The organism is Flavobacterium araucananum (genome assembly GCF_002222055.1).
Taxonomy (GTDB): domain Bacteria; phylum Bacteroidota; class Bacteroidia; order Flavobacteriales; family Flavobacteriaceae; genus Flavobacterium; species Flavobacterium araucananum.
The window spans coordinates 57,672-173,014 of record NZ_MUGS01000005.1 but is presented as its reverse complement, the minus strand read 5'-3'; the positions used below and the strand labels follow the sequence as shown (position 1 = coordinate 173,014).

Below are 115,343 nucleotides of genomic sequence, written 5' to 3'. Positions count from 1 at the left end.
CCTATTAAGTAAGGCTTCCCAATAATAATTTTGCTTTTCAATTATAACATTTTTCTTCATAGTAAAAATATGTTCTTTTGTTAATGATTGTATTATATTTTCCCATTTAGAAATAGTGTCAAATATAATCATTTCCTTATTCTTGAATATAAAAACCATTTCTTTTAGTCGTGTTGAAAGAATAGGAATCCCGGCAGTAATATAAAATGATACTTTTGTAGAATAACATAAATTATAATAAAACTTGCTTTCATCATATGGAACCAGACCAACATCACATTTAGAAACTAAATAATGAGCTTCATTCTCCTGAAAATCACCTAAATACTTAACGTTATCACTTAATTTAATTTTATTAATCCACTCTCCCTGAGGTCCAATTAAAATAAGTAAAGAATCTGGAATATTAAAAAATAAATTTATCATTGCTTCAATATCACGACCTTCATTTAAGGTGCCTGCATAAACATACTTTAAATTTTCCGATTGCAACCAATCAAGACAATCTCTTTTAAAATTTGATTTAATAAGCTCAGGACCACCATTTATAACTGTCTGGATTTTATGCTCTGCTAAATTATATTCCTTTTGAATAAATTTCTTCATTTCATTAGATGCAAAAATGAAATTAGCTTCCTTAAGAGAAAATAGTCGTTCTTGAAAAAATTTGTAAATATGATTCACTGGTAATCCTAAATCTATGGATTGCTCATAAGGCAAATCATTAACCTCAATAATAAACTTGTTTTGTTTTGAAACATATTGAAGCAAAGCAAACACAAGTTTTGAAAAAAAACTATATCTAAAAAACACTATTGGAAACATTAATAATAACGTTCCTTGATGGATTACGATCTTTTTCTTTTTAAGCTTTAGGAACAATCCTAAAACCATTAAAAGCTTAAATAATCTTATAAATATACTTTTATGATATAAATTATAAACTTTGAATTTTTTTTTTTCGAAATAACACATAAAAGCATTATTTCTAGCCATTCCTCCTTCATTAACGGATCCCGTTTGGTATCCAAAATAATAATTTTGCTTTTTCATGGATTTTCTTGAATCATGACAATTTTAAAATACGTTTGATGACTATCCTCGGAAAAAGTGTAAAGGGAGAAAATTTAAAAAAAATACCTTGAATTTTTCTCCATCTTCGACATGAGATAGGCCTCTTTGATTGAAGAACTCTAACATATAAATTAACCAATCGCACCCTCATTATTAATGATGAATGTTTTGTAAATGACGAAACTTTAATCATGTACTGAATCATTTTACACTGTTGTTCGGCAACATAAGATGCACTATCTTGACCTTTATGTAAAACATAATTCATAAGAGGTTCTGCAATTATTTTAATTGGACCTTTTGCAGCAATATCTAAAAGAAAAGAGACATCACAGTACTTTCCGCCCTTTTTAATGTCTAATTTTATATTTTTTGCTACATTATTTCGATAAATATAGGAAGGAAATGGTGCACTATAGTAATTAAAATGTGCTAAAATTAATTCATCCACGCTATTAATAACCAGATCAACCGATTTATTAAAATAGTCTCTTAAAACTTTTCCATTCCTAACCAGCTTTGCATTACTACCAACTGCTAATAATTTTTCATCACTACTTATGGTATTATATAGCGTTTCGATCATGTTAGAAAACATTGTATCATCATCATGAAACATCATAAAAAAATCACCCGTTATTTCAGACAATACTATATTAAAATGTTCTATTGAAGTCATTGGAGATCGTTTTCGATAATGCAAGTGACTAATTAAAGCATAATTATTCCCAATAAGTTTCTCCGTATCTTCATTAGTAGAATTATCAGAAACGATAAGTTCGTATTGACAATTTTTAACTACCTGTTTCAAGATAGAGTCTATAGAATAAACTAATAAATCGGGACGATTATGCGTAAGTATGTAAATTTGTAACATTTTTTAAGAACAGAGTTTACTATCGAAAGATAGGTCAAGGATAAATTATATAATGAAAATGTTTGAATTATAATACAGATAAGTAATCATAGAATTATTGTTTTTGAATTTCTACATCAAAATAAATGAATCTGTGACAAAATCAACCAAATGAAATTTCTACCGATTTAAAAATGGAATTCTAATAAGTAATCTGTCTCTTAAACTTTTAAACAATTTTACTTCTTCACTATTGAATAATCTAAATAAAACAGTTAGAATAATGAAAATACTGCTAAAAATAGATGCATAAATAAAAAGCGTACTAAAATTATCAATCTTTTTCACGTAGAAAAACCAACAAAAAAGACACGTCAAAAATGAAATTAATATTAATTTGGAATAATAAATAAATAAACTGATAATAATACTTTTTTCAAAATTTTTCGAAACAGTTGATATAAAAAATCCAATATCTACCAATGTAGTAATAATCATAGCATAACCTGCACCCAATAAACTAAACTTCTTTATAAGTAAAAAACACAATAATAAAAAAAAACAACTACGCACCAACGTATACTTAGCAAATAATTTTAATTTACCTATCCCAATGATATAATTATTTACAACCGCAACAAATATTGACTGAATTATAGCAGCAATAAATAATAAAATTAAGACTTTATAAGCCTGATTCGCAATATTTTTTCCAAGCCAAATAGTCAGAACTTGATTAGAAACTAAAATTATAGGAGGAATAATAAAAAAAACTAAAATACCAACGAATTTAGAACCAGTCAAAAATAATTCCTCTAATTTTTCCATACTCCCTGATGCATTTAGTTGACTCATCTTTGGAAATATAAAATGTGTCATACTATTTATAAGACCACTGATAGAACCAACAATCAATATTGCGATTGAATAATAGCCTACGGCCGCTACCCCGATCCATACACCAATTAAAGCCTGATCAAAACGTGAAGTTAAAATCCCTGACAAACGCAGAAAAAAACCGTAACCTACTTGATTTTTAAGATTGAGCCAAATATCTTTATCAATTCCCAAGGAAATTTTAAAATCTTCCAGAAAATATTTGCTCGTTACAAGATAAACGATACCTGACAAAAATGTAAACAAAACTCTAACAAAAACGTAAACAACAACCCCGTACCCCTTAATTACAAAAAAAGTCCCAACTAATATTGAAACAATTGTGACAACAACATTAATAGAATTAGAAATATCATATCTTAATATTCCATTAAAAACAGATTGCCCCCACATATTTAAAAGTCCGCCAATAAAACCTAATGCAGCTAAGTAAAAAACAAACTTAGCGTGCTGATGCATAGAAGGGGGTATATTAAAAACCCCATCAACTAGAAATGGTGTTAAAATAAGAATAATAATTGCTCCTAGACAACCTATTGCCAGATAAACTTGTAAAGTTGTATTCAATAACTTATTTAGCATTTTAGGATTTTTTAACACCGAATATTCAGAAACAAGCTTAGTTACTGGAATATCCAGCCCCATATCAGCAACCATTAAAAAACCAATAATAACATTAACTAAACTTTGTAATCCATAAGCTTCACTACCTAAATTTTTTATTATTATTGGTGTAAATAAGATGTTTATCCCAATAGGTAAAATATATCCAACTGCACCCGAAAAAATATTTATAACTGTTTTTTTCAATGTTTATTTATTTATAACTGAATAACAATCTAGAAAAATTAATTAATTTTATTAGATTCAATGATTTGATTTTTAATTGTTTTTATAAAGTAAGGAATTCCAAATTCGTATTCGTTATCTTCTGCTTTTCGCTCAATAAACTTTTTAATATTTGACAAATAATTATTATAAGTTTCTTTATCCATATTTGTTAAAAAATCATACAATTCTTCAAAAGACTCAAAATCCCTCAAATTTACAAAACATGATTTATCAATAAAGGTTTCAATTTCTGAGGCTCCAAGGTATATAGGAATACACCCATTAAAAAGAGAGTCAAAAATTTTTTCCGTAATCCAACCCTCAGTATCTATTGCATTTTCAAGACAAAAAGAAAATTTATATTTTTTAAGAACATCAGATTTTTTTTCAACTGAACCTTTATATGTTATATAATAATCCGATAGCAGCTTACCTATAAATCCTAGATTACTATAGTTAAGAACATACCTGTTAAATATTCTTCTTTTATTCCATCCTAATCCATATAGATCAAATTGATTTGTGTGGTTTGATTCAAACCATTTTATAATTTCAACTCTTTTTGAATAAAGTTCATTATCATGTTTTAATTTTTTATTACCTGCAATCATTGTAGAGAAATAGGATCTGGAAACCATATGTGACTGATCAAATTCCAAAATTTGTTTTTTAAAATCAAAAGAATAATTAATTTTAAAAAATTTTTTATTATCGATCAAATTTGTTTGATAAGTGAAAATTTTATCAAATAATCCCATCTGATTTATATTTGAATTTGGTTTATGGATTAAATCTAATTCGGTAACCACGCAATATATTTTCTTCTTAAGAGACAATGCTTCTTTAAAATTGACATCATTCAAAGTCGGCATATTCATAAATAAAATTATATCTGCATCTTTGATTGGCATAATATCAACTGTATTTAAGAAAATTTTATCTTGTTCTAAACTTTTCTTAAGTTCAATCCAAGGTCTAAAACAATCATCTCTATTTACTTGAGTATTATTTTCATTAAATAATTGATTATTTTGATAAAAAGAATCAATTATTACTGAGACATTTATATTGTTCATTATTTCATTAAATTATCAAAAATTATTTCCATACGCTTATTATAGGTGTGTTCCATACTTCTAAGATATCCCTTAGTACAAATTTCTCTCCGTAATTTATCGTTTTCTATATAATACTTACATTGTTTTATTAATTCTTGAACACTTGTATACACGGCAATTTCACTTCCAATTTCATAATAATCTTCAATTCCTAATGAATATTGACTTAGTTGAAATCCTCCGGAAGAAGGTATTTCAAAATTCCTCGCTTTCATTTGTTCAGAAACTTTTTTGGATGTGAAATAAAACCTTAAATCTTTTAAATTTGATTTTAGGTCAAAAAAATATTTTTTCAAGTTTTTACTAAAAACCTGAAAAAAAGAAATAAGTAAATTCTTTAAAATAACTTTTAAAAATTGTATTTCGGTTGAATTACTATTAGAAAGATTTAAGTTAATCTTTGAATGATAAAAAATATCGTTCATTTCATCAAAGCTAATACGTCCATTTTCCCAACCTGAGCCAAAACAATTTACAATAATATCATTTTTTTTTAATTGATCTATAATCCAAGATCTTGTTGGATTCCTGCCACCAATAAATGAAAAATCATATTTATACTGAACATTTTTTGGATCTAAATTTTGATCATAGTCAATTGCTGCCCATTGAGATAATATTACATTATCATAATTATTATCTTTATAATTACTTAGAATATATTTCTCTGTTGTTACAGCATATGACAAATGAAACATTATTTTTTTTGTAAAATCTTCAAATCTCCACGCATCATCACAAAACCAATTTATAGTTGTGTATCTACCGCTCAAATATGATAATGTATCAATTGAAATCTCATTATTCATTAATACAAAGAATATAAAATCTGGCTCTACTTCGTCTGCATATTCTTTTAAACACCCTTGCAAAGAGTCAATGTCGTTAGGAAAACCATTTTCTTCTAACCAAAATACATAAAAATCACTAGAAATATTGGCAAGGCTTGGAACAAAGGCCTTGCTTTCTAGTGATTCTCCACGTGATATGATTCCATAATCATATTTTAAACCTGCAAATAATATTTTCATTTAAAAAATTTAAGATCCTTTAATCTAGAGAAAAATTGAGTAAATAAAACAGAAGTAGTGAATCAAAATTTCTAAATTCTAAAATTTATTTTATGCTAAAAATGAAAATTTATTACTCGCTTTCAATATAATTTCTAATGACTGTAGCGATATAATCGTAGTGACTTTCATTTAGACCAGGCCATACGCCTAGCCAAAAAGATTGATTCATAATTGTATCCGTATTAGATAAATCACCAACTACTCGATGCTCGATATTAGCATAAGCAGGTTGTCTTAATAAATTTCCACCAAACAGCAATCGTGTTCCAATTTTATTTTTTTCTAAATGCTGCACTAACATGTGGCGGTCATTTGCATCTCCTTCTCTAAGTGTTAGTAAAAAACCAAACCACGATGGTTCTGAATTTGGAGTTGGTTCAGGAAGTATAAAAACTTCTTCAAATTCTTTCATACGTTTGTATAGTGCGGCATAATTTTCTTTACGACGTTGTACAAACTGGTCAATTTTCTTTATTTGCGAAACTCCAAAAGCAGCTTGCATATCAGTTACTTTTAGATTAAACCCAATATGCGAATAAGTGTATTTATGGTCATAACCATAAGGTAATGTACCTAATTGTTGTCCAAAACGACAACCACAAGTGTCATCTTTTCCTGGCTCACAATAGCAATCACGACCCCAGTCACGGAAGCTTTCAGCCAATTTTGACAAAATCGGATTATTTATTAAAACTGCACCTCCTTCACCCATTGTGATATGATGTGCCGGATAGAAAGAAAAGGTAGCGATGTCACCAAACGTTCCCGTTTTTTTTCCTTTATAAGTAGCTCCAAGAGAATCACAATCATCCTCTACTACCCAAAGATTATATTTTTTAGCAACACGCATTACTTCATCCAGATCGAAAGGGTTACCTAAAGAGTGTGCAATCATGATCGCTTTTGTTTTAGTAGTAACAGCCGCTTCAATCATATCTGCTTTTACATTATGTGTAGCAATATCTACATCAATAAAAACAGGAATTGCACCAAACTGAATTATTGGATTCACAGTAGTAGGAAAACCTGCTGCAACTGTAATCACCTCATCGCCAGGCTTAATTGCTCTGTCTCCTAATTTTGGAGAAGTTAAAGCATAAAAAGCTACTAAATTTGCTGAAGATCCAGAGTTAACCAATAATGATCGATGAGCTCCAAAATATGCTGCAAAATCTGCCTCGAATTTATTAGCAAAACGCCCAGCTGTTAACCAACCATCAAGAGCGGCATCTACTCCCATTAAAATATCCTCTTCATCTAATACTTTTCCTGTAACAGGAATGTAATTTTCTCCAGCAATGATAACTTGTGTAGATTTCTTTTTTGCTATTTCTCTTAAACTATTTAGGAGAGAATCTTCTTTTAAGTTTTGTAACATATGAATTTATCTTTAACAGTAATTTTATTTATTTTTATGTAGCTTCCATTGCTATCGGTTTAGCAAAAGGTTCCATTTCAGTAATTGGCCGCCCAAAAGCAATTTTTGGATAAGTATTTGTATGAGGGTCAATCATAACTTGCAATAATTGTGGTTTGTCTTCATTCTCTACATTCCAAAACCAATCAATTGCATCTTCAATTTCTTCTGGTTTTTCAATAGTTTTCGATTCAATTCCGTAAGCAATAGCTACCTTAGCGAAATCAGGAGCATCATAACCCCAATATGTAGATTGATAACGAGATTCAAAATAACTATCCTGAAATTGCCTAATCATTCCTAAAGTTCTATTATTCAAAACAATAATTTTTACCGGGAGTTTATTACGAACAATCGTTTGCAATTCTTGGATATTGATTTGCATACAGCCATCTCCCACTAAAACAACAACGGGTTCTTTATTCAGAGCAATACTTGCTCCAATTCCGGCTGGCAATGAAAATCCCATTGCTCCCATTCCCCCTGAGGTCAAAAATTGCTGATCATGATAAAGTTCTAATGATTGTGCTGCCCACATTTGATGGCTTCCAACATCTGCTAAATATGCTTTTGCCTTCCTAGACTTGTTAGATAATAAATGCATAAAAACATTTGGATTTATGCCTTTAGCATCAAGTTCCTTACTATCTGGCCAAGTAATTTTTAAATTATTAATCTGATTATTCCATTCCTCTTTTAAAACAAAAGAAATATTAGATACAGCTTTGTCAAACTCTTGAAAGAAGATAGATAAATCTGTTATAATCGCCTCACATCCTTTCACACGATTATTGACTTCCCCTCTTTCGCAGTCAATATGATATATTTTTCTGTTTTCAATAAATTTAGTATCTGCTCCCGTTTGTCTTATATCTAATCTACTTCCTAAGACAATTAACAAGTCACATTCTCCAAAAGCGATATTTGCCCATCTATTTCCGTAACTTCCTATAAAACCAACTCGTTGTGCATTATCATAAGTTATAGTATCTAATCCTAAAAGTGTTGTAATCACAGGAATTTTAGTTTTTCTAACAAAATCCTCAAACAAGTCCTGGCTTGTACTAGCTTTAATCCCCCTTCCAGATAATATAAGAGGCCTTTTAGCTTTTTTAATATCTTCAATTAATTTTTCTAAAATATCAGCGTTAATTTCTAAGGGTTTAACACTATCATCAATAAAGGAATTATTCTCTATTTGAATACGCTGAACATCCATAGGAATATCAATAAGAACAGGGCCTGGTCTCCCTTCTAAAGAAATTTTAAAAGCTTTTTCAAATACATTTGGTAAATCATTTGGATCGTTTATATGAAAACAAGCTTTCGTTATTGGTCTGGCCATTGTAACAATATCTGTTTCCTGAAAACCCAATTGTCTGATTTCTCTATCACCCTTTAGTTCGTGTCTATTAACTTGACCTGTAATAAAAATTGCAGGAGTAGAATCAAAATAACAGCTCCCTATACCTGTTAATAAATTTGTAGCACCTGGTCCTGATGTTGCTAATGCTATACCGGGCAAACCTGTAATCCTAGCATAACCCTCAGCAGCAAAAGCGGCACCTTGTTCATGATGCATTGTAATAATATTAATATCAGTTTTTTGATTTAATGAATCGAGTATATGAGTTATCATTCCTCCTGACAATTCAAAAACACTTTTAATTCCTTTTTTCATCAAAAATTCAGCAATAAAATCAGAAGCTTTCATGATATTTTATTTATTTTTATAATAATTTAAAGTGTTTTGTAAAGCAGAATCAAAATTTGAAAATTCAATTTTTCCAATTTGAGAAATAATCTTTTCAATATCGCCTTCTATATGCATTGACTGTCCGTCTCTATAATTTAAAGCTCCAAAATTCAAAATAAATTCTGGATTAATATATTCCTTTATATTTTCAATTAATGACTTAATTGTTCTGGCTTGATTGGAGGATATATTATAAACTCCAGATTTTACTTCCATAGTAACTATCTTTCTCATGATTTCTGCATAATCTTTAACATATAAATATGCATATTTTTGTTCACCAAGAGTAAGATCCATTGCCCGTTCTTTTAACATTGAATTAACCAATGAAGGTATTAGCCAATTTAAATTTTCCTTTTCTCCAAATAATGAAAATAATCTCAACCAAACCCAATTAATATCATTTACAGAACAAAAACTTTCCATGATTTGCAAACAGGCTAATTTAGTCGCTGCATAAGCGTTTAAAGCATTTACAGGAAAATCCTCCTTAACTATATCATTAATCAGTCCGTATTCTGACTGTGATCCTAAAAAAATAATCTTCTTAACGCCAATTTCTTTTGCTATTTCCAATAATGTAACAAAAAAAAAAACATTTTTACATTGTTCAATCCAACTATTTCTAGTATCTGATTCAACCCCAATCCATGCTCCATGAATAATTGTATCAAATGAATATTTTTTCAATTGATTTGCAAACAATCCTTCATCATCAATATCAACCCAATCTATTTTATCCTTAAATTCTGCACATCTCCAGATATCAGAATCTTTACGTTTCAAACCTATTACAGTAAAATCATTAGCAATAAGATTTTCAGCAATATGAGAACCTAAAAAACCTGTAATACCAGTAATTAAAACTCTATGCATTGATAAATCTAGTAATTTGAGATTCTGTATAAGAATTTATAGAATGTAAATTATTATTAAATTCACTATACCAATCCATTGTCATACTTACTGCTTTTTCTGCATTCATCTTTGGCTGCCATTTCAGCTCTGAAATTGATTTGCTTATATCCAATTTCAATAGCCCGGCTTCATGTGGTTGATTTTCAACATTCTCAATAATATATTCACCTTTCCCCCAACTGTTAATTGCTAATTTTAACATTTCTTTAACTGATAATGCGTCAGATAAATAAGGTCCAAAATTATAGGCTTGATTAAACAGTAACGGTTTTTCAGCTAAATTAGCACCTAACAACAAATATCCAATAACTGGCTCTAAAACATGTTGCCAGGGTCTTATTGAATTTGGATTTCGTATAACTACTGGTTTTTCAACTGCAAATGCTTTTGCTATGTCAGGAATTAAACGGTCTTTTGACCAATCTCCACCACCAATTACATTACCGGCTCTTGCAACGGCAATTGCTTTTTTATGGATACTGTAAGTTTTACCATTGAAAAAAGAATTACGATACGAATCGATTAATAATTCTGCACAAGCTTTACTAGCACTGTAGGGATCATATCCACCTAATCTATCGTTTTCACGATAAGGATAAACCCATTCATTATTATAATACACTTTATCTGTAGTGATAAGTATTACTTCACATTTATTTTTTAATAAACGAATGCCATCAAGAACATTCGCTGTACCAATAACATTAACTTCAAATGTTTCCGCAGGAATATCATACGATAATCGAACTAAAGGCTGAGCTGCTAAATGAAAAACGAAATCAGGCTGAAAATCAAGAATTTCTTTCTCTAAGCGTTTTTTATCCGTTAAATCAGCTATAACTGAATCGCAAATCGAATTTCCATCTATAAGATGAAATAAGTCGTCTTTAGTATTTGGTTCTAATGCATATCCTTTTATATCTGCCCCTAACAGAGACAGTGTTTTTAGCATCCAAGAACCCTTAAATCCAGTATGACCTGTTAGAAAAATTTTTTTTCCACTGTAAGACTGCTTTAATTTTTGAAATAACGAATCTACCATGTTTTCCACTTTGCATTTCCTGAACTCCACATTGCTTCTAATTCAACTCTATCTCTTAAAGCATCCATACACTTCCAAAATCCATCATGCTTGTAAGCTGCTAGTTGTTGATCTTGAGCAATCGCTCCTAGAGGTTCTTTTTCCCATTGAACATCTTCAACATCTCCTTCAAGATATTTAAATATCCCCGGTTCTAAAACAAAAAAACCTCCATTGATCCACATTCCATCACCAGCTGGTTTTTCTACAAAACTATCTACTTCCCCTTGCGAATTAATTTCCAAATTGCCAAAACGACCAGGAACCTGTACACTTGTTAAAGTAGCCAGTCTACCATGTGATTTATGAAATTTAAGTAATTGTGCTAAATCAACATCAGCAACACCATCGCCATAGGTAAGCATAAAAGTCTCATCCTTAACGTATTTTTGAATACGTTTAAGTCTTCCAGCTGTGTTTGTATATAATCCAGTGTCAATCAAAGTTACTTTAAACGATTCTGTTTCTGAGTAATGAACATTTATGTTATTATTTGCTAATTCAATAGTTACATCCGAATTATGTAAATAATAATTATAGAAATATTCTTTTATATAAGTAGCTTTATAACCTAAACATATAACAAACTCATTATAGCCATGTTGTTCAAACATTTTTAAAATATGCCATAAAATAGGTTTTCCACCAATTTCTACCATTGGTTTAGGTCTTGCCTCCGTTTCTTCCATAAGGCGAGTTCCAAAACCACCTGCAAAAATTACTACTTTCATTTTATTATATTTTTTTTATTTTATATTTCTATATAAACATTATCAGTCAAAGGATAGCTACAGCAAAGTAAGAATTCATTCTCTTTTAGATCCGTTCTAGGCTTATCTAATCCAATCATCTTTAATTGTCCAGATCTAACAGTTGCCTTACAGGTACTGCAATTTCCTGTTTGGCAGGAATAAGGCAATTCTAATCCTGCTTCCAAAGCTTCTTCTAATATAGAATTACCGCTATTGATAACTATCTTATTTTTAATTCCTTGGAAATTTAAAAAGACTTCTTGATTTTTAATATCTTTAAAATCTTCTGGATTCTTAATTAATTCAAAATCTTCTGAGTGAACATTATGTAAATTTTGTCCAAGACTTATTAATGCCTCTTTCACAATATTTTTAAGACCAATAGGGCCACATATATAGTGTCGAATTGGACCGTTGATATTATTTACTAAATTTTCTACAAAATTGGAATCAATTCTACCCTGATAATTATGAGAATCTTCCTCAAAGAATTCTTCTCTTGAGTAAAAATTATAAATTTTAAATCGATTAGGATATATTGATTTCAATTGATCTAATTGATCTTTAAAAATTACAGATGAATTAGATTTATTACCATAAACCAGATAGATATGAATTAAAGGTTTATTATTTAATAAATCTTTAATTATTGAAAAAAGAGGAGTTATCCCGCTACCGACGCCCCAAAAAATGATTGATTCATTTGATTCATTTGATTCATATATAAAATCTCCAAAGGGTTCCTGAACTTCAATTACATCATCCACTTTTATAGTATCATTAATGTAATTTGAAACTATACCACCTGGTACGCGTTTAATTGTCACATTGAGTGTAGCATCAATTATAGGTGCCGATGAGAATGAATATGGTCTAATATACCTTCGACCATTTATTCTAAATTGAAGTGTTAAATATTGACCTGCCAAATACTTAATTTTTTTAAGACCTGGTTGTTTAAAACATAAAGTTACAGTGTCAGCCGTTTCTCTACGAACTTCCTGAACCCTTAAAGTATAATTTTTCATTTATTCTCAAAATAATAAACTTACTGTAGTAACTGCTTTAATAATTTTCGGAAAATTAAGACGAAAACGATCAAAAAACCCCCTAAAAAACCTCCAATTGCCAAACCTTTAAGTTTTCCAAAGCGTTCTTTAACTAAAGGTAAAATTGGTGTGTCGATTACCTGAATTAGTGGAGTTTCTTTACGTAAGGTTACTTTTGCAAGTTCCGATTGCTTAACTAACTCTGTTAATATAGCTGTATTCGCTTGTACATCTACTTGCTTTCTTGCTGAAGGAGTACGACGCACATTAAGTGCAGGATTTAAATTAAAAGTATTATCATTAGCAACCGCTACTCCAGTAATTGCACCATTAAGTTCACGACGAATAGAATCGGTTTGTCTTTCTAAAACCAACATATTTGTCCTTGCTTTTTTGCTTTTTGTGTAAATGTAAAAATCAGATACATTTTTAGCAAGTGCTTCGCAAAAATATTTAGCAAATAATTCATTAGTAGAAGACATATCTATATTAATGATTGCTATTTTCTTATCTTTTTGACCAACTGACAGAGCTCCTTTAGATAAGTTTTGATAAATCGACCCTAGAATACTATCATGAACTCGAGTAAATTTTTCACGATTTACATTAGGTAAAAACTTAATATTTTCAAGCTTAGAATTATCTTTCCATCCTTTACTTAATTCGTTAATCTGAATATACATTTCGACTAAAGAAATTGTTTTCCCATTATAATCAACAGGAGTCAATAAAGTCTGTTCTACCATTTTTCGAGATTTAAATAATTCTGTTAAATTAGAACCTGTAAAAATACTTCCGCCACCGCCGCCCAAATCTAAACCTAGGGAACCTGCTAAACCTAATGCACTACCCAGACCTCCACCTGAAGATTTATCTTCTTCTAGAGCAAAAGATAAAGTCGCAGTATAAATTGGCTTCTTTATAAAAGAATAAGTCAATCCTAAACTAGCCCCGATTATTCCAGCTAAGACAATGATTTTCCATTGAGAAAGCAAATACTGATACCATTCTTTTGCTTTATAGATTAATTCTTTTAACGATATTTCATCGTTTTCAATAGGTGTCATATTCTCCATTAAAATAATTTATTTAAAAGCAGTAACAATTAATAAAGCTAAACTAGCAAGCACACTTCCAATACCAGCCCATTCTCCAGCACTCATACGCTTCATTTCAGGTTTCTCGGGAACTACTATTTGAGAATCCGGAGTCACTTTTGGATAAGACCTAAAAAACAAAAACGAACCTGTTACAGAGGCCTTCCCATTTGGATAAATAATATATGCTTTTTTCTTCCATCCTTTGTAATCAACACCTCCGACCGCATTTATGTAATACTTAAAACCTTTTCCATTTCTGTAAGGAATTTCAGAGGTTAGCAAAACATTTCCGGTTACTTTTACTCCTTCATTATATATCGCAACTTCAATTTCATCTCCTGGAAACAAAGTAACATTAGAATAATGATTTTTATCTTTTACAATTTTTTCCCAGTTAACAGGAATGGTAGCAAATTTTAATTCGTCTCTCAGTTTTTTTGACAATTTAGAATTAAGAGTATCTTTTTGTTTTAATTTTGATTCTTCTTCTGTTGTTAGCTTTTTATCAAGATTAAGATTTACACTTTCTAATTGCTCAATTTGCTCTTCCTTAATTGGTCTTTTAATTTTCATACCATCTAAGTTCGCAATAGATGTTAATCCTCCCGCTCTCATAACAACATTATAAACTGTCTCTTTTTTATTCGCCAGAACATATTTCCCAGGATAAGTAACAGCACCACTAACTTTAACCATTTCTGGCTTTTCGTATACTGCCATTTTACGAATATTAATAACATCAAATGGTTTTAGTACAAAATTCTTAATTTGTTCATTATTGTCGGCAGTAATTTCGAGTTCTACTAATTCAACGCGTTTAGGATCCGAATCATCTATTACATCAGATTTTACCATTCTTGCAACTTCAACCCTCTTAGATGCTGAGCCTGTTAAACCGCCAACTTGGACAACTAAGTCATTTAAAGTTAGATTTTCAAAATACTCGTATTCCCCTGGATTTTTAACTTCTCCGTCAATTGTTATTTTATATTCTTCTCTAAAATCCAAAATAGAATAAACAGTAACAATATCTTCTCTTTTTAACTCTACGTCAGCATTCAAATCACCTGACATAGCACTACTTAAATCTACATTTACAATTTCCGTGGTTAAATCAGTTTTTAGACGAATAATTCTTGCTCTTTTTGTGTAGGCATCTTCTTTAAGTCCTTCTGATCTGGTGATAAGATCTGAAATTCTCATTCCTTCACTGTAAGAGTAATAATCTGGTCTAAAAACAGCGCCTTCTATTTTAATACGATTTTCAAATCTATTTAGAATTTTTGTAACCCTGAAATCATCACCAGACTGTGGTAAATAAGAATTATATTCACTTTCATTTATGTCATGTATTTTAAATTCTTTTCCTGTTTTTTGCATTACATTAACAGATGCTGTATAGGCAAACTCATTAAATCCTGAAGCAAAAGATAATAAATCTGCAAATGTCTCGCCTTTTTTCATTTCGAAAATTCCTGGACGTTTAACTTCTCCTTCTACCACAACTCGTTGACTATATGCCGGAATTCTGATTACATCGTTATCTCTTAAATTTACATTGTCAGATTGATCTCCTTTAACTAAAAATTTATAGATATCAATATTTTTAAATACTTTGTTATTTCGGATTAATTCAATATTTCTATAACTACCATTTTTACCAGGTCCACCCGCCAAATGCAACGCGTTATAAACAGAAGCCAGAGAAGAAATAGAATAATTACCAGGCTGTTTCCCTCCTACAATTGTTACTTTTATCGTTCTAATATCACTTAAACTAACACTAACCTTGGATTGTCCTGATCTAACGGTACTATAAACTCTTGCAATTGCAGCTTTTATTTTTTGCGTAGCAGCTTCGATTGTCATTCCTGCAACTGCTATTTGTCCAACATTTTCAATTGTAATTTTACCCTCAAAATTAACAGGAACAGTATCGTCAAATTGTTGAATACCATAAATACTTATCTCCAACTTATCCCCAGATCCTAAGATATAATTTACCGGCGTTGCCATTTTTAAATCGGGTTCAAAAGTCAAAGTAGGATTATCGAACAATTCAGATCCAAAAATTAAAGCGTTTAATGAATCCTTTATTTTTTCATTTTTGATTTTTTCCTGTTTTCTTCCAAACTCAGAATCCTCATCTAAATCTTTTAATTTATCGTCTTTCTTTTTATTTTTATCTTTATCCTTATCTTTTTTATCTTTGTCTTTATCTTTTGAGTTTTTTTTCTCATACTCTTTTACTCGAGTTTTTAACTTATTGAATTCATTTTGACTCATGCCCTTTGACAAGGCCATAGACTCTACATCATCAATAGTTGCGCTATTATTTTTTAATTGAGCAACTACTTTCGCTATTTCGTCGTCTGTTAAATAATCAACCTTTACAGTACTTAAATCTTTAGACTTTATTATATCCTGAGCACTTGCGCTAAAAGAAATTAGCAACATAAAAAGCAGAGTAAGAACGTATATTACCTTTTTCATATTTGAATTATAATTAACCTTAAGTTTGGTTTAAAAGAAATATTGTTTTTGTTTATGAATATTGTTTTTGATAGTAATCTTTATAAGAACCCGAAGTTACGTTTTGTAACCATTCTTCATTATTCAGATACCAATTGATTGTTTTTTCTAAGCCTTCTTCAAAAGTAACAGAAGGCTTCCAACCCAATTCTTTATTAATTTTAGAAGCATCAATAGCATAACGCAAATCGTGACCAGGTCTGTCTTTTACATAAGTAATCAACTCTTGCGAAGTCCCTTCAACTCTTTTTAATTTCTGATCCATGATTTTACATAACAGCTTTACCAAGTCAATATTTTTCCATTCGTTAAAACCACCAATATTATACGTTTCATGATTTTTTCCTTCATGAAAAACCAAATCAATTGCAATAGCATGATCTTCTACAAAAAGCCAATCCCGTGTATAATTCCCATCTCCATAAACTGGTAATGGCTTATTATTGATTATATTATTAATAAAAAGAGGAATTAATTTTTCTGGAAAATGATACGATCCATAATTATTAGAACAGTTTGTTAAAACATATGGTAAACCATAAGTTTCACCATAAGCTCTTACAAAATGATCTGAACTTGCTTTAGAAGCTGAATATGGTGAATTAGGATCATAAGAAGTAGTTTCTGTAAAAAGACCTTCTGATCCAAGAGAACCATAAACTTCATCAGTACTAATGTGATAAAAGCGTTTATCCTCGAAATTTTCTTTCCACTGATTTTTAGCCGCATTTAATAAGTTCATTGTGCCAATTACATTTGTTTTTACAAATGATAACGGATCTTCAATAGAGCGGTCAACATGAGATTCTGCAGCTAAATGCAAAACCCCATCAAAATTATGTAACGAGAAAAGTTCATTTATAAAAGCTTCATCAACAATATCACCTTTTACAAATGTGTAGTTAGATTGATTCTCAATATCCTTAATGTTTTCTAAATTTCCTGCGTATGTCAAGGCATCTAAATTAAATATTTGATATTCAGGATATTTATTCACAAAACGTCTCACAACATGAGATCCAATAAAACCAGCTCCACCAGTAATAAGAATTTTTTTCATTTTAAATTTCAATTAATTTAATAAATCAGAATTTATCTTTTCCAACTCACTGTATATATCCTTTACATCTTGTGAATTTTCTTTTTGCAAAATTAGATTTGCGGTATCAGTATAAACAAAAATAGTGTTTTTTAGACCTAGAAAGGTTGTATGTTTACCTGAACCAATAACCATATTACCATTTTTGTCAATTGGATGATTTTTTGAAACTAAATAATCATACACGGATTCAAATGATCCTAAATCTGACCATGAAAAAGCAGCAGGAACTACCTTTATTTTTTTACTACGTTCCATTACCGCGTAGTCAATGCTGATTGATGGAATTTCTAATGATAAGTCAAAATCTAGAAAACCATTTTTACTTGCTTCCCAAACAGCTTTAGATTTTTCATAAACATCCGGTTGAAATTGTTTTAACTCCTCCAATAAAACACTTGCCTTAAAACAAAACATACCACTATTCCATAAAAAATTTCCTTTTGCAATAAACTCTTTCGCTGTAGTCTCATTAGGTTTTTCTCGAAATGATATCACCTTATCGCCTTTTGACTCTATATAACCATATCCGGTCTCTGGTTTGGTTGGAATAATTCCGAATGTAACAATAAATCCATCTTGCGCTTTTGAAATCGCTTCATCAATCGCTTTATTGTATTCCTCCATTTTACTAATAATATGATCCGAGGGTGTTACAATTAATATATCATTAGGGCTAGACGCAAATGCAGCAAAAGCAATAGCAGCTGCAGTATTACGGGGGGTAGCCTCAACTATATTTATGTATGAAGTTTGGGTTTTATCCATCACTTTTCCACTTAGATGATGGTTATCAACATTACCAACTACCATCACTTTATTCGCTAAATGACTGTTACGATCAACCGTCATTTCGAATAAAGATTTGTTTTCAAATATCTCCAGATATTGTTTAGGTTGACTTTTTCTTGAGAGCGGCCACAATCTGCTTCCCACTCCTCCTGTCAAAATTACATGTATGATTGAATTGTTTGTTTCCATTTTTCTTTAAATAAAAAAGAGACTTTTAACTACTATAATCTATTATCAGCTATTGTACCTAAAACTCCTTTTACGTCATATATTAAACTATTCTCTTTTTGTAAGTCCGAAAATTTCAGTTGTAAAAACTCAGTATGTGCAACTCCTAAAACTATAGCATCGAATTTTTCTTCTGGAAGAAAATTAACCGTTTTTAGTTTATATTCCTTTTTAACTTCTTCTGTATTAGCCAAAGGATCATAAATTGTAACCGATATTCCATACTCTTTTAATGCTTTTACAACATCTACAATTTTCGTGTTACGAACATCCGGGCAATTCTCTTTAAAAGTAATTCCTAGCATTAATAGATTTGCCCCATTAACCGAAATTCCTTTTTTAATCATAAGTTTCACTATTTGTGAAGCAACATACTCGCCCATGCTGTCATTTAAACGTCGTCCTGCTAAAATTATTTCCGGATGATATCCAAATTCCTGAGCTCTTTGTGCCAAATAGTATGGATCAACACCTATACAATGCCCTCCTACTAATCCTGGTTTAAATGGCAGGAAATTCCATTTTGTCGATGCTGCAGCCAAAACTTCCTGCGTATCAATATTCATTAAATTGAATATTTTAGCCAGTTCATTTACAAAAGCAATATTAATATCGCGTTGTGAATTTTCTATAACCTTAGCAGCTTCTGCCACTTTTATTGAAGGTGCTAAATGTGTTCCTGCAGTAATAACAGATTTATATAACGCGTCAACTTTTACACCAATTTCCGGAGTCGATCCTGAAGTTACTTTCAAAATCTTTTCAACAGTATGTTCTTTATCTCCGGGGTTTATTCTTTCAGGAGAATATCCTGCATAGAAATCTTGGTTAAATTTCAAACCAGAAACTCTTTCTAAAACCGGAACACATTGTTCTTCTGTAACACCTGGATAAACAGTTGACTCATAAATTACGATATCTCCTTTTTTTAATATTTTACCAACTGATTCACTCGACTTATATAAAGGAGTCAAATCAGGACGATTATTTTTATCAACCGGAGTAGGGACCGTAACTATAAAATAGTTACAATCTGCAATATCGTTCAAAGAGGTTGTACAGTACAATCCAACTTTCGAATTAGCATTATTGACTAAAACCTTTTGCAAAGTCTCATCATCTACTTCTAATGTTGTGTCTGTACCTGATTTTAAAGATGACACTCTTGTCTCGTTAATATCAAAACCTATAACTGAATATTTAGTTGCAAATAATCTAGCCAAAGGCAAACCAACATAACCTAAACCAATAATGGCAATTTTTATGTTTTCAGTCAATTTGTAATCTTTTTTTTCAATTTCAGTCATAACAGTTCACGGCTTCGCCACTCTGAGTCACAAAGATTTGACACAGATACTCTAAAATTATTTTCGGCAAATATAACATATTAAGTCAATTTATTCAATACGGTTTCCCGTAATACAGCGAAAACAAACTATTAAACAACAATAATGCATACCAATGCATTATTAATCAGTCTGTAAAAATTTACATTATAAAAAAAAACAGAAAACAAAATCTCTATTAGGAGAAATTTTACCTTCTGTTTTACTACCAATAGTTATTATATAACTTAATTATTTATATTTTATTTTAAGAACGCAGCCTAAAGATTCAAGCACAAGAGTATAATATGTATTCGATATTTCCTGAACTATTGCATCTTGATTGCTAAAAGCTCCTGATTCTAATTTTATACGATCTCCAACTTGTATTGATGTCACCGAAATATCACTAATGTTTGTAGCCTCAAGACTCGTTTTTATCACATTGATTTCTTCATCACGAACAACTGCCGGCTTACCTAACCAGAACAAATATCGAATTACACCGGCAATTTGAAAAACAGAATTTCGATCAACATCTTCCAACTGGACAAATACATAAGAATTAAAAAGCGGTACTTCGATCTTTTTCTTTCTATCTGACCATTGCTTAACCTGAGTTATCAAAGGACAGTAGCACTCAATACCAATTTGACTAAGTTTTTCTGCAACTTTTTTCTCCCATTTGGGCTTTGTATAAACTACGTACCAGTTCTTCATTTTTCTTTATTATTGAAATAAAATCTTTAAACCAATTCTCTTCTATCCATTTCATATCAAACTTCACTTCAATGTTCTTTTTAACTACGAACCAATTCCTTTATAAATAAATCCAATTGATTCTAATTCTTTTGAATTTAATATATTTCTTCCGTCAAAAAGAAATGCTGGTTTATGCATCGAATCGTAAATTTTTTGCCAATTATAAGTTGTAAATTCATCCCATTCAGTCAAAATTGCAACTGCATGAGCTCCTTTACAAGCTTCATAAGCATTATCAAATATTGACAATGCTTTACTATTTTCCTCAACAGTTCTGGTTTCCAGATAATCCAAATCACTTAACATTTTATTTCTGGAAACCTTAGGGTCATAAACAGAAATTCTAGCCTGTTCATTTATCAAATCATCAGCAACATAAATTGCAGCAGATTCACGAGTATCATTTGTATCTTTTTTGAATGCCCATCCTAAAAAAGTAATTTTTTTATCAGCAACAGTATTATATAATGTCTGAACAATTTTATTTGAAAATCTTCTTTTTTGATGATCATTCATTATAATTACTTGTTCCCAATAATCAGCCACTTCATTCAATCCATAGGATTTTGCAATATAAACTAAATTTAAAATGTCTTTTTGAAAACAAGAACCCCCAAAACCAACTGATGCTTTTAGAAATTTTGAACCAATTCGACTGTCCATACCAATTGCTTTTGCTACTTCACTAACATCAGCACCTGTTTTTTCGCATAATTCAGACATTGCATTTATAGACGATATTCGTTGTGCTAAGAAGGCATTTGCCGTTAGTTTAGACAATTCTGATGACCAAACATTTGTCGTCAATATTTTATCCTTGTCAACCCAATTTGCATAAACATCAACTAAAGCGCTAATCGCCTCTTCGCCATCTGGTGTCGAATCTCCACCTATCAAAATTCGATCCGGATTTAATAAATCTGTAACAGCTGTTCCTTCGGCTAAAAATTCAGGATTTGATAAAATCTGAAACTGAACACCATTCCCTGTATTATCCAGAATACTTTTTATTGCTTCGGCTGTACGTACTGGCAAAGTCGATTTTTCGACTACAATTTTATTTTGCTTTGCTACCTTTGCTATTTGTCTGGCACAAAGTTCAATATATTTTAAGTCAGCTGCCATACCTTTTCCTTTTCCGTAAGTTTTGGTTGGCGTATTTACTGATATAAAAATTACCTGAGCTTCATCAATTGCTTTTTCAACATCTGTCGAAAAGAAAAGATTTCTACCTCTTGCTTCGGCTACTATTTCTGAAAGACCCGGTTCATAAATCGGAATATTATCTGTATTAGGATCATTCCAATCTTTTATTCTTTGTTCGTTCAAGTCGACAACAGTCACTTGAATGTTTGGACATTTTTGAGCAATTACTGCCATTGTCGGACCTCCAACATAACCTGCACCAATGCAACAAATTTTTGTAATTTTCATTTATCTACTATTATCTTGATCCTTATTTTATTTCAAATTATTCCAATACCAGCTTACCGCCTCTTTTAATCCTTTTTGTAAAGAATATTTAGGATTATAACCTAATATTGTTTTTGCTTTATCAATACTTGCCAATGAATGCGGAATATCTCCGGCTCTGTTTGCTCCATATACAATTTTTACATCTGCAATTTTTGAATCAAATTCAGCTAAATATTCTTTTAAATATCCTACCAAATCATTCAAAGTATTTCGATCGCCAAAAGCCGTATTGTAAACTGTATTAATTGCTTCCGGATTTTGACTTACCATAGCCAATTCATTCATTTGAATTACATTATCTATGTAAGTAAAATCCCTAGAATAATTTCCGTCACCATTAATCACAGGACTTTCATAATTCATTAGTTGCATAACGAACTTTGGAATCACCGCAGCATAAGCTCCATTTGGGTCTTGCTTGCGTCCAAAAACATTAAAATAACGCAATCCTATTGTTTCTAAACCATAGGTTCTGCTAAAAATCTCAGCATACAATTCGTTTACATATTTTGTAATAGCATACGGGGATAAAGGTTTTCCAATTACATCTTCTACTTTTGGTAATCCTTGAGAATCTCCATAGGTAGATGAACTAGCCGCATAAATAAAGCGTTTTACTTTTGCATCTCTGGAAGCTACTAACATATTCAAAAAACCGGAAACATTTACATCATTTGTCGTAACAGGATCGTTTATAGATCTTGGAACAGAACCTAAAGCGGCTTGATGCAAGACATAATCAACTCCTTCGACTGCCAGAATACAATCAGCAACGTTTCGAATATCGCCCTCAATTAATTTAAAATTAGAGTTATTTATGATGCCATTTAAATTATGACGATGTCCTGTCGAAAAATTATCCAGACAAACTACTTTATGACCTAATCCTAAAAAATATTCAACTAAGTTTGAACCAATAAAGCCTGCTCCACCTGTAATTAAAATTGTATTTTGAGTCGATACTTCCATTACTTCAAATTATTTTTTCTTGAATTTATTTAAAATTACCTTCCAGAAACTTAATTTTTCTTCCTCTTCATGATATCCGTTTGAATAAGCTCCATAACCGTACCCATAACCATAAGCTGTACCATATTTTGCTTTATTCTCATAACCATTTAGAACAATACTCGCATTGGTAAGCTCTCCTCGTTTTATCCTGGTATTTAGCAATGTAATCATATCTTTTTTGGTATAATTTTGCCTTACGATATAAAGCGTAACATCTGCGTATTGTGCCAGTTCCAGCGCATCTGATACTAATCCAACCGGAGGAGTATCAAGAACAATATAATCATATTTTTGCTTTAGCTCAATAATTAATTCCTTCATCGCATCACTTAAAATAAGCTCAGATGGATTTGGCGGGATTGGACCTGACAATATAACGTCAAGATTAGGAATTTGTGTTGCGTTTGTAATTTCAGCTAAACTATTTTGCTTAATCAAATAATTTACAACTCCTATTTGATTTTTTAAATTAAACTCATCTGACAATCTTGGTTTTCTTAAATCTAAACCAATAATGACCGTTTTCTTTTCGCTTAAAGCAAAAACAGTAGCAATATTAATAGAACAAAATGTTTTTCCTTCACCACTTATTGACGAAGTAATCATTAAAGTCTTTGAACCACTAACTTGCTGCTTTTTATACAAAAATTGCAATGAGGAACGAATCGTTCTAAAGGCCTCGGAAAGTGCTGATTTTGGTTTATCAAAAACTGCTAAATTCAAAGAATCTTTATTAATTCCAACAACACCAATTAATGGAATTTGGGTTAACTTACTAATATCATCTGCGTTTTGAATTGAATTATTTATGAAGAAAATTCCAAAAACAAACAACAAGGGCACCAATATTCCTAAAAACAAAGCCAATATATAATTTACAGAAGTTTTTGGACCAATTAATCCACCACCGATATCTTTTGCAGGATCAATAAAATGAATATCAGACAAATTAGAAGCTTTTACAATCTCTGCTTCATTTCTCTTCTTAAGAAATTCAGTATAAATATTATCACTTAAATCATACTTTCTCTGAATCTTTAATAATTCCTGTTGCTCTTCAGGAAGTCTTTTAACAGTACTTTCGGCTTGACCAATTTTAGCATTTACCATCGACAAATCATACATTAGCGATGATTTTGCAGACACAATGTTTTCCAGTAAAACGCTCTTCACAGCCTGCATTTGATTGTCAAAGTCTTTAAAAATCTTATCGCTTTTTACTGCATAAGCCATTTCTGATCTTTGAGTCGAAAGCGCAATAAGTTTCGATACATTGACTACAATATTTGGATCATCAATTCCGGCAACAGATGGCGCAGGCAATCGAGAATAATCAACACTATTATTTAGGTATGATTTTAAAGAATTGTAATAAGCGATTTTTCTTGTGACTTCATCTTTTTGAACATCAAAGTCCATTATTTTATCAGAAACCTTTGCTCCTCCTCCTTCAATTTCATAAATATTTTTATCTTTTCTGAATGATTTTAATTCTCCTCCGGTTTGTTTTAACTGCGATTCCATTGCAACAAGTGTGCTATCGATAAATCTGATGGTATTGGTTGCAAACTGATTTTTTCCGTCAAGCTGAATTTTGATTAACATTCTTACTGTCGAATTCAAATAATCGACCATTCTGGCTTTATTTGAACCTTGCATTCCTAACGTTAAGATAGAACCTCCTTTATCATCAGAACCAACTGTTACACCTCTATAACCTGATACCGTTCCGTCAAAATCATTGAATTTTACAAAATATTCGTTCCCTGTATACATACCGGGGTTATCATTTATTTGTAACTTCCAATTTAAAAAAGGTAATGAAACCTGTTCACCAACTTTATATTTCTTTACAAAAAGCTCTGTAGGCTGAACCGCAGTATTACTATATGAATTATTAGAATAGGTAATTAATGAAACCGAATTATTCTCGAAAGGAACTCGAATCTGATATTCATTTGGACTCAAAAATTTAATACCAATTAGCGTGTTTGCAAGTTGTCCTTTTGACTTATCAATATCTACATAAAAAGGCACCGCGCCATAAGAATCAATCAAATTGTATTTTCCTTGTACAAGGTAATCTATATAAAACTGCAACTTACTAACAACCATCTCATTATGAGATCTGGACTGTAATATGGTAGAGATCCCATTTACCTGATCTGAGATTCCACCCCAATTAAAAACCAAACTTGTATTTGATGTAAAAAAAGGATTACTCTCTTCTTTAATAGAAATCATTGTTTGCATTCCGTAAATTTTCTCTTTACGAATATTTACCTGATAAGCAATTGTAAATGCAATTATCAAACTAGCCAAAAACCATTTCCAATAACTTGCAATCTTTAACAAGAATCCTTTAAAATCAAAATTTGAATGATTTTCAAAAATGGAAAAATCTTTTATATCTAACATCTATTGAATTTAGTTTTAGTTTTTAAGCAACAAATAAACTGTTGTAGCCAGTGACAAAACAGTAATAATTGTAGTAATAGACTCTATACCTGTTTTTCCTGTTCCCCAAGTTTTTTGCTTAAGTGGTTTTACATAAACATAATCGTTAGGTTGCAAATAATAATAAGGAGATTTCATTACACTAAGATCTGTTAAATCTATATCATGCATTTGAACTCCTGTTGGGGATTGACGAATTATAGTTACTGCTTTTCTATTTCCGGTAATTGTTATATCGCCTGCATTTGCAATAGCTTCCATGATATTAACATGTTCCTGAAACAATGTTTTTGTACCTGTACTCCCTACCTCTCCATTTATAGTGTATCTAAATCCAGCTAATTTTACAGTAACAAATATATTAGCTTCACTCTTAAAATATTCTTCGAGTAATTTTTTTTCAATTATAATTCTGACTTCTTCAAGAGTATATCCTATTACATTGATTTCTCCTAAAATTGGCATTCTAATATTTCCGTGATCATCAACTGTAAATCCGTTAAAATACAAAGTCGATTCAGATTTTCCGGTTCCGGAGGAAGAGGTTTCTGTGGTATTAAAAATCGCGACTAATTTAGGGTCAATTGCCTTTATATCAATACTTAAAACATCATTTACCTGTAATCTATAAGGCTTAGATTCTACTGCCGCAACAGTATTTTGTTCTCCAGAAGTATTTTTATCTTGTAAATAGACTAAATCCTTTACGGGAATACAAGATGTAAATAAAACACTAATTAATAGCAATATATAAAAACCGTTCTTTGTCATTATTGAAATTTTATCGCAAATATAGCTTTTCCTTTAATCTTCAGAAAATCTAAGTTTTATTTGGGGTTTATTTAATTATTTTTGAAAGTTTTTTCAAACGGAACACGGTGTAAAATACTTCTTCCAAGTGTAATTTCATCTGCATATTCTAATTCGTCGCCAACAGATATCCCTCTGGCAATTGTCGAAATCACAATTTCTGATTCGGCAATTTGCTTATAAATATAAAAATTTGTTGTATCACCTTCCATTGTAGAGCTAAGTGCAAAGATAATTTCTATAACTTTCCCTGATTTTACTTTTTCAACTAAGCTTGAAATATTTAATTGGCTTGGGCCAACACCTTCAATTGGAGAAATTTTTCCGCCTAAAACATGATAAATCCCCTTATATTGACCTGTATTTTCTATAGCCATCACATCCCGAATATCTTCGACAACGCAAATGGTTTGATGATTCCGCGCTAAATTCGCACAGATTTCACAAACTTTTGTATCTGAAATATTATGGCAGCTTTCACAAAACTTTATATCCTGACGCATATTCAATAATGCCTGAGACAAAAAACCTGTTTGCTCTTTAGGTTGCTTTAATAAATGCAGCACCAATCGCAATGCCGTACGTTTGCCAATTCCCGGCAATTGCGACATTTCATTGACTGCCTTTTCTATTAGTTTTGATGAAAATTCCATGACAACAAAAGTAATACTTTTAATGGTTCTTTTTAGCCCCTATAGAAGTGGAAATCTTTTTATCTGCCAAAGAGAAAAAAGATTGAAACGGATTGCTTCGCCAATTTTCACTTTCAGGCTCAGGTGCGGGATTGGGTCCTGAAAAAATTAATATTGATTAGTCGCCAATAACACCAAAGTACAAGCAACTTCTGCTTTAATATTATTTAATTCCAATAGTTGATATAATTCCGGATTTTCGGTACCAGGATTAAAAACTACTCTTTTTGGTTGTGCTTCTATGATATAATTATAGTAATCACGCTGACGTGCAGGGTTTAAATACAATGTTACTGTATCTATATTTTTAACCGGAATAGCTTTTGTATAAATTTTTACACCAGCAACTTCACCTGTATTTTGACCAATTGCCAAAACAGTATGTCCTTTTTCAACTAACATATTTATAGCTCTAAAAGCGTAACGATCTGGTTTTGTAGTAGCACCCAGCACTAAAGTTTTTTTATTTTTCATCATTTTTAAATATGCTACAAAAGTAATCAAAAAGAATGAGCTTAGTTTAGGTTATTGATTTAGAAATTATAACAATAAAAATAATATCCTCACATGAATTTGCTTTCAGGTATCAAAAAATAACTATTTTTACTTCACTAACTAAAACAATATGGATTTATTCATTTATTTATTTGCCGCTCTTTTTTCAGTATTAAATCCAATTGGTACAGTTCCTATTTTTGTTGGACTTACTCAACACGATTCGCAGGAGGAGCGTTCCCGAATTTCGCTTTGGACTGCTATAAACGTTTTTATCATTTTGATCGTTTCCTTTTTTATTGGTCAATATGTCCTGAGTTTTTTCGGAATTAGTATTGACGCTCTTAGAATTGCCGGAGGAATTGTAATTGTAAATTCAGGATTTTCATTACTTTCAGGAAAAATCAATAAGAAACGGGGAATCAACAAAAAAATTGAAACCGACGCACAACAACGTAATGATATTGCATTAACTCCATTAGCAATCCCTATGTTAGCTGGTCCCGGATCAATTTCTTTACTTATTGCTTTTCATCAGGAACATCACGGAATGGAAGAAGTGATTTTTTCTACTTTAGCAATTTTAGCTATTGCAGTTGCAATTTTTGCCATCTTGAAAAGCGCACATTATTTAGCAAGAATTCTTGGCGCCTCAGGAATTGTAGCAATATCCAGAATTGTTGGCTTTATCGTTATCTCGATCGGAATTCAATATATTGTAAGTTCGATCATTAATATAGTAAAAGGAAATTTGATGTAGATTTCATCTTACTTTATAACAAACAAAAGGGATAAAACATACGTTTTATCCCTTTTAGTTTATACTTGCAATAAATTTAGTTTCTAGGCAAAAACACTTCAGCCATCATACATCTGGCACTTCCACCTCCGCAAGCTTCAATAGTATCTAAACTTGAACTCAAAATTTGGGCGTGATTTTCTAATTGAGTAATTTGTTTTGGTGTTAAACTTTGATGTGCAGATGCACTCATAACGATATACTTCTTATCATTTGTCCCTCGAACTTCCAGCATATTTCCTGCAAAATTATTTACTTGAGCTTCTGTAATCAGAATAATTTCTTTTTTATCTGCTTTTAGGTTTTCAAGTACCATTTTGCGCTCTTTTTTATCATCTATACTATCTGCACAAATAACCGCAAAAGTTTCTCCTAAGCACATCATTACATTTGTATGATAAATTAATTTACGTTCTCCGTCTACAGTTTGAAAAGCTTCGAAAATAACAGGAGCATAATCAAAGTCTTCACAGAATTCAATAAATAATTCTTCATCAGCACGAGGAGACAATGCACAATATGCTTTCGCATTTGCTCTGTCTAATAACAAACTCCCAGTTCCTTCCAGAAAGAAACCATCTTCTTCTGCTGACGTGTAATCCATTATATTATTAATCTCAAAACCTTTATCTTCGAGAGTATCTAAAATATCTTCGCGACGTTCCTGACGACGATTTTCTGCAAACATTGGATAAAGAGCTACGTCACCATTTTCATGAAACGAAACCCAATTGTTTGGAAAAATACTATCAGGCGTATCTGTTTCTAAATTATCATCTATAACTGTAACATCTACTCCAACTGTTCTCAATTTTTCTACAAAAACATCAAATTCTTGCTGTGCTTTCGCATTTACTGTACTTGGTAAAAGCCCGTCTAATACTTTTTGGTAATAATTATTTACAGCAGTTTGCTCATTCATTCTAAAAGCAACTGGTCGAATCATTACAATTGCATTGGTTGTTTGTTTCATTTTGTATGTTTTTTTTATTTCAAGTTTCAAGTTTCAGGTTACAGCAACGTGAAATCTGAAACTTGAAACTTGAAACCTCAAACAATTATTTAGTCTCTAATTAATGGTAAAGTTGAACATCTTAATAAACCTTCTTGTTTGGCAATTTCAGCATAAGGAATTTCTTCAACAGTAAAACCACGTGCACGCAACCAATTATTTAATCTGGTAAAGTTTTTCTCCGAAACTACTACATTTTCATCGATAGAAAATACGTTTGAAAACATATTATACATTTCATTTCTTTCGATATGAAATAAATTTTCTTTCCCGAAAAGATTAACTAAATACAAATAATCCGCTTCTTCACGGAAACCTCTTTTATAAATAATTCCTTTATCTTTTCCAACAGGTTGAAAACAACAATCTAAGTGCAAAGCATTGTCGCGAGCTTCTAATTTAGATTTAACTAAATCGAACTCTTTAACAATTTTATTTGGAAACAATTCTTTAATAAAATTAACACCGTGCATATTTGTTCTTGCCGTAATGTAATCTTTATAATCACTTCCTTTATAAGTTCCAATAAAGATATGATCGTTCCAAAGCATAACATCTCCACCTTCTATATGAACTTCCTCTGGTGGACGAACTACTTTTAAAGGGTTTATTTGATCGATGATATATTGAATTGCATCTAACTCACGCTCTCTATCCGGTAGAATATTAGATTTTACAAAAGTATCATCTATAACAAAACCAATATCTCTCGCAAAAATCTGATTGTAATTTTCAATCATTTCGGGACGATAAACTTTTACATCATATTTTTGAAAAACAGAATTAAAAGCGTCCATTTCAGCAATCATATCTTCTTCAACAGGATAAGTACCTGCTTTAATATGTTCCAATGATTTAGGATCATAAGCCTCGTCTAAAGATGGAGTTGGCCCATTATGAACAGCAGAACCTAAAACTACAGCGCGCAGTCTTGACGTTTCGTTCTTTATATTTAATTGCAACATAACTTTATTATATTTTGCCCAAAGATAAAAAAAGCTTCACAGTTAAGTGAAGCTTTAAAATATTTTTATTTGTTCGACTTAAAGTCTCTCAGCGGATGCCCTGTGTAAATTTGTCTTGGTCGACCAATTGGTTCTTTATTTTCACGCATTTCTTTCCATTGCGCAATCCAGCCTGGTAATCTTCCAATAGCAAACATTACTGTAAACATATCAGTAGGAATCCCCAATGCTCTGTATATTATTCCAGAATAGAAATCTACGTTTGGATACAAGTTTCTTGATTTGAAATACTCATCTTCTAAAGCAGCTGATTCTAATTTTTTAGCAATTTCTAAAATAGGATCTTCAACACCTAAAGTATCTAATACTTCTTTAGCAGCTTTTTTAATAATTTTTGCTCTTGGATCAAAGTTTTTATAAACTCTGTGGCCAAATCCCATTAAACGGAAAGGATCGTTTTTATCTTTTGCTTTGGCTAAGAATTTATCCGTGTCTCCTCCATCCTTGTTAATTTCTTCCAACATTTCAAGCACAGCTTGATTTGCACCACCATGAAGAGGTCCCCAAAGTGCAGAAACTCCAGCAGAAATCGAAGCAAATAAACCTGCATGAGATGAACCTACCATTCTTACTGTCGATGTAGAACAGTTTTGTTCGTGATCTGCATGAAGAATAAATAATTTATCTAATGCTGCAACAACCACAGGATTTGCTGAATAAGGTCCTGTAGGCAATTTAAACATTAACTGCATAAAATTATCTACATAACCCGTTGTGTTATCATAATAATTCAATGGATAACCCATAGTTTTTCTATAAGTCCAGGTTGCAATTACAAGAAACTTACCCATTGTTTTACAAATGGCTTCATACATCTCTTTTTCGTTATCTACATTAACTGCTTTTGGATTAAAAGCTGTCAAAGCACTTGTCAAAGCAGACAGAACTCCCATTGGATGGGCTGTTTTTGGGAATCCGTCAATGATATTTTTCATCTCTTCGTTTACCAAAGTATGTTTTTTAATACCATTTTCAAATTGTTCCAACTCTTGAGCTGTTGGTAATTCTCCAAAAATCAAAAGATAAGACACTTCTAAGAAACTAGCTTTTTCAGCAAGATCTTCGATTGAATATCCTCTGTAACGCAAAATTCCTAATTCTCCATCTAAGAATGTGATTTCACTCGTACAAGATCCAGAATTCTTATATCCTGGGTCTAGGGTAATAATACCCGTTAAATCACGTAATTTGTTAATATCGATAGCTGATTCATTTTCGCTCCCCGTGATTACCGGAAGTTCAATTTTTTGACCATCTACTTCTAATGTAGCTATTTTTGACATAATATATCGGAAATAAATCTTTAAAATAATAATTTATCAAATCTAAGGAATTTAAGACTAATTAAAAAAAGAATCCTGCTATGAATTTGTTAAAACTCCAAAAAAAAACCATCCGCCGCGGCGGATGGTTTAAATTTAATATATAACTCTTACAATTATTTAATCTTAAAAGCGTTTAATCCAGGAAAATAAGCAGTACTTCCTAACTCTTCCTCAATTCTTAATAATTGATTGTATTTTGCCATACGATCAGAACGAGACGCAGAACCTGTTTTAATTTGACCACAGTTTAAAGCTACCGCTAAATCAGCAATAGTATTATCTTCTGTTTCTCCCGAACGGTGAGACATTACTGAAGTATATCCAGCATTTTTAGCCATATTTACAGCTGCAATAGTCTCTGTTAAAGTACCAATTTGGTTCACTTTTACTAAAATTGAATTAGCAATTCCTTTTTCAATTCCAGTTGACAGACGCTCCACATTAGTTACAAATAAATCATCTCCTACTAATTGAACTTTATGTCCAATTTTTTCAGTAAGAAGTTTCCATCCATCCCAGTCATTTTCATCCATTCCATCTTCAATAGAAATAATTGGATATTTAGCCACTAATTCAGCCAAATATTCTACTTGTTCAGCAGAAGATCTTACTTTACCTGTTTCTCCTTCAAATTTAGTATAATCGTATTTACCGTTTACATAAAATTCAGCAGAAGCACAGTCAAGAGCAATCATAATTTCGTCACCAAAAGTATATCCTGCATTTTCAACTGCTTTTTTGATAGTATCCAAAGCATCTTCAGTACCACCAGCCAAGTTTGGAGCAAAACCACCTTCGTCACCTACAGCGGTACTCAAACCTCTGTCATGTAATACTTTTTTTAAACTATGGAAAATTTCAGTTCCCATTTGCATAGAGTGAGAAAAAGATGTTGCCTTTACAGGAAAAATCATAAACTCCTGAAACGCAATAGGAGCATCAGAGTGAGAACCTCCATTGATGATGTTCATCATTGGCACAGGTAATGTATTAGCAGAAACTCCACCTACATATCTGTATAAAGGTAATCCAAGTTCATTTGCAGCAGCTTTTGCAGCAGCCAAAGAAACTCCTAAAATAGCATTAGCACCTAATTTAGATTTATTTGGAGTACCATCTAAATCAATCATTAACTGATCAATTGTATTTTGTTCGAAAACAGAAGTTCCAACTAATTCTTCAGCAATAACAGTATTTACATTGTTCACTGCATTCAAAACTCCTTTTCCTAAGAAAGCTTTTCCTCCGTCACGTAATTCAACAGCCTCATGTTCTCCAGTTGAAGCTCCTGATGGAACAGCAGCTCTTCCTAAAACTCCATTTTCAGTAATAACATCAACTTCAATAGTAGGATTACCTCTAGAGTCAAAAATTTGTCTTGCGTGAACTTTTATTATAATACTCATTATTTTTGTTTTTTATTAATAAATTATAAATATTTTTCGAAATTATAAAAATATTTAATATTAAATACCACATTTAACAATTAAACACCTTTATTTTATTAACTATATCGTTTTAGCAGAAGCTTGTTTTATATTCTCAACAAACTGATCGAATAAATAAGAAGAATCGTGTGGTCCGGGACTAGCTTCCGGATGATATTGAACTGAAAAGCAGTTTTTACTTTTCATTCTCATTCCCGCGACAGTTCCATCATTTAAATGCAAATGTGTAATTTCTAAATCCGGATGATTATCCAATGCTTCTTTGTTAACAGCAAAACCATGATTTTGAGAAGTAATCTCTCCTTTACCGGTAATAAGATTTTTAACCGGGTGATTTATACCTCTGTGACCATTAAACATTTTATAGGTTTGAACACCATTTGCAAGAGCAATAACCTGATGCCCTAAGCAAATTCCAAATAAAGGATTATCATTCGCCAAAATTTCCTTTGCTACTTCAATTGCTCCAAAAAGCGGATCTGGATCCCCAGGACCATTTGATAAGAAATATCCATCTGGATTAAATTCGGCTAAATCTTTATAAGTAGAGTTATATGGGTAAACTTTAATATAACAATCTCTCTTAGCAAGATTTCTTAAGATATTCTTTTTTATTCCTAAATCTAAAGCAGAGATTTTGTATGTAGCATTTTCATCACCAAAAAAATAAGGCTCAGTAGTTGATACTTTTGAAGCCAACTCTAAACCTTCCATGTTTGGCACATTGGCCAATTCTTTTTTCAAATCTTCAACTGAAGTTCCATCCGTACAAATAACAGCATTCATCGCACCATTATCACGAATATAGCTTACCAATGCTCTGGTATCAACATCAGAAATACAGATTAGATTTTGTTTAATAAAATAATCTTCTAAACTTCCTGAAGAATCTTCTCTCGAATAATTAAAACTAAAGTTTTTACAAACTAAACCTGCAATTTTGATACTGTCAGATTCAACTTCTAAATCATTGACACCATAATTTCCAATATGAGGATTAGTTGCAACCATAATTTGACCAAAATACGAAGGATCTGTAAAAATCTCCTGATATCCAGTCATTCCAGTATTAAAACAAACTTCTCCAAAAGTCTTACCGCTAATTCCGATAGATTTTCCGTGAAAAATAGTTCCATCACTTAGTAATAAAATGGCGCTTTGTCGTGTAGTGTATTTCATTATTTAATTTGTATTGTTTTTTTAATTGTTTCATGAAACCCGCTTTGCTAATTTCATTTGTAATTAGATATTTTGCAAATTTACTTCTTTAAAAGAGTGCTTCCAAGATTTTTTAAAAATTTCATTCATAAAAATAAAACCTTATTATCAAAAAAAGTTAAATTTTAAACCCTTTAAAAAAAACCAAAAAAAAAGGATAAACTAAAAATTAGCTTATCCTTGATTTCTATAGAATCATTACTTTCATAATTATTCAGAAGCTTCAGTAGTCGATTCTGATTCAGCAGCTGGAGCTTCTGGAGTAGTCCCTTCAGCTTCTTTCTTTGCTTTACCACCACGACGGCTTTTAGCTTTTTTAACTTCTTTTTTACCTCCATTGTAAAGTTCATTGAAATCTACAAGTTCGATCATTGCCATATCAGCATTATCTCCCAAACGATTTCCAACTTTAATGATACGAGTGTATCCACCTGGACGGTCTCCAACTTTAGCAGCTACGTCTCTGAATAAATCAGTTACCGCATATTTGCTACGTAAGTAAGCAAAAACAATACGACGATTGTGAGTCGTATCTTCTTTTGATTTTGTGATTAAAGGCTCAACGAATTGTTTAAGCGCTTTAGCTTTAGCAACAGTAGTGTTAATACGTTTGTGCTCAATAAGAGAACAAGCCATATTAGCCAACATAGCTTTTCTATGTCCAGTCTGTCTGCTTAAGTGATTGAATTTTTTTCCGTGTCTCATTGCTATTTTAAATTTAATCCGCCGTGGCGGATTGAATTATTCTTTATCTAATTTGTATTTAGCTAAGTCCATTCCGAAAGTTAAATTTTTAACCGCTACAAGTTCATCTAGCTCTGTTAAAGATTTTTTACCAAAATTACGGAATTTCATTAGGTCATTTTTATTGAACGATACTAAATCACCAAGTGTATCAACTTCAGCCGCTTTCAAGCAATTTAATGCTCTCACAGATAAATCCATATCAACAAGCTTAGTTTTAAGCAATTGTCTCATATGCAATGACTCTTCATCATACGATTCTGTTTGTGCAATTTCGTCAGCCTCGAGTGTAATTCTTTCGTCAGAAAATAACATGAAGTGGTGAATTAAAACTTTAGCAGCTTCAGTAAGAGCATCTTTTGGATTAATAGATCCATCAGTTTTGATTTCAAAAACTAATTTCTCGTAATCTGTTTTTTGCTCAACACGGAAGTTTTCAATTGCGTATTTTACGTTTTTTACCGGAGTAAAAATAGAGTCAGTAAAAATAGTACCAATTGCAGCGTTCTGTTTTTTGTTCTCCTCAGCAGGCACATATCCTCTACCTTTTTCGATTGTTAAATCGAAGTTCAATTTGATTTTAGAATCTAAATTACAGATAACAAGGTCTGGATTCAAAACTTGAAAACCTGAAATAAATTTTTGAAAATCACCTGCTGTTAATTGATCTTTACCAGAAACAGAAATTGTAACTGCTTCATTATCGATATCTTCAATTTGACGTTTGAAACGTACTTGTTTTAGATTAAGGATAATTTCGGTAACATCTTCAACAACACCTGAAATAGTAGAAAACTCATGATCTACACCTTCGATACGAACAGATGTAATTGCATAACCTTCTAATGCTGAAAGCAAAACTCTTCTAAGTGCATTACCAACTGTCAATCCATAACCAGGTTCTAAAGGTCTAAATTCGAATTTACCTTCAAAATCGGTTGAATCGATCATGATAACTTTATCGGGCTTTTGAAAATTAAATATTGCCATAAATTTCGACTAAGTCAATTATTATTTGTTGTACAACTCTACGATTAATTGTTCTTTAATGTTTTCTGGAATTTGAAGTCTCGCAGGTACAGAAACAAAAGTTCCTTCTTTAAGATCTTGATTCCAAGTAATCCATTCATAAACATGACTTGAATTTGATAAAGAACGTTCGATAGCTTCTAAAGATTTAGATTTTTCACGAACTGCAACTTTATCACCAGGTTTAAGGTGGTAAGAAGCGATATTTACAACTTCACCATTTACAGTAACGTGTCTGTGAGAAACTAATTGTCTAGCACCTCTTCTAGAAGGAGCGATACCCATTCTAAAAACAACGTTATCTAATCTTGCTTCACATAATTGTAAAAGAACTTCACCAGTAACACCTTTAGTAGCTGATGCTTTTTTGAATAAATTTCTGAATTGTTTTTCTAAAATTCCGTAAGAATATTTAGCTTTTTGCTTTTCCATTAACTGAACAGCGTACTCAGATTTTTTACCTCTTTTTTTAGCCATCCCGTGTTGTCCAGGTGGGTAATTTCTTTTTTCGAAAGATTTGTCATCTCCGAAGATTGCTTCGCCAAATTTACGAGCAATTCTAGTTTTTGGACCAGTATATCTTGCCATTTCTAAAAAATTAAATTTAAGGTAGAGATTATGAATTCAGGTCAAATCCTTCGATAATCTATATTCTACCTTGTTATACTATAATAAATAAATTAAACTCTACGTCTTTTTGGAGGACGACATCCGTTGTGAGGCATTGGAGTAACATCGATAATCTCTGTAACTTCAATTCCACCGTTATGAATAGAACGGATAGCAGACTCACGTCCGTTTCCTGGTCCTTTTACATAAACTTTCACTTTTTTAAGTCCAGCTTCAAGAGCTACTTTACTACAATCTTCTGCTGCCATTTGGGCTGCGTATGGAGTATTCTTTTTAGAACCTCTAAAACCCATTTTACCAGCTGAAGACCAAGAAATAACTTCACCTTTTTTGTTTGTCAAAGAAATGATGATGTTATTGAAGGTAGCAGAAATATGAGCTTCTCCCGTTGATTCAACGATAACTTTACGTTTTTTTGCAGTTGCTTTAGCCATATTACTTATTATTTAGTTGCTTTTTTCTTGTTAGCAACAGTTTTTCTTTTACCTTTTCTTGTTCTAGAGTTGTTTTTAGTTCTTTGTCCTCTTAACGGAAGACCAGATCTATGACGGATACCTCTGTAACATCCAATATCCATTAAACGTTTGATGTTCAAAGAAACTTCAGAACGTAATTCTCCTTCAATTTTGAATGCTCCAACAGCTTCACGAATTGCTCCGATCTCGTCATCATTCCAATCTTGAACTTTTTTGTCTTGGCTAACTTGAGCTTTTTCTAAAATCTCAATAGCTCTACTTCTTCCTAATCCAAAGATATAGGTAAGTGCTATAACACCTCTTTTATTTTTTGGGATATCTACCCCTGCTATTCTTGCCATAATTATCCTTGTCTTTGTTTAAATCTAGGATTCTTTTTGTTTATTACGTACAATCTCCCTTTTCTACGCACAATGATGCACTCGGGACTTCTCTTTTTTACTGATGCTCTAACTTTCATAGTGAATATCCTTTAATATCGATAAGTAATTCTTGCTTTTGACAAATCATAAGGACTCATTTCTAGTTTCACTTTATCACCAGGTAATAATTTGATGTAATGCATACGCATTTTTCCAGAAATATGAGCAATTACGATATGTCCATTTTCTAACTCCACACGGAACATCGCATTTGACAATGCTTCGATGATTGATCCGTCTTGTTCTATTGCTGATTGTTTTGCCATATAAAAATTAAGCTACTGCTTTTCTATTTTTACCAGTCTTCATTAAACCATCATAATGTTTGTTTAACAAGTATGAATTGATTTGCTGAATAGTATCTATCGCAACTCCAACCATAATTATTAATGAGGTACCTCCAAAAAACATTGCCCAAGATTGTTGTACATCCATAATACTTACAACAATGGCTGGGAACACAGCAATCAAAGCAAGGAATAAAGATCCTGGGAAAGTTATTAAAGACATCACTTTATCAAGAAAGTCTGAAGTTTCAGCTCCCGGACGAACGCCAGGAATAAAACCACCACTTCTTTTCAAATCATCGGCCATTTTGTTAGTAGGTACTGTGATAGCAGTATAAAAGAATGTAAATACAATAATTAAAGTTGCAAAAACAAAATTATACCAGAATCCGAAGATATTACTAAATGCTCCAACAATAGATTGTGATGTATCTGATTTAGACAATCCAGCTACAGCTGCAGGTATAAACATAATTGCCTGAGCAAAAATGATTGGCATAACCCCAGAAGCATTAAGCTTAAGAGGAATCCATTGTCTATTACCACCTGCCAAATCTTGTTCGTAATCCCCGCTTGTAGTACGACGAGCGTATTGAACAGGAATTCTACGTACTGCCATTGTAAGCAATACACAAGAAATGATTACTAATAACCACACAATAATTTCAATAACTAACAACATTGGACCTCCATTGTTATTGGTAACTCTGGTTGTAAATTCTTGTATAAAAGCTTGCGGTAAGCGCGCTAAGATACCAACCATGATCAATAATGAAATTCCATTTCCAATACCTTTATCTGTAATTTTTTCTCCAAGCCACATAGCAAAAATAGTACCTGTAACAAGAATAATAACAGACGAGAACAAAAATTCAGGAGAATTAAAGCCCAGTAAGAATGCACTTCCTGGCAACGTTCTGTATAAATTGTAGATATAAGTTGGACCTTGAACCAGTGTAATAGCTATAGTCAACCAACGAGTGATTTGATTAATCTTTTTTCTACCACTCTCTCCATCGTTTTGAAGTTTTTGCAAATAAGGAATAGCAATTCCCATTAACTGAACAACAATAGATGCAGAAATATAAGGCATAATACCTAAAGCAAAAACTGAAGCTTTAGAGAAAGCACCTCCTGTAAACATGTCTAGGATTGATCCTAAACCATTTTTAGTTTGTCCCGCTAAACCTGTTAATTGAGTTGCGTCAATTCCAGGTAGCGTTACGTGTGCACCAAAACGATATACTAAAAGCAATCCTAATGTAATTAAGATTCTGTTTTTCAGTTCTTCGATTTTCCAAACATTACTTATTGATTCAATAAATTTCTTCATCTTAATAGATAAGTTATATAGTTACAGCCTCTCCACCAGCAGCTTCAATAGCAGCTTTTGCAGTAGCAGTAAATTTGTGGGCAGTTACTTTTAATTTTGCTTTCAATTCTCCTCTACCTAAAATCTTAACGATTTCATTTTTGGTAGCTAGACGATTTGCTACGAAATCTGTCATTGAAACAGAATCAGTAATCACACCATTGTCTACTAATAATTGAAGCGTATCTAAATTAACACCTTCGTATTCTTTACGATTGATGTTTGTGAAACCAAACTTAGGCACACGTCTTTGAAGTGGCATTTGCCCTCCCTCAAAACCAATCTTTTTAGAATAACCAGAACGAGATTTTGCTCCTTTGTGACCTCTTGCAGAAGTACCACCTTTTCCAGAACCTTCTCCTCTACCTAATCTTTTATTTTGATTGTGTGTTGACCCTTCAGCTGGTTGTAAGTTACTTAAATTCATAACAGTATTTGTTATTTAGCTTCTTCGACAGAAACTAAGTGTTTAACTTTGTTTATCATCCCAAGGATAGCAGGATTTGAATCATGCTCTACAACTTGTCCCATTTTACGTAGACCTAAAGCTTCCAAACCTCTTTTTTGAGAAAGAGGACAGTTGATTTTGCTTCTTACTTGTTTTACTAATAATTTAGCCATAATTTCCTTGAATTAACCTTTAAAAACTTTTTCTAAAGAAACACCTCTTTGTTTTGCAACAGTGTGAGCGCTTCTCATTTGTAATAAAGCATCAAAAGTTGCTTTCACTACGTTATGAGGATTTGATGATCCTTGAGATTTAGATAATACATCGTGAATACCTACTGATTCAAGAACTGAACGAACAGCTCCACCAGCAATAACTCCTGTACCATGAGAAGCAGGAATTAAGAATACACGTGCACCACCAAATTTACCTTTTTGTTCGTGAGGAACTGATTGTCCATTCAAAGGAATTTTTACTAAATTTTTCTTAGCGTCTTCTACTGCTTTCGCAATTGCTTCAGAAACGTCTTTAGATTTTCCTAATCCATGACCAACTACTCCATTTTCATCACCTACAACTACAATAGCAGAAAAACCGAAAGCTCTACCCCCTTTTGTAACTTTAGTAACACGATTAACACTTACCAGACGATCTTTAAGTTCAAGACCACTTGGTTTTACCAATTCTACATTTTTGTATTTAGACATAATATATTAGAATTTAAGTCCAGCCGCTCTTGCGCCTTCTGCTAATGATTTAATACGACCGTGATACAAATATCCACCTCTATCAAAAGTGATGGTTTCGATCCCAGCTTTTAACGCTTTCTCTGCAACTAATTTTCCAACAGCAGCAGCGACTTCAACGTTAGTACCTTTTCCTATTTCTTTTTCTCTTGAAGATGCAGCTAAAATAGTAACTCCATTTACATCATCAATAAGTTGAGCGTAAATTTCTTTGTTACTTCTAAATACAGATAGTCTTGGGTTAGTAGCAGTACCACTAATCGATTTTCTAATTCTGAATCTAATTCTCTGTCTTCTATCAGATTTTGTTAATGACATAATCTTATTTTTTAAGCTGATTTACCTGCTTTTCTTCTTAATACTTCACCCACAAATTTAACACCTTTTCCTTTGTATGGCTCAGGCTTACGGAAACCTCTGATTTTCGCAGCAACCTGTCCTAAAAGTTGTTTGTCAAATGATGTTAATTTTACGATAGGGTTTTTTCCTTTTTCAGATATTGTTTCTAAAGCTACTTCTGGAGCAATTTCTAAAACAATATTGTGAGAATATCCAAGAGCTAAATCTAATTTTTGACCTTGGTTTGAAGCTCTATAACCAACTCCAACTAATTCAAGTTCTTTTGTAAAACCTTCAGATACACCAATAATCATATTGTTGATTAATGATCTGTATAATCCGTGTTTTGCTCTTTGGTCTTTATGATCAGACGATCTTTCTAATAAAATTTGATCGCCTTCAACTTTTACAGTAATGTCCGAAAACTCCTGAGTTAGTTGACCTTTTTTTCCTTTTACCGTAACGATACCGTCTTTAACTTCTACAGTTACTCCAGCAGCGATTACAATTGGGCTTTTACCTATTCTTGACATCTTATTTAGTCTTTAAAATTAGTATACGTAACAAATTACTTCACCACCTACATTTAATTGTTTCGCTTGTTTTCCAGTCATAAGACCTTTTGAAGTTGAAACAATTGCAATTCCTAATCCGTTAAGGATTCTTGGTAATTTGGCAGCACCTGCATATTTACGTAAACCAGGTTTACTAATTCTTTGGATATCTTTAATTACAGACTCTTTAGTATCTTTATCATACTTCAAAGCAATTTTGATTGAACCCTGAACAGAGTTGTCTTCAAATTTGTAACTCAAGATATAACCTTGATCAAATAAGATCTTAGTTATTTCTTTTTTTAGATTAGAAGCTGGAATTTCAACAACTTTGTGGTTTGCAGCCACAGCGTTACGAACTCTAGTCAAATAATCTGCAATAGGATCTGTATACATATGTATTTGATTGCGATTATGGTTTTCGGGAGGCACTCGCCTCCCGAACCTTTAATCAATTAAAATTATTTTTTGGTTTGCAAAAGTAGTAACTTATTGCGAGATTACCAAGATGCTTTTTTAACTCCAGGAATTAACCCATTATTAGCCATCTCACGGAAAGTTACACGTGAAATACCGAATTGACGGATATAACCTCTTGGTCTACCTGTTAATTTACAACGATTGTGTAAACGAACTGGTGAAGCATTTTTAGGTAATTTTTGTAAACCTTCAAAATCTCCAGCTTCTTTCAAAGCTTTTCTTTTCTCAGCATACTTAGCTACCGTTTTCTCTCTTTTCACCTCACGGGCTTTCATTGATTCTTTAGCCATGTCTTAATTCTTTTTAAAAGGTAATCCTAATTCAGCCAATAATGACTTTGCTTCCTTGTCTGTTTGAGCAGTAGTAACAAATGTAATATCCATTCCTGAAATTTTGTTTACTTTATCAATATCAATTTCCGGGAAAATGATTTGCTCCAAAACTCCAAGGTTGTAATTACCTCTTCCGTCGAAACCAGTAGCTTTGATACCACTAAAATCTCTAACGCGCGGTAAAGCAGAAGTAATAAGTCTATCTAAAAACTCATACATTCTTTCACCACGTAAAGTAACTTTTGCTCCAATAGGCATCCCTTTTCTCAATTTGAATGACGCAACGTCTTTCTTTGAAATTGTAGATACTGCTTTTTGTCCAGTGATCTTTGTTAACTCATCAACTGCATAGTCAATAAGTTTTTTATCAGATACAGCTGCACCAACTCCACGGCTCAAAACGATTTTTTCAAGTTTTGGAACTTGCATCACGTTTGTATATCCGAATTCCTCTTTAAGAGCAGAGATTACTCTACTCTTATATTCTTCTTTTAGTCTAGGTGTATATGCCATTACTATAGTACTTGATTAGATTTTTTTGAAAATCTTACTTTCTTATCTCCTTCTACTCTAATACCAACTCTAGTTGTTTCCTTAGTTTTAGGATCAATTAGTGAAATGTTAGATATTTGTATAGAAGCTTCTTTCTTAACGATACCACCTTGAGGGTTTTTAGCACTTGGTTTTGTATGTTTCGAAACCATGTTTACACCTTCAACTATCGCTTTATTTTTCTCACGGTAAACACGTAAAACTTTACCTTCAGCACCTTTATGGTCTCCAGCAATAACTCTTACGATATCTCCTGATTTTATTTTTAGCTTTATCATCTTAAAACGAATTAAAGCACTTCTGGTGCTAATGATACAATTTTCATGAATTGTTTTTCACGAAGTTCTCTTGCTACCGGACCAAAAACACGTGTTCCTCTCATTTCCCCTGCAGCGTTCAAAAGAACACATGCATTATCATCGAAACGGATATAAGAACCATCAGCTCTTCTCACTTCTTTTTTGGTACGTACAACAACTGCAGTTGAAACAGCTCCTTTTTTAACGTTACCGTTAGGAGTTGCATCTTTAATAGATACTACAATCTTGTCACCAACAGAGGCATACCTTCTTTTGGTACCTCCTAAAACACGGATAGTTAAAACTTCTTTTGCTCCCGTGTTATCTGCTACTTTTAGTCTTGATTCCTGTTGTACCATAATTATTTAGCTCTTTCTAAGATTTCAACTAATCTCCAACATTTTGTTTTACTTAAAGGACGCGTTTCGCTAATTCTTACAGTATCTCCAATGTTACAGTCGTTTGTTTCGTCGTGTGCAACGTATTTCTTTGTTTTCAACACGAACTTACCGTATAATGGGTGTTTTACTTTTCTTACTTCAGCAATAACAATAGATTTATCCATTTTATTTGAAGTAACAACACCTATTCTTTCTTTTCTTAAATTTCTTTTTTCTTCCATCTTTCAGCAGAATACAATTATTGTAACTCTCTTTTAGTTAGCTCTGTAGCCAATCTTGCAACTGTTCTTCTTACACTTCTAATTTGAAGTGGGTTCTCAATTGGAGAAATAGCGTGGGCCATTTTTAGGTCAGCATATATCTTCTTAGTTTGACTAAGTTTTTCTTGCAACTCCGCTGCAGAAAGATCTTTTATTTCTGATTGTTTCATAATATAATATAAATTATGCTTCGAAATCTCTAGCAACGACGAATTTAGTTTTTACTGGAAGCTTTTGAGCCGCAAGACGTAACGCCTCTTTTGCAACTGATAAAGGAACTCCTCCAACTTCAAACATAATTCTTCCGGGTTTAACAACGGCAGCCCAATATTCAACGGCACCTTTACCTTTACCCATACGTACCTCAAGAGGCTTCTTAGTAATTGGTTTGTCTGGAAATATTTTGATCCATAATTGTCCCTCTCTCTTCATAAAACGAGTTGCAGCAATACGTGCAGCTTCGATTTGACGAGAAGTTAAGAACATTCCATCTTCATGTACAGATTTAATACCAAACATTCCATTAGAAAGTTCATGCCCTCTTTGAGAGTTACCTTTCATTTTACCTTTTTGTACCTTACGGTATTTTGTTCTTTTAGGCTGTAACATTTTTCTTTAGTTTAAAAATTTACTTTCTTTTACGAGCGTCTGGTTTTCCACCTTTATTAAAGGGCTTTCTGTCTCCTCTTGGAGAATCACCACCTTTACCACCACCAGTTCCAGATTGTTTTTTATCCATTCCTGCAAGCGGAGAAAGATCTCTCTTTCCATAAACTTCACCTTTCATGATCCATACTTTGATACCCATTCTACCGTAAGTAGTGTGAGCTTCAGCCAAAGCATAATCAATATCAGCTCTGAAAGTTGATAGAGGAATTCTACCTTCTTTGAAACCTTCCGAACGTGCCATCTCAGCACCATTCAAACGACCAGAAATCAAAACTTTGATACCTTCAGCGTTCATACGCATAGAGGCAGCAATAGCCATTTTGATTGCACGTCTGTAAGAAATACGGCTTTCGATTTGACGAGCGATGCTTGTCGCCACAAGATAAGCATCTAATTCAGGTCTTTTGATTTCAAAGATGTTGATTTGAACCTCTTTGTCAGTAACTTTCTTAAGTTCTTCTTTTAACTTGTCTACCTCTTGTCCACCTTTTCCGATAATGATACCAGGTCTGGCAGTAGTGATAGTAACGGTTACAAGTTTCAAAGTTCTCTCGATGATTACTTTAGATACACTAGCTTTTGATAAACGAGCGTGGATATACTTTCTGATTTTGTGATCTTCGGCAAGTTTATCACCGTAATCATTTCCACCATACCAGTTTGAGTCCCACCCTCTGATGATACCAAGTCTATTTCCAATTGGATTTGTCTTTTGTCCCATGCTGCTTAAGAATTGCTTTGTGTGTTATTGATAGCTCCAAGCACGATTGTTACGTGATTAGAACGTTTTCTTATTCTGTGTGCACGACCTTGTGGAGCTGGACGAAGTCTTTTCAACATCATTCCACCATCTACTCTGATCTCCTTAACAAATAATCCAGCTTCTTCTAAATTACCTTCACTATTTTTTTGCTCCCAGTTATTGATTGCAGATAATAATAGTTTTTCTAATTTTCTTGAAGCTTCTTTAGAACTAAATCTTAAGATGTTAAGTGCTCTTTCTACCTTCTGACCTCTTACCAAGTCCGCTACTAAGCGCATTTTTCTAGGTGAAGTAGGGCAGTTATTCAATTTTGCGAAAGCAATAGACTTATTAGCCTCTTTTCTCGCATCTGCTGTTTCTCTTTTACGAACTCCCATTGCTTCTTATTTTTTACCTTTATTTTTTGCTCCAGCATGACCTCTAAAAGATCTAGTTGGTGAAAATTCTCCTAATTTGTGACCTACCATGTTTTCTGTTACGTAAACTGGTACAAATTGACGACCGTTATGAACTGCGATAGTTTGTCCAACGAAATCTGGAGTAATCATAGAAGCTCTAGACCAAGTCTTTACTACACTATTTTTACCACTTTCTACGTTTTCCTGAACTTTCTTGTCTAACTTATAATGAACGAAAGGTCCTTTTTTTAATGAACGTGCCATATCTTATTATTTCTTTCTACGTTCTACGATATACTTGTTACTCGGGTTTTTCTTAGAACGAGTTCTATAACCTTTTGCTGGTATTCCATTTCTTGAACGTGGATGTCCACCAGAAGAGCGTCCTTCTCCACCACCCATTGGGTGATCAACAGGGTTCATCGCAACAGGTCTTGTTCTAGGTCTTCTTCCTAACCATCTTGTTCTACCAGCTTTTCCTGATACAACTAATTGGTGGTCTGAATTAGAAACAGCTCCAATTGTAGCCGAACAAGTTAACAAGATCAATCTTGTTTCACCAGATGGCATTTTGATTGTAGCATATTTCCCATCTCTTGCCATTAATTGAGCAAATGTTCCAGCTGAACGAGCGATTACCGCTCCTTGACCTGGACGTAACTCAATACAAGAGATTACAGTTCCTAAAGGAATTCTACTTAAAGGCAATGTATTACCAATTTCAGGTTGAGATTCTGGTCCAGAAACTAATTTCTGACCAACTTTCAATCCGTTTTGAGCAATTACATAAGTTTTCTCTCCATCAGCGTAAGCTAATAAAGCGATAAATGCAGTACGATTTGGATCATATTCAATTGATTTAACCGTAGCTGGAATTCCTTCTTTTGTACGTTTAAAATCAATGATACGATATCTCTGCTTGTGACCACCACCCGTATAACGCATGGTCATCTTTCCTTGACTATTTCTACCTCCAGAGTTTTTTATCGGCGCTATCAAAGAGCGTTCCGGCTTATCAGTTGTAATGGCGTCATAACCATTCACAACTCTAAATCGCTGACCTGGGGTAATAGGTTTTAATTTTCTTACTGACATTTTTCTATCTTAGATATTGTTGTAAAAATCAATTGTTTCTCCTTCTTGTACTTGAACAATCGCTTTCTTAATTGCATTTGTCTTTCCACTGATCAAACCACTTTTAGTGTATTTTGTAGTTCTATCCGGTCTTACGTTCATCGTGTTAACTGAAACGATAGTTACTCCATAAGCAGCTTCAATAGCTTTCTTAATCTGAACTTTGTTTGCTTTTTTGTCAACAACAAATCCGAAGCGGTTTAAAACTTCACTTTCTTTGGTTACTTTTTCTGTTACTATAGGTCTAATTATGATACTCATATTCCTATTATTTGCTTAAATTTTCTTCAATTAACTCCAAAGAACCTTCCAAAAGCACTAAATTATTAGTGTTTAAAATAGCGTAAGTGCTTAATTCTGAGCTAGTTACGACATTAGAAGCCTTTAAATTGCGTGACGACAAATATACATTTTTATTTGACTCTCCCAACACAAATAGAGATTTTTTATTATCTAACCCTAAAGCTTTCAAAACGTTAATGAAATTTTTAGTGTTTGGAGCTTCAAATTTAAAGTCCTCAAGAACGATAATATTTGACTCTTTTGCTTTGATTGAGAAAGCTGATTTTCTCGCCAATCTTTTCAAGCTTTTATTCAATTTAAATGAATAACTTCTTGGTCTTGGTCCAAAAATTGTTCCACCACCTTTAAACAATGGATTTTTGATACTTCCCGCACGAGCTGTACCAGTTCCTTTTTGTTTTTTAATCTTACGTGTACTTCCTGTCACTTCAGCTCTTTCTTTAGCTTTGTGAGTCCCTTGTCTTTGATTAGCAAGATATTGCTTCACATCAAGGTATACAGCGTGATTGTTTGGTTCAATTGCGAATACTGAATCAGAAAGTTGAACTTTTCTTCCAGTATCTTTTCCGTTGAAATCTAATACTTTTACTTCCATTACTTCTGAATGATTACATAAGAGTTTTTATGTCCAGGAATACATCCTTTAATAACAAGTAGGTTCTTTTCAGCAACCACTTTTAAAACTCTAAGGTTTTGAACTTTTACATTGTCTCCTCCCATTCTTCCAGCCATACGCATTCCTTTGAATACTCTAGATGGATAAGAAGAAGCTCCCACAGAACCTGGCGCTCTTAAACGGTTGTGTTGACCGTGAGTTGCTTGCCCAACACCACCAAATCCGTGACGTTTAACAACCCCTTGAAAACCTTTACCTTTAGATACACCTTGTACATCTACAAATTCTCCTTCAGCAAAAATAGAAACATCAATAAGATCTCCTAATTTTTGTTCAGTTGCAAAATCTTGAAATTCAACGACTTTTTTCTTCGCTACAGTTCCAGCTTTTTTAAAGTGACCTAAAGCCGCTTTAGTGGAATGTTTCTCGTTTTTGTCATCGAAACCAAGTTGCAACGCTTCGTACCCGTCAACACCTTTGGTTCTGACTTGGGTAACAACGCATGGTCCAGCTTCGATTACTGTACAAGGAATGTTTTTCCCGTTTTCGTCGAAAATACTAGTCATGCCGATTTTTTTACCAATTAACCCAGACATAAATATTAATTATTAATTACTAAAATTCCCTTCAATTTGAAAATTACCGAAATTTCCAAACAGGGAGTGCAAAAGTATACATTAAAATCGAATATACCAAACAGTTAGAAAAATTAAATCGCTCATAATCAAAATCCAAGCACAAAACCAACAAGGGCAAAAAATTTATTTATCTAAAAATTTCAATTTCACTTTTTAACACACAACAACATTATCCTTAACTTTTACTTAATAACCACAAGAAAAAACACCGCCAACACACTAAACAAAAGGCATTTCAACAAAATCGCAAAAAAAACAATCAAAAATAATCAGGCTTAAAAATTAATTTTCAAAATTTGGCAAAACAAAAAAAGCAAGACATTTCTGTCTTGCTTTTTTATATAAAATATAATAAAAAATTATACTTTTATTTCTACTTCAACTCCACTTGGCAATTCAAGTTTCATTAAAGCATCAATAGTTTTAGATGAAGATGAATAAATATCAATCAATCTCTTGTATGACATTACTTCAAATTGCTCTCTCGCTTTTTTGTTAACGTGCGGAGAACGCAACACAGTGAAAAGTTTTTTGTGAGTTGGTAACGGAATTGGACCTGTTACAACTGCTCCAGTAGTTTTTACTGTTTTTACGATCTTTTCAGCAGACTTATCTACCAACATGTGATCGTAAGATTTTAGTTTTATTCTGATTTTTTGACTCATTTTCTTAAGAATTAAGCGTTACCTTTTGCTTTTTTAATTACAGCTTCTGAAATATTAGAAGGTGTTTCTGCATAGTGAGAAAACTCCATTGTTGAAGTTGCTCTACCAGAAGACAATGTTCTTAATGTTGTTACATATCCAAACATCTCTGATAAAGGCACATCAGCTTTAATAGTTTTAGCACCATTTCTATCACCCATATCATTAACCTGACCTCTACGACGGTTGATATCACCTACGATATCTCCCATGTTTTCTTCAGGAGTAATAACTTCCATTTTCATGATTGGCTCAAGAATAATTGCTCCAGCAGCTTTAGCTACTTCTCTATAACCCATTCTAGCAGCTAATTCAAAAGAAAGAGCATCAGAATCGACAGGGTGGAAAGATCCGTCTGTCAAAGTTACTTTTAAACTATCCACTTGATAACCAGCCAACGGACCAGTTTTCATCGCTTCACGGAAACCTTTTTCTACAGATGGTATATATTCTTTAGGAACGTTACCACCTTTTACTGCATTAATAAATTGCAATCCTACAGGAACTTTACCATCAACTTCATCAGCTGGCTCAAGTGTAAATACGATATCACCGAATTTACCACGACCTCCTGATTGCTTCTTGTAAGTCTCTCTATGTGTTGCAGTTCTTGTAAACGCTTCTTTATATTCAACTTGAGGCTCACCTTGGTTTACTTCAACTTTAAATTCACGTTTCATACGATCTACCAAGATATCTAAGTGAAGCTCACCCATACCAGAGATAATCGTTTGTCCTGAAGCCTCATCTGTTCTAACAGTAAATGTTGGATCTTCTTCAGCTAATTTAGCCAAAGCCATACCCATTTTATCAACATCAGCTTTAGTTTTAGGCTCAATTGCAATACCAATTACCGGTGCAGGGAATTTCATAGACTCAAGAATAATTGGGTGTTTTTCATCACACAATGTATCTCCAGTTTTGATATCTTTAAATCCAACAGCAGCTCCAATATCTCCAGCCTCAATAAATTCGATTGGATTTTGTTTATTAGCGTGCATTTGGTAAATACGAGAAATTCTTTCTTTATTTCCTGAACGTGTGTTCAAAACATAAGAACCAGCATCTAAACGACCAGAGTAAGCACGGAAGAAAGCTAAACGACCTACGAATGGATCAGTAGCAATTTTAAATGCTAAAGCAGCGAACGGCTCTTTTACATCTGGTTTACGTAAGATTTTAGTTTGATCTTCTTCTAATAATTCAGCATCGTCAGGATGAATCCCTTCGATACCTTCCTTATCCATTGGAGAAGGTAAATATTTACAAACCGCATCTAACATGAATTGAACTCCTTTGTTTTTGAAAGAAGAACCAGCGATCATCGGGATGATAGCCATATCCATAGTAGCAGCTCTTAAAGCGTTGTTGATTTCTTCTTCTGTAATAGAGTTTTCATCTTCCATGAATTTCTCTAAAAGATTTTCATCATAATCAGCAACTGCTTCAATAAGAATAGATCTGTATTCTTTAACCTCTGCAATCATATCCTCAGGAATTGGCACAATATCAAAAGTCGCCCCCTGAGTAGCATCATGCCAGATGATAGCTTGGTTTTTTACTAAATCTACAACACCTTTGAAATCATTTTCTTCACCAATTGGCAAAGTGATTGCAACAGCATTTGATTTTAACATATCACGAACTTGTTGACAAACTGCCAAAAAGTTAGATCCTTGACGGTCCATTTTGTTTACGAATCCCATACGTGGAACTCTGTATTGATCTGCAAGTCTCCAGTTAGTTTCTGATTGAGGCTCAACACCATCAACAGCACTAAATAAGAAAACCAAACCATCAAGTACACGTAAAGAACGGTTTACCTCTACAGTAAAATCAACGTGTCCCGGAGTATCAATAATATTAAAGTGGTATGGCAAAGATTCAGGCAAAATTTTACCTTGCTCAGTTGGAAAATTCCACTCACAAGTTGTTGCAGCTGAAGTAATTGTAATACCTCTTTCTTGCTCTTGAGCCATCCAGTCCATTGTTGCAGCACCATCGTGTACTTCACCAATTTTATGTGACTTTCCAGTATAAAAAAGGATACGCTCAGTTGTTGTTGTTTTACCAGCATCAATGTGAGCAGCAATTCCAATATTTCTTGTATATTTTAAATCTCTAGCCATTTCTTACGAATTAAAATCTAAAGTGAGAGAAAGCTTTGTTAGCTTCTGCCATCTTGTGAGTATCCATTCTTTTCTTAACCGCAGCACCTTCTTCTTTAGCAGCAGCTAAACATTCTGACGCTAAACGTTGTGCCATAGATTTTTCATTTCTTCTTCTAGAATAAAGTATCAACCACTTCATTGCCATAGAAATTTTTCTGTCTGGTCTAATTTGCATTGGAATTTGAAATGTAGCTCCACCTACTCTACGACTACGTACTTCTACGTGAGGCATAACGTTTGTTAAAGCATCTTTCCAAATTTCTAATGAAGATTTTTCTGAATCCTGCTTTTTAGACTCAATGATGTCAATTGCATCATAAAATACTTTGAAAGCTGTAGATTTCTTACCATCCCACATTAAGTTGTTCACAAAACGTGTTACCAATTGATCGTTAAATCTTGGATCTGGTAAAAGTGGTCTTTTCTTTGCCGCTCTTTTTCTCATGTCTTTTTTTTAATAAAAAGTTATAGGTTATCCGCTAAATGTTATGCGTTACAGACTTCAACATAAGTTTTAATCTCCAACTCTTAACTCCTAACCTCCAACTCTTAACGTTTTAAATTACTTTTTTGCTTCTTTTGGGCGTTTAGCACCGTACTTAGATCTTCTTTGCGTTCTTCCTGCAACTCCTGACGTGTCAAGCGCTCCACGAACGATATGATATCTAACACCTGGTAAATCTTTTACCCTTCCACCTCTAACTAATACTATCGAGTGCTCTTGTAAATTGTGTCCTTCTCCAGGGATGTAAGCATTCACTTCATTACCATTTGTCAAACGTACACGCGCAACTTTACGCATTGCAGAGTTTGGTTTTTTTGGTGTAGTAGTGTAAACACGCGTACAAACCCCTCTTCTTTGAGGACAAGAATCTAAAGCAACCGATTTACTCTTCTTAGTTATCTGAGTTCTTCCTGTTCTTACTAATTGTTGAATTGTTGGCATAATTAATACTAAAAATTTATTATGTATATTAAATTCCCGCTTTTTACGGGGTTGCAAATGTATAAAATATTTTTCACTATACAAACGTTAATTCATTAATTTTCAATAACATTATTTAAGCTTATGTTTTTACAAACAAACAATTGATATTTGCAATACTTTTAAAAACCAAACAATTAGTTTTGAAACACCTACTATACATATTCATTTTCTCTCTAAGCTTATCGAGCCAAGCCCAAAATTTTTATTTAAAAATAAATGGATCAACCACAACAGAAAGTAAGACAATCGACTCTGTAAATTACACCGTAAAACATCCAAATATTAAATTATTATATGACGAAGTAAAAAATACTTCTCAAAAATTAACCAAAATAGGTTTTTTAGACAATCAAATCACAGAAATAAAGCAAATAAATGACAGCACTTACAGGTCTATAATAGAGCTAAAAACAAGAATAAAAGAGATACATATATATATAGGTGTAAATACTCTTTTTTCGACTTTATCAGAAACAAAAAATGACACTGTAATAATCTCTTATAATGAAGTCGAAAAATTCCTTAATCAAAAAATAATTGATGCCGAAAAAGAAGGTTTTGCGCTTAGCAAAATAAAACTTGAAAATATCAAAAGAAAGAATTTAATAATTTACGCGGATTTAAATTTTAAATCCGAAAAAAAACGCAGTGTAAATTCCATTATTCTAAGTCAAATAAATCCCGAAGAGAACAAATATTTCCCAAAAGGTCATCTAAAACAATTAAACAAAAAATACCTCAATAAAACTTTTAATCAAGAAGTAGTAAAAGAATTGCATGACGACATCAATAGTTATGAATTTGTCACTCAAACAAAATATCCACAAATACTTTTTACAAATGACTCTACAAAAATCTATACTTATATTGAAAAGAGAAAAGCAAATACTTTTGATGGTTATATTGGATTTTCAAATGATGAAAACAAAAAAACTACCTTAAACGGCTATCTTGATATAGCCTTACTAAACACACTTCATGCCGGCGAACAATTTTCATTGTACTGGAAAAGTGATGGCAACAAACAAACAACATTTAATACAAAGCTAGAAATCCCTTATATATTTCAATCCTCATTAGGCCTAAAAGCACAACTAAACATATTTAAGCAAGACAGCACTTTTCAAAATACCAAAACCGCAATTGATTTGGGGTATTATTTAAACTACAACACAAGAATATATTTAGGATATCAATCAACAGAATCAAGTGACATCCAAAACACAAACAACTCAACAATAAGCGATTACAAAAACACCTTTACAACTTCGACTTTCGAATACAAAAAACCTGATTACACAAACAACCTTTTCCCAAAAAAGACATATTTGAACCTTGTAATTGGATATGGAAAAAGAGACACAAATAATAATCCCAATACTGCCGAATCAAGCAAACAATTTTATACTAATCTAAATCTGTCTTATAATTTTGAACTAAACAAAAAGAACTTTATCTACATAAATTCACAAAATTTTTATCTAAAAAGTAAAAACTATATTTCGAATGAATTATTTCGATTTGGAGGCTTAAATTCAATTCGGGGTTTTGCGGAAAACAGCCTTCAAGGCAATAATGTAAATTTAATTTTAACTGAATATCGCTATCTCACCGCTAAAAATTTATACTTGCATACAATAATCGATTACGGCATCTTTCAAGACCAAACCAATTTTAACAATGGTAAAAAAAATAGTAATTTATTTTCTTTAGGTGCAGGATTAGGACTACTTACTGAAAGCGGATTTTTAAAAATAATTATCGCCAATGGCCGCGTAAACAAAGAGGAAATCAAATTTTATAACAGTATTCTTACCATCTGTTATAATGTTAAATTTTAATCTTTCTTCAAAAATCATTAACATAACGTTAGGTTTATTAACAAATTATTATGAATATTGTAGGACTAATTCAAAATAATTAAGAAAATGAAACCAAAGTTCAATGGATTTTTAGTGCTATTATTAGTACTATTCGCGCAGTTAACCTTCGCGCAAGAAAGAGCTGTTTCTGGTACAGTTACCGATGATGCAGGCATGCCACTACCAGGCGTAAGTGTATTAATCAAGGGAACAAAAACCGGAACACAAACAGATTTTGATGGTAAATATTCCATCAAAGCAGCAACAAGCCAAATTTTAGTTTTTAGTTACATTGGGATGAAATCTCAAGAAATTACAGCAAGCTCATCTCAAATTAATACTAAATTATCCGGAGATGCTCAACAACTTGAAGGCGTTGTAGTAACTACCGCCATGGGGATTAAAAGAGAAAAAAAATCTCTAGGATATGCTTCTCAACAAATTGCAGGAAAAGACATTAATGGCGGAGCAGGTAATACTAACGTTGCTAACCTTTTATCCGGTAAAGCTGCCGGTGTCGAAGTTCAAAGAAACAACAATTTTGGAGGCTCTACCAATGTCGTGATAAGAGGAAACAAATCTCTTACAGGAAATAACCAAGCACTATGGGTAATTGACGGGGTGCCTATTGACAACTCGAATTCAAATGCAACTTCTCAACAAGTTGGAGGTGGAGGTTACGATTACGGAAACAATGCATCAGATATCAACCAGGAAGACATCGAAAGCATTAACATCCTTAAAGGAGCAGCTGCAACAGCACTTTACGGTTCAAGAGCCGCAAATGGAGTTGTTATGGTAACAACGAAAAAAGGAAAATCAGACAATAAAATTGGCTTCTCGTTCTCAAGCGGATTTACCAACGGAAGTATTGACAAAAAAACATTTCCTGAATATCAAAACAGATACGGATCAGGATATGGTTTTGGCTCCTCGTTTTTAGGAACCGGAACACCTGACACGGTAGACACATCAAATGACGCATCCGATGGAGACGCATTTGACAACAAACCAGTTTACCAATGGGATGCTTTTACACCATTTTCACCAAATTACGGCAAGGCCACTCCATGGACAGCTGCAAAAAATGGCCCATCAAAATTCTTCAACGACGCTCATACATTTGTTAACAGCATAGCTCTTGAAAAATCTACAGAAAGATCAAGCCTATCTCTTACTTATGTAAACACTAACCAAACCGGTATTTTACCAAATAGTGAGCTAAAGAAAAATCAAATAAGCGCAAGATTTAGCCAAAAAGTAACCGACAAACTTACCGCTAACGCGTACGCTTCGGTTACACTGCAAAGTACTGTGGGTAGAAACTCTACCGGTTACAATGACAATATCATGAGTAACTTCAGACAATGGTGGCAAACAAATACAGATGTTAGAGCTTTAAAAGATGTTTACTTTGCCTCAGGCGGGCAAAACGTAACATGGAACTGGGCAGACCCAACATCTCCAGAAGGTTTAGTACCTGCATATTGGGACAACCCGTATTTCACTCGTTATCAAAATTACTCTTCAGATGACAGAACACGTTTATTCAGTTATGCATCTCTTAATTATGACATTGCTCCATGGTTAAGCGCGTTAGGAAGAGTTTCACTAGACACTTACAAACAACTTCAAGAAGAAAGAAGAGCTATAGGATCTATTGCTTCAGGATTTGGTCTTTCACCAGTTAACGAATCTTCTGGATACCAAAGAAACGATATCAGCTTTCAAGAAATCAACTACGATTTTATGTTGAATTTTAACAAAAAATTCGGAGACAACATCAGCGTAAATGGAGTTCTTGGAACAAACATAAGAAGAAATGACAGAGAAAGTGTACTAGCATCAACTGTTGGCGGACTAGTAGTACCTGGAATATATGCCTTATCGAATTCACGTTTAGATTTACCTTTCCCAAAAGAAGCAAAAATATCTTCAGGTGTTAATGGTATTTACGCTCAAGGATCTATCGGATTTTTAGACACATACTTCATAGACGCTTCTGTAAGAAGAGATGTTTCGTCTACACTACCAGACAACAATAATTCTTATGTTTACCCAGCGGTTTCAGGATCTTTCTTGTTTTCAAATCTTGTAAAAACAAATTGGTTGAGTCTTGGAAAATTCAGAATTAACTATGCTGAAGTTGGAAATGACGCCGATGCCCTACAGCTTAACAACACCTATACGAGAGTTTCAAACTTTCAAGGACAGCCTCTTTATACTAATTCATTATTACTTCCATTCCGCAGCATTAATAAAAACCCAGATCTTAAACCAGAAAGAACAAAATCATTTGAAGCTGGTTTAGAAACAAGTTTATTTGACAGACGTTTAGGATTTGACATCACTTATTACAAAACAAATTCTGTTGATCAAATCGTTTCGGCAGCTGTTTCTTCTGCATCTGGCTACACTAATGGAGTAGTGAACGGAGGTAATATCGAAAACACAGGTTTAGAATTACAATTAAGCGGAACTCCAATTAAAACAAAAGATTTTACTTGGGAAATCATCGTAAACTGGTCGAATAACAAAAGTAAAGTTATCTCTTTACCAAACGGTCTAGACAATCTTCAACTAGGTGCTTTCCAAGGAGGTGTTACAGTAAACGCAGCACCAGGAGAAGCATACGGAGCATTAAAAGGAACAGATTACGTGTATACAAACGGACAGCCAACCATAGATCAGGCTACCGGAAAATACATGATCACTACATCTTCAAACAACACCATAGGAAACACAACTCCAGATTGGATTGGTGGTGTTAGAAATAAATTCAGTTACAAAAACTTAACTTTTGGATTCTTAATTGACACTCAAAAAGGTGGAGATATTTTCTCATTAGATATGTATTATGGTCTTGCATCAGGATTATACAAAGAAACTGCTGTAGGCGATATCAGAGAAAATGGAACTTTAAACCCTGGAGTAGCTCCAAACGGAACCCCAAATACTGTAAAAACAAAAGGAGGATCTATCGCAAATAGCTTAGGATATCAAGCTGCACCAAACAAAGCCTTTATTTACGATGCCTCATTTGTAAAATTAAGAGAAGTATCAATTACATACAACTTTCCAAAAAACATGTTCGACAATACATTCCTAAGCTCTGCATCAGCTAGCCTTGTAGGATCGAATCTATGGATAATCAGTAAAAATCTACCTTACGCAGATCCAGAAAGCGGACTATCTTCAGGAAACAGCTCAAGAGGCTATTCAGTTGGATCATTACCAACAACTAGAGATATTGGATTTAACTTAACATTCAAATTTTAATACTGAAAAAATGAAAAAATTAATATATGCTTTAGGAATTATGATTCTCACAATTTCTTGTGATGATAATAGCCTAACAGACTTAAATGTAGATGTAAAAAACCCTTCTGTAGTACCCGCAAGCACATTATTTACTAATGCAGAAAAAGGCTTAACAGAACAGCTGGTTAACACCAATGTAAATAAAAACATATTTAGATTAGTAAACCAACAATGGACAGAAACTACTTATCTAGATGAATCAACCTACAACTGGGTAACCCGTAAAATTTCAGATAATCACTGGGACAGACTTTATGCCGGAAGTTTAGCAGAGCTTGCACAAGCAAAAGATTTCACAGAAAAAGACGTGATTTTATCAACAGATCCAGAATTTGCACAAAAAACCATTATCAAAAAAAACCAATTGATACTTATTGATATTTTATCTGTATACACGTATCAAATATTAGTAGATACATATGGTGACGTACCTTATTCTGAAGCCCTGAAAGGATCCGGAAATTATCTTCCGAAATATGATAAGGCAGTAGATATCTATAAAGACCTTATAGTTCGTTTAAACAATGATATCGCTACTATTGATCTTTCACAATCTGCATTTGGAACTGCTGAAGTAATTTATAACGATGACTTGAGTGCTTGGGTAAAATTCGCTAATAGTATCAAACTAAAATTAGGAATAAACCTTAAAGCATCAGGTTTGGAAGCTGCAATTGCAGATGCAACAATTATATCAGGAGCAGCAGGCGGATTTACTTCTAATGCTGATAGTGCCAAACTACCTTATATGTTAAATCTCCCTAATACTAATCCACTTTATGTCGATATGGTATTCTCAGGTAGAAACGACTTTGTGGTTGCAAAACCATTTGTTGACGCTTTGGTAACATTAAATGACCCTAGAAAAACCCCTTATTTTAAACCAACCTATAAAGATACTGATCCTGCAACTGACGAATTAGTAACAATTACAGGTTACAGAGGAGGTATCGTTGGATCAAAAAATAGCCAATCCAGATATACACATGTAAGCAGCAAAATTAAGGCTCCTGATTTTAGCGGTACTTTATTAGATTATGCCGAAGTTGAATTTTTATTAGCAGAAGCAGCCGGAAGAGGCGTAGCTGTAAGCGGGACTATAGATTCTCATTACGAAGCAGCTATTAGAGCATCTATGAAAGATTGGGGAGTATCTACAGCAGATGCAGACGCTTATTTATTGCAACCTGCAGTAGCTTACGCAACAGCAACAGGAACATGGCAACAAAAAGTTGGAGAACAAGCGTGGTATGCATTATTCAACAGAGGATTTGAAGGATGGACTTCTACAAGAAGACTAAACTTTCCTGCTCTTATACCACCAGCAAATGCAGATGCTGCTGCCGGAGGTCAAGTACCTTCAAGAATGGCATATCCAATTAGAGAGCAAACATTAAATGCTACTAATTATAATGCTGCTTCAACTTCAATTGGAGGAGATAAATTAAGCACAAAAATATTCTGGGATAAATAAAAAGATAACCCTAAGATAATTTAAATTAAAAACCACCTTTTAAAAAAGGTGGTTTTTTTTTGCAAAAGTTATAAAAAAAAGAATTCCAACCCTAATTTTCTTAAATTTAACATTTCAGTCATTAACAATATTTTTCATTATTATCATATTTCAATCAAAAAATTACGAATTTAGAATTAACATATCTTTTTTAACTATAAAAAAACAATATCTCGTAGTAAAATCATAATTTAACTAAAAAAAAAGCTTTTTATATTAGGTAGATTAACAAATTATTAAGATTTTTGTGAGACTAATTCAAAATATTTAAAAATGAAACTAAAGTTCAATGGATTCTTAGTGCTTTTATTAGTACTAGTTGCGCAACTTACTTTCGCGCAAGAAAGAGCTGTTTCAGGAACTGTTACCGACAATGCAGGCATACCTTTACCAGGTGTGAGTGTATTAATTAAAGGAACAAAAACTGGAACGCAAACAGACTTTGATGGTAAATTCTCTATCAAAGCATCTTCAAGCCAAATTTTGGCATTTAGCTACATTGGAATGAAAGCCCAAGAAGTAGCAGCAAGTTCTACAACGATTAATGTTAAATTAAAAGATGATTCAGTAGAGCTAGAAGGTGTAGTTGTTACAACAGCATTAGGTATTAAGAGAGAAAAAAAATCTCTTGGTTATGGTGTTTCTACTGTATCAGGAACAGATTTAATGAGATCTGGAGAATCAAATGTTATTCAGGGTCTAGCCGGAAAAACATCTGGCGTACAGATTACTGGATCTGGCGGAGTTCCTGGGGCTTCCAGTAAAATTGTAATTAGAGGACAAAAATCAATTTCAGGATCTACTGATCCTTTAATAATTGTTGATGGCGTACCCTTTAACAATGATACACAAGCAAATTCTACAGGCGACAGCCCATTCAACACCAATCTATCAGGAACTAACCTATCAAATAGAGCACTGGATATTAATCCAAACGATATAGAAAGCGTTACCGTATTGAAAGGTGGAGCAGCTGCAGCACTATATGGCGAACGCGCAGGAAATGGTGTAATCATATACACAACAAAAAAAGGAAAATCAAGAAGAGGTATTGGTGTAGACTTGTCATTCAACACTACAGTAACTACCGTTAACAAATTACCTAAATTACAATCAAAATATGCTGCGGGTGATTCTGGAACATATATAGCGCCTGCTCAATCAGGACCAGATGGTCTGTATGGAACAGGTGACGCAGGAGAAAGTAATGGAACTCAAAAAAGTTGGGGACCACTAATCAGCAGTGTTCCTGGAGCAAAATTTTATGACAATCCAAACAACTTCTTCCAAACAGGGGTTGGAACTGACACAAACTTAGCATTTTATGGTGGCGATGATAAAGGAACATTTAGAACTTCTTTTGGATACACAAAGCAAGACGGAATGATTCCTAGTACTGGATTAACGAGAACAAATATTTTAATCAGTGGAGAACGCAAGCTAACTGATAAATTTAAAGTAGTAGGAAGTTCTGCTTTTGTTAGAACAGCAACTACTATGGTTCAAAATGGGAGTACCCTTGGAGGTGTAATGCTAGGTCTATACCGAACACCAACAACTTACGACCTAAGAGACTATAAAAACGAACTTGGTTTTCAAAATACTTATTTTTCAGCATATGATAACCCATTTTATACTGCAAATGAAAACCCATATGTAAGTCAGGTAAATAGAACCTATGGAAATTTAGGCGTTGTATACAATCAATCTAAAAGCTTAAATGTAACTTTAAGAGGAGGATGGGACTCTGCTAATGATGCGAGAAAACAAGTATATGCAATATCATCTTTTGGTAACAGCTCAAATGATGGTACTGGACAAATAAATATAGAAAACATTAACACTCAAATTTTTAATGGTGATTTAATTTTTAATGGTTTAGTTAACTTAACTGATCATATAGACTTAAATTATACTGCTGGAGGAAATTTAAGATCAGATTTTTTTACAGATCAATTTAGCAGAGGTGATAAACTTGCAATACCAAACTTTTATAATTTAAGTAATGCAAGCAACTTCAGAACTTCTAATTATGATCAAAAAATTATGGGAAGATCTGCATACGCACAAGCCGACTTTTCTCTATACGAGCAAGTATATATAACTGGAAGTATAAGAAATGACTGGAATTCATCATATGGCGACAAAAAAAGCTTTAGTTATCCAGCTGGCTCAGTAGCTTGGTTGTTCAGCAAGCCACTGGATCAAAGTTGGTTAAATTTAGGAAAAATACGTTTTGGATATGCTGATGTTGGTATCGCACCACAAGCTTATTTAACTCAAACTTATTATGCTAAATTAACAGAAACAGATGGATATACAGACGGCAACACAGTACCATACAATGGTCAAAATGGTTTTGGATACGCATCAACACTTGGACAATCTAATTTAAAACCAGAACGCGTAGGTAGTACTGAAATTGGATTAGAACTAAAGGTACTTGACAGATTAGGATTAAATGTCAATGTATATCAAGCAAAATCAAAAGATTTATTGATTAGATTCCCAATTGCACCTTCATCTGGATTTTCATCTCAATATGGAAACTATGCTTCGATGGAAAACAAAGGTATTGAAGTAGAAATCAACTATGAAGTTATTAAAGGAAATGATTTCACATGGGATTTCGCAGTAAATTGGTCTAAAAATAAAAACAAAGTTACAAGCTTAGCAAATGGCGTTAGTCAATATGAACCAGAGGCCGGATTTGGTAATCCAGCTTATGTTGCGATTGTTGGAAAACCACTAGGAATATTGTATGGTACAGATTTTTTAAGAGACACAAATGGTAATGTAATAGTTACTGCTGCCGGATTACCACAAGCAGATCCTCAGCAAAAAATTCTTGGAGATACAAACCCTGATTGGCTTGGAGGTTTAAGAAACACATTTACATACAAAGGAATTACCCTTTCAGCTTTACTAGATTTCAGACATGGTGGTGATGTTTGGGATGGTACAAGAGGAAGAATCCAAAGATATGGACTTTCTGAAGAGTCAGCAGAAAACGACAGAGGGAATTACATAATTCCTGGAGTTCATACAGATGGCTCTGCAAATACAACACCTATAAGTGCACAGAAATATTTTGAACAATATAAAGGAGATGTACTACAAGTACAATCACAAAATATTGAAAACGTGAATTGGGTTCGTTTAAGAGATGTATCGATATCTTATCGTTTTAATGATATACAAAAAGCAGGATTAAGTTTTGTCCAAAATTTAGAAATTACTTTATCAGGCAGAAACTTATGGTTAGACACTAACTATAAAGGAGTAGATCCAGAAACAAGCTTAACTGGAGCAGGATCACACATACAAGGTTTTGATTATTTCAACAACCCTGGATCAAAATCAGTTTCATTAGCATTAAAATTAGGACTCTAAAAAAGAAAAAATGAAAAAAATAATATTAATATTAACAGTATTAACTGTCTTTTCATGTCAGAATGAAATAGACACGTTTAATGAGAATCCAAACAATCCTACAGAGGTAACTCCTGCTTTATTGTTAACACAAACAGAAGTAGCAACTTTTAATATACACTCTGGGGATCTTTCTAGGATAACTTCATTACTAACACAACAGATAGCAGGAAACGATGGTCAATATTTAGCCTACGCTACATATACATTTTCTGAGACAGACATGGATAATTCATGGAGTACTCTATATCAAAACGCAGGCCTTACTGCAAGTGACAACATTAAAAAAAATGGTGCCGACAATCCTTACTATTCAGGAATGTCAAAAATACTATTAGCTCTCAACGTTTCAAAGGCGACAGATTTATGGAATGATGTACCTTTAAGTAAAGCCTTTCAAGGTCTTACTGGTATTATTCAACCTGCTTATGACAAACAACAAGATGTCTACACTCAATTGCAACAATTATTAGATGATGCAATAGTAGACCTTGCAAAACCAGCATCGGCAAACAAAAAAATTCCAGCTTCTGATGACTTGATTTATGGTGGTGATGTATCTCTATGGACAAAAGCAGCATACACTTTAAAAGCAAGATTTGCACTTAGATTAACCAATCGTGACGGAGCAACAGTTGCTGCCAATAAAGCTATTACTTACTTAGCAAAAGGAATGAAAGCAAATTCAGATGATATGAATGCTGTATTTTCTGCTGATGCTAGTTCAAGTTGGAATCAATGGTATGCATTTGCAAGTGCAAGGCCAAATTACATCAAAATGGGTAAATATTTTGTAGATTATTTGGTATCAACAAGTGATCCTAGATTACCTCGCTTTGTTGCTAAAGATGCCGACGGCAACTTCACAGGTCTTGCAACAAACCAAGAAAACAATGATGCTTCAGATTTAGGACCAGCTATTGTTGGAAGCTCTAGTGATGGAACTTCACCTTCAAAACCTTTAGGAATGGTAACTTTTGCTGAAGCAAAATTCATTGAAGCAGAAGCAAAATTACTTACTGGGGACGCAAGTGCACAACAATCCTTTAAAGATGCTGTATCAGCCTCTTTACTTAACTATGTTGGATCAGTAGACAATACATTTGTAAACACAGTAACAACTACTGTTTCTGTAAAAAGTATAATTGAGCAAAAATATATTGCTTTATTTACAAATCCAGAAGTTTACAATGATTACAGAAGAACTGGTTTTCCTGTTTTGATAGCAAATCCAGATGTAGCTCCGTCACAAATACCTCAAAGACTACCTACACCTTCTAATGAAAGATTATATAATCCAAATGCAACAGTAGTTACAAATACTACTTCAAAAGTTTGGTGGGCACTATAAAGAAAAAAGAAGCACATTAAGTTTTAAATACACTAAACCACTCTGTTCATTCAGAGTGGTTTTTTTTTATATAAACATTATACCTATATTTGCCTCATGGAAAAAGAACATCAAATATTTGGAATTAGAGCCATTATAGAAGCAATTCAAGCAGGAAAGGAAGTTGATAAAGTATTTATACAAAAGGAAATTTCTGGCGAATTAATGAAAGACTTAATGAAGGTAATGAAACGTGCCAACATTAATTTTTCTTACGTACCTGTAGAAAAACTAAATAGATTAACCCCAAACAATCACCAGGGAGCAGTTGCAACAATCTCTCCTATTGGATTTATAGAACTAGAGCATTTAGTTGAGTCAACAATTGCATCCGGATCAAAACCATTATTTTTAATATTAGATCAGATTTCTGATGCCAGAAATTTTGGAGCTATTATCAGAACAGCAGAATGTACCGGTGTAAACGGAATCATTGTGCAAAAAGCAGGTTCTGCACCAGTAAATGGAGATACAGTAAAAACATCTGCCGGAGCTGTATTCAATGTCCCTATTTGTAAAGTCGAACACATTAAAGATGCTATTTTTTACCTTCAGGGGTCTGGTATAAAAACAGTTGCAGCAACAGAAAAAACAGATCAAAATATTTATGATGTAGCACTAAACGAACCTGTCGCTATTATAATGGGATCTGAGGATAGAGGAATAAATCCTTCTGTACTTAAAATAGTTGATGAAAAAGCAAAACTACCAATGTTTGGATCAATAGGATCACTAAACGTATCTGTAGCTTGTGGAGCATTTCTATACGAAGCTGTACGTCAAAGAAGTTAAATAGTATTAAGAATTGAGAATTAAGATGACAAATAAAGCTATCCTGAATGTCTTCAAAATATACTCATAAAATATTCTTTTATAAAGCCTGTTGCTTGTTTGTTATTTTAACAATTACAAATTTAAGCTACGGGCAAACTACTACATACGGACAAGCCTGGAATGAAATTCAATTTAGCAGAACCATAAACGAAAAATGGTCAACTGAATTGGATCTCGCTTCCTCTTTTAGCAGCACAGCAACTTCTTCGAATATATTTCAACAAAATATTCAAAAATCATTTCGGGGATGGGGACATTACTATTTGTCTCCAAGATGGAAACTCTCCAGTTCTATCGCCTATTATGATAATAAAGATGTACCCGAAATTGGTCAGTTCAAATCGCCTGAATGGAGATTTTCGCTACAAGGAATATATTATTTTCATAAAATAGGATATACTTTAAGTACCAGAATGAGACTGGAACTCCGGCACATGAAAAACGGAGAGGATGATTATGAAAATGTTCTTCGGTATCGTCAGCAAATAAAATTTATAAAGCCTATAAATAGTAAAGTACTTCGGGAAGACGTGTTTTATGTCGTCGCATCAGATGAATTATTTTTTAAATCCGGAACAAAAGTAACAGGTCTTAGTTTTTTTGACCGAAACAGGTTTAACGCAGGAGCCGGATACTTATTTACAGATGATATTCAGGCTGAAATTACGTATGCCAATGAATTCCTTCCCAGAGATGAAGGAAATCAAGTTGTAAATGCCGCAGCGATTACGATTACATTCAACAATCTGTTTAAAAACCTTGAAAAAAAACTATCTCATAATAGTAAAAAACTAAAAACTGAAGATTAGTTGTTCTCTTTTTTTAAAAAACAATTCAACTGTTCCATTATAGCATCTTTATGCAGCTTAAAAGTATAATCGCGAACAAACTCACTTTCCCTGCATATTTATTTCGGCTACTGTTGCTTCAAATTTAGAAAAATCATCAATATCTTTTTCATCCATTAAATACAAAACTTCCATGATCGAATCATTATGTCTGTATTGGGTATCGTAATGAGCCAACTTATATTGTTTACTGTTTGCCAAATGAATAATTAAATCATCTTTGATCTTTTTACCTTCTTTTTTAGCTGGAAATGGCGTTGGCTGTAAGGCAATAAAATAATGCTCCTTGTCTGTTACGATATTAATTTTTAATGATTTTGATTTTGTAACATAAAAATCGGCAGGATCAAAATAATACATCATCGTACCATCTGCAAGAACTCTGTTCTTTATCTTGCATTGCGCTCTTAGTACTGAACTTAATAAGACTAATAAAACGACAAGCACAAAGTATATCTTTCTCATAACCTATTACATTAAAATTAGAGTACTAACAAAAATACGATTTTAAATCAATGCAAATAGCACTGCTTTATATTTTACTCTCTGATTCTGATCTTGTTACAGTATAAGAAACTAAAAAGTTTGAATTATAATAATTAGAAAACACTTCCGGATCCTCTTCAGGAACTTCCGTATTTACAAAATTTCCATTTTCGTCAAAATGTTTCATAAAGGCATCATCTTCCGGATTAAAATCGGGCTTCTGCCAATCGTACACAATAGGTTTTGCATATTCTGGTGTTTTATAAAATAAAGACATTGTAAATCCTGTTATAAAGCCAGCAAGATGTCCTTCCCACGAAATGGTTTTATCTACATCCGGAAACACATACCAGATCATTCCGCCATACAGCAAAATTACCGATAAAGAAAGTGCCACTAAGCGATAATACCTGGTTTGAATGCCCTTAAAGAAAATAAAACTTACCAAAACATAAATAAGTCCACTAGCACCAATATGATAATTTTCACGACCAATAACCCAGGTTATCAGACCTGAAAATAAAATTCCGAAACTAATTACAGCGAATGAATATTTAGGATAAAAAAACTGCAAAGCTGCTAACAATACCAAAAGCGGAATGGAGTTATTGTACAAATGATCTAAGTTTTCATGAATGAAAGGACTAAACAAAACACCTTGTAAACCAGAAAGATCGCGAGGATATATACTGTGTTGGTAAAAATCAAAATCGAATCGAATTTGGACCCAATAGACAATCCACAAAAAAAGAACAAAAAAAACCGGAAGACCTACAACGGCTGTCGAAAATTTAAAGTGGTTATCATTCATCGTTTTTGTAAATAAAGTTATGGAGACAATATCAAAAAACTATCCAATTAAAATTTACTGATAATTTGTCAGCTAAAGCGTTTATATCCTTTGTTATGATTTGTAACCCTTTAAATCCATAAAATTAAAATTGAAAATAGTAATTTTACAAAATGGAAGCACCTTTAGCCGAGCGTATTCGCCCACAACAATTAGAAGATTATATCAGTCAGAGCCATTTGGTTGGTCCCAATGGTTCGTTGACACAACAAATTTCGAAAGGAATTATTCCTTCGCTGATATTCTGGGGACCTCCGGGAACAGGAAAAACAACTCTGGCACAAATTATTGCTCAGGAATCAAAACGCCCTTTTTATATCTTGAGTGCCATAAATTCAGGTGTAAAAGACATTCGTGATGTAATTGAAAAAGCAAAACAAAGTGGTGGCTTATTTACGGCTAAAAATCCTATTTTATTTATTGATGAGATTCACCGTTTCAGTAAATCGCAACAAGATTCGCTGTTGGCAGCAGTCGAGAAAGGCTGGATTACACTTATTGGTGCTACAACCGAAAATCCGAGCTTTGAAGTAATTCCTGCATTATTGTCACGTTGCCAGGTTTATATTCTAAATGCTTTTACAAAAGCAGATCTGGAAGCTTTGTTACATCGTGCCATGAAAACAGATACTTATTTAGCATCAAAAACCATTATGCTAAAAGAAACGGAAGCATTACTACGACTTTCCGGTGGAGACGGTCGAAAACTATTGAACATTTTTGAACTTGTTGTTAATGCTTCGTCAGGCGATGAAATAATTATAACTAATGATCGTGTTTTTGCATTGGTTCAGCAAAATACTGTTTTGTATGACAAAAGTGGCGAACAACATTATGATATTGTATCGGCATTTATAAAATCTATTCGTGGCAGTGATCCAAACGGCGCCGTTTATTGGCTGGCAAGAATGATCGAAGGTGGTGAAGATGTAAAATTTATTGCCCGAAGGATGCTTATTTTATCCAGCGAAGATATCGGAAACGCAAATCCTACAGCTTTTATAATGGCAAATAACACGTTTCAGGCGGTAACTACTATTGGATATCCTGAAAGTCGAATTATACTTAGTCAATGCGCCATCTATCTGGCAACTTCGCCTAAAAGTAACGCGTCTTATATGGCCATTGGAAACGCGCAACAATTAGTAAAACAAATGGGAGATTTACCGGTTCCCATTCATTTAAGAAATGCACCAACCAAGCTTATGAAAGAACTGGGCTACGGCGATGATTATAAATATTCGCACGATTATGCTAATAATTTTGCAGAGCAGGAGTTTTTGCCGGATGCCATAAAAGAAACGGTTCTTTATAATCCGGGTAGCAATTCCCGAGAGAACAGCAACCGCGAATTTTTAAAGAACCGTTGGAAAGATAAATATGGTTATTAAAACCGTATTTTATATTTAGAACTTTACTGAAACTTTTTCAGAAACTAATTGGTCATTATTATAGTATTCAAAAAACCATTGATTGTCTTTTGCATTCAATGATCCCTGAACTCCATCTTTTATAGCTATAAAAGAATCCGGACGAGATGTTTTTAGCAACTTCATAACCACCTTTGGCGTTTTATCAATTAATTGATATCCATTTTCTGTTGGTTGAGCATATAATAAATTAGGGTCTTGCATGTCTGCAACCGGAGCCGAGACAGCAGTTGTAGCTGCAACTACTGATGTTGCAGGAATCGAGTTTGTTACGGCTCTTGTAGAAGCAACACTTTTGCCATTGTATTTATAACGTAAAGTATTTACAGAAACAAATGCAAGATCAAGACATTCTCTATAAGCAGCTTCATAATCTTTTTCTTTGCTTTTACCTGTTTCTGATGTGTAGATTGCTTTACCATAACAATCTTTAAATTCTATGTAAAGTTTAGTAATCAAAAAACCATTGTCTTTTTTTACATCAATATACAAAAGATCACAGCGATCACCAAAACCTGCAGGAAGTTCTTCGTTACCATAAAAAGCCTGAAAACCGGCTTTATTTAAATTTGCCTTGGTCATTGTAGACATTCTATATTGATTTTCTGATTTTAGAAAATCATATTTTAACGGTACAATAACTGCTTTGTAATCATTAACAGTTTGCGAAAATCCGATAACTGAAATAAGAAGTGCAACCAACAAAAATTTAATTCTCATAATTATAAATATTTTTTAAGTTCTAGTAAATGATTTATTTGTTTAATATTTTCAGGAGCCTGAATTTTTTTCTCATTAAAGAAAATAGCATCCAAACCTGCATTCAATGCACCGTTGACATCCGCATCAAGACAATCGCCAATCATTATGCTATTGGTTTTAGAAGTTTTGGCTGCTTTTAGGGCATAATCAAAGATAATACTATTTGGCTTTTTTACACCTGCCAGCTCAGAATTTGTTATTGTATTAAAATAACCTGAAAGTGCCGCATTATTTATTTTTTTATCCTGTACGTTTGCAAAACCATTTGTAATGATATGTAGTTTATACTTAGGTTTCAAATATTCCAAAACTTCAATTGCGCCATCGAAGAGATGATTATTATCGGTTAGAAAATCGATATAATCATTTGCAATATCGTTAATATCTTCATCAGAAATTTCAATATTTAAAGCGTCAAATGAAAACTTTAATCTATTGTAACGCAACTCTATATGTGTTATTTTATCGTTTTGATACAGCTTCCAGCATTCCTGATTTATTGGAACGTAGTGGGTTATAAAATCCTGAATTTTGATTTCGGGAAATCTACTCTTAAAAATTCGATTAAAAGCCATCTCTGAGTTTTTATCAAAATCCCAAAGTGTATGATCTAAGTCAAAAAAAACATCGGTAATAGTGGTCTTCATATCCTAAAAAATTCCTTCATCTACAAAACTATAATATTTTGTTTCAGTAATAATCAAATGATCTAAAACTTTAACATCTAACATATCTCCTGCTAGTTTTAATTTCTTAGTAATTTCTTTATCAGCATGACTTGGCTCCAGATTCCCTGACGGATGATTGTGGCACAAAATCAAGCTTGTAGCTCTTGTTTCGAGTGCAAACTTAAAAACCAACCTTACATCTACAATTGTAGCAGTTATTCCCCCTTTACTTAGTTGAACCTTAGAAATTATCTTATTCGTATTATTCAGAAAAAACACCCAAAATTCCTCATGAGGGAGCTCACCTATAATAGGTCGCATTATTTCAAAAATAACTTTGCTGGAGGTTACTTTATTTTTAAATTTTAAGGTTTCCTCACTCCTTTGTCTCCTGCCTAATTCTAAAGCAGCAACAATCGAAATAGCCTTAGCTTCTCCAATTCCTTCAAACTGCATTAGTTGAGGAAGTGACATTTTTCCTAATGCATTTAAATTTTCTGCTTTTGCTAAAATACGTTTACTTAAATCTACTGCAGATTCACTTCGGCTTCCCGAACCAATTAAAATAGCGATCAATTCAGCATCACTCAAAGCATCAATACCTTTTAGCAATAACTTCTCACGAGGGCGATCATCTTCGGACCAATTTTTAATGGAAAAAGTCTTTTTTTTTAAATTTATTCGTCTACTCATACAGATACTGTTCGACAAGCCAACATAAGGTTCGTAATTTTCGACAATTTCAAAACCTACTTTTTGGTACAAGCTTATAGCTTCCGTTTGTTTATAAAGGGTTTCTAAAATCATGATTTGATAACCTTGATTTTTTGCTTTTTTTTCAAGCTCTCTTATCACTTTTTGAGCCAAACCCAAACCTCTTGCCTCAGGCAAAACAAACATTCGTTTTAGTTCTACCGTATTCTCATTATATTTTTTAAAACAGCCGCTTGCAACAGCTTTACCGTCTAAATAAATAAGAATCACATTGGCATTAAATTCTATCAAATTATTGCCCCAATACTCCTTTTTGAGTTCGGGATAACGCTCCCACAAAAAGGTATCAAATATTGTAATCAGGGATATAAAATCCGGGTTTTCGCTTGTTGTTCTTACAACTTTTATTTTTGAATCCATTTTGGTATAGTCTAAAAGGCTAAGGTATTTAAAAATAAGAAAAATCATTCATAAAAAATGATTGCTATTTTCAAATTAATTAAAATTATAAAGATTTACTACTTCAACACTAAATAAAAGCTATATAAAAGGACCAATTAAAAAATGTGCCAATTACAGTTTGTAATTGGCACATTATATCATTATCAAAATTGACTGATTGTCTAATTAATCAATCCTTTTACATCATCAAAATTAAGTCCTCCGTAATTTCCTGAACTCATCAACAATAACGCTGAGTTGTCAAGATTTAAATGGAACAAATATTCCTTGAATTCTGTAGGGTTTGTGTAAATAATTAAATCTTTACGATTAAAAGAACTTGCAATTTGATCGTAGGTAACTTCTTCGAGTTGCTTTATTTTTACAGCATCCGGCGAATAAAAAACAACTGCGACATCTGCATATTCTAATGCTCCTTCATATTCTTTTAGAAATTCAGCATTCAAACTACTGTAAGTATGCAATTCCAGACACGCTACAAGAGTGCGGTTTGGATATTGTTCTTTTACTGCTTTGGTAGTCGCGGCCACTTTACTTGGCGAATGTGCAAAATCTTTGTAGGCTACTTTCCCTTTTCCTTCGGCAATTTTCTCTAATCGTTTCGATGCTCCTTTAAAACTGGCAATGGCTTCATAAAAATCAGCTTCGTCAACTCCCATATTTTGGCAAATCCATTTGGCACCTGCAAGATTATTTAAATTATGTGCTCCAAAAACTTCTATTGGCATATCGCCTTCAGGAGTTTCTAATAGGGTTACACCATCATTAACCGTATATTTGGGAGTGGTATATGCTAATTTACGGATTGGATTTGTCGCTGCTTCGGCAACACGTTTTACTTCGGCATCATCTTCGTTATAAACCAAAATTCCGCCATTGGTAATTTTAGCAATAAAAATCTCAAATTGCTCCACATAATTTTCATACGTTGGAAAAACATTGATATGATCCCAGGCAATTCCAGAAATCAAAGCTATATTGGGTTGGTATAAATGAAATTTTGGACGTCTGTCTATAGGAGATGATAAGTATTCGTCGCCTTCCAGAACCACAAAATCGTTTTCTTCGGTAAGATGCACCATCGTGTCAAAACCTTCCAATTGTGCACCAACCATATAATCTACTTCAATATTATGATAATGCATCACATGCAAAATCATCGAAGTAATGGTTGTTTTACCATGAGAACCTCCAATTACAACACGAGTTTTATTTTTAGATTGCTCATATAGAAACTCTGGATATGAATAAATTTTCAGCCCCAATTCTTGTGCTTTTAGCAATTCGGGATTATCAGCTTTTGCATGCATTCCTAAAATTATAGCATCAATATCAGCCGTGATCTTTTCAGGAAACCAACCTAATTCGGCAGGCAAGATTCCTTTTTTTTCTAATCTCGATTTTGATGGTTCAAAAATAGCATCATCACTACCTGTAACCTGATATCCCTTGTTATGCAATGCTAATGCAAGATTGTGCATGGCACTTCCGCCAATGGCGATGAAATGTGTTTTCATTTAAAATTCCAATTATTAAGTTCCAAATTCTAATCGTTACTTAGAATTTATCCCGTCCCGAAGCTTCGGGATTGAGATTGAGATTTGATTATTATGACTCAAACTTTTGTTTCAATTCCCTAGCTTTTTTAGGGTCTTTTAATTTGTTCAAATATAAATTATATAATTTTTGAAATGTGACTTTTGATTTGCCAATTTCATTTGCTCTTATATAATTTTTCTCTGCGGCTGTATATCTTTTAAAATATTCGTCTATTCTTCCTCTCGATAAATATCCGTCTACAGGAGAAAACTGTGCTAATTCATTCGAATATGAGATTGCTTTGGACTCACTTCCTCCTAAAATTCCCGGCAACAACAAATATATTTCTATCAAAGCCCATCTGGCAGGAACGTGTTTTGGATTTAGGGCAATTGCTTTTTCAAATGCCTGTTTCATATCATCAACCATCGTAAAAGCTTTTAGCTTATTTACTTCCATTGCCCGCATTGCCAGACAACCGCCATATTTATAGAAATAATCGGCTTCTGTAGGTTTTAATTCTTTCAGTTTTTTAAAATAATCTGCTCCTTTTACCCATGATTTATGAACTGCAGCTATCTCTCCTAAGTATTCAATTGTTTTTATATCTAAAGGTTTGCTTTTCAAGACTCCTTCAAAAACAACTTGTGCTTCATCGTATTTTTTTGCATGAAACAACTTTTCTCCTTTTTCAAAATTCGATTGTGACCAAATACAAATTGGTACAAATAAAAAAAAGAGAAGTAGCTTTTTCATGTTTCAAAAATAAGGAAATATAAAATGTATCATTTGGTTTTTAGAGATAAATTAATGATCAAAAAAAACCGCCTTGTTTTAAACAAGGCGGTTGCTGCTTTTATAAAAAGTCAAGAACTATTTTACGATAGTCAATTCATCAATAATATTTTTAGCTCCTGCATATTTATCAATAATCCAAAGTACATAACGAATATCTACGTTAATAGTTCTTTGCAATTTAGGGTCAAAAATAACATCTCCGGCCATAGCCTCAATATTACCATCAAAAGCAATACCTATCAATTCGCCTTTTCCGTTAAGAACCGGTGAACCTGAGTTACCTCCTGTAATATCGTTATCTGTCAAGAAATTTACGGGCATATAACCTGCTTTATCAGCATATTGTCCGTAATCTTTTGCTTTGTTTAATTCTAATAAACGTTTTGGTAAATCAAATTCCTGATCGCCTGCTTTATACTTTTTCACCATACTTTCCATGGTTGTATAATTGTTTATTTTAGCATCATTACGAGGGTCTGTTGGCAAAGCGCGAACTTTTCCGTAAGTCAATCTTAATGTAGAGTTTGCATCCGGATATTGAATCGTATTTAATTTTGATTCTCTTAAACCTTCAACCAGTTTACGGTAAGCACTTGCAAATCCTTCATCGGCTTTGGTTTGATCATCTGTTTTAGAACGGTATTTTGTTAACAAATCATTAGAGATAATATACAAAGGATCGTGTACAATTGCCAATGGTTTTGGATTGGCCATAAATGCCAATACTTTTTCTTTTGTTGTAAAATAACTTATCTCGGTTGCTTTTGCAACATCTGAAGTAAAATCGCCATTATTTTCTGATTTCATTTTAGCTACTTGTGGAGCCAAACCATATTCAGCAGCTTTAGCAGCATACAAATTTAATTGCGCTGTTAATACGTCTTTTTCAAGCGGCGCATAGAATTCACCATAAATATTGTCAATCAAAGTATTGATTTTAGGCAACATTTCTGCTTTTTTAGCATCATTTTCATTGTAGTACGCAATTAGTGCATTACCTAAATTTGCAGGTCCTGTTGCATAACTTGAAGTACGTAAAAGTTGTGTTAGATAATTATCATGAGTCGCTTTTAAATTCGTTTCTCTGTAATAATCATTAATCGTTGGTATTACATTTTCGTATTTTTCTTTATTAGCAGGTTTAGTCGCCCATTCATAAAACTTATCTTCTTGTGCAGTTTTAACATCTACTGTTCCTGCTTTTGTCAAAGCATCGATCATTCCCTGACGGTTTTTCCAGTAATTTGCTGTCGAAGCATATTTAGACGCATATTGCAAACGAACTGTTGCATCTTTGTCCATATATTTTTTCATTTGGTCCATTCCGGTTTTAGCACCTTCAACCCAGGCAGGATATGCAAATTTTATATTTTGCTCAATTCCACCTGCTGGCATCCAACGGTTTGTTCTACCCGGATACCCTAAAATCATTGCAAAATCATTCTCTTTTACACCTTTTATACTTACTGGTAAGTAATGTTTTGGTTGCAACGGCACATTGTTTTTAGAGTAAGTTGCCGGATTTCCGTCTTTATCTGCGTATACTCTAAACATAGAGAAATCTCCGGTTTGACGTGGCCACTCCCAGTTATCAGTATCTCCACCAAATTTCCCCACACTTTCTGGTGGTGTACCCACTAAACGAACGTCTGTATAATCCTGGTAAACAAAGTAGTAATACTCATTTCCCTGAAAAAAAGGACGAACAGAAACCGTATATTTTCCACCTTCGTTATTTTCTTTTTCAATTAGGCTAATTTCTTGTTGAATGGTTTTATTTCTTTCAGATTCGGTCATTTTATCGTTTACTTTAGATAAAATTCTTTTAGAAACATCATCCATACGAACAAAGAAACGAACGTATAATGATTTTGGTTTCATCTCGGCGCTTTGCTCTTTTGCCCAGAAACCATCTTTCAAATAGTTTTGCTCTGCTGTAGAAAGCTCCGCAATTGCATCATAACCACAGTGGTGATTGGTTAAAACTAATCCGTTTTTAGAAACAATTTCAGCAGTACAACCTCCATTAAATTGTACGATTGCATCTTTTAAACTATGGTGGTTAATGCTATAAATTTCTTCGGCTGTAAGTTGCAAGCCCATTTTCTCCATATCTCTATGGTTCAGTCTTTCGATAAACATCAAAAACCACATTCCTTCATCAGCTCTTACAGGAAAAGCCATTAGGCACATGGTCAAGAATAAAATTATTTTTTTCATGTTATTTTGTTTAAGTTCTGCGAATATAACTCATTTTCGCAAAAAAAATAAACCTAACCTCCAAAATCGAAACATATCAAATTCATTACCGCCTGGTTTTACGAATTTCGCAAATTATAAAAAAAGAAAATTAAGATTGCATTATGACAAAATAGTCATTTATATCTTAATTTTTAAAACATAAGTATTACAAATCAATTGATTAAATGTTTATTTTGTAATAATTGACTTTCAATAATAAAATTAACTTGTAATTTATTTCATACAATTTTAAATTATATAGATTTGTCAAAATTATTTAATCAACAAAAAAAATGAAAAAATTAGTATTGCTTGTTGCTTTATTTATAGCAACAGTATCACACGCTCAAAAAGGTTCTATATTTTTAGGAGGAAACGTAGGTTTTTCATCAGAGAAAATTGGAGAATCTAAATCAAACAATTTCGAATTTGCTCCAAGAGTAGGATATCAATTCGCTAATAACTGGGGTGCGGGTGTCGAAGGTTCAATCCAGAATATTGAAACTAAAGGATTGAATAAAAGTGAAAGGTATAAGGTTGGAGGTTTTTTACGTTACATAACACCTCTTTCCCAAACATTTTCGTTTTATGCAGATTTAGGGGCAGGTTATCAAACAAATTCTATTAATGATGCAAAAGGAATGTATGCCTCATTAACTCCTAATTTATCAATTAATGTTAATAAAGGTCTTGCATTAAATTTTTCGATTGGAGGAATAAATTATGATAACATTGATGGTCATAATGATTTAAGACAAGAACGCATTGGATTCGATTTTGGAAAAACTTTTAATGTTGGTATTTCTAAAAACTTTCAGCTATAAAAAAAAGAGACTTACATAGTAAGTCTCTTTAAGTTATTTTATTTTGGTTAGTACTAATCCAACAGGCAATTTGTTTGTTGGGTTTTTTATTGTACTTTATTACTCATTCAGCATTTTCCAAAGTTTATCTTTTAAATCTGTTAGCCCTTGTTGCGCCACAGACGAAATAAACATATAAGGAATATCTTTGAAAGCTACATCAAGCTCAACTTTCAATTCGGCTTTAAGTTCGTCGTCAAGCATATCGCATTTAGAGATTACCAACAAACGTTCTTTATCCAACATTTCAGGATTGTATTTGGTCAATTCGTTTACCAAAATATCATATTCTCCTTTAATATCCGGTGTATCAACAGGTACTAAAAACAATAATGTTGAGTTACGCTCAATATGACGCAAGAAATAATGTCCTAATCCTTTTCCTTCGGCAGCACCTTCAATAATACCCGGAATATCAGCAATTACAAACGATTGAAAATCTCTGTAAGCTACAATTCCTAAGTTTGGCTTTAAGGTTGTAAAAGGATAATCGGCAATTTTTGGTTTTGCTGAAGTCAATACAGACAACAAAGTCGATTTTCCAGCATTAGGAAAACCTACCAAACCTACATCAGCCAAAACTTTAAGCTCTAAAATAACATCCATTTCCAGTCCTGGCAAACCTGGTTGTGCATATCTTGGTGTCTGATTGGTTGAACTTCTAAAATGCCAGTTCCCTAATCCCCCTTTTCCTCCTTTAGAAAGAATTCTTTTTTCACCATCTTCGGTAATTTCGAATAACGTTTCTCCGGTTTCTTTATCTTTTACAACAGTTCCTAAAGGCACTTCGATAAACTTATCTTCTCCGTCAGCACCTGTACTACGATCTCCTCCTCCATCGCCACCATGACCGGCTTTAATATGACGGGCAAATTTTAAGTGAAACAATGTCCATAGACCTCTATTTCCAACTAAATATACGTGTCCGCCGCGACCACCATCACCACCGTCCGGGCCTCCTTTTTCAATAAATTTCTCTCTATGTAAATGTGTAGATCCTTTTCCTCCCTTTCCGGAAGAAACATATATCTTAACATAATCTACAAAATTTCCTTCTGTCATTTTTTTTAGTATTCAGTCACAGTCTCAGTTTTCAGTGCAAACTGCGACCAAAAACTGAGACTGAAAACTATTTTTTTTTAATTCAGTCGCAGCTTTCAGCGCAAACTGCGACTGAAAACTGAGACTGAAAACTATTTTTTTATTCTTTAAGTGTTTTTACCAACACTTTATCAATCTTTACGCCATCCATATCGATGACTTCCAACACAAATTTTTGCCAGATTAGTTTTTCGCCTTCTTTCGGAATATGAGAAAGCTCCGTCATAATCATTCCGCTTACGGTATTTACTTCGTAATCATTTGTTAGTTCATCTAACTCAAAATAAGTTAGAAAATCATGTAATGAATAATGTCCGTCAACCAACCATGAACCATCTTCTCTTTCTATTAATTGAAATTCATCTTTATAAAAATCAGATGCATCCCCAACTAAGGCTTCCAGAATATCGTTTAACGTAATTATCCCTTGAAAAACACCATATTCATCAGAAACTAATGCATAGTGAATTCCTGTTTTTTTAAAATTTTCCAACGCTTTGTAAGCTGTTGTTTGCTCCATTAAATAAGGGGCATCTATCATTATTGCTCCTAAATCGAAATGATCGCTTTCGATATTTGCAAATATATTTTTTAAGGTTACGATTCCCACAATATCATCGTAATTATCTCTGTAAACCGGATAAACGGTATGCAAATCCATTAAAACCAATTCTTTTATTTTGGCTTTATCTGCCGTAAAAGGCAGCATATCTACAGATTTTCGGTGCGTCATTAAAGAATTTACTTTTCTGTCGCCAATATGAAAAACACGTTCTACAATATCCTGTTCTATTTCCTGAACTTCTCCACCTTCTGTACCTTCTTTTATGATCGCTTTAATTTCTTCCTCTGTTACTTTTCCGTCAGCCGAAGGTTTGATCTGTAAAATGTTCAATAAAAAATCAGTCGATGTGGTAAGCAACCAGATAAATGGTGCTGTAATAATCGAAACTATTTTCATTGGTAATGCTACCATTTTTGCAATAGATTCCGGATAATTTAATCCAATTCGTTTTGGTAATAACTCTCCTAAAACCAAGGAGAAAAAAGTTAAAACTACCACTACGATTCCAACAGCTACTGAATGGGCGTATGGTTTTAAAACTGCAAATCCGTTTACAAATATTTCTACATCTATTGTTATTTTGTCACCACTATAAATACCGGTCAAAATTCCGATTAAGGTAATTCCGATTTGTACAGTAGATAAAAACTTGTTTGGTGAATTGGCTAAATCGAGCGCAATCTTGGCACTTTTATTTCCTTTTTTTGCGGCAGTTTCGAGTCTGTTTTTTCTGGCTGAAATAAGTGCTATTTCAGACATAGAGAAAACTCCGTTTAATAGTATTAGAAAAAATATTATTAGTATTTCCAATTTGTGGTTTATTCGTTATTTACTTGTTCGTTAAATATAATTTGTACTCTAAATGTCATAGCCCAGATGGAAGAAAAAAGCCCGGAGCTAAAAAAACTAATTTTTTCTCTCAGAAAACAGCGACCGGAGGAAGCTCGTTTTATGGTGTAGAAAAATAGTTTTTTTAGCGAGGACTTGTAACGTACAGCTGGAAAAAGCTTCTACAAATTATCTATAACTGACGTTAATCGTTCTGTAATTTCTTCGACAGTTCCGATACCATTTACGGCATGAAACTTATTTTGTTCTTTATAATATCCAATTAGCGGAGCCGTTTTTTCATTGTATTCCTGATATCTCACACGAATTTTTTCTTCGTCCTGATCATCTACTCTACCGCTTGTTTTACCTCTTTCTAACAAACGCGCTACCAAAACCTCATCATCTGCTTCTAATGCGATCGTTGCGGTAACACTTGATCCTATTGTTGGTAAAAATTTATCCAGAGCTTCTGCCTGATCTAAAGTTCTTGGATAACCATCGAACAAAAAACCTTGCGTATCAGGATGTTTGTTTACCTCATCTATTAACATTGCTGTTGTAACTTCGCAAGGAACCAATTCTCCATTGTCCATAAAAACTCTTGCTTTTTTACCTAAATCTGTATCATTTTTTAGATTAAAACGAAAAATATCTCCTGTTGAAAGGTGTGTTAATTTATATTTTTCTTTTAAAAATTCTGCCTGAGTTCCTTTTCCTGCTCCCGGCTTTCCAAATAAAACAATATTAATCATAAAAGTAATTTAATAATTGAAAGATTAAAATTGAAAGATTTTTTGGTCTTAGAATTAAATCTTCTAATTGTGTTGTTAGTCTATATAGTTATTTTAATTTTTTAATCTTCAAATTCACTCTGCCAATTTATACACTTCGGATAAATTTCGTCCCAAACCATCGTAATCTAATCCGTAACCAACGATAAATTTATTTGGAATTCTGATTCCGATATAATCTATTTTAATGTCTTTTTTATAAGCATCCGGTTTAAAAAACAAAGTCGCTATCTTAAAATGTTTTACATTTTGCTCTTTAAACAGGTGTTTTAACTCTTCGATTGTGTTTCCGGTATCGATAATATCTTCGATGATAATTACGGTTCTGCCGGACAAATCCTGATTGATCCCTATTAATTCTTTTACCGTATTGGTAGTTTCAGTTCCTTGATAAGATGCCATTTTTATAAATGAAACCTCGCAAGGACTTTTGTATTTTTTCAAAAAATCTGCAACGACCATAAATGCCCCATTTAAAACACCAATAAAAATTGGAGTATCGTCTGCAAAATCATCCTCTACCTGTGCAACTATTTTAGTTAAAGCAAAATCAATTTCTTTGGCCGAAATAAACGGAACAAATTGTTTATCGTGAAGTTGTATCATTATTTTTATGTTTAAAATAATGGGCAAAGATACAGAATTACAACCAAACTGTAAGTATCAAAATAGACCCGACACATATTTTTTTAAGAATGTTAAATATCACTTAATATTTACAAATCTTTTCTTGCAACTCTTTTTTATTTTACTAAATTGTTGTTCTATAAATAATTAACCCTAATCTCTAATGAAAAATACCACACAGCTATTTTCAATATCTTTATTAGCCATATTAACAGCTTGCAACGGACAGGTAAAAAAAGAAGAAAAAGAAGCTCTTGCCAAACAACCCAATATCATTGTTAAAACAGCAATTGGCGATCTGACTTTACCTCCGCCTTATGCGACAGAATCGAAAACCAATAACAGTAAAGTTATTAAATGGCCTGAAGGCAAAACACCAACAGCACCGGCGGGTTTTACGGTTTCGAAATTTGCAGATGGTTTCGAAAATCCCCGATGGACCTATATCGCACCAAATAATGATATTTTTGTTGTAGAAAGTGGCACAAGAACGAGTAAAAATCAAATTATAATTCTTCGCGATACCGATAAAGACGGAAAATTTGAAACTCGTGAGGTTTTTTTAAAAGACCTCAACAGACCTTTTGGAATGTTGGTTCTAAAAGACTTTTTTTATGTTGCTAATACAGATGGACTATACCGATATCCATATAAAAATACGCCTTTGAAACTGGAAACTCAAGGAAACAAAATTCTTGAACTTCCTGCGGGCGGATACAACAATCACTGGACAAGAAATATAATTGCAAATCCAGAAGGAACAAAAATCTATGTTTCTGTAGGTTCAGGAAGTAATGTGGGAGAAAACGGAATGGATAAGGAAGTGCGCCGTGCGGATATTCTGGAAATTAATCCTGACGGAACAGGAGAAAAAATTTATGCTGCGGGAATTAGAAATCCTGTTGGGATGGATTGGAATCCTGCAAACAAGGAACTTTGGACTGCTGTTAATGAGCGCGACGAATTGGGCGACGATCTTGTTCCTGATTATGTTACCAGTGTAAAAAAAGACGGTTTTTACGGATGGCCTTATTCTTACTATGGCAACAATCTTGATCCAAGAATGAAAGGAGAACGCAAAGATCTGGCTGCAAAAGCAATTGTACCAGATGTTCCGGTTGGTGCTCATACGGCTTCACTGGGATTGGCCTTTTATACTAAAGAGTCATTTCCTTCAAAATATAAAAATGGAATTTTTGTAGGGCAACACGGTTCCTGGAATCGCGCCAAAATAGCGGGTTACAAAGTAGTTTTTGTTCCTTTTGCCAATGGAAAACCTTCTGGAAAACCGGAAGACTTTTTGACTGGTTTTGTGGCTAATGAAGAAAAAGCCGAAGTTTACGGACGTCCGGTTGCGGTAACGGTTATGCAGGACGGATCGCTTTTGGTCAATGATGATAGCGGAAATACGATTTGGAAAGTTAGTGCTAATAAATAAATTCCAATATTTAAATTTAAAATTCCAAACTGTACGCTAATATTTTCAAACACATAGAAACATAGGTTTTTACTTTATGAAAAGGATATAAAAAAGAAATACATTTCTTCCCACATAGCTATGTTCATTAATGTAAAATGAAATGTCTTTTTTTACGTCCCTAAAAGCTATGTTTCTATGTGTTAAAATTGTGTACAAAACCGCCCAACAACCTCTTTTATGATTCTAAAAAAACATTGCTTTCTTGTTCTTATCATAATAGTTTTTCAAAACACTTTTGCACAAAAACAAAAAAGTAAAACTATTGATTCTGTAAAAACGCAAAAACTGGACGAAGTCCTCATTAGTCCGCTACATGTTAATAACAGATTGCAAAACACACCTGCTTCTATAGGGGTTTTATCCAAAAAGGATCTTCAGCAAAATAGTGCCACAGATATTAGCACTGTAATCAATACAATTCCGGGAGTATTTATGCAGTCGTCTAATTTTACGACAACCCGCATTTCGATTCGCGGTATTGGTGCCAGAACACCTTACGGAACCAATAAAATCAGGGCTTTTTATGGTAGTATTCCGCTAACTTCAGGCAATAGCGAAACAGTAATTGATGATATTGATCTTGAAAATATTGGACAAATTGAAGTTATAAAAGGTCCACTTTCGAGTATTTATGGCGCAGGTTTGGGTGGTGCGATTTTAATATCACCTCAACTTTCTAAAAACAATGGCGAAAATACCCGTATAAGTAGTGTTTTTGGGTCTTTTGGATTACTCAAAAACAGCTTGAATTACAGCCTGAACGAGAAAAGTGCCAGTCTCAATATAAGTTATCATAAATTAAAAACCAACGGGTGGCGGGAAAACAGTTCTTATGATCGGGAAGGAATGACAATTGCGGGAGAGTTGTTTAAAAAGAAAAACAGTAAGCTTACTTATTTTTCCAACTACACGTATCTGAAAGCTTATATTCCTAGTTCTATTAGTAAGGAAGTATTGGATACAAATCCAAAATTAGGCGCGTCGACCTGGGTTACTTCAAAAGGGTTTAAAGAATATAAATCGACCCTGACGGGTTTGGCTTATGATTTTAAGATTAATAACAACCTGAATAATTCAACTTCGATTTTTGTTAATTATAAGGACAGCAATGAACCAAGACCTTTTGATATCTTGCGTCAATATACTTTTGGCACAGGAGGAAGAACGCAATTTTCAGGAAACTTTAAAATCAAAAAAACAGAAAATCAGTTTATTGCCGGAATCGAATATTTTACAGATAATTATAACGGTAATACTTTCGAAAATTTATACAAAACCAATAATGGTCAAGGCAGTTTGCAAGGGAATCAACTGACTGAAACAGATCAGAAAAGGCATTTCTATAATATTTTTGCACAAATGAGATCTTTACTTTCTGATCGATTCGAAATTCAGGCGGGATTGAATTATAATGAAACCCATTTTGAACTTACGAACTTTCTCCCAAGTAAAACGGCAACTGAAAAATACAGTTATAACGGGATTTTTTCGCCGCAAGTGTCTTTTCTTTTTAAACCTAACGAGGAGCGAACATTCTATTTTTCGACAAGTCGAGGATTCTCTTTACCCGCTACCGAAGAAACACTTACGAGCACAGGAAACATTAATCCGGATATAAAACCTGAAAGTGGTTATAACTTTGAAGCCGGCGGAAAATTCTATTTCCTAAATAAAAATCTCTATACTGAATTTGCTGTTTATCGAATGGAAATAAAAGATTTATTGGTTGCCAAACGAATTGGTGACGATCAGTATGAAGGTATCAATGCCGGGAAAACATTTCATGAAGGTATCGAAATTCTGGCAAAACACAACTGGACTATTAATCGCTTTTTTACTTTAAATTCTTTTATCGCAGCTTCGTTAGGAAAGTATCAATTTAAAGATTTTGTCGATAACGGAAATGATTATTCGGGAAATAAACTAACAGGAGTTGCAGCAAATAAAGTAAATACCGGAATAATTCTAAATACTTTCTATGGTATTTATTTTTCTGCTGATTATCAGTTTACAGATAAAATTCCGCTCAACGACGCCAATTCTGTTTATTCCGCTTCTTATACTCTTCTTAACTTAAAAACCGGTTATCGTTTTGAAATTCTCCCAGACTTAAGTGCAAATCTGGCTTTTGGCGTTAATAATGTAACCAATGAAAAATATGCCTCTTTGATTTTGCCTAATGCGGTCGCTGTTGGCAACTCGACTCCACGATACTATTATCCGGGACTTCCCATAAATTATTACGGAACTGTTTCATTAAATTACTTATTTTAGATGTCTGGTAAAACTAAAAAAATGTCGTCTGAATTACAATCAAAACTTGATTACGTAAGTGCTTACAGAGAAAACCGACTTAAAGCGGCAAAAGATGTCTTAGAAAATCAATCTTTGTTTAAGGAGTTAATACAAATTTGTTGTTCTCCGCTTGACAAAAACAATCATAAAGCGTGTTGGATTTTAGAATTTGTATCTTATGAAGAATTGATTTGGCTGCAACCTCATCTTGATTTCTTTTGTTCTAATCTAAAGGTTTTAAAAGACGAAAGTTCTATCAGGCCAATTGCAAAAGTGGTACAGCTTTTAATAAAATCCCATTACAAGAAAAATGAAAACAGCATTTTTCTTTCCCCAGAAAATTTGCAGGATTGCATCGAGGTCTCTTTTGATTGGTTGATCAATGATGTAAAGGTTGCTACAAAAGCTTATTCTATCAGAACTTTATATGTTTTAGGAAATCACTACGACTGGATTCACCCTGAACTTCAAATTATTTTAAACAAAGATTATGCAAATCATTCTGCTGCTTATAAAGCTGTTGCCAAAGAAGTTTTGAAAAAAATCGAATAAATTCTGAATTCCTCTTTATTCTGAATTATATAAAATCAAAAGAGGACATCTATTTACAGATGTCCTCTTTTTTACTACTCAAAAAAATAAAAAAATGCGGCTTAAATTATTGCATTTTACTACTACTAAAATTTAAATCGAAGGAAAAACTCATTCGAGTTTTTGGCACTTGCTACAATTTTACCCGTATTGGTTTCGTAAGCATAGCCTAGTGTCAAATGGTCGCTAATTGTTAGGCCTGCTATTGCAGCATAAGCATTATCGACTCTGTAACTTCCTCCTATTTCTAAAAACTTCTCTATTTGAAGCATTACATTTACATCTACAGAAAGAGGTGCACCATTTACATAACGCAACATAAAGGATGGTTTTAAAATTAATTCTGTAGCAGTTTCAAAATCAAAATCATAACCACTGCTTAAATAAACATGGGGCATATCTGTAGCAACAGACGTATATCCATCTTTATTTTTTGCACGCTCAGTATTCAACATTCTTGGGACAGAAAGGGACACAAAAAATTTATCATTCTTTAATAAAGCTCCAACACCTACGTTTGGATTAAACTGATTTATGGTAACCAAAGCAGGATCCGATTGTGGCGAATAGGTTTCAAGCCCTGAAGTATTAACATTGTAAAAATTACCTCCGGCTTTTATCCCTAAATACAAATCTGTAAGTGCACCAACCTGAATTTTATAAGAGAAATCAATTCCCAGTTGTGTTTGTTTCTCGATAAATGTTTTATCGTACACCATAGAAACCCCTAATCCCAGATTACTCCCTACAGATGTTCCAAAAGAAACAGCTTGTGTTTGTGGAGCATCTTTGATCCCGGTCCATTGCTGACGAATAGTACTCATTAAAACCGTTTCGCCGTTTACACCCGCATAGGCTGGATTAACAACATTCATGTGATAACGATACGTGGTAAAAAGACTTTCTTGTTGAGCAAAAAGCACACTGCTAAAAAGTAGTAATGCTCCCGCCAATATATTTTTAATTATTTTCATTTCTAAAATTTTATTTTTTTTCAATTACCTGTTAATGTAGATCCAACCTTGTTTGTCGATAGTCCCGTTTCCATCTAAATCTATTTGATAGAAATAAGAGCTTGACTCAGGTAAAGCACTGGAATTTCCTTTGTAATGTCCATCCCAATCATTTTGGTAATTTCTGGCAACAAATACTTCTTTTCCCCAACGATTAAAAACACGTACAACCGATGCCGGATAATCTTCAATAGTAGCAATAACCCATGTATCGTTTATACCATCTCCGTTTGGAGTAAAGGCTTCAGAAATAGTCATTTGTTGTGAGTCACAAGCATCTCCAACACCATTATTGTTGCGATCTTCCTGACCCGGATTTGCAGTAACAGGACAGTTGTCAGATGAATCCAGAATTCCGTCATTATCATCATCGTCATCACAGTTGTCCGGAATTCCGTCCTTGTCATTATCCGCAGATTTATTTACAACAGTAACTTTTGCTGTGGCTGTGGCTGTATTTCCGGATTTATCTTTTACCGTTAGAACAACCGTATTTACACCAACGTTTTTACAATCAAAAGAAAGCTTGTCAAGAGTCATTGTAGCAATGCTGCAATTGTCTAAACTTCCGTTATTGATTTGGTTTGCCGTTATAGAAACATTTCCTGCAGCATCAAGTTCAACTGTAACGTCTTTTGTTTTTGCAACTGGAGCAATAGTTTCCAAAACGGTTACTGTTGCTATAGCCGAAGATTTATTGCTGTAGGCATCTGTAGCAGTCAATGTAACCTCGTTAAGAACTCCAATATTATCACAATTAAAGGTAGTTTTAGAAAGAGCTAATGTTGTAGTGCTACAAATATCTGTTGTTCCATTATCAACATCTGCAGTGGTTATTGTAGTGCTTCCTGCTGCATCCAGATAAACTATTACATTTTTGACTGCAACAATTGGAGCCGTTTTATCTTCAACAGTTACCGTAGCCGAAGCTGAAGCAACATTACCATGAATATCCGTAATTTTTAAGTTAACGGTATTGGCTCCAAGATTTGCACAAGTAAAGGAGGTTACATCTAATTCTCTTTTATCAATTGTACAATTGTCTGATGAATTATTATCAATATCAGAAGCCTGAATTGTTACATTTCCTAGTGCATCAAGTTGGGCTGTAAAATTTTTGGTTAAAACAACCGGTAACTCAGTATCATTAACTACAATTTCCTGAGTACATTGAGAAAAGTTCCCAATTGCATCTGTAGCTGTCCAAACCACATTTGTTGTTCCTACCGGATAAGTCCCAGAAGCATCTGAAGTTCCGTTGAAATCATTTATTAAAGTTACAACTGTACAATTGTCTGTAGCAGCTGGAGCTGTAACGGTAACTACAGCTGAACAAACTCCTGCATCTGCAGACTGTGTTTGATCTGCCGCACATGTAATTACTGGCTTCTCATTATCTGTTACTATAATATCAAATGAACATTCTGCACTTGTATTACCGCTACTATCTGTTACTTTATATTTTAAAGTTGTAGTTCCTACCGGAAAAAGAGATCCAGATGTTAATCCGGTAACATCTGTTTGAGAAGGATTAACAGGGACACTCAACAAAGTAATAACAACCTTACCCATTCCTAAATTTGTGCCTCCAATATTTGTTTGGCTTGTACCTGAATTAAAAGATCCGGCTCCTCCACCGTTTCCACCACAACCACCGGAATATCCACCAGGTCCGCCACCTGAATAACCGCCGCCGCCGCCGCCGTAACCACAATTAACAGCGCCGCCGCCGCCGCCGCCGAAACCTCCTCCGGAAATACCGTTTTGACTCAAACCTCCAGCGCTTCCGTTTATAAATGAAAAACCTCCTTTACTTGTTCTTACAATTCCATCTGAACCATTTGTGTTGAAACCACCACCTCCGGCACCTGCAATACTGTTTCCTGATCCAACATTACCTCCATTTAGGGCAGTTCCACCATTTCCTCCATTTTTTCCATCATTAGCAGTCGTCGTTGTAGTCGCTTGTTTAGAAGCACTGTCTACTCCACCTGCTCCACCGCCACCTCCTGCAATCATAATTGGGGTATTATTTAGTTTCGCAACATAAGATCCACCACCACCACCGGCACCCTGATTATCTTCTATAGGCTGACCTTGTTGTCCTACAACAATTTTAATAATTTCTCCTGCTGTAAGAGTAACTTCTCCGCTTATACTTGCGCCGTTTCCTCCAGCAAAATTACGCGCGGTTGCATTCCCGCCAGAAGCTCCTACTGCAGTAATTTTATATTTACCTGTGGTTGGAACTTTCCATTCCTGAATACCTTGTGTAGTAACAGTAACAACTCCGGCTCCATAAGCAGTATCACATTGCGCCTGAGTTGGACCAAATCTTCCAGTTGCACCTGCATTTGTAAATGTTATATTTACTGGTACTCCTGTACTGGAACAATTATCAATGAAGGATGGTGCAGCAAAAGTTACAACAGCACCACATTTTCCTAAATCACTATTAACCGAAATATTAGCAGGGCATGTTATTACCGGTGCAATATCATCTACTACTGTAATAACTGCTGTAGTATAACTTTTATTTCCGTCTGTATCAGTAACAATCAAAGTAACTGTGTGGTCACCAATATTTAAACAATTATAATCTAAAGTAGCTTTTACCTCTGTCGCAATTGGCTCATAAAAAGCACTAACATAAAGTCTTTTTCCTATGTTCCCGCAAGGATCACCTCCAAACGTTCCATTAGCTACAGGAATAATAGCTGAATTTTTATTTAATAAATAAGAAGAAACTACTGACTGGCTATTAACCGAATGGCAAGAATCAAGACTGAAATTGCCACAACTTCCGCCGGGAGTTCCATAACTTGCAAAATCTACCCTTGTGAATATTGAGCCTGTTGGTGCCGCAATAGTCAAATTTTCATTTTCATTTGCTGTAGCACAAATAGTCCCGGCAGTAGAAGTTGTTAGCATATAGCTAACAATTCCGGTGTTATCTGTAGAACCATTATCTACTTGCGAAGCATTTACAGTAACATTTCCTCCTGCATCAAGCTTTACGGTAATGTTTTTTGCTATCGCAGTAGGTGGATTTTGAGCGTGTATCGTATTGCTAAAAAGAAATAGGATACTCACTAAAAAGAGTAATTTTATTTTCATACTGGTTGGTTTAGATTTATTTACCAGCAAAAATATATTGAAATAAAATCGTCGAATAGCCCATTCGGACACATCAATAGCCCGAAACGACCAGCTCTTTTTTATAGAAAAACAAGAGGAAACAATAAAGCAATCAGACCACAACAAAACACTGATTATGAATAAAATACGATTTTATAATTTACATTCACAATGTTAATTAAATCATAAAAAAAATTCAGGCAAGGCAGCGAAAAACAGCAAAAAGAAAGAATTTTACAGTATTTAAAACCGAATTTCAGAAGGCATTTTTCCAAAACGCTTTTTAAAATTCGCCGTAAACTTGCTGGAACTTTTATAACCGGTTGCCAACGCAATATTTTTTATCTGCATATCGGTATTTTGAATCATTTGCATGGCGAGAAGTAATTTCTTGTCTTTATGATATTGCATCATCGAAACCCCATGAACAGATTTAAAAGTCAGTTTGAGTTTTGTTGCAGACATGCCTACTTTTTCGGCAATATATTCTACCCCTAAAAAAGGTTCCGTAACGGTATCCAACAGCAATTTTTCGGCCTTTGCAATCTTTCGATAATCGGGAGTTTCAATTGGAGCATAATTACCGTCTCTTTGGTCTAAAAAAGCATTTTTAAAAAAAGTCGAAACGAGTTGAAAAGCCTGTGTCTTTAAAATTGACTGACTAAAAAGGTCTTTCTTATTATGTTCTAAATTAACTAAAATTTCTTTTGATAATTCTGCGGCATTTGGAACAATATTTTGATAGGTAATAAAGCCGTTATCTGAATTCAAAAACTTTTTAATATGATTTTCTTCTCCAAGAGTTTCAAACGAAAAATTGTGTTCTGCCCAGTCTTTACTAAAAGCATACAAATAAAACTCGCATACAGATCCTTTATAAAAATAAGCTCCAACGGGCGTTCCCGGTTTCTTAAATCCCCAATATTTGCTCGAAAAAGGTGTTTTGTCCTCAAATGTGTTTTGTAGCTTTACTTCACTCTCAAAAACCGAAAAAGTCAGAGTGTAATAATCAATTGGAAAATCAGTATCGTAAATCGCTTTTAACAGTACGTTTTTCTTAAAAGTAATACTCGTTGCAATAATCCAAAAACCCTCTTCGATCTCCCGATATCGCATAACACCTTTAGAAAAAGGATTGTTTCTATAAACAGCCTGTTCTTCTACAACATGTTTTACTGCGGGAGAATTGACAATACTTTGCACAATGACTTGTGGAGAATTAGACAAATAAGGTAATTCAAAAAAACCATCTCTATAAAAGTTTATGTTCTCTTTTATAAATTTAATCCACTTTCCTACATTCATATACTAATAGTCCAATTTTAATTTTCTCTAAAAACCGAAGGCAATTCTCCAAATCTTTTCTTGAAAGCTGCTGTAAATTTACTGGCGCTTTCATACCCTGTAATGGCGCTAATGGTCTGGATTTCTACTTGAGAATTTTGAAGGAGTTGTTTGGCAAGAAGCATATTTTTTTCTTTATGATACTGCAACATCGAGAACCCAAATACAATTTTGAAATTGGCTTTTAGTTTTGTTGGAGATGTATTTACCTCGTATGCAATTTTATCGATCCCAAGAAAAGCAGATTGCAGGTTGTGCAAAATCATTTTTTCGGCTTTAGCCACATTATAGTAATCTAAATTACTTAACGAAATATTATCTGCAATACGACTATCCTGAAAAGAATGATTAAAAAACTCCGTAATCAACTTCGTACAAGACTTCTGTAGCTCCTGAGTGTTTAGATTAATTTGGTCGTCATTTTCTAAAATTTTCGATATTTTTTTTGATAAAATATGTGCTTTTGGCGCAATATCAAGCCAGGTATAAAATCCTTTTTGAGCATTAAAAAAACGTTCCAATACCCCTTTACCACAAAATTTTCCGGATCTGATATTTTGATCTACCCATTCCTTATTCATGGCAATGTTAAAAAATTTGCCTTCGGTTCCTTTATAAAAATAAGTAGCAATTTCAGTTTCGGGCTTATAAAAAGTCCAACAAGTACTTAATAAAGTTATCGCATCAGAATCTTTAGAAGGAAATTTATATTCGAAAACCGAAAACGACAAAATATAATAATCCTTTAGATGATCCTTTGTATAGGTGGCCTTCGCAAGTATATTTTCTTTAAGAGCAATATTAGTTTCTAAAATCCAGAAACCATCTTCCATCTTTCGATACCGCATTTTACCTTTCCAAAAAGCATTATTTGCAGTAATTAATTGCTTTGAGGCATTGTGCTCGATAATGGGTAATTTTATAAGACTGTCTAACATTACCTGAGGAGAATTAGACAAGTAGGGTAATTCGAAAAAGTCATCTTTTAACAGAAAAAGAAATTTTTGAATATGTTTCGTCCAATCGTTTGTGGTCATGTAATTTACTAAAGCTACAGCGGTTAAAAATCAGGTCAAACGTACATAATTCACACCTATAAAGCAACGTTTTCAAACGACTTATTTCAAAAAAAATTAACATTTGCAATAAACGTTTCTTTAATCTTACAAGATGAAAAACAGCAATTCAATACACAATAAATTGGCATTTCTATTTTATCAAGTATCTTTGCAAAAACACAACTACAAATGAATTATTTTTCTTCTGATTTTAAATTAGGAATATTAGGTGGCGGGCAATTGGGCAAAATGCTTTTGTCTGACACCCGAAAATTTGACATACAAACTTATGTTTTAGATCCCAGTGACGAAGCGCCGAGTAAAATTGCCTGCAACAAATTCTTTAAAGGCGATTTGATGGATTATGAAACGGTTTATAATTTTGGAAAACAAGTTGACGTATTGACTTTCGAAATCGAATTGGTCAATCTTGAAGCTTTAACCCAATTAGAAAACGAAGGCATAAAAGTATATCCATCTCCAAAAACGTTAAAAGGAATTCAGAATAAAGGAACTCAAAAAGATTTTTATACTCAAAGTAATATTCCAACCGCTGCTTATTTGCGATTTGAAAGTCCTGCTCATCTTCAAAAATCTGTTGGAAATAATGAGATCACAATTCCGTTTGTCTGGAAATGTACTGAATTTGGTTACGACGGAAATGGTGTAAAAGTTATTCGTCAGATTTCTGACCTGAATGATTTACCAAATGTAGAATGTATTGCAGAAACCATGGTTCCCTTCAAAAATGAATTGGCGGTAATTGTAGTCAGAAATCCATCGGGCGAAATAAAAACGTATCCGGTTGTCGAAATGGAATTTCATCCTGAAGCCAATCAGGTAGAATATGTAATTTGTCCTGCCCGCATTGATGAAAAAGTTGCCGAAAAAGCACGAGCAATCGCTTTGAATGTTTCGGAGAAATTTAATCATGTTGGTCTTCTTGCAGTTGAAATGTTTCAAACCAATGAAGATGAAATTCTGGTAAACGAAGTAGCGCCACGCCCACACAACTCAGGTCATTATTCTATAGAAGCAAGCTATACCTCGCAATTCGAAAATCATTTACGCGCGATCTTAGATCTTCCGTTAGGAAACACAGACAGTAAAGTTGCCGGAGTTATGGTAAATTTAGTAGGTGCCGAAGGATTCTCCGGAGATGTCGTTTACGAAAATATCGAAACTATTTTGGGATGGGATGGCGTTACACCACATATTTACGGCAAAAAACAAACACGTCCGTTTAGAAAAATGGGTCACGTTACGATCGTAAATGAAAACATGACCGAAGCCCGAAAAATTGCAGAGCAGGTTAAGAATACAATTAAAGTGATTTCTCAATAATTAAAAAATTTAAAGATTGAAACATTAAAAGATTAATAAGTAATTTTTAAATGTTTCAATCCTTTAATCTTCAAATAAAAATAAAAAATGAGCAAAGTAGCCATTATAATGGGAAGCATCTCAGACATGCCAGTCATGCAAGATGCCATCGACATACTAAAACAATTCAATATCGAAACTGAAGTTGATATCGTTTCAGCACACAGAACACCGGAAAAATTATTCGATTTTAGTAAAAATGCACATACTCGCGGCATTTCGGTAATTATCGCCGGAGCCGGTGGTGCTGCACATTTACCGGGAATGGTAGCTTCGATGTCGCCACTTCCTGTAATTGGAGTTCCGGTAAAATCAAGTAATTCTATCGATGGTTGGGATTCGGTTTTATCGATTTTACAAATGCCAGGCGGAGTTCCTGTTGCAACAGTAGCGTTAAACGGAGCAAAAAATGCCGGAATATTAGCTGCACAAATTATAGGAAGTCATGACAAAAAAGTCCTTGATACCATTATTGCATACAAAGAAGAACTAAAAGCAGCGGTTAATAAAGCTGCCGAAGGACTGAAGTAGTTTTTAGTTTTCAGTTTTCAGTCACAGTTTATACTGATAACTGCGACTGAAAACTAAACAACAAAGGCTTCTGTAACCAGAAGCCTTTGTTGCTCTTATAGTTCTTTTATTTATGCCTCGTCTTCGATTTCCTCGAGAACAGCTTCAAACTCAGACGCAGTTATATCGTCATTATTTACCCAATTCTCAGAAGTAACCAGACTATAATTTATATCATCTTTAGTTCTCAATTCCCAAACAATATCGTCGGCTTCCGGAAACGGAATATTTTGAGACATTTGATTTTCAAACAATCTTTTGATAAGATTTCTATCAGACAAACCGTTGTTCAATAATTTCAGTACATTTTCTGCGGTTAGCTTTTGCCCTTCCGCCTCAGTTGGAATCATAGAAAAATGAACAATTGAAGCTTTTGCATTGGGAAATTTCCCGTTGTAGGCTTTAAAAAGTAATTGATTGATATGAAACAAAGTACCTTGCATGTCTATTTCCGGATATTCTTCGCAAACTTTATCAATTAACATGTTATGTGCTATTTGCTCCACTTGTCCATCACTTAATCTATCAGGAAATTTATATTTCAATACTATTTCGGCAGCTTCATTGGGCTCATAATCAGAAATTGCCATTTCTAACAATTCCGGCAAACTTGCTTTGTCTGCTGTTGCACCATCCGGATAGTTGAATTTTTCTAACAATCGAACAAAATCTTCATCAGACCAATATCCTTCTACTTCATTAACCGTATCAATTCTCTTTATTACAATTTGGTAGTTCATCGTATTTTTATTTTACAATTATTTATGATTCGTATTTTATCTTCTAATCTTTTTTTTACAATTTAAGGTTTTTAAATCTCCTTCGGTAATAAATAACATATCTATAACACAATTTAGTAAGGTTTTTACACTGAGAATCAATCTTATTTAAGCTGCTAGATTTTTATAAATTGCTATCTTTGATTTTCAAAAAACATCGACTTCAATTAATAAAAATAATTACACCACAATGAACATTTTACTTTCAAAATTCACTACCAAACATAATACAGCTCCTTTTTCGCAAATTAAAATCGAAGATTATCTTCCGGCTTTTCAGGAAGGAATTGCTTTGGCTAAAGCCGAAATCGATGCAATCGTAAACAATCCTGAAACACCCACTTTTGAAAACACCGTTGTTGCTATGGATTTTTCAGGTGATATTCTGGATCGTCTTTCAAGCGTTTTCTTCAATTTAAACTCAGCAGAAACAAGTGACGAAATGCAAAAAATCGCTCAGGACGTTTCGCCTTTATTGTCTGAATTTGGAAATGACATTACCTTAAACGCTGCTTTGTTTGCCAAAATAAAAACGGTTTACGATCAAAAAGAAACTTTAAATCTAAATCCGGAACAAACTACACTTTTAGATAAAAAATATAAAAGCTTTTCCAGAAACGGAGCAAATCTTCCAGAAGATAAAAAAGATAAACTTAGGGAAATCGATAAAGAATTATCCAAGCTAAAATTACAATTTGAAGAGAATATTTTGGCTGAAACCAATGCATTCGAATTGCATTTGACAGAGTACAACCATTTAGCCGGATTACCGGAAGGAACTATTGAAGCCGCAAGATTATTAGCTAAAAATCAGGAAAAAGAAGGTTGGATTTTTACTTTAGATCATCCAAGCTACATTCCGTTTTTGACTTATGCCGATAATCGCAAATTGCGTAAAAAAATGGCGATTGCTTTTGGCGCAAGATCATTTAAGAATAATGAATTCGACAATCAGGAAAATGTTTTAAAAATTGCCAAATTACGTTTCGAAAGAGCAAATTTGTTAGGATATAAAACGCATGCTCATTTTGTTTTGGAAGAAAGAATGGCCGAAAGTCCGGAGAAAGTCTTTTCTTTCCTGAATGATTTATTGGCTAAAGCAAAACCTGCCGCTCAAAAAGAATTTGCTGAATTGACAGCTTTCGCCAAAGAACTGGACGGAATCGAACAATTAGAGAAATGGGATGGCGCTTATTATTCTGAAAAATTAAAACAACAGCTTTTTAATTTAGATGATGAAAAACTTAAACCTTATTTTCAGTTAGAAAAAGTACTAAACGGAGCTTTTACGGTTGCCAAAAAATTATATGGATTAACTTTTACTGAGGTTTTTGATATCGACAAATACCATGAAGAAGTTACTACTTATGAAGTAACAGATGCTGATGGTAATTTAGTTTCAATTTTCTACGCTGATTTCTTTCCAAGAAAAGGAAAACGAAACGGTGCCTGGATGACTTCGTTTAAATCACAATCTATAAAAGACGGGGTAAACGAAAGACCGCATATTTCGAACGTTTGCAATTTTACCAAACCTACAGAAACGAAGCCATCATTATTGACTTTTAATGAAGTGACAACTTTATTTCACGAATTTGGTCATGGATTACACGGAATGTTGGCGAACACAACATATCCAAGCTTATCAGGAACTTCTGTTTTCTGGGATTTTGTAGAATTACCAAGTCAGATTATGGAAAACTGGTGTTACGAGCCTGAAGCTTTGGCTTTGTTCGCGAATCATTATGAAACCGGAGAAATTATTCCGATTGAGTATGTACAAAAAATCAAAGAAAGTGCCAGTTTTCAGGAAGGTTTGGCAACTTTACGCCAGTTAAGTTTTGGATTATTAGATATGGCATGGCACGGACAAGATCCAACCAACATTACAGATCTGAAAACTTTCGAAACCGAACAATTTGCCAATACACAATTGTATCCCGATGTAAAAGAAAATGCTATGAGTACGGCGTTCTCCCATATTTTTCAAGGCGGATATTCATCCGGTTATTACAGTTACAAATGGGCCGAAGTATTAGACGCTGATGCTTTTGAATATTTCCAGGAAAAAGGAATCTTTAATAAAGACGTTGCGACAAAATTCAAAGAAAATGTACTTTCAAAAGGAGGAACGGAGCATCCTATGATTTTATACAAACGTTTTAGAGGACAAGAACCAAAACCGGAAGCTTTATTAAAAAGAGCGGGACTGTTATAAATTTTAGATCTCAGATTTTAGATTAAAACCGAGGCAGAAATGCTTCGGTTTTTTAATTTGATTTTGTCTAATAATAATTTTAAGTATCTTCGTCTTTTTAAATCTTAATCTTACAAAATACATTTTGAAAAAATATTTAAAAATCGTCTTTTATCTTGCCGTTATTGGACTAGTAGCAATTGTTTCTGTAAATTATTACGTAAAATCTTCGACGAAAACCCATATTTATTATTCACTGAAAAAATTTCCTAAAAATGATGTCGGAATTATTTTTGGTGCCGGAATCAGGGGAGATCAACCTGGTAAATATTTGAAAGATCGTCTGGACGCCGGAATTTTATTGTACAAATCACACCGGATTAATAAAATTTTACTTTCGGGAGATAATGGTCGTGATGAATATGATGAACTTACGGTAATGAAAAATTACTGTTTTAGAAACGGAGTTGATACCACCAAAATATTCATTGATTATGCCGGCTTTGATACTTATTCTACAATGTATCGCGCCAAACATATTTTTAAAATCAAAAGAGCAACTCTGATCTCGCAGGAGTATCATTTGAACAGAGCAATTTATGTTGGTCAAAAATTAGGCATAAGATCTGCTGGATATTCGGCTAATGAGGGAGAATATCCCGGATACAAATATGTTTGTTTTAGAGAGTATTTTTCTAGATTTAAATCTTTTTTTGATGTTTTGAGAAATCGTGAACCTCGTTTTTTAGGAAATGAAATAAATATAAATGGTGAATCGAATTATTCAAAAGAAGATAAACGATAAAAAAAATCCGAAGTAAATTAAACTTCGGATTTTTTAAGTCTACAAGAATTTTGTCTTATAAAAACTATGTTATAGTATAATCAACTATAATACCTGTTTATTTTGCAAATGTTGCAGTAGTTCCTCTTACTGAAACACAGGTACGACCTATCATATTGCTACCGTCGTCCAGGCCTACAATATAATCATATCCTACCAAAATTAGCTTTACCGGGTCAAGATTTATTACAGTCAGATCTTCACTATCTATCTGATCTTCGCTTATGGCCAAAGCTACAGGGATAATTCCTGTTTCGTTTTTAATCAATATATCAATCATAATTCTATTTCTTTTTAATTATACAATACTACACGAGGTATTGCTTAATGCATTTAGTATACCTCAAAACAAGCAGCATTTTATTCCAACATTTGTAGTTTAAAAATATAATCCTGAACAGTTGTACTGTATTTTTCTGGTGTGCATGAATTCAAAATCTCAGGTACAGAAGTATTCGATTATATTTTTAAACCACTTGTGTTTTCTCTATTTATTAGCGCGAATAAACTCTTCAAATTGTTTAAACTTAAGCGTTTTTGTTTCTTCTATACGATCCGTTTTCACACTGCTTTTACCTTGTAATTTAGGTTTTGTAACCAATAAATAAGACTCAAAAACATGGCTTAAATACAAAGGTGATTTTCCTTTTCGGATGGTATCAAAGTTTTTAGATTGATGACAGGTAAAACAGTTTACCAAATTAGCTGCGTTAATAACATGTACATCTTTCTTAAAAGTCTGCGTATACGTTTCCATTGTAATATTAGCTAGATTTGAAGAACCTCTTGCCAATGAATCAGGCAGAACGCTTGATATTTTACTTTTTACAATCGTTTTTGCCTGCTGCTCAGGAGTCAATCCATCTGTGTTTAACCAAATAGATCCGTTATAAAAATAATTTTTGAAAACATCCTTCAGCTTGCTCTCCACACATTTATTTATCTTATCGATATTATCAAAGTTTGCCGGTTCAGATTGGCTTGTTTTCATATAAGCATCAGTACCTAAAACCTTTGGCACACCATATTCATACAAAACAAATGCTTTGTTTTGAAGAAATGGTTTATTAGTAGAAGTGTCCCACATTATACCTTGTAATCCTGAAGTTTTTCCTTTCTCGTAAAGCAGTCTCTCCGTTTCAGAAGAAACTTCATTCTTTTTCCAATCATAAACCGGTGCCATTTCTTTATGTTCGAAAGTTGCCCAGATAAATTCAGGATGATTTTTTACAACTCCCACCACATGCATCCCTAATAGTGCTACAGTTTTAGATACATATTGTCCTTTACTGTTTCGAACAGCAGCTTTGGTTACATAATATTCTCCCAGTTTTTCTTTAGGAATTGCAGTTGTACTAATCCAGGAAACTTTTAGCTCAAGGGAACCAACCGGAAATGTCTCTAAATTATTTGCCGGAATTTTTCCGCTATTAATATAAGAAGCTGCCAAAATTGCTTTATCCATGAATTTTTTATTAACATGAATGGAATAAAATACTGTATCTCCTGCCTTTTTTCCGGCAACAAATTTTGCATTAGAAACTAAAACACCTTCAAAACCAGCCTGATTAACAGAGCTTAAAACTAATTTTAAACCCAACTCCGGACTTACGGGCGCCATCTCCGGACTAACAACTGTAAGCGAATCTAAAAACAAAGGATTTCCGCTTGCCAAAGGTTTCGTAAGCCACAAAAACTTTTGCCATGACCATTGATGAAAAATACAATTTGTTGTGCTTTTAGTATCAAACGGGCTTCCGTCACCTTCTTTTGGCGGCGGAGTTTGCTCGTGCGGAAACCAGGAAGCTTCGCACTCACACGGAGCAGATGATGTACCTGCGTACGAAGAAGTAACTCCATCTTTATAAGTATCGTTATTTCTATTGTAAAGAAAGAACCACACGGCAACTGCTATTACGACAACTAATAGCAAACTAATAATTACATATTTTTTTTTCATTTTTCTATAGGTTTAATTTTTTAGAAAACAGGACTCTTAAAATCTCAAATCGAGAAGAGAGTTAACACTTCATTTTAAAAAAAAGATCGCCCTACACTTATAGCCTGCATAATTACTATCTTTCCTGATAATGATTTTTGTGATAATACAACTACTAAGCGAAGCGATTGGAGCACTTGGTGCACCAACATTTTCTATTCTTTTGCTAGATAAGCACTTGCTAACAAATCTGACATAACTTTTTTGATTTTGGTTTCCTACTCATAAGGCTTTTCGGGGGCGCCTCGTTTTTTCTTGTGGGTTCTGCTCCACCGGTTTGATTTTTTAACTGTATTGTTTTCAACATCTTAAACAATACATAAAGGGGTTTATTTTGCCATCAAATCTATATCATATACAAAGGCTTAATTGATAAAATGTTATAGAACCGAAATAATTAGGCACGAATCAGATAAAAAATGGTACGGAAAAATTTGATGCGTAAAAATACCCGCTCAGACCAATTTGAAAGGATTAAATAAAATTGAGCAAACAAAGTTTCATTTATTTTTGAAAGTTTAAAAACTTTTATTTACATTTGTTTCATGACAATGAGCATTTATGCGATTTGCATTTGACCATTGAAAAAACAATAAAATTGACAAATGAAATTCAAAGAAGCAAAAAATAAGTTCGTACAAACCTGGGGAGCATTAGGCTCTCAATGGGGGATTAATAAAACCATGGCGCAAATTCATGCTTTATTGATGGTTTCGAACGAGCCTGTTTCTATGGAAGATATTATGGAAGAACTACAAATTTCCCGCGGAAATACGAGCATGAACTTAAAAGCTTTGATGGATTGGGGAATTGTATACAAAGAATACAAAGCCGGAGAAAGAAGAGAGTTTTTTACTGCCGAAAAAGATCTGGATGAACTAGCCGTAAAAATTGCAAGAGAAAGAAGCAAAAGAGAAATCAAACCTGCTCTTAAAATTTTAAAAGAAGTTTCTACCATTGATGCCAACAATTCAGCCGAAGAAAAACACTTTGTTGATCAAACTTCTAAACTATATGATTTCGTTTTAAAAGCAGATAATATGTTAGATAAAATGACCGAGTTTAACGAAAACTGGTTAGGACGTCTGGTTCTAAAAATCATGAAGTAAACCTCAACTTAAAAAAATTTAATCATAACTTTCATTTTTTTCTGAAAGTTTAAAACAAACCATAACTATGATAAGCTTAAAACAATTTAACATTTTTGCGTGTATAGTCTGCATCTTGCTTTATTTGACTTGCTACTTTAGATTTGTAGGACAATCATTTCTCTCTATAACGAATGTAATTTCAGCAATATTCTTGACTATTCAAATCTTTTCGAAACCAAAAAATGAAATTATAAAGAAAGACATTACAAAATATTGGGTCATAACAATTTTAAATTTCACGTTACTATTTTCATTTTTCAACGTAATAATGTGGAATGATTTTTTGCAAATTGTTTTTGTAAGCATAATTCCAAATATTACTGCAATTTACTTCATCAAAATATTAATTAAACAAGAAACAACAAAATGAACTTCTTAAAAGCCGAATGGAAAAACTTAGCACTATTCAATTACGAAGTTGATGCTAAAATATTAGAAAAATATCTTCCTACAGGAACTGAAATAGATTTCTGGAATGACAAATGTTATGTAAGTCTGGTTGGGTTTATGTTTGAAAACACGAAAGTTCTTGGTTTTAAAATCCCCTTCCATATCGATTTTGAAGAAGTCAATTTGAGATTCTATGTAAAACGTTTCGAAAACGGCGAATGGAAACGAGGCGTAGTTTTTATTAAAGAAATTGTTCCTAAAAGCGCCATCACTTTTGTTGCCAATACTTTGTATCAGGAACATTATGAAACTCAGAAAATGAAACATGAAGTAATCGAAAACAAAACTACCAATACTTTTATTTATCAATGGAAAAATAATCAAAATTGGAACACGATTAAAATAGAAACTAAAAAAAATCCCGTAGCAATTGAGATTGATTCTGAAGCTGAATTTATTACTGAGCATTATTTTGGTTATACTAAAATAAACCTAAAAACCACTTTTGAATATGAAGTTCAACACCCGAGATGGGAACAATTAGAAGTTTTAAATTACAATATTGATATTGACTTTAATAAAACATACGGAACTGATTTTGAATTTCTTCAAACCACAAAACCAACTTCAGTTTTCTTAGCGAAAGGCTCTGAAATTGTGGTTAAGAATAAAAAGAAACTAAAATCTATTTCTCTAATCTAAAAATGCATTATTAAATCCTAATTCATTTCATAATCTTTAAAAACCAAAAATCATGAAAACGCTCGAAAATCAAACTTTGCTTTATGATGAAGATTGCCCACTTTGCAGTTTGTACACAACTGGATTTGTAAAAAGTGGTATGCTGGATGAAAACGGAAGAAAATCATATTGTCAATTGTCTGAAGAAGAACAAAATTTTGTAGACTTAAAACGCGCGCCAAACGAAATTGCTTTGGTCAATAACAAAACCAAAACTGTTACTTACGGAATTGATAGTTTAATAAAAGTGGTTGGATTTTCTTTCCCGTTAATCGAAAAAATAGCGACTATAAAACCCGTACATTATATTCTTAGAAAAATGTATTCTTTTGTTTCTTATAATAGAAAGGTAATAATTCCCGGAAATGTAAAGGCAGAAAACAAGTTGCAATGCGTTCCGGATTTCAATTACAAATACCGTTTTCTTTTTATCGCATTTACCTTAACGATAACGACGTTTGTTTTATTTGGTTATTCTAATTTGATTCCTGTTTTACCTAAAACAAGTATAGTTAGAGAAGTTGCTTTAGCTTTTGGTCAAATCGTTTTTCAAAGCTTGTTTCTTTTAAAATTCGACAAACAAACTATCATCAATTATGCAGGAAATTTAATGACCGTTTCTTTAATGGGCTCTTTAATTTTGATGCCAATTTTAATTGTAAGTCAGTTTATAAATATTCCGGCAATTATCATTTTAGGTTGGTTTGCGATAACAGTTTTGATCATGTTTACAGAACATTTTAGAAGAATTAAAATTCTAAAACTTCCATATTATCTTTGTTATACATGGATACTTTATCGAATTCTTGCTTTACTCCTCATCTTAAATTAATTAAAAAAATAGGTTGCCACGAATTACATTAATTTTCACGAATTACTTTTTGCAATTGTTTTATACATTTAAAAATTTGTGCTAATTTGTGTAATTGCTTCGCCTGTTCGCTATCGGCTCGGGTTGTGGCTAAAAAAACTCAAATGAAAAAACTCATCATAGCAGCCGGAACCGGTTTTTTAGGACAGGTTTTAGTGAATCACTTCAAAAATAAATTTGAGGAAATTGTAATTCTAACCCGGGGAAAATCTCAAGCAATTGACGGAATAAAATATGTAAACTGGAACGCCAAAACTTTTTCTGGTTGGGAAAGTGAATTAGAAAATGCTACGGTTTTAATTAACCTTGCCGGAAAATCTGTTGATTGTCGATATACCAAAGCAAATAAAAAAGAAATTTTATTATCTCGTATCGAAAGTACCAAGATTCTCAACAAAGCGGTGTTGAATTGTGCAACTCCACCCAAACATTGGCTGAATTCATCTACCTCAACTATTTATCGATTTTCGTTAGACAAACAAATGGATGAAGTTGATGGCGAAATTGGAAATGACTTTTCTATTAATGTGGCTCTTTCTTGGGAGAAAACATTCTTTAAAACTGAAACTCCAAATACTTTAAAAACAGCTTTGCGAACTTCTATCGTTTTAGGTAAAAATGGCGGCGCTTTTATTCCGCTTAAAACTTTGGCAAAAATAGGTTTTGGAGGAAAACAAGGAAAAGGAAATCAGTTTATAAGCTGGATTCATGAAGATGATTTCGCCAATGCAATTAATTTTATTATTGAAAAAAAAATGACCGGCGTCATAAATATTGTTTCTCCGCAACCCACTCGCAATGCTGACTTTATGCAAAGACTTAGAAAAGCCGTTGGCTTTCCTTTCGGGATTCCGATGAATGCTTTTCTACTAGAAATGGGATCTTTCTTTATTCGAACAGAAACTGAATTGGTTTTGAAAAGTAGAAATGTGATTCCTAAAAAGCTTTTAGAAAATGGATTTGAATTTAAGTTTGGGGATATTGATACCGCTTTTCGAGATTTACTGCGCTAAACAACTTTGCCAAGGGCAAATAAACAAATCTTCTATCTTATAGCTCCAACGGAGCAAAATATTTATAGAAAAAACACAATAGGTTCTTCCCTAAGCTCCAGCGGAGCGATATATTTTTGGTAATAATCGATAAATATAGCACCCCGCCGGGGCTCAATCATCTTTTCTTGCATGTTTCTATAAATATGTCGTCCCGCTGGGACTTAAAACATTCTTACTAATTATGACAACAATCCATCTCACAACAAAAATAAAAACACCAAAACAAATCGTTTTTGATGCCTCAAGAAATATCGATATTCACCAACAATCTGCCAGTAAATCAGATGAAATTGCCATTGCAGGAATAACTTCTGGATTGATTAATTTAAACGAAACGGTAACCTGGCGCGGTAAACATTTTGGGTTTTACCTCACGCACAAAAGCCGGATTACCGCAATGACATTTTATGATTATTTTGTGGATGAAATGGAAGAAGGAAAATTCAAATTCTTTAAACATGAACATTTTTTTCAAGAACAAAATGGCATCACAATCATGAAAGACAAACTACAATATGAAACTCCTTTTGGAATCTTTGGTCAGGCTTTTGATTCTTTGTTCCTGAAAAAACACCTTATAAATTTTCTTTTAGAAAGAAATAAAACCCTTAAAGAAGTTTCTGAAAAACAGAATTAAAATAATTTTCTTACTTTTATAATAGTTCAGACAATTAATAACTCATTAAAAATAAAGATATGACTTTAAAAACTAAAATTTTATCGCTGGCTTTCTTCGCCATTTCTTTTATAGGATTTGCGCAAAGTAATTGTACAACTCTTAAAGGTTGCGAAAGAAAATTATGTGAATTAAACACTAAATTGGTTGCTGCAAAAAAAGCAGGAAATCAAAACCAAATAAAAGGGGTTGAAGATGCCATTTCGAAAACTAAAAAGAATTGCACAACAAAAACAGTAACGACTGATCTTGACAAAAAGGTAAAAGAAAAACAACAAAAAGTTAAGGAGAAAACCGATGATCTAAACAAAGCGATTAAAGATCAGGAAAGCAAAGAAAAAATTGCCAAAAAAAGAAAAAAACTAGACGAATCTAAAGCTGATTTGAATAAAGCATTGGCGGAACAAAAAACAAAATAATTGTTTTAAATTTTTCTCTCGCAGATTAGGCAGTCCCGATAGCTATCGGGAGGCAGATTTTACAATGTCATTTTTTTGAATAGCCTCCAGCTAAAGCTGGAGACAATTCAATAACTAAACTGATTCATTTACTTTCTTTTGAAAATAAGATTTCTCCTTTTACGTTTGCGTGAGGGATTAAGGCGCTATCCTTTTATGAAGCGGAGCAGAATAAAAGATATAGCCGAAAGCCCGGTTCGCCTTTTTTGGCGAAACACGCCCAAATAATTCTAGAAATTTCGATGCCTTTTATTAGAGAAAAACAATCATTAACCACCAAAAAATTGGGACACTTTCGACCCAGAAAGACGTATAATATTTGGATCGATTAGAGTTTGCGAATAAAATAAACAACATGAGCATCACCACCATAATAAGGTTTATAATGAGATCATGAAAACTGAAGGTTAATATTCCCACAATCCAGAACGGAACCAAAAGTGAAAATCCTAAAATTTTGGTTCGCTTTACTCCTATTGTTTGCGGAACGGTTTGTAAATGCGGATCATCATTTGCCAAATCTAAAATCTCAAAAACTAAGATCAGTACAAAAACCAATACAAAACGCTGAATGCATTTTATATAAAAGTTGCCGGTAAAGGGGATTTCGGCATTTATATAAGGCAAAACCAATGTTGCCCCAACCCAACAAAGTGCAACAATATAAATTTTTACGCCTGCCCAATTTCTGGCGTTTCTACGATTAGGAAAAAACGGAAGTGTATAAAGAGCTGTTATGACAAAAATTATAACCGAAATAATTTGGGTGATCCGCTTTAAATGGAAAAAATAATACCCAACCAGAAACAATGAAACTAAACTTAGAAGAGCGATAATTTTGAGTTGATTTCCTATTGGTTTTTGCTGCACCCGAACTAATGCATCATATTTAACAAAATTATACCCCACAATTGTTCCAAAAAAAACGAACAACGCCATTGGCTCATCATATTGAATATGAAACACATGAAATGTAATCTGAACCAAAGCATAACAGGACAAAGCCACATGAATACTGCTATTGAGGTAAAAATCGAATATCTGTTTGAGTAGTTTCATTTCTTAAATCTAATCAATTATTAACAAATCAACTCTTTAGTTGTAAATTTCATAAAAATTGAAGTTAAAAATACCTATTAAATTATTAATAATACTTAATTTTGCGCCACAAAAAAACAACACATTTACTATAAAATGTAATAAGCGTTGTGTAACACTTGATTAAGTCAAAAAATACACTCTGCAAATTGCATTGCCTTTAAAAAATAGATAGCTACAAATGAAAACAGATGCTTTTGCTTTAAGACACATTGGCCCAAGAGAAACAGATCTTCAACACATGTTACAAACCATTGGAGTTGAATCGATCGAACAACTTGTTTACGAAACCCTTCCGGATGACATTCGTTTAAAAGCACCTTTGAATTTGGACCCTGCAATGACGGAATACGAATTTGCAAATCATATTCAGGAATTAGGAAAGAAAAATAAAGTATTCAAATCCTATATTGGTTTGGGATATCATCCTACTATCGTTCCTGCTCCAATTCAAAGAAATATCTTCGAAAATCCAGGATGGTATACTGCTTACACGCCGTATCAGGCAGAAATTGCTCAAGGTCGTCTTGAGGCAATTTTAAATTTCCAGACTACAGTTATCGAACTTACAGGAATGGAAATTGCAAACGCTTCTTTATTAGATGAAGGAACTGCTGCTGCCGAAGCTATGGCTTTGTTATTTGACGTTCGCACACGTGACCAAAAGAAAAATAATACAAACAAATTCTTCGTTTCTGAAGAGATTTTACCACAAACTTTATCAATCCTTCAAACTCGTTCGACTCCTATCGGGATTGAATTAGTGGTTGGTAACCACGAAAACTTTGATTTTTCGAATGAGTTCTTTGGAGCCATTTTACAATATCCGGGAAAATACGGTCAGGTAAACGATTATAGCGCTTTTGTTGCTAAAGCAAAAGAAAACGAAATCAAAGTTGCCTTTGCTGCCGATATCTTATCATTAGCGACTCTAACTTCTCCGGGAGAAATGGGAGCTGCAGTAGTAGTTGGAACTTCACAACGTTTTGGTGTACCAATGGGCTATGGTGGTCCTCACGCTGCTTTTTTTGCCACTAAAGACGAATACAAACGATCTATGCCAGGTCGTATTATTGGAGTTTCTATTGATGTAAATGGAAACCGCGCTTTACGTATGGCTTTAGGAACCCGTGAGCAGCATATTAAACGTGAAAAAGCAACTTCAAATATTTGTACCGCTCAGGTTTTACTGGCGGTTATGGCTGGAATGTATGCGGTTTACCACGGACCAAAAGGATTACAATATATTGCAAATAAAGTTCACGCATCGGCGGTTACTACTGCTGAAGCTTTAAATAAACTAGGAGTTTTTCAAACCAACACGGCTTTCTTTGATACTATTTTGGTAAAAGCAGATGCTCAAAAAGTAAAAGCTATTGCAGAGAAAAACGAGGTTAACTTCTTTTATGTTGATGCCGATACGATTTCTATTTCGTTAAACGAAACAACTTCAATTACTGACATCAACCAAATTGTTGCCATTTTTGCTGAGGCTTTAGGAAAAGAAACTATTACTGTTTCTGAATTAGCAGTTACAAATCAATTACCTGCTTCATTAGAAAGAACATCGCCTTTCTTAACGCATGATGTTTTTAACAATCATCACTCAGAAAGTCAGATCATGCGTTACATCAAAAAATTGGAGCGTAAAGATTTATCGTTGAATCATTCAATGATTTCATTAGGTTCTTGTACAATGAAATTAAACGCAGCTTCAGAAATGTTGCCTTTATCAATGCCAAACTGGAACAGCATTCACCCATTTGCACCAGTAGAACAAGCTGAAGGTTATATCACGATGCTTAAAAAATTAGAGCACCAATTAAATGTAATTACAGGTTTTGCCGGAACAACATTACAACCAAACTCTGGAGCTCAGGGAGAATATGCCGGTCTAATGGCTATTCGCGCTTACCACTTATCAAGAAACGAAAGTCACCGTAATGTATGTTTAATTCCTTCATCGGCTCACGGAACCAATCCTGCTTCTGCCGCTATGGCCGGAATGAAAATCATCGTGACTAAAACGACTCCGGAAGGAAACATTGATGTAGAAGATTTGAGAGAAAAAGCGATTGAACACAAAGACGATTTATCGTGTTTAATGGTTACTTATCCTTCGACTCACGGAGTTTTCGAATCTTCGATTATTGAAATTACAAAATTAATCCACGACAATGGCGGATTAGTATATATGGATGGTGCAAATATGAACGCACAAGTTGGATTAACAAATCCTGCTACAATTGGTGCTGACGTTTGTCACTTAAACTTACACAAAACATTTGCTATCCCTCACGGTGGTGGCGGACCTGGAGTTGGACCTATTTGTGTAAACGAAAAACTGGTTCCTTTTTTACCAACAAACCCAATCCTTAAAGTAGGCGGAGAACAAGCTATTACAGCAATTTCATCTGCACCTTACGGATCTGCTTTAGTATGTTTAATTTCTTATGGTTATATCACAATGATGGGTGCCGAAGGATTAAAAAGTGCTACAGAACATGCTATTTTGAATGCCAACTACATGAAAGCCCGTTTTGAAGGACACTACCCAATTCTTTATACCGGAGAATGTGGAAGAGCAGCTCACGAAATGATTTTAGATTGTCGTTCGTTTAAAGAAAACGGAATCGAAGTTGGTGATATCGCTAAGCGTTTGATGGATTATGGTTTCCATGCTCCTACGGTTTCTTTTCCTGTAGCAGGAACTTTAATGATCGAACCTACTGAATCTGAGGATTTAGCTGAATTAGATCGTTTTTGTGATGCTCTTATTTCAATCAGAAAAGAGATTGAAGTTGCCACAGCCGATGATAAAAACAATGTATTGAAAAATGCACCGCACACATTGGCAATGTTAACGACAGACAATTGGGCTTTCCCTTACACAAGAGAAAAAGCAGCTTACCCATTAGAATACATCGCCGAAAATAAATTCTGGCCATCAGTTCGTCGTGTAGATGATGCATACGGTGACAGAAACTTAGTTTGTAGCTGTGCTCCTATTGAAGCTTATATGGAAAACTAAGAAATAGTTTTCTCTACATAAATTACCAAGCCCGACAGATTTTAAAAACCTGTCGGGTTTATTTTTTGTTTTTTTGTTTCAACATTCAAATTTCACTTTGTGGCAGAACCCAAAACTTGAATGTTGAAACAAAAAAAATTTCTCTTTGCTTTTATTTCAAACGTTTGAAATCTCGGTTAAACTCAAAATTCATTAAAAAATAAACAATATATCCGACAAATAATTATTATTTCATAATTATATGCATGCATAGTATTTTTTATGATAGTTATCATGATTTTATTTATACTTTAGCAATAAATTTATCGGATAATTACTGAATAATGAAAATAAAAATAATAGGCATAGGAAGCTATATTCCAAACAAAGAAGTAAGCAATACTGACTTTGGTGATCATGTTTTTTTGAATGAAGACGGAACTCCTTTTGGTTACCCTAACGAAGTTGTAATAAAAAAATTTAAAGGTATTACCGGAATCGAAAATCGCCGTTATGCCGAAGATCAACATACCTCATCTGATTTAGCTTTTTTTGCTGCCGAGAGAGCGCTTGCAAATGCTAATATCGATCGTGAAACTTTAGATTATATTATTTTCGCCCATAATTTTGGCGATGTCAAATCCGGAACACACCAAACTGATATTTTACCAAGTTTGGCAACTCGTGTTAAAAACAAATTAGATATCAAAAACCCTAAATGTGTGGCTTATGATATTCTTTTTGGATGTCCGGGATGGATTGAAGGTGTTCTTCAGGCAAATGCTTTTATTAAATCAGGCATGGCAAAACGCGTTCTGGTAATTGGTGCTGAAACCCTGTCAAGAGTTGTAGACGATCATGATCGTGATTCTATGATTTATTCTGATGGTGCAGGTGCTTCGATTTTAGAAGCTTCTGATGATGAAACTGGTTTACTATCTTACGAAAGTGCTACTTATGCTAATGAGGAAGCAAACTTTTTATACTTTGGAAAATCATACAATCCTGATTTAGATCCAGACATTAAATACATTAAAATGTACGGTCGTAAGATTTATGAATTTGCTTTAAGCCAGGTTCCTTGTGCAATGAAAAGCTGTCTGGACAAAAGCGGAATTGGAATTGATGAAGTAAAGAAAATCCTGATTCACCAAGCCAATGAAAAAATGGACGAAGCAATTATTGCACGTTTTTATAAACTCTACGATAGAACTGCGCCAGAAAACATTATGCCAATGAGTATTCATGATTTAGGAAACAGCAGCGTTGCGACTGTACCTACTTTATATGACTTATTGATTCAGGGCAAACTCGAAAATCATGAAATTAACAAAGGCGATGTTGTTATTTTTGCTTCTGTTGGAGCAGGAATGAACGTTAATGCTTTTGTCTATAGATATTAAATTAGTTTACAGTCTCAGTATTCAGTTTACAGTTTACAGTCNNCGACTGTAAACTGTAAACTGCGACTGAATACCGAAAACTAAAAAGTCCGCATTTTAAAATGCGGACTTTTTAGTATATTTGCGACCTAATAATAAAATCAAGAACGAGAGATTGTTTCGTTCCTCGCAACGCTATGTACGAAAAAACGTTTCCGAATAAAAGATTCAAACTTACTTTAGAGTTTTTACAAAAACACGTTAAAACATCAGAGACTATTTTTGATTTTGGTGTCCCAAATCCATTCTCTAAAATAATGGAAGAAAATGGTTATACCGTAAAAAACACAAAAGGCGAAGATTTAGACAACGATCAAACCGCTTTGCAAACAGAACAATATACTGTTTTTACTGCATTTGAGATTTTCGAACACCTGTTAAATCCTTACACCATTCTCGAAAATGTAAAATGTGATAAATTGTTAATTTCAATTCCGTTACGTTTATGGTTTTCACCGGCATATCGTTCAAAAACAGATATGTGGGACAGACACTATCACGAATTTGAAGACTGGCAATTAGACTGGCTTTTAGAAAAAACAGGCTGGAAAATAACGGATCGTCAAAAATTTACACATCCCGTAAAAAAGTTTGGATTCAGACCCTTACTAAGATATTTTACTCCAAGATATTATATTGTTGTCGCAGAGAAAATTAAGATCTAAAGATTTTTGATTAACGATTTTTGATTTACCGATTTTAGATAACACCAACAATCTAAAGTCCAAAATCTAAAATCTAAATTTTTTTACATGAAATATTACATCGTTATTCCCGCGCACAACGAGCAAGACCTTATTGGCCTTACCTTACAATCTTTGATCTCGCAAACGGTTTTACCCTCAAAAGTGGTTGTCGTTAATGATAATTCGACTGATAAAACCGAAGAAATTGTATTAGAGTTCGCAAAGGAAAACCCGTTTATTTCTGTAGTTAATAAAACTTCTGATGCGATCCACATGCCCGGAAGCAAAGTAATCCAGGCTTACCAGAAAGGTTTTGAAACACTGGATTCAAATTATGATATTATTGTAAAGATAGACGGTGATTTGATTTTTCCGCCTGACTATTTTGAAACTATTATTAAACACTTTGAATCTGATCCTAAAATTGGAATGGCTGGCGGATTTTGTTACATCGAAAAAAATGGCGATTGGATACTAGAAAACCTAACCGATAAAGATCATATTCGTGGCGCATTAAAAGCATATCGCAAAGCAACTTACGAGCAAATTGGTGGTCTAAAACCTGCTATGGGCTGGGATACGGTAGACGAATTACTTTGCAAATACTATGATTGGAAAATAGTTACAGACGAATCCTTGCACGTAAAACACCTTAAACCAACAGGTGCAAACTACAACAAAACAGCACGTTATAAACAGGGAGAAGCCTTTTATACACTAGGGTACGGTTTTTGGATTACCGCAATCGCATCGGCAAAATTGGCGATGATGAAGAAAAAACCATTTTTATTTTTTGATTACATAAGAGGATTTTGGAAAGCTAAAAAAGCTAAAACTCCCTTATTAGTAACATCCGAACAAGCTAAATTTATAAAAAATTATCGTTTTCAGAAAATGAAACAAAAGCTTTTCTAGTTTTTTAAACTTAAAAAAACTGCAAACTGAAACGGTAAACTGTAAACTAATCCTTAATTTAGCCAATATTTCTAAAACTATGATGCTAATACGTTATATATCTCAAATAGGAAGATATTTTTTAATGCTGAAAGAAATTTTCAACAAACAGACCAAATGGCCTGTTATGAAAAAATTGATTTTCAAAGAAATCGATGATTTAATAATCGACTCTCTTGGCATCGTTTGCTTTATCTCTTTTTTTATCGGAGGAGTTGTTGCCATTCAAACTGCACTGAATTTAACGAATCCTTTAATTCCAAAATATTTAATTGGTTTTGCTACACGTCAATCTGTAATTCTAGAGTTTGCTCCTACTTTTATTTCGGTAATTATGGCTGGAAAAATGGGATCTTACATCACCTCTAGTATTGGTACAATGCGTGTTACAGAACAAATCGATGCGCTGGAAGTTATGGGAGTTAATTCATTAAACTATCTTGTTTTTCCTAAAATAGTAGCCTTATTAATGTATCCTTTTGTAATAGGTATTAGTATGTTCCTGGGTATTTTTGGAGGATGGCTTGCTTGTGCTTACGGAGGATTTTCGACTAGTGAAGATTTTATTCAGGGTGCTCAAATGGAATTTATTCCGTTTCACATTACATACGCTTTTATTAAAACTTTAATATTCGCAATGTTATTGGCTACAATTCCGTCTTTTCATGGATATTATATGAAAGGTGGAGCATTAGAAGTTGGTAAAGCAAGTACAGTATCATTTGTATGGACATCTGTTTGTATCATTCTTTTTAATTATATATTAACTCAATTACTGTTAGGATAATGATCGAAGTAAAAAACATAGAAAAATCATTTGGTGATAGTAAAGTTTTAAAAGGTGTTTCTACCGTTTTTGAAACGGGAAAAACCAACTTAATTATTGGACAAAGTGGCTCAGGAAAAACTGTTTTATTAAAAACGTTGTTAGGAATTCATACCCCGGATTCAGGAACCATTGAATTTGACGGCAGAGTTTACTCAGAATTAAACCCGGATGAAAAACGAGAATTAAGAACAGAAATTGGAATGGTTTTTCAGGGAAGTGCTTTATTTGACTCGATGACTGTTGAAGAAAATGTTGCTTTCCCCTTAAAAATGTTCACCAACGATAACAAAGCTAAAATTCAGGAACGCGTTGATTTTGTTTTAGAACGCGTGAACTTAGTCGATGCCCATAAAAAATTACCATCTGAGATATCCGGAGGGATGCAAAAACGTGTGGCGATTGCCCGTGCGATTGTAAACAATCCTAAATATTTATTTTGCGATGAGCCTAATTCTGGTTTAGATCCAAATACCTCAACTTTGATCGATAATCTGATTAAAGAAATTACAGAAGAATACAATATCACAACCGTAATTAATACGCACGATATGAACTCTGTAATGGAAATTGGAGAAAATATTGTTTTCCTGAAAAAAGGGGTAAAAGCCTGGCAGGGAACTAAAGAAGAAATCTTCAGAACAGATAATAAAGATATTGTCAAATTTGTTTACTCTTCTAATTTATTCAAAAAAGTAAGAGAAGCTTATCTTAAGGGATAGTCTTTCATTTAAGCTCAAATATAAAAAATCCAAATTCTAATTTACTAAGATTAGAATTTGGATTTTTCATTTATGGCTGTTTTTAAAAACCCTTACTTTAATTTGAATTTATTAGCTCAACTTCGGCATTTGGATTAAACAGATATGTTTTTCCGGAGCTTATTTCGATACACTCAAAGCGTTTGGTTCTAACGGCTAATTTCTTGAATATTTTACCATTTTTGATTCGGAACACACTTCCGTATGGAATTTCGAAAACATAGTTTTTATCATTTCCTGCATCAAATTGTTTCAAAGCCAGAGACAAAGTCGTATCTGTATCGCTACTGGCAGATGGATTCTTAAAATGCCTCGCTAATAAGGGTAATAATTGTCCCGGAAAAATCTCCGGACGAATAAAAGGAATCATCATACGCTGAAACGTATGTTTCCATTCATTTCCGTGAGGTTTTATATTGCGTCCAAACTTTTCAAAGGCTACCAAATGCGAAATTTCATGAATCAGTGTTATCAAAAAACGATACTTGTTTAAACTGGCATTTACCGTGATTTCATGTTTACCACTTGGCCCTCTCCTGTAATCGCCATGACGCGTCTGGCGTTCATTTACGATTTTAAGATGAACCTGATTAGCGACAATCAAATCAAAGACTGGCTTAACAGCATGTTCCGGTATGTATCGTGCTAGTGTTTCGTTCACAATAATTATGAGTTATGAATTACTTACGGATTTGTCGAAGAAACTTCTAAAACCTTTCCGTTAAAATATTTATTACCATTAAGTGTAAAATCATAAATATATGTTGCCATTCCTTCTGCAGAAATTGGCGCCTGATAACCCGGGAAAGCTTCGTTTAGCATTTCTGTCTGAACAGAACCTAAAGCCAGAACATTAAACGAGATTCCTTGTTCTTTATATTCTTCTGCCAATAATTCTGTTAAGGTAATTACAGCACCTTTGCTTGAACTATAAGCTGCTAATCCAGCAAATTTAAGACTACCTCTTACCCCGCCAATAGAACTTATCGTAACTACATGACTACCTTTTTGAAGATAGGGCAAAGCAACTCTGGTAAGATTTGCCACAGCAAAAACATTTACTTTATAGATGTTTTCAAAATCAGCCTGAGTAGTTTCTGCAAAAGGTTTTAATAGCAAAGCTCCTGCATTATGAACTACTGCATCTACTTTTTTCCAGCTCGAAGAAAGAAATTTTTCTACCTGAACCAAAGTTGTCTCATCTGCCAGATCAATTGAAAGACAAGTAATATTTTGATGTTCTAAAAGTGCCTGAGGTATTTTTCTCGAAATGGCTAAAACCTGATAACCAGCATTCGCAAACTGTAATGCTAATTCGTAACCAATTCCTCGACTGGTTCCGGTAACAATAATATTTTTCATAAAGCAAAAATAAGCAAATCCTCTAAAATGATCCGTTATTTATTCATCGTAATTTCTTCTGTTGGCGTAGTGGCAATTTTTGTCACGGCAGGCAAAAATTCCTGAATAAAAGAAGTGATATGCACTAAATCCATCACCTTAAATTCATCTGACACATGATGATAAAAATCAAAATTTTCAAAATCAAAAGTGCTTACCGATTGACATGGCTTTCCAAAAGCTTCAAAAAACGAATAATTATCTGATCTGTAAAACAATTTATACTCTGCTTCTTTGGGCAAAAAACCAATTGTTTTTTTGCCAGTATATTCATTTATTTTTTCAGCCATATTCGATTTATCAAAACCTGTTATATAAGCCAGGTAATCTCGTTTCATAGGCACACCGATCATCTCGATATTTAATTGTGCATATAAATTAAAATTTTGCTTTTTTAGTTTCTGCACTAAACTTTTAGATCCCAGTAATCCTTTTTCTTCACCTGCAAAAAACACAAACAAAATGCTTCGTTTGTTCGATTTTGTCTCGCTAAAATATTTTGCTATTTCTGCAACAGCCGTAACTCCGGATGCATCATCATTTGCTCCATTATTAATTACGTCTGCCTGTTTCTTTTTCTCCAGACCAATATGATCATAATGTGCGCTTAAAACAACAAACTCTTTCTTTAAAACAGGATCTGTTCCTTCCAGAACACCAACTATATTATAAGCAGGAGATTTAAAATTAGTAAGTGTATCACGATACGAAGTAAAATAAGGCTTTACATTATTTTTTTTGAAGAAATCTTCTAAAAAAACAGCTGCTTTTTCTATACCCTTTGTTCCGGTTTCCCGACCTTCTAGCGCATCTGAAGAAAGATACTGGAGAAAATCCGATACATCATTTTGTGCTACTTTATAGGTAATCCCGATAGGTTTTGAGTTTTCCTTTGCTGCTTTTTCGTTAACTGCAGATGGATTTGATTTGCAACCCAGAAAAACAAATGGAAGAAGAAAGTAAAGTTTTTTCATAAATGAAAATTGGAGTTAACTTTAGGTTTTTAAACTTCTAAAGCTGT

Annotated in this window: 113 protein-coding genes and 1 pseudogene (2 of these 114 cut by a window edge); 29 read left to right on the top strand and 85 right to left on the bottom strand. The window is 33.4% G+C overall.

The features are described 5' to 3' along the window. The 23 genes from B0A64_RS04865 to B0A64_RS04755 all read right to left on the bottom strand — a co-directional run. Nucleotides 1-1,053 carry the 5' portion of a glycosyltransferase family protein gene (locus B0A64_RS04865; protein ID WP_089478400.1) on the bottom strand. Its footprint begins 12 nt before the window's first position, so only the first 1,053 of its 1,065 coding nucleotides appear in the window; it begins with the start codon at nt 1,051-1,053; its stop codon lies beyond the left edge, outside the window. A 13-nt stretch (nt 1,054-1,066) separates the two neighbouring features. Further along, nucleotides 1,067-1,951, bottom strand: a complete 885-nt coding sequence (locus B0A64_RS04860; RefSeq protein WP_089478399.1) for a glycosyltransferase family A protein — start codon at nt 1,949-1,951, stop codon at nt 1,067-1,069. 159 nt (nt 1,952-2,110) lie between these two features. Then, complete coding sequence (locus B0A64_RS04855; protein WP_089478398.1) at nt 2,111-3,637, bottom strand: lipopolysaccharide biosynthesis protein; 1,527 nt, start codon at nt 3,635-3,637, stop codon at nt 2,111-2,113. A gap of 38 nt (nt 3,638-3,675) precedes the next feature. Beyond that, complete coding sequence (locus tag B0A64_RS04850; RefSeq protein ID WP_089478397.1) at nt 3,676-4,734, bottom strand: glycosyltransferase family 10 domain-containing protein; 1,059 nt, start codon at nt 4,732-4,734, stop codon at nt 3,676-3,678. Beyond that, nucleotides 4,734-5,807, bottom strand: coding sequence for a CgeB family protein (locus tag B0A64_RS04845; protein ID WP_089478396.1), 1,074 nt, complete (start codon nt 5,805-5,807; stop codon nt 4,734-4,736). The genes B0A64_RS04850 and B0A64_RS04845 overlap by 1 nt, the downstream gene beginning before the upstream one ends. Nucleotides 5,808-5,919: 112 nt before the next feature. Then, a complete protein-coding gene (gene rfbH, locus B0A64_RS04840; protein ID WP_089478395.1) occupies nt 5,920-7,227 on the bottom strand; it encodes a lipopolysaccharide biosynthesis protein RfbH in 1,308 nt (435 codons plus the stop codon). A gap of 34 nt (nt 7,228-7,261) precedes the next feature. Then, nucleotides 7,262-8,980 (bottom strand): thiamine pyrophosphate-binding protein, encoded by a 1,719-nt coding sequence (locus tag B0A64_RS04835; protein ID WP_089478394.1) that lies wholly within the window; start codon nt 8,978-8,980, stop codon nt 7,262-7,264. A gap of 6 nt (nt 8,981-8,986) precedes the next feature. Further along, the gene (locus B0A64_RS04830; RefSeq protein ID WP_089478393.1) at nt 8,987-9,898 is read right to left on the bottom strand and encodes an NAD-dependent epimerase/dehydratase family protein; all 912 of its coding nucleotides are present in this window, start codon (nt 9,896-9,898) and stop codon (nt 8,987-8,989) included. Beyond that, nucleotides 9,891-10,982: a CDP-glucose 4,6-dehydratase gene (gene rfbG / locus B0A64_RS04825; RefSeq protein WP_089478542.1), complete on the bottom strand. Its 1,092-nt coding sequence runs from the start codon at nt 10,980-10,982 to the stop codon at nt 9,891-9,893. Before rfbG ends, B0A64_RS04830 begins: the two co-directional genes overlap by 8 nt. After that, complete coding sequence (rfbF, locus tag B0A64_RS04820) at nt 10,976-11,752, bottom strand: glucose-1-phosphate cytidylyltransferase (RefSeq protein ID WP_089478392.1); 777 nt, start codon at nt 11,750-11,752, stop codon at nt 10,976-10,978. The genes rfbG and rfbF overlap by 7 nt, the downstream gene beginning before the upstream one ends. Nucleotides 11,753-11,772: 20 nt before the next feature. Continuing rightward, on the bottom strand, nt 11,773-12,801 hold the full coding sequence (locus B0A64_RS04815; protein ID WP_089478391.1) for a ferredoxin--NADP reductase: 1,029 nt from the start codon (nt 12,799-12,801) through the stop codon (nt 11,773-11,775). Nucleotides 12,802-12,821: 20 nt separating this feature from the next. After that, nucleotides 12,822-13,898, bottom strand: coding sequence for a Wzz/FepE/Etk N-terminal domain-containing protein (locus B0A64_RS04810; protein WP_089478390.1), 1,077 nt, complete (start codon nt 13,896-13,898; stop codon nt 12,822-12,824). 9 nt (nt 13,899-13,907) lie between these two features. Continuing rightward, nucleotides 13,908-16,415, bottom strand: coding sequence for an SLBB domain-containing protein (locus B0A64_RS04805; protein WP_089478389.1), 2,508 nt, complete (start codon nt 16,413-16,415; stop codon nt 13,908-13,910). 52 nt (nt 16,416-16,467) lie between these two features. Then, a complete protein-coding gene (gene rfbB / locus B0A64_RS04800) occupies nt 16,468-17,514 on the bottom strand; it encodes a dTDP-glucose 4,6-dehydratase (protein WP_089478388.1) in 1,047 nt (348 codons plus the stop codon). A gap of 12 nt (nt 17,515-17,526) precedes the next feature. Beyond that, nucleotides 17,527-18,534, bottom strand: a complete 1,008-nt coding sequence (locus B0A64_RS04795) for a mannose-1-phosphate guanylyltransferase (protein WP_089478387.1) — start codon at nt 18,532-18,534, stop codon at nt 17,527-17,529. A gap of 32 nt (nt 18,535-18,566) precedes the next feature. Then, nucleotides 18,567-19,880, bottom strand: coding sequence for a nucleotide sugar dehydrogenase (locus B0A64_RS04790; RefSeq protein WP_165769763.1), 1,314 nt, complete (start codon nt 19,878-19,880; stop codon nt 18,567-18,569). A 270-nt stretch (nt 19,881-20,150) separates the two neighbouring features. Continuing rightward, nucleotides 20,151-20,618: a UpxY family transcription antiterminator gene (locus tag B0A64_RS04785; protein WP_089478386.1), complete on the bottom strand. Its 468-nt coding sequence runs from the start codon at nt 20,616-20,618 to the stop codon at nt 20,151-20,153. A gap of 84 nt (nt 20,619-20,702) precedes the next feature. Then, nucleotides 20,703-22,094 (bottom strand): UDP-glucose 6-dehydrogenase, encoded by a 1,392-nt coding sequence (locus B0A64_RS04780; RefSeq protein WP_089478385.1) that lies wholly within the window; start codon nt 22,092-22,094, stop codon nt 20,703-20,705. Between the two features lie 27 nt (nt 22,095-22,121). Continuing rightward, complete coding sequence (locus B0A64_RS04775; RefSeq protein WP_089478384.1) at nt 22,122-23,105, bottom strand: SDR family oxidoreductase; 984 nt, start codon at nt 23,103-23,105, stop codon at nt 22,122-22,124. 9 nt (nt 23,106-23,114) lie between these two features. Further along, a complete protein-coding gene (locus B0A64_RS04770; RefSeq protein ID WP_089478383.1) occupies nt 23,115-25,565 on the bottom strand; it encodes a polysaccharide biosynthesis tyrosine autokinase in 2,451 nt (816 codons plus the stop codon). A 15-nt stretch (nt 25,566-25,580) separates the two neighbouring features. After that, nucleotides 25,581-26,375, bottom strand: coding sequence for a polysaccharide biosynthesis/export family protein (locus B0A64_RS04765; RefSeq protein WP_089478382.1), 795 nt, complete (start codon nt 26,373-26,375; stop codon nt 25,581-25,583). A gap of 71 nt (nt 26,376-26,446) precedes the next feature. Then, complete coding sequence (gene recR / locus B0A64_RS04760; RefSeq protein ID WP_089478381.1) at nt 26,447-27,067, bottom strand: recombination mediator RecR; 621 nt, start codon at nt 27,065-27,067, stop codon at nt 26,447-26,449. Nucleotides 27,068-27,214: 147 nt separating this feature from the next. Continuing rightward, nucleotides 27,215-27,580 carry a CoA-binding protein gene (locus B0A64_RS04755; protein ID WP_089478380.1) on the bottom strand — a complete coding sequence of 122 codons (366 nt, stop codon included), beginning with the start codon at nt 27,578-27,580 and terminating at the stop codon, nt 27,215-27,217. Nucleotides 27,581-27,731: 151 nt separating this feature from the next. On the opposite strand from B0A64_RS04755, the gene B0A64_RS04750 reads away from it, so the two are divergent. Next, the gene (locus B0A64_RS04750; protein ID WP_089478379.1) at nt 27,732-28,361 is read left to right on the top strand and encodes a MarC family NAAT transporter; all 630 of its coding nucleotides are present in this window, start codon (nt 27,732-27,734) and stop codon (nt 28,359-28,361) included. 76 nt (nt 28,362-28,437) lie between these two features. Here B0A64_RS04750 and ctlX read toward each other — a convergent pair whose 3' ends face one another. From ctlX to rpsL, 37 genes are all read right to left on the bottom strand, one after another. Next, complete coding sequence (gene ctlX / locus B0A64_RS04745; protein WP_089478378.1) at nt 28,438-29,373, bottom strand: citrulline utilization hydrolase CtlX; 936 nt, start codon at nt 29,371-29,373, stop codon at nt 28,438-28,440. A gap of 89 nt (nt 29,374-29,462) precedes the next feature. Then, nucleotides 29,463-30,377, bottom strand: coding sequence for a dimethylarginine dimethylaminohydrolase family protein (locus tag B0A64_RS04740; protein ID WP_089478377.1), 915 nt, complete (start codon nt 30,375-30,377; stop codon nt 29,463-29,465). A 65-nt stretch (nt 30,378-30,442) separates the two neighbouring features. After that, nucleotides 30,443-31,720, bottom strand: coding sequence for a citrate synthase (locus B0A64_RS04735; protein ID WP_089478376.1), 1,278 nt, complete (start codon nt 31,718-31,720; stop codon nt 30,443-30,445). 155 nt (nt 31,721-31,875) lie between these two features. Beyond that, nucleotides 31,876-33,168, bottom strand: a complete 1,293-nt coding sequence (gene eno / locus B0A64_RS04730) for a phosphopyruvate hydratase (RefSeq protein ID WP_089478375.1) — start codon at nt 33,166-33,168, stop codon at nt 31,876-31,878. Nucleotides 33,169-33,270: 102 nt separating this feature from the next. Then, nucleotides 33,271-34,389 carry a glutamine-hydrolyzing carbamoyl-phosphate synthase small subunit gene (carA, locus tag B0A64_RS04725; RefSeq protein ID WP_089478374.1) on the bottom strand — a complete coding sequence of 373 codons (1,119 nt, stop codon included), beginning with the start codon at nt 34,387-34,389 and terminating at the stop codon, nt 33,271-33,273. 249 nt (nt 34,390-34,638) lie between these two features. Beyond that, complete coding sequence (rplQ, locus tag B0A64_RS04720; RefSeq protein ID WP_056245949.1) at nt 34,639-35,133, bottom strand: 50S ribosomal protein L17; 495 nt, start codon at nt 35,131-35,133, stop codon at nt 34,639-34,641. A gap of 36 nt (nt 35,134-35,169) precedes the next feature. Further along, the gene (locus B0A64_RS04715; RefSeq protein ID WP_026109818.1) at nt 35,170-36,162 is read right to left on the bottom strand and encodes a DNA-directed RNA polymerase subunit alpha; all 993 of its coding nucleotides are present in this window, start codon (nt 36,160-36,162) and stop codon (nt 35,170-35,172) included. A gap of 21 nt (nt 36,163-36,183) precedes the next feature. Then, nucleotides 36,184-36,789, bottom strand: coding sequence for a 30S ribosomal protein S4 (gene rpsD, locus B0A64_RS04710; RefSeq protein ID WP_089478373.1), 606 nt, complete (start codon nt 36,787-36,789; stop codon nt 36,184-36,186). A 92-nt stretch (nt 36,790-36,881) separates the two neighbouring features. After that, nucleotides 36,882-37,265 carry a 30S ribosomal protein S11 gene (gene rpsK, locus B0A64_RS04705; protein ID WP_007803677.1) on the bottom strand — a complete coding sequence of 128 codons (384 nt, stop codon included), beginning with the start codon at nt 37,263-37,265 and terminating at the stop codon, nt 36,882-36,884. Between the two features lie 8 nt (nt 37,266-37,273). After that, nucleotides 37,274-37,648 (bottom strand): 30S ribosomal protein S13, encoded by a 375-nt coding sequence (gene rpsM / locus B0A64_RS04700; RefSeq protein WP_056245953.1) that lies wholly within the window; start codon nt 37,646-37,648, stop codon nt 37,274-37,276. A gap of 2 nt (nt 37,649-37,650) precedes the next feature. Next, the gene (gene ykgO / locus B0A64_RS04695) at nt 37,651-37,767 is read right to left on the bottom strand and encodes a type B 50S ribosomal protein L36 (RefSeq protein WP_072945378.1); all 117 of its coding nucleotides are present in this window, start codon (nt 37,765-37,767) and stop codon (nt 37,651-37,653) included. 12 nt (nt 37,768-37,779) lie between these two features. Further along, nucleotides 37,780-37,995: a translation initiation factor IF-1 gene (infA, locus tag B0A64_RS04690; RefSeq protein WP_007136545.1), complete on the bottom strand. Its 216-nt coding sequence runs from the start codon at nt 37,993-37,995 to the stop codon at nt 37,780-37,782. A gap of 7 nt (nt 37,996-38,002) precedes the next feature. Next, complete coding sequence (secY, locus tag B0A64_RS04685; protein WP_055093063.1) at nt 38,003-39,349, bottom strand: preprotein translocase subunit SecY; 1,347 nt, start codon at nt 39,347-39,349, stop codon at nt 38,003-38,005. A 13-nt stretch (nt 39,350-39,362) separates the two neighbouring features. After that, on the bottom strand, nt 39,363-39,815 hold the full coding sequence (gene rplO / locus B0A64_RS04680; RefSeq protein WP_017495009.1) for a 50S ribosomal protein L15: 453 nt from the start codon (nt 39,813-39,815) through the stop codon (nt 39,363-39,365). A gap of 11 nt (nt 39,816-39,826) precedes the next feature. Next, nucleotides 39,827-40,009, bottom strand: coding sequence for a 50S ribosomal protein L30 (gene rpmD, locus B0A64_RS04675; RefSeq protein WP_017495010.1), 183 nt, complete (start codon nt 40,007-40,009; stop codon nt 39,827-39,829). Nucleotides 40,010-40,021: 12 nt separating this feature from the next. Beyond that, nucleotides 40,022-40,546, bottom strand: coding sequence for a 30S ribosomal protein S5 (gene rpsE / locus B0A64_RS04670; RefSeq protein WP_085950926.1), 525 nt, complete (start codon nt 40,544-40,546; stop codon nt 40,022-40,024). Nucleotides 40,547-40,549: 3 nt separating this feature from the next. Then, a complete protein-coding gene (rplR, locus tag B0A64_RS04665; RefSeq protein ID WP_056245956.1) occupies nt 40,550-40,900 on the bottom strand; it encodes a 50S ribosomal protein L18 in 351 nt (116 codons plus the stop codon). Between the two features lie 11 nt (nt 40,901-40,911). Beyond that, nucleotides 40,912-41,454: a 50S ribosomal protein L6 gene (rplF, locus tag B0A64_RS04660; RefSeq protein WP_089478372.1), complete on the bottom strand. Its 543-nt coding sequence runs from the start codon at nt 41,452-41,454 to the stop codon at nt 40,912-40,914. A gap of 18 nt (nt 41,455-41,472) precedes the next feature. Further along, entirely contained in the window at nt 41,473-41,871 is a 399-nt protein-coding gene (gene rpsH / locus B0A64_RS04655) for a 30S ribosomal protein S8 (protein ID WP_089478371.1), read from the bottom strand. 104 nt (nt 41,872-41,975) lie between these two features. Further along, nucleotides 41,976-42,245 carry a 30S ribosomal protein S14 gene (gene rpsN / locus B0A64_RS04650; RefSeq protein WP_007803655.1) on the bottom strand — a complete coding sequence of 90 codons (270 nt, stop codon included), beginning with the start codon at nt 42,243-42,245 and terminating at the stop codon, nt 41,976-41,978. Nucleotides 42,246-42,248: 3 nt separating this feature from the next. Next, nucleotides 42,249-42,800: a 50S ribosomal protein L5 gene (gene rplE, locus B0A64_RS04645; RefSeq protein WP_035619635.1), complete on the bottom strand. Its 552-nt coding sequence runs from the start codon at nt 42,798-42,800 to the stop codon at nt 42,249-42,251. 2 nt (nt 42,801-42,802) lie between these two features. Continuing rightward, nucleotides 42,803-43,117, bottom strand: coding sequence for a 50S ribosomal protein L24 (gene rplX / locus B0A64_RS04640; RefSeq protein ID WP_007803650.1), 315 nt, complete (start codon nt 43,115-43,117; stop codon nt 42,803-42,805). An 11-nt stretch (nt 43,118-43,128) separates the two neighbouring features. Next, entirely contained in the window at nt 43,129-43,497 is a 369-nt protein-coding gene (gene rplN, locus B0A64_RS04635; protein WP_007803649.1) for a 50S ribosomal protein L14, read from the bottom strand. 2 nt (nt 43,498-43,499) lie between these two features. Next, a complete protein-coding gene (rpsQ, locus tag B0A64_RS04630; protein ID WP_007803646.1) occupies nt 43,500-43,760 on the bottom strand; it encodes a 30S ribosomal protein S17 in 261 nt (86 codons plus the stop codon). 17 nt (nt 43,761-43,777) lie between these two features. Further along, entirely contained in the window at nt 43,778-43,969 is a 192-nt protein-coding gene (rpmC, locus tag B0A64_RS04625) for a 50S ribosomal protein L29 (RefSeq protein WP_007803639.1), read from the bottom strand. A gap of 13 nt (nt 43,970-43,982) precedes the next feature. Continuing rightward, entirely contained in the window at nt 43,983-44,408 is a 426-nt protein-coding gene (gene rplP, locus B0A64_RS04620) for a 50S ribosomal protein L16 (RefSeq protein WP_007803637.1), read from the bottom strand. Between the two features lie 19 nt (nt 44,409-44,427). Further along, entirely contained in the window at nt 44,428-45,189 is a 762-nt protein-coding gene (gene rpsC, locus B0A64_RS04615) for a 30S ribosomal protein S3 (RefSeq protein ID WP_007803635.1), read from the bottom strand. 5 nt (nt 45,190-45,194) lie between these two features. Continuing rightward, the gene (gene rplV / locus B0A64_RS04610) at nt 45,195-45,608 is read right to left on the bottom strand and encodes a 50S ribosomal protein L22 (protein ID WP_007803631.1); all 414 of its coding nucleotides are present in this window, start codon (nt 45,606-45,608) and stop codon (nt 45,195-45,197) included. Nucleotides 45,609-45,614: 6 nt separating this feature from the next. Further along, the gene (gene rpsS, locus B0A64_RS04605) at nt 45,615-45,893 is read right to left on the bottom strand and encodes a 30S ribosomal protein S19 (protein WP_012022488.1); all 279 of its coding nucleotides are present in this window, start codon (nt 45,891-45,893) and stop codon (nt 45,615-45,617) included. Nucleotides 45,894-45,899: 6 nt separating this feature from the next. Continuing rightward, entirely contained in the window at nt 45,900-46,724 is an 825-nt protein-coding gene (gene rplB, locus B0A64_RS04600) for a 50S ribosomal protein L2 (protein ID WP_059114053.1), read from the bottom strand. Nucleotides 46,725-46,733: 9 nt separating this feature from the next. Continuing rightward, nucleotides 46,734-47,024, bottom strand: coding sequence for a 50S ribosomal protein L23 (rplW, locus tag B0A64_RS04595; protein ID WP_007803621.1), 291 nt, complete (start codon nt 47,022-47,024; stop codon nt 46,734-46,736). 7 nt (nt 47,025-47,031) lie between these two features. Beyond that, nucleotides 47,032-47,661, bottom strand: a complete 630-nt coding sequence (gene rplD / locus B0A64_RS04590; protein ID WP_089478370.1) for a 50S ribosomal protein L4 — start codon at nt 47,659-47,661, stop codon at nt 47,032-47,034. Continuing rightward, nucleotides 47,661-48,278 (bottom strand): 50S ribosomal protein L3, encoded by a 618-nt coding sequence (gene rplC / locus B0A64_RS04585; RefSeq protein ID WP_089478369.1) that lies wholly within the window; start codon nt 48,276-48,278, stop codon nt 47,661-47,663. The genes rplD and rplC overlap by 1 nt, the downstream gene beginning before the upstream one ends. A gap of 401 nt (nt 48,279-48,679) precedes the next feature. Continuing rightward, a complete protein-coding gene (gene rpsJ, locus B0A64_RS04580) occupies nt 48,680-48,985 on the bottom strand; it encodes a 30S ribosomal protein S10 (protein WP_007803605.1) in 306 nt (101 codons plus the stop codon). A gap of 11 nt (nt 48,986-48,996) precedes the next feature. Beyond that, nucleotides 48,997-51,153: an elongation factor G gene (gene fusA, locus B0A64_RS04575; RefSeq protein WP_074659368.1), complete on the bottom strand. Its 2,157-nt coding sequence runs from the start codon at nt 51,151-51,153 to the stop codon at nt 48,997-48,999. Between the two features lie 10 nt (nt 51,154-51,163). Further along, complete coding sequence (rpsG, locus tag B0A64_RS04570; RefSeq protein ID WP_007803600.1) at nt 51,164-51,640, bottom strand: 30S ribosomal protein S7; 477 nt, start codon at nt 51,638-51,640, stop codon at nt 51,164-51,166. Between the two features lie 117 nt (nt 51,641-51,757). Further along, entirely contained in the window at nt 51,758-52,141 is a 384-nt protein-coding gene (rpsL, locus tag B0A64_RS04565; protein ID WP_007136570.1) for a 30S ribosomal protein S12, read from the bottom strand. Nucleotides 52,142-52,323: 182 nt separating this feature from the next. Between rpsL and B0A64_RS04560 the strand changes: the two genes are divergently transcribed. The 7 genes from B0A64_RS04560 (at nt 52,324) to B0A64_RS04530 (ending at nt 65,344) form a co-directional block, all read left to right on the top strand. Then, nucleotides 52,324-54,024, top strand: coding sequence for a BamA/TamA family outer membrane protein (locus B0A64_RS04560; RefSeq protein ID WP_089478540.1), 1,701 nt, complete (start codon nt 52,324-52,326; stop codon nt 54,022-54,024). A gap of 87 nt (nt 54,025-54,111) precedes the next feature. Beyond that, nucleotides 54,112-57,324: a SusC/RagA family TonB-linked outer membrane protein gene (locus B0A64_RS04555; protein WP_089478368.1), complete on the top strand. Its 3,213-nt coding sequence runs from the start codon at nt 54,112-54,114 to the stop codon at nt 57,322-57,324. Nucleotides 57,325-57,334: 10 nt separating this feature from the next. Next, the gene (locus B0A64_RS04550; protein ID WP_089478367.1) at nt 57,335-58,840 is read left to right on the top strand and encodes a SusD/RagB family nutrient-binding outer membrane lipoprotein; all 1,506 of its coding nucleotides are present in this window, start codon (nt 57,335-57,337) and stop codon (nt 58,838-58,840) included. 339 nt (nt 58,841-59,179) lie between these two features. Continuing rightward, nucleotides 59,180-62,272 carry a SusC/RagA family TonB-linked outer membrane protein gene (locus tag B0A64_RS04545; protein WP_165769762.1) on the top strand — a complete coding sequence of 1,031 codons (3,093 nt, stop codon included), beginning with the start codon at nt 59,180-59,182 and terminating at the stop codon, nt 62,270-62,272. A 10-nt stretch (nt 62,273-62,282) separates the two neighbouring features. Next, complete coding sequence (locus B0A64_RS04540) at nt 62,283-63,662, top strand: SusD/RagB family nutrient-binding outer membrane lipoprotein (protein ID WP_089478365.1); 1,380 nt, start codon at nt 62,283-62,285, stop codon at nt 63,660-63,662. Between the two features lie 96 nt (nt 63,663-63,758). Continuing rightward, nucleotides 63,759-64,493 (top strand): 23S rRNA (guanosine(2251)-2'-O)-methyltransferase RlmB, encoded by a 735-nt coding sequence (rlmB, locus tag B0A64_RS04535; protein ID WP_089478364.1) that lies wholly within the window; start codon nt 63,759-63,761, stop codon nt 64,491-64,493. A gap of 47 nt (nt 64,494-64,540) precedes the next feature. After that, complete coding sequence (locus B0A64_RS04530; RefSeq protein WP_089478363.1) at nt 64,541-65,344, top strand: DUF2490 domain-containing protein; 804 nt, start codon at nt 64,541-64,543, stop codon at nt 65,342-65,344. A gap of 81 nt (nt 65,345-65,425) precedes the next feature. Here B0A64_RS04530 and B0A64_RS04525 read toward each other — a convergent pair whose 3' ends face one another. Beyond that, the gene (locus B0A64_RS04525) at nt 65,426-65,848 is read right to left on the bottom strand and encodes a hypothetical protein (RefSeq protein WP_244285347.1); all 423 of its coding nucleotides are present in this window, start codon (nt 65,846-65,848) and stop codon (nt 65,426-65,428) included. 67 nt (nt 65,849-65,915) lie between these two features. After that, nucleotides 65,916-66,680 carry a rhomboid family intramembrane serine protease gene (locus B0A64_RS04520; protein ID WP_089478362.1) on the bottom strand — a complete coding sequence of 255 codons (765 nt, stop codon included), beginning with the start codon at nt 66,678-66,680 and terminating at the stop codon, nt 65,916-65,918. 152 nt (nt 66,681-66,832) lie between these two features. Here B0A64_RS04520 and B0A64_RS04515 point away from each other — a divergent pair, with 152 nt between their 5' ends. Then, nucleotides 66,833-68,110 (top strand): replication-associated recombination protein A, encoded by a 1,278-nt coding sequence (locus B0A64_RS04515; RefSeq protein ID WP_089478361.1) that lies wholly within the window; start codon nt 66,833-66,835, stop codon nt 68,108-68,110. Nucleotides 68,111-68,125: 15 nt separating this feature from the next. Here B0A64_RS04515 and B0A64_RS04510 read toward each other — a convergent pair whose 3' ends face one another. The 7 genes and pseudogenes from B0A64_RS04510 to B0A64_RS04485 all read right to left on the bottom strand — a co-directional run bounded on the left by B0A64_RS04510 (nt 68,126) and on the right by B0A64_RS04485 (nt 75,312). Further along, complete coding sequence (locus tag B0A64_RS04510; protein ID WP_089478360.1) at nt 68,126-68,869, bottom strand: hypothetical protein; 744 nt, start codon at nt 68,867-68,869, stop codon at nt 68,126-68,128. A 2-nt stretch (nt 68,870-68,871) separates the two neighbouring features. Next, a complete protein-coding gene (locus tag B0A64_RS04505) occupies nt 68,872-69,558 on the bottom strand; it encodes a YjjG family noncanonical pyrimidine nucleotidase (RefSeq protein ID WP_089478359.1) in 687 nt (228 codons plus the stop codon). Between the two features lie 3 nt (nt 69,559-69,561). Beyond that, nucleotides 69,562-70,272, bottom strand: coding sequence for a RadC family protein (radC, locus tag B0A64_RS25505; RefSeq protein WP_244285354.1), 711 nt, complete (start codon nt 70,270-70,272; stop codon nt 69,562-69,564). Nucleotides 70,273-70,320: 48 nt separating this feature from the next. Beyond that, a pseudogene (locus B0A64_RS25500) lies at nt 70,321-70,713 on the bottom strand (GNAT family N-acetyltransferase); the annotation flags it as partial. A gap of 203 nt (nt 70,714-70,916) precedes the next feature. Next, nucleotides 70,917-72,272: a UDP-N-acetylmuramate--L-alanine ligase gene (locus B0A64_RS04495; protein WP_089478357.1), complete on the bottom strand. Its 1,356-nt coding sequence runs from the start codon at nt 72,270-72,272 to the stop codon at nt 70,917-70,919. Between the two features lie 91 nt (nt 72,273-72,363). Further along, nucleotides 72,364-73,050: a tetratricopeptide repeat protein gene (locus tag B0A64_RS04490; protein WP_089478356.1), complete on the bottom strand. Its 687-nt coding sequence runs from the start codon at nt 73,048-73,050 to the stop codon at nt 72,364-72,366. A 117-nt stretch (nt 73,051-73,167) separates the two neighbouring features. After that, nucleotides 73,168-75,312: a S46 family peptidase gene (locus B0A64_RS04485; RefSeq protein ID WP_089478355.1), complete on the bottom strand. Its 2,145-nt coding sequence runs from the start codon at nt 75,310-75,312 to the stop codon at nt 73,168-73,170. A 314-nt stretch (nt 75,313-75,626) separates the two neighbouring features. Here B0A64_RS04485 and B0A64_RS04480 point away from each other — a divergent pair, with 314 nt between their 5' ends. Further along, nucleotides 75,627-76,157 carry an outer membrane beta-barrel protein gene (locus tag B0A64_RS04480; protein WP_089478354.1) on the top strand — a complete coding sequence of 177 codons (531 nt, stop codon included), beginning with the start codon at nt 75,627-75,629 and terminating at the stop codon, nt 76,155-76,157. A gap of 99 nt (nt 76,158-76,256) precedes the next feature. Here B0A64_RS04480 and obgE read toward each other — a convergent pair whose 3' ends face one another. The 4 genes from obgE to hpt form a co-directional block, all read right to left on the bottom strand. Then, nucleotides 76,257-77,258 carry a GTPase ObgE gene (gene obgE, locus B0A64_RS04475; protein WP_089478353.1) on the bottom strand — a complete coding sequence of 334 codons (1,002 nt, stop codon included), beginning with the start codon at nt 77,256-77,258 and terminating at the stop codon, nt 76,257-76,259. 139 nt (nt 77,259-77,397) lie between these two features. Continuing rightward, a complete protein-coding gene (locus tag B0A64_RS04470; RefSeq protein WP_089478352.1) occupies nt 77,398-78,672 on the bottom strand; it encodes a hemolysin family protein in 1,275 nt (424 codons plus the stop codon). A gap of 200 nt (nt 78,673-78,872) precedes the next feature. Then, nucleotides 78,873-79,445, bottom strand: a complete 573-nt coding sequence (locus tag B0A64_RS04465; protein ID WP_089478351.1) for an adenylate kinase — start codon at nt 79,443-79,445, stop codon at nt 78,873-78,875. 114 nt (nt 79,446-79,559) lie between these two features. After that, a complete protein-coding gene (gene hpt, locus B0A64_RS04460; RefSeq protein ID WP_089478350.1) occupies nt 79,560-80,090 on the bottom strand; it encodes a hypoxanthine phosphoribosyltransferase in 531 nt (176 codons plus the stop codon). Between the two features lie 184 nt (nt 80,091-80,274). On the opposite strand from hpt, the gene B0A64_RS04455 reads away from it, so the two are divergent. From B0A64_RS04455 to B0A64_RS04445, 3 genes are all read left to right on the top strand, one after another. Continuing rightward, complete coding sequence (locus tag B0A64_RS04455; protein WP_089478349.1) at nt 80,275-81,549, top strand: PQQ-dependent sugar dehydrogenase; 1,275 nt, start codon at nt 80,275-80,277, stop codon at nt 81,547-81,549. 219 nt (nt 81,550-81,768) lie between these two features. Beyond that, nucleotides 81,769-83,865, top strand: a complete 2,097-nt coding sequence (locus tag B0A64_RS04450; RefSeq protein WP_089478348.1) for a TonB-dependent receptor — start codon at nt 81,769-81,771, stop codon at nt 83,863-83,865. A 21-nt stretch (nt 83,866-83,886) separates the two neighbouring features. Continuing rightward, entirely contained in the window at nt 83,887-84,438 is a 552-nt protein-coding gene (locus B0A64_RS04445) for a hypothetical protein (protein ID WP_089478539.1), read from the top strand. Nucleotides 84,439-84,563: 125 nt separating this feature from the next. On the opposite strand, the gene B0A64_RS04440 is transcribed toward B0A64_RS04445, so the two are convergent. The 4 genes from B0A64_RS04440 to B0A64_RS04425 form a co-directional block, all read right to left on the bottom strand. Further along, nucleotides 84,564-85,451: a PorP/SprF family type IX secretion system membrane protein gene (locus tag B0A64_RS04440; protein ID WP_123875876.1), complete on the bottom strand. Its 888-nt coding sequence runs from the start codon at nt 85,449-85,451 to the stop codon at nt 84,564-84,566. A gap of 24 nt (nt 85,452-85,475) precedes the next feature. Continuing rightward, nucleotides 85,476-88,607 (bottom strand): T9SS type B sorting domain-containing protein, encoded by a 3,132-nt coding sequence (locus B0A64_RS25710; RefSeq protein ID WP_089478346.1) that lies wholly within the window; start codon nt 88,605-88,607, stop codon nt 85,476-85,478. Nucleotides 88,608-88,871: 264 nt separating this feature from the next. Then, nucleotides 88,872-89,933, bottom strand: a complete 1,062-nt coding sequence (locus B0A64_RS04430) for a helix-turn-helix domain-containing protein (RefSeq protein WP_089478345.1) — start codon at nt 89,931-89,933, stop codon at nt 88,872-88,874. Nucleotides 89,934-89,950: 17 nt separating this feature from the next. Further along, entirely contained in the window at nt 89,951-91,009 is a 1,059-nt protein-coding gene (locus B0A64_RS04425; RefSeq protein WP_089478344.1) for a helix-turn-helix domain-containing protein, read from the bottom strand. Nucleotides 91,010-91,219: 210 nt separating this feature from the next. Here B0A64_RS04425 and B0A64_RS04420 point away from each other — a divergent pair, with 210 nt between their 5' ends. Both B0A64_RS04420 and purE read left to right on the top strand, forming a co-directional pair. Beyond that, nucleotides 91,220-92,374 (top strand): 5-(carboxyamino)imidazole ribonucleotide synthase, encoded by a 1,155-nt coding sequence (locus B0A64_RS04420; protein ID WP_089478343.1) that lies wholly within the window; start codon nt 91,220-91,222, stop codon nt 92,372-92,374. 87 nt (nt 92,375-92,461) lie between these two features. Further along, nucleotides 92,462-92,944: a 5-(carboxyamino)imidazole ribonucleotide mutase gene (gene purE, locus B0A64_RS04415; RefSeq protein WP_041516353.1), complete on the top strand. Its 483-nt coding sequence runs from the start codon at nt 92,462-92,464 to the stop codon at nt 92,942-92,944. Nucleotides 92,945-93,054: 110 nt separating this feature from the next. On the opposite strand, the gene B0A64_RS04410 is transcribed toward purE, so the two are convergent. Beyond that, nucleotides 93,055-93,723: a hypothetical protein gene (locus B0A64_RS04410; protein ID WP_089478342.1), complete on the bottom strand. Its 669-nt coding sequence runs from the start codon at nt 93,721-93,723 to the stop codon at nt 93,055-93,057. A 229-nt stretch (nt 93,724-93,952) separates the two neighbouring features. Here B0A64_RS04410 and B0A64_RS04405 point away from each other — a divergent pair, with 229 nt between their 5' ends. Both B0A64_RS04405 and B0A64_RS04400 read left to right on the top strand, forming a co-directional pair. Continuing rightward, nucleotides 93,953-95,980 carry a M3 family metallopeptidase gene (locus tag B0A64_RS04405; RefSeq protein WP_089478341.1) on the top strand — a complete coding sequence of 676 codons (2,028 nt, stop codon included), beginning with the start codon at nt 93,953-93,955 and terminating at the stop codon, nt 95,978-95,980. Between the two features lie 124 nt (nt 95,981-96,104). Next, nucleotides 96,105-96,764 (top strand): SanA/YdcF family protein, encoded by a 660-nt coding sequence (locus tag B0A64_RS04400; RefSeq protein WP_089478340.1) that lies wholly within the window; start codon nt 96,105-96,107, stop codon nt 96,762-96,764. A gap of 97 nt (nt 96,765-96,861) precedes the next feature. On the opposite strand, the gene B0A64_RS04395 is transcribed toward B0A64_RS04400, so the two are convergent. Further along, entirely contained in the window at nt 96,862-97,083 is a 222-nt protein-coding gene (locus tag B0A64_RS04395) for a hypothetical protein (protein ID WP_089478339.1), read from the bottom strand. A gap of 207 nt (nt 97,084-97,290) precedes the next feature. Continuing rightward, nucleotides 97,291-98,763, bottom strand: a complete 1,473-nt coding sequence (locus B0A64_RS04390) for a hypothetical protein (protein ID WP_089478338.1) — start codon at nt 98,761-98,763, stop codon at nt 97,291-97,293. A 644-nt stretch (nt 98,764-99,407) separates the two neighbouring features. On the opposite strand from B0A64_RS04390, the gene B0A64_RS04385 reads away from it, so the two are divergent. The 6 genes from B0A64_RS04385 (at nt 99,408) to B0A64_RS04360 (ending at nt 104,105) form a co-directional block, all read left to right on the top strand. Further along, nucleotides 99,408-99,911, top strand: coding sequence for a GbsR/MarR family transcriptional regulator (locus B0A64_RS04385; protein WP_089478337.1), 504 nt, complete (start codon nt 99,408-99,410; stop codon nt 99,909-99,911). 408 nt (nt 99,912-100,319) lie between these two features. Then, a complete protein-coding gene (locus B0A64_RS04380; protein ID WP_089478336.1) occupies nt 100,320-101,045 on the top strand; it encodes a YqjF family protein in 726 nt (241 codons plus the stop codon). 52 nt (nt 101,046-101,097) lie between these two features. Next, nucleotides 101,098-101,916 (top strand): thiol-disulfide oxidoreductase DCC family protein, encoded by an 819-nt coding sequence (locus B0A64_RS04375; protein ID WP_089478335.1) that lies wholly within the window; start codon nt 101,098-101,100, stop codon nt 101,914-101,916. A 143-nt stretch (nt 101,917-102,059) separates the two neighbouring features. Further along, the gene (locus B0A64_RS04370) at nt 102,060-102,968 is read left to right on the top strand and encodes a TIGR01777 family oxidoreductase (RefSeq protein ID WP_089478538.1); all 909 of its coding nucleotides are present in this window, start codon (nt 102,060-102,062) and stop codon (nt 102,966-102,968) included. Nucleotides 102,969-103,191: 223 nt separating this feature from the next. Then, on the top strand, nt 103,192-103,647 hold the full coding sequence (locus tag B0A64_RS04365) for an SRPBCC family protein (RefSeq protein WP_089478334.1): 456 nt from the start codon (nt 103,192-103,194) through the stop codon (nt 103,645-103,647). 59 nt (nt 103,648-103,706) lie between these two features. After that, nucleotides 103,707-104,105: a DUF1090 family protein gene (locus B0A64_RS04360; RefSeq protein ID WP_089478333.1), complete on the top strand. Its 399-nt coding sequence runs from the start codon at nt 103,707-103,709 to the stop codon at nt 104,103-104,105. A gap of 291 nt (nt 104,106-104,396) precedes the next feature. Here B0A64_RS04360 and B0A64_RS04355 read toward each other — a convergent pair whose 3' ends face one another. Then, on the bottom strand, nt 104,397-105,203 hold the full coding sequence (locus B0A64_RS04355; protein WP_089478332.1) for a UbiA prenyltransferase family protein: 807 nt from the start codon (nt 105,201-105,203) through the stop codon (nt 104,397-104,399). A gap of 220 nt (nt 105,204-105,423) precedes the next feature. Here B0A64_RS04355 and gcvP point away from each other — a divergent pair, with 220 nt between their 5' ends. The 6 genes from gcvP to B0A64_RS04325 all read left to right on the top strand — a co-directional run bounded on the left by gcvP (nt 105,424) and on the right by B0A64_RS04325 (nt 112,882). After that, nucleotides 105,424-108,273, top strand: a complete 2,850-nt coding sequence (gcvP, locus tag B0A64_RS04350) for an aminomethyl-transferring glycine dehydrogenase (protein ID WP_089478331.1) — start codon at nt 105,424-105,426, stop codon at nt 108,271-108,273. Between the two features lie 323 nt (nt 108,274-108,596). After that, nucleotides 108,597-109,655, top strand: coding sequence for a 3-oxoacyl-ACP synthase III family protein (locus B0A64_RS04345; protein ID WP_089478330.1), 1,059 nt, complete (start codon nt 108,597-108,599; stop codon nt 109,653-109,655). 176 nt (nt 109,656-109,831) lie between these two features. After that, the gene (locus B0A64_RS04340) at nt 109,832-110,359 is read left to right on the top strand and encodes a methyltransferase (protein ID WP_089478329.1); all 528 of its coding nucleotides are present in this window, start codon (nt 109,832-109,834) and stop codon (nt 110,357-110,359) included. A gap of 87 nt (nt 110,360-110,446) precedes the next feature. Further along, complete coding sequence (locus B0A64_RS04335) at nt 110,447-111,295, top strand: glycosyltransferase (protein WP_089478328.1); 849 nt, start codon at nt 110,447-110,449, stop codon at nt 111,293-111,295. Between the two features lie 79 nt (nt 111,296-111,374). After that, nucleotides 111,375-112,121, top strand: coding sequence for an MlaE family ABC transporter permease (locus B0A64_RS04330; RefSeq protein ID WP_089478327.1), 747 nt, complete (start codon nt 111,375-111,377; stop codon nt 112,119-112,121). Beyond that, nucleotides 112,121-112,882, top strand: coding sequence for an ABC transporter ATP-binding protein (locus tag B0A64_RS04325; RefSeq protein WP_056246106.1), 762 nt, complete (start codon nt 112,121-112,123; stop codon nt 112,880-112,882). The genes B0A64_RS04330 and B0A64_RS04325 overlap by 1 nt, the downstream gene beginning before the upstream one ends. A gap of 97 nt (nt 112,883-112,979) precedes the next feature. Here the strand turns inward: B0A64_RS04325 and B0A64_RS04320 are convergent, their stop codons facing one another. The 4 genes in view from B0A64_RS04320 to B0A64_RS04305 are tightly spaced (at most 35 nt apart) and all read right to left on the bottom strand, a layout consistent with a single transcriptional unit that may run on beyond the window. After that, entirely contained in the window at nt 112,980-113,582 is a 603-nt protein-coding gene (locus B0A64_RS04320) for a SprT-like domain-containing protein (RefSeq protein WP_089478326.1), read from the bottom strand. A 23-nt stretch (nt 113,583-113,605) separates the two neighbouring features. Further along, nucleotides 113,606-114,283, bottom strand: a complete 678-nt coding sequence (locus tag B0A64_RS04315) for an SDR family NAD(P)-dependent oxidoreductase (protein ID WP_089478325.1) — start codon at nt 114,281-114,283, stop codon at nt 113,606-113,608. A 35-nt stretch (nt 114,284-114,318) separates the two neighbouring features. Continuing rightward, complete coding sequence (locus tag B0A64_RS04310; protein ID WP_089478324.1) at nt 114,319-115,296, bottom strand: M20/M25/M40 family metallo-hydrolase; 978 nt, start codon at nt 115,294-115,296, stop codon at nt 114,319-114,321. Between the two features lie 29 nt (nt 115,297-115,325). After that, nucleotides 115,326-115,343 carry the 3' portion of a hypothetical protein gene (locus B0A64_RS04305; protein ID WP_089478323.1) on the bottom strand. It continues 639 nt past the right edge of the window, so only the last 18 of its 657 coding nucleotides appear in the window; its start codon lies beyond the right edge, outside the window; it ends in the stop codon at nt 115,326-115,328.

What these genes read in the sequence shown, in the direction of transcription:
- B0A64_RS04860 (WP_089478399.1), bottom strand. Translation starts at nt 1,951, where the DNA reads ATGTTACAAATTTACATACTTACGCATAATCGTCCCGATTTATTAGTT.
- B0A64_RS04850 (WP_089478397.1), bottom strand. Translation starts at nt 4,734, where the DNA reads ATGAACAATATAAATGTCTCAGTAATAATTGATTCTTTTTATCAAAAT.
- B0A64_RS04845 (WP_089478396.1), bottom strand. Translation starts at nt 5,807, where the DNA reads ATGAAAATATTATTTGCAGGTTTAAAATATGATTATGGAATCATATCA.
- rfbH (WP_089478395.1), bottom strand. Translation starts at nt 7,227, where the DNA reads ATGTTACAAAACTTAAAAGAAGATTCTCTCCTAAATAGTTTAAGAGAA.
- B0A64_RS04835 (WP_089478394.1), bottom strand. Translation starts at nt 8,980, where the DNA reads ATGAAAGCTTCTGATTTTATTGCTGAATTTTTGATGAAAAAAGGAATT.
- B0A64_RS04830 (WP_089478393.1), bottom strand. Translation starts at nt 9,898, where the DNA reads ATGCATAGAGTTTTAATTACTGGTATTACAGGTTTTTTAGGTTCTCAT.
- rfbG (WP_089478542.1), bottom strand. Translation starts at nt 10,982, where the DNA reads ATGGTAGATTCGTTATTTCAAAAATTAAAGCAGTCTTACAGTGGAAAA.
- rfbF (WP_089478392.1), bottom strand. Translation starts at nt 11,752, where the DNA reads ATGAAAGTAGTAATTTTTGCAGGTGGTTTTGGAACTCGCCTTATGGAA.
- B0A64_RS04815 (WP_089478391.1), bottom strand. Translation starts at nt 12,801, where the DNA reads ATGAAAAATTATACTTTAAGGGTTCAGGAAGTTCGTAGAGAAACGGCT.
- B0A64_RS04810 (WP_089478390.1), bottom strand. Translation starts at nt 13,898, where the DNA reads ATGGAGAATATGACACCTATTGAAAACGATGAAATATCGTTAAAAGAA.
- B0A64_RS04805 (WP_089478389.1), bottom strand. Translation starts at nt 16,415, where the DNA reads ATGAAAAAGGTAATATACGTTCTTACTCTGCTTTTTATGTTGCTAATT.
- rfbB (WP_089478388.1), bottom strand. Translation starts at nt 17,514, where the DNA reads ATGAAAAAAATTCTTATTACTGGTGGAGCTGGTTTTATTGGATCTCAT.
- B0A64_RS04795 (WP_089478387.1), bottom strand. Translation starts at nt 18,534, where the DNA reads ATGGAAACAAACAATTCAATCATACATGTAATTTTGACAGGAGGAGTG.
- B0A64_RS04790 (WP_165769763.1), bottom strand. Translation starts at nt 19,880, where the DNA reads ATGACTGAAATTGAAAAAAAAGATTACAAATTGACTGAAAACATAAAA.
- B0A64_RS04785 (WP_089478386.1), bottom strand. Translation starts at nt 20,618, where the DNA reads ATGAAGAACTGGTACGTAGTTTATACAAAGCCCAAATGGGAGAAAAAA.
- B0A64_RS04780 (WP_089478385.1), bottom strand. Translation starts at nt 22,094, where the DNA reads ATGAAAATTACAAAAATTTGTTGCATTGGTGCAGGTTATGTTGGAGGT.
- B0A64_RS04775 (WP_089478384.1), bottom strand. Translation starts at nt 23,105, where the DNA reads ATGGAAGTATCGACTCAAAATACAATTTTAATTACAGGTGGAGCAGGC.
- B0A64_RS04770 (WP_089478383.1), bottom strand. Translation starts at nt 25,565, where the DNA reads ATGTTAGATATAAAAGATTTTTCCATTTTTGAAAATCATTCAAATTTT.
- B0A64_RS04765 (WP_089478382.1), bottom strand. Translation starts at nt 26,375, where the DNA reads ATGACAAAGAACGGTTTTTATATATTGCTATTAATTAGTGTTTTATTT.
- recR (WP_089478381.1), bottom strand. Translation starts at nt 27,067, where the DNA reads ATGGAATTTTCATCAAAACTAATAGAAAAGGCAGTCAATGAAATGTCG.
- B0A64_RS04755 (WP_089478380.1), bottom strand. Translation starts at nt 27,580, where the DNA reads ATGAAAAATAAAAAAACTTTAGTGCTGGGTGCTACTACAAAACCAGAT.
- B0A64_RS04750 (WP_089478379.1), top strand. Translation starts at nt 27,732, where the DNA reads ATGGATTTATTCATTTATTTATTTGCCGCTCTTTTTTCAGTATTAAAT.
- ctlX (WP_089478378.1), bottom strand. Translation starts at nt 29,373, where the DNA reads ATGAAACAAACAACCAATGCAATTGTAATGATTCGACCAGTTGCTTTT.
- B0A64_RS04740 (WP_089478377.1), bottom strand. Translation starts at nt 30,377, where the DNA reads ATGTTGCAATTAAATATAAAGAACGAAACGTCAAGACTGCGCGCTGTA.
- B0A64_RS04735 (WP_089478376.1), bottom strand. Translation starts at nt 31,720, where the DNA reads ATGTCAAAAATAGCTACATTAGAAGTAGATGGTCAAAAAATTGAACTT.
- eno (WP_089478375.1), bottom strand. Translation starts at nt 33,168, where the DNA reads ATGAGTATTATAATAAAAGTTCACGCAAGACAAATTTTTGACTCTAGA.
- carA (WP_089478374.1), bottom strand. Translation starts at nt 34,389, where the DNA reads ATGAAATACACTACACGACAAAGCGCCATTTTATTACTAAGTGATGGA.
- rplQ (WP_056245949.1), bottom strand. Translation starts at nt 35,133, where the DNA reads ATGAGACACGGAAAAAAATTCAATCACTTAAGCAGACAGACTGGACAT.
- B0A64_RS04715 (WP_026109818.1), bottom strand. Translation starts at nt 36,162, where the DNA reads ATGGCAATATTTAATTTTCAAAAGCCCGATAAAGTTATCATGATCGAT.
- rpsD (WP_089478373.1), bottom strand. Translation starts at nt 36,789, where the DNA reads ATGGCAAGATATACTGGTCCAAAAACTAGAATTGCTCGTAAATTTGGC.
- rpsK (WP_007803677.1), bottom strand. Translation starts at nt 37,265, where the DNA reads ATGGCTAAAGCAACTGCAAAAAAACGTAAAGTTATCGTTGAATCAACG.
- rpsM (WP_056245953.1), bottom strand. Translation starts at nt 37,648, where the DNA reads ATGGCAAGAATAGCAGGGGTAGATATCCCAAAAAATAAAAGAGGTGTT.
- ykgO (WP_072945378.1), bottom strand. Translation starts at nt 37,767, where the DNA reads ATGAAAGTTAGAGCATCAGTAAAAAAGAGAAGTCCCGAGTGCATCATT.
- infA (WP_007136545.1), bottom strand. Translation starts at nt 37,995, where the DNA reads ATGGCAAAACAATCAGCAATAGAACAAGACGGATCAATCATCGAAGCA.
- secY (WP_055093063.1), bottom strand. Translation starts at nt 39,349, where the DNA reads ATGAAGAAATTTATTGAATCAATAAGTAATGTTTGGAAAATCGAAGAA.
- rplO (WP_017495009.1), bottom strand. Translation starts at nt 39,815, where the DNA reads ATGAATTTAAGTAACTTACAACCAGCTGAAGGGTCAACACACAATCAA.
- rpmD (WP_017495010.1), bottom strand. Translation starts at nt 40,009, where the DNA reads ATGGCTAAATTATTAGTAAAACAAGTAAGAAGCAAAATCAACTGTCCT.
- rplR (WP_056245956.1), bottom strand. Translation starts at nt 40,900, where the DNA reads ATGTCATTAACAAAATCTGATAGAAGACAGAGAATTAGATTCAGAATT.
- rplF (WP_089478372.1), bottom strand. Translation starts at nt 41,454, where the DNA reads ATGTCAAGAATAGGTAAAAGCCCAATTGTAATCGCTGCTGGAGTAACT.
- rpsH (WP_089478371.1), bottom strand. Translation starts at nt 41,871, where the DNA reads ATGTATACAGATCCTATTGCAGATTATTTGACTAGAGTTCGTAACGCT.
- rpsN (WP_007803655.1), bottom strand. Translation starts at nt 42,245, where the DNA reads ATGGCTAAAGAATCAATGAAAGCCCGTGAGGTGAAAAGAGAGAAAACG.
- rplE (WP_035619635.1), bottom strand. Translation starts at nt 42,800, where the DNA reads ATGGCATATACACCTAGACTAAAAGAAGAATATAAGAGTAGAGTAATC.
- rplX (WP_007803650.1), bottom strand. Translation starts at nt 43,117, where the DNA reads ATGATAAAGCTAAAAATAAAATCAGGAGATATCGTAAGAGTTATTGCT.
- rplN (WP_007803649.1), bottom strand. Translation starts at nt 43,497, where the DNA reads ATGGTACAACAGGAATCAAGACTAAAAGTAGCAGATAACACGGGAGCA.
- rpsQ (WP_007803646.1), bottom strand. Translation starts at nt 43,760, where the DNA reads ATGGAAGAAAAAAGAAATTTAAGAAAAGAAAGAATAGGTGTTGTTACT.
- rpmC (WP_007803639.1), bottom strand. Translation starts at nt 43,969, where the DNA reads ATGAAACAATCAGAAATAAAAGATCTTTCTGCAGCGGAGTTGCAAGAA.
- rplP (WP_007803637.1), bottom strand. Translation starts at nt 44,408, where the DNA reads ATGTTACAGCCTAAAAGAACAAAATACCGTAAGGTACAAAAAGGTAAA.
- rpsC (WP_007803635.1), bottom strand. Translation starts at nt 45,189, where the DNA reads ATGGGACAAAAGACAAATCCAATTGGAAATAGACTTGGTATCATCAGA.
- rplV (WP_007803631.1), bottom strand. Translation starts at nt 45,608, where the DNA reads ATGGGAGTTCGTAAAAGAGAAACAGCAGATGCGAGAAAAGAGGCTAAT.
- rpsS (WP_012022488.1), bottom strand. Translation starts at nt 45,893, where the DNA reads ATGGCACGTTCATTAAAAAAAGGACCTTTCGTTCATTATAAGTTAGAC.
- rplB (WP_059114053.1), bottom strand. Translation starts at nt 46,724, where the DNA reads ATGTCAGTAAGAAAATTAAAACCTATTACCCCAGGTCAGCGATTTAGA.
- rplW (WP_007803621.1), bottom strand. Translation starts at nt 47,024, where the DNA reads ATGAGTATCATAATTAGACCTATAGTAACAGAAAAAGTAACCAAAGAA.
- rplD (WP_089478370.1), bottom strand. Translation starts at nt 47,661, where the DNA reads ATGGAAGTAAAAGTATTAGATTTCAACGGAAAAGATACTGGAAGAAAA.
- rplC (WP_089478369.1), bottom strand. Translation starts at nt 48,278, where the DNA reads ATGTCTGGGTTAATTGGTAAAAAAATCGGCATGACTAGTATTTTCGAC.
- rpsJ (WP_007803605.1), bottom strand. Translation starts at nt 48,985, where the DNA reads ATGAGTCAAAAAATCAGAATAAAACTAAAATCTTACGATCACATGTTG.
- fusA (WP_074659368.1), bottom strand. Translation starts at nt 51,153, where the DNA reads ATGGCTAGAGATTTAAAATATACAAGAAATATTGGAATTGCTGCTCAC.
- rpsG (WP_007803600.1), bottom strand. Translation starts at nt 51,640, where the DNA reads ATGAGAAAAAGAGCGGCAAAGAAAAGACCACTTTTACCAGATCCAAGA.
- rpsL (WP_007136570.1), bottom strand. Translation starts at nt 52,141, where the DNA reads ATGCCAACAATTCAACAATTAGTAAGAACAGGAAGAACTCAGATAACT.
- B0A64_RS04555 (WP_089478368.1), top strand. Translation starts at nt 54,112, where the DNA reads ATGAAACCAAAGTTCAATGGATTTTTAGTGCTATTATTAGTACTATTC.
- B0A64_RS04550 (WP_089478367.1), top strand. Translation starts at nt 57,335, where the DNA reads ATGAAAAAATTAATATATGCTTTAGGAATTATGATTCTCACAATTTCT.
- B0A64_RS04540 (WP_089478365.1), top strand. Translation starts at nt 62,283, where the DNA reads ATGAAAAAAATAATATTAATATTAACAGTATTAACTGTCTTTTCATGT.
- rlmB (WP_089478364.1), top strand. Translation starts at nt 63,759, where the DNA reads ATGGAAAAAGAACATCAAATATTTGGAATTAGAGCCATTATAGAAGCA.
- B0A64_RS04530 (WP_089478363.1), top strand. Translation starts at nt 64,541, where the DNA reads ATGTCTTCAAAATATACTCATAAAATATTCTTTTATAAAGCCTGTTGC.
- B0A64_RS04525 (WP_244285347.1), bottom strand. Translation starts at nt 65,848, where the DNA reads ATGAGAAAGATATACTTTGTGCTTGTCGTTTTATTAGTCTTATTAAGT.
- B0A64_RS04520 (WP_089478362.1), bottom strand. Translation starts at nt 66,680, where the DNA reads ATGAATGATAACCACTTTAAATTTTCGACAGCCGTTGTAGGTCTTCCG.
- B0A64_RS04515 (WP_089478361.1), top strand. Translation starts at nt 66,833, where the DNA reads ATGGAAGCACCTTTAGCCGAGCGTATTCGCCCACAACAATTAGAAGAT.
- B0A64_RS04510 (WP_089478360.1), bottom strand. Translation starts at nt 68,869, where the DNA reads ATGAGAATTAAATTTTTGTTGGTTGCACTTCTTATTTCAGTTATCGGA.
- B0A64_RS04505 (WP_089478359.1), bottom strand. Translation starts at nt 69,558, where the DNA reads ATGAAGACCACTATTACCGATGTTTTTTTTGACTTAGATCATACACTT.
- radC (WP_244285354.1), bottom strand. Translation starts at nt 70,272, where the DNA reads ATGAGTAGACGAATAAATTTAAAAAAAAAGACTTTTTCCATTAAAAAT.
- B0A64_RS04495 (WP_089478357.1), bottom strand. Translation starts at nt 72,272, where the DNA reads ATGAAAACACATTTCATCGCCATTGGCGGAAGTGCCATGCACAATCTT.
- B0A64_RS04490 (WP_089478356.1), bottom strand. Translation starts at nt 73,050, where the DNA reads ATGAAAAAGCTACTTCTCTTTTTTTTATTTGTACCAATTTGTATTTGG.
- B0A64_RS04485 (WP_089478355.1), bottom strand. Translation starts at nt 75,312, where the DNA reads ATGAAAAAAATAATTTTATTCTTGACCATGTGCCTAATGGCTTTTCCT.
- B0A64_RS04480 (WP_089478354.1), top strand. Translation starts at nt 75,627, where the DNA reads ATGAAAAAATTAGTATTGCTTGTTGCTTTATTTATAGCAACAGTATCA.
- obgE (WP_089478353.1), bottom strand. Translation starts at nt 77,258, where the DNA reads ATGACAGAAGGAAATTTTGTAGATTATGTTAAGATATATGTTTCTTCC.
- B0A64_RS04465 (WP_089478351.1), bottom strand. Translation starts at nt 79,445, where the DNA reads ATGATTAATATTGTTTTATTTGGAAAGCCGGGAGCAGGAAAAGGAACT.
- hpt (WP_089478350.1), bottom strand. Translation starts at nt 80,090, where the DNA reads ATGATACAACTTCACGATAAACAATTTGTTCCGTTTATTTCGGCCAAA.
- B0A64_RS04455 (WP_089478349.1), top strand. Translation starts at nt 80,275, where the DNA reads ATGAAAAATACCACACAGCTATTTTCAATATCTTTATTAGCCATATTA.
- B0A64_RS04450 (WP_089478348.1), top strand. Translation starts at nt 81,769, where the DNA reads ATGATTCTAAAAAAACATTGCTTTCTTGTTCTTATCATAATAGTTTTT.
- B0A64_RS04445 (WP_089478539.1), top strand. Translation starts at nt 83,887, where the DNA reads ATGTCGTCTGAATTACAATCAAAACTTGATTACGTAAGTGCTTACAGA.
- B0A64_RS04440 (WP_123875876.1), bottom strand. Translation starts at nt 85,451, where the DNA reads ATGAAAATAATTAAAAATATATTGGCGGGAGCATTACTACTTTTTAGC.
- B0A64_RS25710 (WP_089478346.1), bottom strand. Translation starts at nt 88,607, where the DNA reads ATGAAAATAAAATTACTCTTTTTAGTGAGTATCCTATTTCTTTTTAGC.
- B0A64_RS04430 (WP_089478345.1), bottom strand. Translation starts at nt 89,933, where the DNA reads ATGAATGTAGGAAAGTGGATTAAATTTATAAAAGAGAACATAAACTTT.
- B0A64_RS04425 (WP_089478344.1), bottom strand. Translation starts at nt 91,009, where the DNA reads ATGACCACAAACGATTGGACGAAACATATTCAAAAATTTCTTTTTCTG.
- B0A64_RS04420 (WP_089478343.1), top strand. Translation starts at nt 91,220, where the DNA reads ATGAATTATTTTTCTTCTGATTTTAAATTAGGAATATTAGGTGGCGGG.
- purE (WP_041516353.1), top strand. Translation starts at nt 92,462, where the DNA reads ATGAGCAAAGTAGCCATTATAATGGGAAGCATCTCAGACATGCCAGTC.
- B0A64_RS04410 (WP_089478342.1), bottom strand. Translation starts at nt 93,723, where the DNA reads ATGAACTACCAAATTGTAATAAAGAGAATTGATACGGTTAATGAAGTA.
- B0A64_RS04405 (WP_089478341.1), top strand. Translation starts at nt 93,953, where the DNA reads ATGAACATTTTACTTTCAAAATTCACTACCAAACATAATACAGCTCCT.
- B0A64_RS04395 (WP_089478339.1), bottom strand. Translation starts at nt 97,083, where the DNA reads ATGATTGATATATTGATTAAAAACGAAACAGGAATTATCCCTGTAGCT.
- B0A64_RS04390 (WP_089478338.1), bottom strand. Translation starts at nt 98,763, where the DNA reads ATGAAAAAAAAATATGTAATTATTAGTTTGCTATTAGTTGTCGTAATA.
- B0A64_RS04385 (WP_089478337.1), top strand. Translation starts at nt 99,408, where the DNA reads ATGAAATTCAAAGAAGCAAAAAATAAGTTCGTACAAACCTGGGGAGCA.
- B0A64_RS04380 (WP_089478336.1), top strand. Translation starts at nt 100,320, where the DNA reads ATGAACTTCTTAAAAGCCGAATGGAAAAACTTAGCACTATTCAATTAC.
- B0A64_RS04375 (WP_089478335.1), top strand. Translation starts at nt 101,098, where the DNA reads ATGAAAACGCTCGAAAATCAAACTTTGCTTTATGATGAAGATTGCCCA.
- B0A64_RS04370 (WP_089478538.1), top strand. Translation starts at nt 102,060, where the DNA reads ATGAAAAAACTCATCATAGCAGCCGGAACCGGTTTTTTAGGACAGGTT.
- B0A64_RS04365 (WP_089478334.1), top strand. Translation starts at nt 103,192, where the DNA reads ATGACAACAATCCATCTCACAACAAAAATAAAAACACCAAAACAAATC.
- B0A64_RS04360 (WP_089478333.1), top strand. Translation starts at nt 103,707, where the DNA reads ATGACTTTAAAAACTAAAATTTTATCGCTGGCTTTCTTCGCCATTTCT.
- B0A64_RS04355 (WP_089478332.1), bottom strand. Translation starts at nt 105,203, where the DNA reads ATGAAACTACTCAAACAGATATTCGATTTTTACCTCAATAGCAGTATT.
- gcvP (WP_089478331.1), top strand. Translation starts at nt 105,424, where the DNA reads ATGAAAACAGATGCTTTTGCTTTAAGACACATTGGCCCAAGAGAAACA.
- B0A64_RS04345 (WP_089478330.1), top strand. Translation starts at nt 108,597, where the DNA reads ATGAAAATAAAAATAATAGGCATAGGAAGCTATATTCCAAACAAAGAA.
- B0A64_RS04340 (WP_089478329.1), top strand. Translation starts at nt 109,832, where the DNA reads ATGTACGAAAAAACGTTTCCGAATAAAAGATTCAAACTTACTTTAGAG.
- B0A64_RS04335 (WP_089478328.1), top strand. Translation starts at nt 110,447, where the DNA reads ATGAAATATTACATCGTTATTCCCGCGCACAACGAGCAAGACCTTATT.
- B0A64_RS04330 (WP_089478327.1), top strand. Translation starts at nt 111,375, where the DNA reads ATGATGCTAATACGTTATATATCTCAAATAGGAAGATATTTTTTAATG.
- B0A64_RS04325 (WP_056246106.1), top strand. Translation starts at nt 112,121, where the DNA reads ATGATCGAAGTAAAAAACATAGAAAAATCATTTGGTGATAGTAAAGTT.
- B0A64_RS04315 (WP_089478325.1), bottom strand. Translation starts at nt 114,283, where the DNA reads ATGAAAAATATTATTGTTACCGGAACCAGTCGAGGAATTGGTTACGAA.
- B0A64_RS04310 (WP_089478324.1), bottom strand. Translation starts at nt 115,296, where the DNA reads ATGAAAAAACTTTACTTTCTTCTTCCATTTGTTTTTCTGGGTTGCAAA.